Source organism: Amycolatopsis sp. Poz14 (assembly GCF_006704225.1).
GTDB classification, from domain to species: domain Bacteria; phylum Actinomycetota; class Actinomycetes; order Mycobacteriales; family Pseudonocardiaceae; genus Amycolatopsis; species Amycolatopsis nivea.
In genome coordinates, this window is sequence record NZ_JACLHD010000001.1 from 4,468,313 (window position 1) to 4,580,365 (window position 112,053).

Annotated in this window: 110 protein-coding genes, 1 tRNA gene and 1 pseudogene (2 of these 112 only partly in view); 63 read left to right on the forward strand and 49 right to left on the reverse strand. The window is 69.8% G+C overall.

Annotation, left to right across the window (positions count from 1 at the left end; all coding sequences use genetic code 11):
• The 3 genes in view from FKO37_RS21315 to FKO37_RS21325 are tightly spaced (at most 21 nt apart) and all read left to right on the forward strand, a layout consistent with a single transcriptional unit that may run on beyond the window.
• Window positions 1–540: the final stretch of a Re/Si-specific NAD(P)(+) transhydrogenase subunit alpha gene (locus FKO37_RS21315; RefSeq protein ID WP_238605548.1), read on the forward strand. Its footprint begins 981 nt before the window's first position; the window shows 540 of its 1,521 coding nt (coding positions 982–1,521); its start codon lies beyond the left edge, outside the window; the stop codon is at window positions 538–540.
• 21 nt (window positions 541–561) lie between these two features.
• Window positions 562–1,980, forward strand: coding sequence for a Re/Si-specific NAD(P)(+) transhydrogenase subunit beta (gene pntB / locus FKO37_RS21320; RefSeq protein ID WP_238605549.1), 1,419 nt, complete (start codon window positions 562–564; stop codon window positions 1,978–1,980).
• Between the two features lie 14 nt (window positions 1,981–1,994).
• A complete protein-coding gene (locus tag FKO37_RS21325; RefSeq protein WP_134728691.1) occupies window positions 1,995–2,969 on the forward strand; it encodes an NADPH:quinone oxidoreductase family protein in 975 nt (324 codons plus the stop codon).
• Here the strand turns inward: FKO37_RS21325 and FKO37_RS21330 are convergent.
• The 4 genes from FKO37_RS21330 to FKO37_RS21345 all read right to left on the reverse strand — a co-directional run bounded on the left by FKO37_RS21330 (window position 2,947) and on the right by FKO37_RS21345 (window position 5,658).
• Window positions 2,947–3,807, reverse strand: coding sequence for a helix-turn-helix domain-containing protein (locus FKO37_RS21330; protein ID WP_037810653.1), 861 nt, complete (start codon window positions 3,805–3,807; stop codon window positions 2,947–2,949). The two genes, FKO37_RS21325 and FKO37_RS21330, sit on opposite strands and share 23 nt — an antisense overlap.
• Window positions 3,808–3,859: 52 nt before the next feature.
• Entirely contained in the window at window positions 3,860–4,054 is a 195-nt protein-coding gene (locus tag FKO37_RS46940) for a zinc-binding dehydrogenase (RefSeq protein ID WP_238605550.1), read from the reverse strand.
• A 57-nt stretch (window positions 4,055–4,111) separates the two neighbouring features.
• Window positions 4,112–4,987 carry an NADP-dependent oxidoreductase gene (locus FKO37_RS21340; RefSeq protein WP_238605551.1) on the reverse strand — a complete coding sequence of 292 codons (876 nt, stop codon included), beginning with the start codon at window positions 4,985–4,987 and terminating at the stop codon, window positions 4,112–4,114.
• Window positions 4,988–5,160: 173 nt separating this feature from the next.
• The gene (locus tag FKO37_RS21345; RefSeq protein ID WP_238605552.1) at window positions 5,161–5,658 is read right to left on the reverse strand and encodes a GNAT family N-acetyltransferase; all 498 of its coding nucleotides are present in this window, start codon (window positions 5,656–5,658) and stop codon (window positions 5,161–5,163) included.
• A 157-nt stretch (window positions 5,659–5,815) separates the two neighbouring features.
• On the opposite strand from FKO37_RS21345, the gene FKO37_RS47200 reads away from it, so the two are divergent.
• Window positions 5,816–5,947 (forward strand): hypothetical protein, encoded by a 132-nt coding sequence (locus FKO37_RS47200; RefSeq protein WP_255807023.1) that lies wholly within the window; start codon window positions 5,816–5,818, stop codon window positions 5,945–5,947.
• Window positions 5,944–7,023, forward strand: a complete 1,080-nt coding sequence (locus FKO37_RS21350) for a YeiH family protein (protein ID WP_238605553.1) — start codon at window positions 5,944–5,946, stop codon at window positions 7,021–7,023. Before FKO37_RS47200 ends, FKO37_RS21350 begins: the two co-directional genes overlap by 4 nt.
• A 48-nt stretch (window positions 7,024–7,071) precedes the next feature.
• On the opposite strand, the gene FKO37_RS21355 is transcribed toward FKO37_RS21350, so the two are convergent.
• Entirely contained in the window at window positions 7,072–8,427 is a 1,356-nt protein-coding gene (locus FKO37_RS21355; RefSeq protein ID WP_134667794.1) for an aspartate aminotransferase family protein, read from the reverse strand.
• Between the two features lie 1,393 nt (window positions 8,428–9,820).
• On the opposite strand from FKO37_RS21355, the gene FKO37_RS47205 reads away from it, so the two are divergent.
• On the forward strand, window positions 9,821–10,498 hold the full coding sequence (locus FKO37_RS47205) for a transglycosylase family protein (protein WP_238605554.1): 678 nt from the start codon (window positions 9,821–9,823) through the stop codon (window positions 10,496–10,498).
• 594 nt (window positions 10,499–11,092) lie between these two features.
• Here the strand turns inward: FKO37_RS47205 and FKO37_RS21365 are convergent.
• Window positions 11,093–11,920 (reverse strand): helix-turn-helix transcriptional regulator, encoded by an 828-nt coding sequence (locus FKO37_RS21365; RefSeq protein WP_238605555.1) that lies wholly within the window; start codon window positions 11,918–11,920, stop codon window positions 11,093–11,095.
• A gap of 78 nt (window positions 11,921–11,998) precedes the next feature.
• Between FKO37_RS21365 and FKO37_RS21370 the strand changes: the two genes are divergently transcribed.
• The 4 genes from FKO37_RS21370 (at window position 11,999) to FKO37_RS21385 (ending at window position 15,173) form a co-directional block, all read left to right on the forward strand.
• The gene (locus FKO37_RS21370; protein ID WP_238605556.1) at window positions 11,999–12,739 is read left to right on the forward strand and encodes an SDR family NAD(P)-dependent oxidoreductase; all 741 of its coding nucleotides are present in this window, start codon (window positions 11,999–12,001) and stop codon (window positions 12,737–12,739) included.
• A gap of 27 nt (window positions 12,740–12,766) precedes the next feature.
• Window positions 12,767–13,507: an SDR family NAD(P)-dependent oxidoreductase gene (locus tag FKO37_RS21375; protein ID WP_238605557.1), complete on the forward strand. Its 741-nt coding sequence runs from the start codon at window positions 12,767–12,769 to the stop codon at window positions 13,505–13,507.
• A gap of 31 nt (window positions 13,508–13,538) precedes the next feature.
• On the forward strand, window positions 13,539–13,886 hold the full coding sequence (locus FKO37_RS21380) for a BlaI/MecI/CopY family transcriptional regulator (RefSeq protein WP_167754101.1): 348 nt from the start codon (window positions 13,539–13,541) through the stop codon (window positions 13,884–13,886).
• Between the two features lie 96 nt (window positions 13,887–13,982).
• Window positions 13,983–15,173 (forward strand): Ig-like domain-containing protein, encoded by a 1,191-nt coding sequence (locus FKO37_RS21385; RefSeq protein WP_134728703.1) that lies wholly within the window; start codon window positions 13,983–13,985, stop codon window positions 15,171–15,173.
• A gap of 52 nt (window positions 15,174–15,225) precedes the next feature.
• Here the strand turns inward: FKO37_RS21385 and sbnA are convergent, their stop codons facing one another.
• From sbnA to FKO37_RS21450, 13 genes are all read right to left on the reverse strand, one after another.
• Window positions 15,226–16,200, reverse strand: a complete 975-nt coding sequence (sbnA, locus tag FKO37_RS21390) for a 2,3-diaminopropionate biosynthesis protein SbnA (protein ID WP_134667800.1) — start codon at window positions 16,198–16,200, stop codon at window positions 15,226–15,228.
• 41 nt (window positions 16,201–16,241) lie between these two features.
• Window positions 16,242–17,309, reverse strand: coding sequence for a 2,3-diaminopropionate biosynthesis protein SbnB (gene sbnB / locus FKO37_RS21395; protein ID WP_238605558.1), 1,068 nt, complete (start codon window positions 17,307–17,309; stop codon window positions 16,242–16,244).
• The gene (locus tag FKO37_RS21400; protein WP_051728773.1) at window positions 17,306–18,319 is read right to left on the reverse strand and encodes a TauD/TfdA family dioxygenase; all 1,014 of its coding nucleotides are present in this window, start codon (window positions 18,317–18,319) and stop codon (window positions 17,306–17,308) included. Before FKO37_RS21400 ends, sbnB begins: the two co-directional genes overlap by 4 nt.
• Window positions 18,320–18,354: 35 nt before the next feature.
• The gene (locus FKO37_RS21405; protein WP_238605559.1) at window positions 18,355–20,838 is read right to left on the reverse strand and encodes an amino acid adenylation domain-containing protein; all 2,484 of its coding nucleotides are present in this window, start codon (window positions 20,836–20,838) and stop codon (window positions 18,355–18,357) included.
• A 32-nt stretch (window positions 20,839–20,870) separates the two neighbouring features.
• The gene (locus FKO37_RS21410; RefSeq protein WP_238605560.1) at window positions 20,871–23,372 is read right to left on the reverse strand and encodes a Pls/PosA family non-ribosomal peptide synthetase; all 2,502 of its coding nucleotides are present in this window, start codon (window positions 23,370–23,372) and stop codon (window positions 20,871–20,873) included.
• A gap of 1,077 nt (window positions 23,373–24,449) precedes the next feature.
• A complete protein-coding gene (locus FKO37_RS21415) occupies window positions 24,450–25,037 on the reverse strand; it encodes a nitroreductase family protein (RefSeq protein WP_134734541.1) in 588 nt (195 codons plus the stop codon).
• A 982-nt stretch (window positions 25,038–26,019) separates the two neighbouring features.
• On the reverse strand, window positions 26,020–26,403 hold the full coding sequence (locus tag FKO37_RS21420; protein ID WP_043839812.1) for an Lsr2 family protein: 384 nt from the start codon (window positions 26,401–26,403) through the stop codon (window positions 26,020–26,022).
• Between the two features lie 129 nt (window positions 26,404–26,532).
• A complete protein-coding gene (locus FKO37_RS21425) occupies window positions 26,533–27,783 on the reverse strand; it encodes a bifunctional 3,4-dihydroxy-2-butanone-4-phosphate synthase/GTP cyclohydrolase II (protein WP_238605561.1) in 1,251 nt (416 codons plus the stop codon).
• A gap of 119 nt (window positions 27,784–27,902) precedes the next feature.
• A complete protein-coding gene (locus FKO37_RS21430; RefSeq protein WP_238605562.1) occupies window positions 27,903–28,340 on the reverse strand; it encodes a MarR family winged helix-turn-helix transcriptional regulator in 438 nt (145 codons plus the stop codon).
• Window positions 28,333–29,448, reverse strand: a complete 1,116-nt coding sequence (locus FKO37_RS21435; RefSeq protein WP_238605563.1) for an MFS transporter — start codon at window positions 29,446–29,448, stop codon at window positions 28,333–28,335. Before FKO37_RS21435 ends, FKO37_RS21430 begins: the two co-directional genes overlap by 8 nt.
• A 104-nt stretch (window positions 29,449–29,552) precedes the next feature.
• Window positions 29,553–30,236 (reverse strand): FadR/GntR family transcriptional regulator, encoded by a 684-nt coding sequence (locus FKO37_RS21440; RefSeq protein WP_238605564.1) that lies wholly within the window; start codon window positions 30,234–30,236, stop codon window positions 29,553–29,555.
• A 917-nt stretch (window positions 30,237–31,153) separates the two neighbouring features.
• Entirely contained in the window at window positions 31,154–31,750 is a 597-nt protein-coding gene (locus FKO37_RS21445) for a TetR/AcrR family transcriptional regulator (RefSeq protein WP_043839820.1), read from the reverse strand.
• 9 nt (window positions 31,751–31,759) lie between these two features.
• Window positions 31,760–32,530 (reverse strand): creatininase family protein, encoded by a 771-nt coding sequence (locus FKO37_RS21450; protein ID WP_238605565.1) that lies wholly within the window; start codon window positions 32,528–32,530, stop codon window positions 31,760–31,762.
• A gap of 105 nt (window positions 32,531–32,635) precedes the next feature.
• Between FKO37_RS21450 and FKO37_RS21455 the strand changes: the two genes are divergently transcribed.
• Genes FKO37_RS21455 through FKO37_RS21475 form a run of 5 tightly spaced genes read left to right on the forward strand, consistent with a single transcriptional unit; the run spans window position 32,636 to window position 37,714 of the window.
• Window positions 32,636–33,808: an LLM class flavin-dependent oxidoreductase gene (locus FKO37_RS21455; protein WP_238605566.1), complete on the forward strand. Its 1,173-nt coding sequence runs from the start codon at window positions 32,636–32,638 to the stop codon at window positions 33,806–33,808.
• Entirely contained in the window at window positions 33,805–34,617 is an 813-nt protein-coding gene (locus tag FKO37_RS21460) for an enoyl-CoA hydratase/isomerase family protein (protein WP_238605567.1), read from the forward strand. Before FKO37_RS21455 ends, FKO37_RS21460 begins: the two co-directional genes overlap by 4 nt.
• A complete protein-coding gene (locus FKO37_RS21465; RefSeq protein ID WP_238605568.1) occupies window positions 34,614–35,381 on the forward strand; it encodes an enoyl-CoA hydratase/isomerase family protein in 768 nt (255 codons plus the stop codon). Before FKO37_RS21460 ends, FKO37_RS21465 begins: the two co-directional genes overlap by 4 nt.
• Complete coding sequence (locus tag FKO37_RS21470; RefSeq protein ID WP_238605569.1) at window positions 35,374–35,874, forward strand: flavin reductase family protein; 501 nt, start codon at window positions 35,374–35,376, stop codon at window positions 35,872–35,874. Before FKO37_RS21465 ends, FKO37_RS21470 begins: the two co-directional genes overlap by 8 nt.
• Before the next feature lie 43 nt (window positions 35,875–35,917).
• Entirely contained in the window at window positions 35,918–37,714 is a 1,797-nt protein-coding gene (locus FKO37_RS21475) for a long-chain fatty acid--CoA ligase (RefSeq protein ID WP_238605570.1), read from the forward strand.
• Window positions 37,715–37,751: 37 nt separating this feature from the next.
• On the opposite strand, the gene FKO37_RS21480 is transcribed toward FKO37_RS21475, so the two are convergent.
• Window positions 37,752–38,111 carry a VOC family protein gene (locus FKO37_RS21480; protein ID WP_238605571.1) on the reverse strand — a complete coding sequence of 120 codons (360 nt, stop codon included), beginning with the start codon at window positions 38,109–38,111 and terminating at the stop codon, window positions 37,752–37,754.
• Window positions 38,112–38,183: 72 nt separating this feature from the next.
• Here FKO37_RS21480 and FKO37_RS21485 point away from each other — a divergent pair, with 72 nt between their 5' ends.
• Window positions 38,184–38,375 (forward strand): DUF2795 domain-containing protein, encoded by a 192-nt coding sequence (locus FKO37_RS21485; RefSeq protein ID WP_199817499.1) that lies wholly within the window; start codon window positions 38,184–38,186, stop codon window positions 38,373–38,375.
• An 8-nt stretch (window positions 38,376–38,383) separates the two neighbouring features.
• Here FKO37_RS21485 and FKO37_RS21490 read toward each other — a convergent pair whose 3' ends face one another.
• The 9 genes from FKO37_RS21490 to selD form a co-directional block, all read right to left on the reverse strand.
• The gene (locus FKO37_RS21490; RefSeq protein ID WP_238605572.1) at window positions 38,384–38,821 is read right to left on the reverse strand and encodes a PPOX class F420-dependent oxidoreductase; all 438 of its coding nucleotides are present in this window, start codon (window positions 38,819–38,821) and stop codon (window positions 38,384–38,386) included.
• Between the two features lie 71 nt (window positions 38,822–38,892).
• The gene (locus FKO37_RS21495; RefSeq protein ID WP_238605573.1) at window positions 38,893–40,674 is read right to left on the reverse strand and encodes a complex I subunit 5 family protein; all 1,782 of its coding nucleotides are present in this window, start codon (window positions 40,672–40,674) and stop codon (window positions 38,893–38,895) included.
• Between the two features lie 2 nt (window positions 40,675–40,676).
• Window positions 40,677–41,030, reverse strand: coding sequence for an NADH-quinone oxidoreductase subunit K (locus FKO37_RS21500; protein WP_078870357.1), 354 nt, complete (start codon window positions 41,028–41,030; stop codon window positions 40,677–40,679).
• Window positions 41,027–41,740 (reverse strand): MnhB domain-containing protein, encoded by a 714-nt coding sequence (locus FKO37_RS21505; protein ID WP_238605574.1) that lies wholly within the window; start codon window positions 41,738–41,740, stop codon window positions 41,027–41,029. Before FKO37_RS21505 ends, FKO37_RS21500 begins: the two co-directional genes overlap by 4 nt.
• Window positions 41,737–41,973: a DUF4040 domain-containing protein gene (locus FKO37_RS21510; protein WP_037810690.1), complete on the reverse strand. Its 237-nt coding sequence runs from the start codon at window positions 41,971–41,973 to the stop codon at window positions 41,737–41,739. The genes FKO37_RS21505 and FKO37_RS21510 overlap by 4 nt, the downstream gene beginning before the upstream one ends.
• On the reverse strand, window positions 41,970–42,269 hold the full coding sequence (locus FKO37_RS21515; protein WP_037810692.1) for a monovalent cation/H(+) antiporter subunit G: 300 nt from the start codon (window positions 42,267–42,269) through the stop codon (window positions 41,970–41,972). The genes FKO37_RS21510 and FKO37_RS21515 overlap by 4 nt, the downstream gene beginning before the upstream one ends.
• Entirely contained in the window at window positions 42,266–42,517 is a 252-nt protein-coding gene (locus tag FKO37_RS21520; RefSeq protein ID WP_037810694.1) for a monovalent cation/H+ antiporter complex subunit F, read from the reverse strand. The genes FKO37_RS21515 and FKO37_RS21520 overlap by 4 nt, the downstream gene beginning before the upstream one ends.
• Window positions 42,514–42,969, reverse strand: coding sequence for a Na+/H+ antiporter subunit E (locus tag FKO37_RS21525; protein ID WP_238605575.1), 456 nt, complete (start codon window positions 42,967–42,969; stop codon window positions 42,514–42,516). The genes FKO37_RS21520 and FKO37_RS21525 overlap by 4 nt, the downstream gene beginning before the upstream one ends.
• A 121-nt stretch (window positions 42,970–43,090) precedes the next feature.
• A complete protein-coding gene (gene selD / locus FKO37_RS21530) occupies window positions 43,091–44,077 on the reverse strand; it encodes a selenide, water dikinase SelD (protein ID WP_374204368.1) in 987 nt (328 codons plus the stop codon).
• 54 nt (window positions 44,078–44,131) lie between these two features.
• Here selD and FKO37_RS21535 point away from each other — a divergent pair.
• The 6 genes from FKO37_RS21535 to nrfD all read left to right on the forward strand — a co-directional run bounded on the left by FKO37_RS21535 (window position 44,132) and on the right by nrfD (window position 52,235).
• Window positions 44,132–44,226, forward strand: a tRNA-Sec gene (locus FKO37_RS21535).
• Window positions 44,226–45,509, forward strand: a complete 1,284-nt coding sequence (gene selA, locus FKO37_RS21540; protein ID WP_238605576.1) for an L-seryl-tRNA(Sec) selenium transferase — start codon at window positions 44,226–44,228, stop codon at window positions 45,507–45,509. Before FKO37_RS21535 ends, selA begins: the two co-directional genes overlap by 1 nt.
• Window positions 45,500–47,263: a selenocysteine-specific translation elongation factor gene (gene selB, locus FKO37_RS21545; protein ID WP_238605577.1), complete on the forward strand. Its 1,764-nt coding sequence runs from the start codon at window positions 45,500–45,502 to the stop codon at window positions 47,261–47,263. The genes selA and selB overlap by 10 nt, the downstream gene beginning before the upstream one ends.
• 4 nt (window positions 47,264–47,267) lie before the next feature.
• On the forward strand, window positions 47,268–50,480 hold the full coding sequence (gene fdh / locus FKO37_RS21550; protein ID WP_238605578.1) for a formate dehydrogenase: 3,213 nt from the start codon (window positions 47,268–47,270) through the stop codon (window positions 50,478–50,480).
• Window positions 50,473–51,300 carry a 4Fe-4S dicluster domain-containing protein gene (locus FKO37_RS21555; RefSeq protein WP_238605579.1) on the forward strand — a complete coding sequence of 276 codons (828 nt, stop codon included), beginning with the start codon at window positions 50,473–50,475 and terminating at the stop codon, window positions 51,298–51,300. Before fdh ends, FKO37_RS21555 begins: the two co-directional genes overlap by 8 nt.
• Window positions 51,297–52,235 carry an NrfD/PsrC family molybdoenzyme membrane anchor subunit gene (gene nrfD, locus FKO37_RS21560; protein ID WP_238605580.1) on the forward strand — a complete coding sequence of 313 codons (939 nt, stop codon included), beginning with the start codon at window positions 51,297–51,299 and terminating at the stop codon, window positions 52,233–52,235. The genes FKO37_RS21555 and nrfD overlap by 4 nt, the downstream gene beginning before the upstream one ends.
• Before the next feature lie 16 nt (window positions 52,236–52,251).
• Here nrfD and FKO37_RS21565 read toward each other — a convergent pair whose 3' ends face one another.
• Together FKO37_RS21565 and FKO37_RS21570 are read right to left on the reverse strand one after the other, a co-directional pair.
• Window positions 52,252–53,442 (reverse strand): zinc-dependent alcohol dehydrogenase, encoded by a 1,191-nt coding sequence (locus tag FKO37_RS21565; protein WP_134669256.1) that lies wholly within the window; start codon window positions 53,440–53,442, stop codon window positions 52,252–52,254.
• A 35-nt stretch (window positions 53,443–53,477) separates the two neighbouring features.
• Entirely contained in the window at window positions 53,478–54,095 is a 618-nt protein-coding gene (locus tag FKO37_RS21570) for a UdgX family uracil-DNA binding protein (RefSeq protein ID WP_238605581.1), read from the reverse strand.
• A gap of 77 nt (window positions 54,096–54,172) precedes the next feature.
• Here FKO37_RS21570 and FKO37_RS21575 point away from each other — a divergent pair, with 77 nt between their 5' ends.
• From FKO37_RS21575 to FKO37_RS21605, 7 genes are all read left to right on the forward strand, one after another.
• Window positions 54,173–54,733, forward strand: a complete 561-nt coding sequence (locus FKO37_RS21575; protein WP_238605582.1) for a hemerythrin domain-containing protein — start codon at window positions 54,173–54,175, stop codon at window positions 54,731–54,733.
• Window positions 54,730–55,545, forward strand: coding sequence for a family 1 encapsulin nanocompartment shell protein (locus tag FKO37_RS21580; RefSeq protein ID WP_238605583.1), 816 nt, complete (start codon window positions 54,730–54,732; stop codon window positions 55,543–55,545). The genes FKO37_RS21575 and FKO37_RS21580 overlap by 4 nt, the downstream gene beginning before the upstream one ends.
• A gap of 121 nt (window positions 55,546–55,666) precedes the next feature.
• Entirely contained in the window at window positions 55,667–56,245 is a 579-nt protein-coding gene (locus FKO37_RS21585) for a hypothetical protein (RefSeq protein ID WP_238605584.1), read from the forward strand.
• Window positions 56,242–56,790, forward strand: a complete 549-nt coding sequence (locus FKO37_RS21590) for an NAD-dependent malic enzyme (RefSeq protein WP_238608311.1) — start codon at window positions 56,242–56,244, stop codon at window positions 56,788–56,790. The genes FKO37_RS21585 and FKO37_RS21590 overlap by 4 nt, the downstream gene beginning before the upstream one ends.
• 11 nt (window positions 56,791–56,801) lie before the next feature.
• Window positions 56,802–58,229, forward strand: a complete 1,428-nt coding sequence (locus tag FKO37_RS21595; protein WP_238605585.1) for a CYTH and CHAD domain-containing protein — start codon at window positions 56,802–56,804, stop codon at window positions 58,227–58,229.
• Between the two features lie 186 nt (window positions 58,230–58,415).
• Complete coding sequence (locus FKO37_RS21600) at window positions 58,416–58,910, forward strand: hypothetical protein (RefSeq protein ID WP_037810721.1); 495 nt, start codon at window positions 58,416–58,418, stop codon at window positions 58,908–58,910.
• A 476-nt stretch (window positions 58,911–59,386) separates the two neighbouring features.
• Window positions 59,387–60,187 carry a SigB/SigF/SigG family RNA polymerase sigma factor gene (locus FKO37_RS21605; protein ID WP_037810723.1) on the forward strand — a complete coding sequence of 267 codons (801 nt, stop codon included), beginning with the start codon at window positions 59,387–59,389 and terminating at the stop codon, window positions 60,185–60,187.
• Between the two features lie 49 nt (window positions 60,188–60,236).
• On the opposite strand, the gene FKO37_RS21610 is transcribed toward FKO37_RS21605, so the two are convergent.
• Together FKO37_RS21610 and FKO37_RS21615 are read right to left on the reverse strand one after the other, a co-directional pair.
• Entirely contained in the window at window positions 60,237–61,571 is a 1,335-nt protein-coding gene (locus tag FKO37_RS21610) for an MFS transporter (protein ID WP_238605586.1), read from the reverse strand.
• Window positions 61,572–61,587: 16 nt separating this feature from the next.
• A complete protein-coding gene (locus tag FKO37_RS21615; RefSeq protein WP_107050982.1) occupies window positions 61,588–62,853 on the reverse strand; it encodes a hydroxyacid-oxoacid transhydrogenase in 1,266 nt (421 codons plus the stop codon).
• A 129-nt stretch (window positions 62,854–62,982) separates the two neighbouring features.
• On the opposite strand from FKO37_RS21615, the gene FKO37_RS21620 reads away from it, so the two are divergent.
• A complete protein-coding gene (locus tag FKO37_RS21620; protein WP_238605587.1) occupies window positions 62,983–65,847 on the forward strand; it encodes an FAD-binding and (Fe-S)-binding domain-containing protein in 2,865 nt (954 codons plus the stop codon).
• Here FKO37_RS21620 and FKO37_RS21625 read toward each other — a convergent pair.
• Together FKO37_RS21625 and FKO37_RS21630 are read right to left on the reverse strand one after the other, a co-directional pair.
• Entirely contained in the window at window positions 65,834–66,625 is a 792-nt protein-coding gene (locus tag FKO37_RS21625) for an IclR family transcriptional regulator (RefSeq protein ID WP_238605588.1), read from the reverse strand. The genes FKO37_RS21620 and FKO37_RS21625 overlap by 14 nt on opposite strands.
• Before the next feature lie 64 nt (window positions 66,626–66,689).
• Window positions 66,690–67,626, reverse strand: a pseudogene (locus FKO37_RS21630) (zinc-binding dehydrogenase).
• A 96-nt stretch (window positions 67,627–67,722) separates the two neighbouring features.
• Between FKO37_RS21630 and FKO37_RS21635 the strand changes: the two are divergent.
• On the forward strand, window positions 67,723–68,313 hold the full coding sequence (locus tag FKO37_RS21635) for a TetR/AcrR family transcriptional regulator (protein ID WP_238605589.1): 591 nt from the start codon (window positions 67,723–67,725) through the stop codon (window positions 68,311–68,313).
• Between the two features lie 53 nt (window positions 68,314–68,366).
• Window positions 68,367–68,885 (forward strand): MarR family winged helix-turn-helix transcriptional regulator, encoded by a 519-nt coding sequence (locus FKO37_RS21640; protein ID WP_238605590.1) that lies wholly within the window; start codon window positions 68,367–68,369, stop codon window positions 68,883–68,885.
• On the opposite strand, the gene FKO37_RS21645 is transcribed toward FKO37_RS21640, so the two are convergent.
• Window positions 68,834–69,649, reverse strand: coding sequence for an NAD(P)-dependent oxidoreductase (locus FKO37_RS21645; RefSeq protein ID WP_238605591.1), 816 nt, complete (start codon window positions 69,647–69,649; stop codon window positions 68,834–68,836). The genes FKO37_RS21640 and FKO37_RS21645 overlap by 52 nt on opposite strands.
• Before the next feature lie 47 nt (window positions 69,650–69,696).
• Window positions 69,697–70,710, reverse strand: a complete 1,014-nt coding sequence (locus tag FKO37_RS21650; RefSeq protein WP_238605592.1) for a DNA topoisomerase IB — start codon at window positions 70,708–70,710, stop codon at window positions 69,697–69,699.
• A gap of 141 nt (window positions 70,711–70,851) precedes the next feature.
• Between FKO37_RS21650 and FKO37_RS21655 the strand changes: the two genes are divergently transcribed.
• From FKO37_RS21655 to FKO37_RS21665, 3 genes are all read left to right on the forward strand, one after another.
• Entirely contained in the window at window positions 70,852–71,286 is a 435-nt protein-coding gene (locus FKO37_RS21655) for a DUF4383 domain-containing protein (RefSeq protein ID WP_238605593.1), read from the forward strand.
• Window positions 71,286–72,773, forward strand: a complete 1,488-nt coding sequence (locus FKO37_RS21660) for an FAD-dependent oxidoreductase (RefSeq protein WP_238605594.1) — start codon at window positions 71,286–71,288, stop codon at window positions 72,771–72,773. The genes FKO37_RS21655 and FKO37_RS21660 overlap by 1 nt, the downstream gene beginning before the upstream one ends.
• A 100-nt stretch (window positions 72,774–72,873) precedes the next feature.
• Window positions 72,874–73,740 (forward strand): manganese catalase family protein, encoded by an 867-nt coding sequence (locus FKO37_RS21665; protein ID WP_037810738.1) that lies wholly within the window; start codon window positions 72,874–72,876, stop codon window positions 73,738–73,740.
• A gap of 47 nt (window positions 73,741–73,787) precedes the next feature.
• Here FKO37_RS21665 and FKO37_RS21670 read toward each other — a convergent pair whose 3' ends face one another.
• Window positions 73,788–74,531, reverse strand: a complete 744-nt coding sequence (locus FKO37_RS21670; protein ID WP_238605595.1) for an SDR family NAD(P)-dependent oxidoreductase — start codon at window positions 74,529–74,531, stop codon at window positions 73,788–73,790.
• A 175-nt stretch (window positions 74,532–74,706) separates the two neighbouring features.
• Here FKO37_RS21670 and FKO37_RS21675 point away from each other — a divergent pair, with 175 nt between their 5' ends.
• Entirely contained in the window at window positions 74,707–75,447 is a 741-nt protein-coding gene (locus FKO37_RS21675) for an SDR family NAD(P)-dependent oxidoreductase (protein WP_238605596.1), read from the forward strand.
• A gap of 37 nt (window positions 75,448–75,484) precedes the next feature.
• On the opposite strand, the gene FKO37_RS21680 is transcribed toward FKO37_RS21675, so the two are convergent.
• The 4 genes from FKO37_RS21680 to FKO37_RS21695 form a co-directional block, all read right to left on the reverse strand.
• Window positions 75,485–76,315, reverse strand: coding sequence for an IclR family transcriptional regulator (locus FKO37_RS21680; protein ID WP_238605597.1), 831 nt, complete (start codon window positions 76,313–76,315; stop codon window positions 75,485–75,487).
• A 155-nt stretch (window positions 76,316–76,470) separates the two neighbouring features.
• Window positions 76,471–76,734 carry a ferredoxin gene (locus FKO37_RS21685; protein ID WP_238605598.1) on the reverse strand — a complete coding sequence of 88 codons (264 nt, stop codon included), beginning with the start codon at window positions 76,732–76,734 and terminating at the stop codon, window positions 76,471–76,473.
• Entirely contained in the window at window positions 76,731–77,876 is a 1,146-nt protein-coding gene (locus FKO37_RS21690) for a Rieske 2Fe-2S domain-containing protein (RefSeq protein WP_037810750.1), read from the reverse strand. Before FKO37_RS21690 ends, FKO37_RS21685 begins: the two co-directional genes overlap by 4 nt.
• Window positions 77,877–77,965: 89 nt before the next feature.
• Entirely contained in the window at window positions 77,966–78,352 is a 387-nt protein-coding gene (locus tag FKO37_RS21695; RefSeq protein WP_037810752.1) for a nuclear transport factor 2 family protein, read from the reverse strand.
• Between the two features lie 224 nt (window positions 78,353–78,576).
• Between FKO37_RS21695 and FKO37_RS21700 the strand changes: the two genes are divergently transcribed.
• The 8 genes from FKO37_RS21700 (at window position 78,577) to FKO37_RS21740 (ending at window position 88,976) form a co-directional block, all read left to right on the forward strand.
• Complete coding sequence (locus FKO37_RS21700) at window positions 78,577–79,596, forward strand: 2Fe-2S iron-sulfur cluster-binding protein (protein WP_238605599.1); 1,020 nt, start codon at window positions 78,577–78,579, stop codon at window positions 79,594–79,596.
• An 81-nt stretch (window positions 79,597–79,677) separates the two neighbouring features.
• Window positions 79,678–80,862, forward strand: a complete 1,185-nt coding sequence (locus FKO37_RS21705) for an acyl-CoA dehydrogenase family protein (protein WP_134669207.1) — start codon at window positions 79,678–79,680, stop codon at window positions 80,860–80,862.
• Window positions 80,863–80,877: 15 nt separating this feature from the next.
• Window positions 80,878–81,801: a VOC family protein gene (locus FKO37_RS21710; RefSeq protein ID WP_238605600.1), complete on the forward strand. Its 924-nt coding sequence runs from the start codon at window positions 80,878–80,880 to the stop codon at window positions 81,799–81,801.
• A gap of 28 nt (window positions 81,802–81,829) precedes the next feature.
• Window positions 81,830–84,334, forward strand: a complete 2,505-nt coding sequence (locus FKO37_RS47575; protein ID WP_308196540.1) for an alpha/beta hydrolase fold domain-containing protein — start codon at window positions 81,830–81,832, stop codon at window positions 84,332–84,334.
• Between the two features lie 13 nt (window positions 84,335–84,347).
• Window positions 84,348–85,820: an FAD-dependent oxidoreductase gene (locus FKO37_RS21725; protein WP_238605601.1), complete on the forward strand. Its 1,473-nt coding sequence runs from the start codon at window positions 84,348–84,350 to the stop codon at window positions 85,818–85,820.
• Window positions 85,817–86,311: a flavin reductase family protein gene (locus tag FKO37_RS21730; RefSeq protein ID WP_238605602.1), complete on the forward strand. Its 495-nt coding sequence runs from the start codon at window positions 85,817–85,819 to the stop codon at window positions 86,309–86,311. The genes FKO37_RS21725 and FKO37_RS21730 overlap by 4 nt, the downstream gene beginning before the upstream one ends.
• 48 nt (window positions 86,312–86,359) lie before the next feature.
• Window positions 86,360–87,199 carry an alpha/beta fold hydrolase gene (locus FKO37_RS21735; protein ID WP_238605603.1) on the forward strand — a complete coding sequence of 280 codons (840 nt, stop codon included), beginning with the start codon at window positions 86,360–86,362 and terminating at the stop codon, window positions 87,197–87,199.
• A gap of 94 nt (window positions 87,200–87,293) precedes the next feature.
• Window positions 87,294–88,976: a 3-ketosteroid-delta-1-dehydrogenase gene (locus tag FKO37_RS21740; protein WP_238605604.1), complete on the forward strand. Its 1,683-nt coding sequence runs from the start codon at window positions 87,294–87,296 to the stop codon at window positions 88,974–88,976.
• A gap of 45 nt (window positions 88,977–89,021) precedes the next feature.
• Here the strand turns inward: FKO37_RS21740 and FKO37_RS21745 are convergent, their stop codons facing one another.
• Window positions 89,022–89,636, reverse strand: coding sequence for a TetR/AcrR family transcriptional regulator (locus tag FKO37_RS21745; RefSeq protein ID WP_238605605.1), 615 nt, complete (start codon window positions 89,634–89,636; stop codon window positions 89,022–89,024).
• A gap of 212 nt (window positions 89,637–89,848) precedes the next feature.
• Here FKO37_RS21745 and FKO37_RS21750 point away from each other — a divergent pair, with 212 nt between their 5' ends.
• From FKO37_RS21750 to FKO37_RS21775, 6 genes are all read left to right on the forward strand, one after another.
• Window positions 89,849–91,348: a hypothetical protein gene (locus tag FKO37_RS21750; RefSeq protein ID WP_238605606.1), complete on the forward strand. Its 1,500-nt coding sequence runs from the start codon at window positions 89,849–89,851 to the stop codon at window positions 91,346–91,348.
• A gap of 18 nt (window positions 91,349–91,366) precedes the next feature.
• Window positions 91,367–92,569 (forward strand): MoxR family ATPase, encoded by a 1,203-nt coding sequence (locus tag FKO37_RS21755; protein WP_238605607.1) that lies wholly within the window; start codon window positions 91,367–91,369, stop codon window positions 92,567–92,569.
• The gene (locus FKO37_RS21760; RefSeq protein WP_238605608.1) at window positions 92,569–93,768 is read left to right on the forward strand and encodes a VWA-like domain-containing protein; all 1,200 of its coding nucleotides are present in this window, start codon (window positions 92,569–92,571) and stop codon (window positions 93,766–93,768) included. The genes FKO37_RS21755 and FKO37_RS21760 overlap by 1 nt, the downstream gene beginning before the upstream one ends.
• Window positions 93,769–93,782: 14 nt before the next feature.
• Complete coding sequence (locus FKO37_RS21765) at window positions 93,783–94,838, forward strand: serine hydrolase (RefSeq protein ID WP_238605609.1); 1,056 nt, start codon at window positions 93,783–93,785, stop codon at window positions 94,836–94,838.
• Between the two features lie 184 nt (window positions 94,839–95,022).
• Window positions 95,023–95,490, forward strand: coding sequence for an STAS domain-containing protein (locus FKO37_RS21770; RefSeq protein ID WP_238605610.1), 468 nt, complete (start codon window positions 95,023–95,025; stop codon window positions 95,488–95,490).
• A 75-nt stretch (window positions 95,491–95,565) separates the two neighbouring features.
• On the forward strand, window positions 95,566–96,381 hold the full coding sequence (locus tag FKO37_RS21775) for a DUF1206 domain-containing protein (protein WP_134729005.1): 816 nt from the start codon (window positions 95,566–95,568) through the stop codon (window positions 96,379–96,381).
• 186 nt (window positions 96,382–96,567) lie between these two features.
• On the opposite strand, the gene FKO37_RS21780 is transcribed toward FKO37_RS21775, so the two are convergent.
• Window positions 96,568–97,662 (reverse strand): glutamate--cysteine ligase, encoded by a 1,095-nt coding sequence (locus tag FKO37_RS21780; protein WP_238605611.1) that lies wholly within the window; start codon window positions 97,660–97,662, stop codon window positions 96,568–96,570.
• Window positions 97,663–97,817: 155 nt separating this feature from the next.
• Between FKO37_RS21780 and FKO37_RS21785 the strand changes: the two genes are divergently transcribed.
• Window positions 97,818–98,297, forward strand: coding sequence for a hemerythrin domain-containing protein (locus FKO37_RS21785; protein ID WP_238605612.1), 480 nt, complete (start codon window positions 97,818–97,820; stop codon window positions 98,295–98,297).
• Window positions 98,298–98,332: 35 nt separating this feature from the next.
• Here FKO37_RS21785 and FKO37_RS21790 read toward each other — a convergent pair whose 3' ends face one another.
• Entirely contained in the window at window positions 98,333–99,202 is an 870-nt protein-coding gene (locus tag FKO37_RS21790; RefSeq protein ID WP_238605613.1) for a serine hydrolase, read from the reverse strand.
• Window positions 99,203–99,515: 313 nt separating this feature from the next.
• Window positions 99,516–99,689 carry a hypothetical protein gene (locus tag FKO37_RS21795; RefSeq protein ID WP_158691544.1) on the reverse strand — a complete coding sequence of 58 codons (174 nt, stop codon included), beginning with the start codon at window positions 99,687–99,689 and terminating at the stop codon, window positions 99,516–99,518.
• A 101-nt stretch (window positions 99,690–99,790) separates the two neighbouring features.
• Between FKO37_RS21795 and FKO37_RS21800 the strand changes: the two genes are divergently transcribed.
• Window positions 99,791–101,257 carry a PLP-dependent transferase gene (locus tag FKO37_RS21800; RefSeq protein ID WP_043839928.1) on the forward strand — a complete coding sequence of 489 codons (1,467 nt, stop codon included), beginning with the start codon at window positions 99,791–99,793 and terminating at the stop codon, window positions 101,255–101,257.
• 35 nt (window positions 101,258–101,292) lie between these two features.
• The gene (locus FKO37_RS21805) at window positions 101,293–101,754 is read left to right on the forward strand and encodes a DUF6098 family protein (RefSeq protein WP_238605614.1); all 462 of its coding nucleotides are present in this window, start codon (window positions 101,293–101,295) and stop codon (window positions 101,752–101,754) included.
• An 87-nt stretch (window positions 101,755–101,841) separates the two neighbouring features.
• Here the strand turns inward: FKO37_RS21805 and FKO37_RS21810 are convergent, their stop codons facing one another.
• Entirely contained in the window at window positions 101,842–102,858 is a 1,017-nt protein-coding gene (locus FKO37_RS21810; protein ID WP_037810787.1) for a LacI family DNA-binding transcriptional regulator, read from the reverse strand.
• 108 nt (window positions 102,859–102,966) lie between these two features.
• Between FKO37_RS21810 and FKO37_RS21815 the strand changes: the two genes are divergently transcribed.
• From FKO37_RS21815 to FKO37_RS21845, 7 genes are read left to right on the forward strand one after another with little or no spacing between them, the layout of a single operon-like run.
• Entirely contained in the window at window positions 102,967–103,962 is a 996-nt protein-coding gene (locus FKO37_RS21815; protein ID WP_238605615.1) for an asparaginase, read from the forward strand.
• Window positions 103,963–103,964: 2 nt separating this feature from the next.
• On the forward strand, window positions 103,965–104,846 hold the full coding sequence (locus FKO37_RS21820; RefSeq protein WP_043839932.1) for a polysaccharide deacetylase: 882 nt from the start codon (window positions 103,965–103,967) through the stop codon (window positions 104,844–104,846).
• 25 nt (window positions 104,847–104,871) lie between these two features.
• Window positions 104,872–106,233, forward strand: coding sequence for an MFS transporter (locus FKO37_RS21825; protein WP_051728785.1), 1,362 nt, complete (start codon window positions 104,872–104,874; stop codon window positions 106,231–106,233).
• Window positions 106,230–106,988 carry an SDR family NAD(P)-dependent oxidoreductase gene (locus tag FKO37_RS21830; protein ID WP_238605616.1) on the forward strand — a complete coding sequence of 253 codons (759 nt, stop codon included), beginning with the start codon at window positions 106,230–106,232 and terminating at the stop codon, window positions 106,986–106,988. The genes FKO37_RS21825 and FKO37_RS21830 overlap by 4 nt, the downstream gene beginning before the upstream one ends.
• Window positions 106,989–107,030: 42 nt before the next feature.
• Complete coding sequence (locus FKO37_RS21835) at window positions 107,031–107,774, forward strand: SDR family NAD(P)-dependent oxidoreductase (protein WP_037810795.1); 744 nt, start codon at window positions 107,031–107,033, stop codon at window positions 107,772–107,774.
• Window positions 107,775–107,818: 44 nt separating this feature from the next.
• Entirely contained in the window at window positions 107,819–108,148 is a 330-nt protein-coding gene (locus FKO37_RS21840; RefSeq protein ID WP_158714444.1) for a hypothetical protein, read from the forward strand.
• Window positions 108,149–108,190: 42 nt separating this feature from the next.
• Window positions 108,191–109,132 carry a zinc-binding dehydrogenase gene (locus FKO37_RS21845; RefSeq protein WP_037810798.1) on the forward strand — a complete coding sequence of 314 codons (942 nt, stop codon included), beginning with the start codon at window positions 108,191–108,193 and terminating at the stop codon, window positions 109,130–109,132.
• 65 nt (window positions 109,133–109,197) lie between these two features.
• Here the strand turns inward: FKO37_RS21845 and FKO37_RS47215 are convergent, their stop codons facing one another.
• Window positions 109,198–109,332: a hypothetical protein gene (locus tag FKO37_RS47215; protein WP_255807025.1), complete on the reverse strand. Its 135-nt coding sequence runs from the start codon at window positions 109,330–109,332 to the stop codon at window positions 109,198–109,200.
• 167 nt (window positions 109,333–109,499) lie between these two features.
• Window positions 109,500–109,958, reverse strand: a complete 459-nt coding sequence (locus tag FKO37_RS21850) for an Lrp/AsnC family transcriptional regulator (RefSeq protein ID WP_037810799.1) — start codon at window positions 109,956–109,958, stop codon at window positions 109,500–109,502.
• A gap of 63 nt (window positions 109,959–110,021) precedes the next feature.
• Between FKO37_RS21850 and FKO37_RS21855 the strand changes: the two genes are divergently transcribed.
• The 3 genes from FKO37_RS21855 to FKO37_RS21865 form a co-directional block, all read left to right on the forward strand.
• Window positions 110,022–110,738 carry an AzlC family ABC transporter permease gene (locus FKO37_RS21855; RefSeq protein ID WP_078870362.1) on the forward strand — a complete coding sequence of 239 codons (717 nt, stop codon included), beginning with the start codon at window positions 110,022–110,024 and terminating at the stop codon, window positions 110,736–110,738.
• Window positions 110,731–111,060: a branched-chain amino acid transporter permease gene (locus tag FKO37_RS21860; RefSeq protein ID WP_037810800.1), complete on the forward strand. Its 330-nt coding sequence runs from the start codon at window positions 110,731–110,733 to the stop codon at window positions 111,058–111,060. Before FKO37_RS21855 ends, FKO37_RS21860 begins: the two co-directional genes overlap by 8 nt.
• A 79-nt stretch (window positions 111,061–111,139) precedes the next feature.
• Window positions 111,140–112,053: the 5' portion of an amidohydrolase family protein gene (locus FKO37_RS21865; RefSeq protein WP_037810801.1), read on the forward strand. 289 nt of this gene lie beyond the right edge of the window; 914 of the gene's 1,203 nt are visible here — the first part of the coding sequence; its start codon is at window positions 111,140–111,142; its stop codon lies beyond the right edge, outside the window.

A 112,053-nucleotide genomic window follows, 5' to 3' on the forward strand; every position in this document is an offset into this window, starting at 1 on the left:
CTGGTCAACCTGATGAAGCTGATGACCCCGGAGAAAGACGGCCAGCTCGTGGTCGACTTCGAGGATGTGGTGGTCCGGTCGATCACCGTCGTGCGCAACGGCGAGTTGACGTGGCCGCCCCCTCCGGTGCAGGTCTCCGCCGCGCCGCAGAAGCCTGCGGCGGCGCCGGTGAAGGAGCCGGAGAAGGCCCCGATGTCCTCGGGTCGTCGTCTGGGCGTGGTGTTGGGTGTCGCGGCGGTGGTGTTGGTGTTGGCGGCGTTGGCTCCGGCGGCGTTGTTGCCGCATTTGACGGTGTTCGCGTTGGCGATCGTGATCGGCTATTACGTGATCGGGCATGTGCATCATGCGTTGCATACGCCGTTGATGTCGGTGACGAACGCGATTTCCGGGATCATCGTGGTGGGCGCGCTGCTGAATCTGGTCAGCGGGAACACGGTGGTGGTGGTGCTGGCGGGGGTGGCGACGTTGCTGGCGACGATCAACATTTTCGGCGGGTTCGCGGTGACTCGCCGGATGCTCGCGATGTTCTCCCGCAGCTGACCCGGAAGGCGTTCTGTTCTGATGACTGTGCACACTGCGAGCCAGGCCGCCTACATCGTGGCCGGGCTGTTGTTCATTCTCGCCCTCGCCGGGCTGTCCCGGCACGAAACCGCCCGGGTGGGGAACTATTTCGGGATCGCCGGGATGGTCGTCGCGCTGATCGCGACCATCGCCCAAGCGGTCACCGGCGACATCACCGGCACCTCGGTCGCGTTGATGATCGTCGCGATGGTCATCGGCGCGGGGATCGGGCTGCGGCGGGCGGCGGTGGTCGAGATGACCGGGATGCCCGAGCTGATCGCCCTGCTGCATTCCTTCGTCGGTCTCGCCGCCGTCCTGGTCGGCTGGAACGGCTACCTCCAGGTCGAATGCGACCCCACCGGCGAAGAATCCCGCCACCTGGAAGCGTTGGGGACGTTGGGGATCCATCATGCCGAGGTGTTCATCGGGGTGTTCATCGGCGCGGTGACGTTCACCGGGTCGATCGTGGCGAACCTGAAACTGTCGGCGCGGATGAAGTCCGCGCCGTTGATGCTGCCCGGGAAGAATTTCCTGAACCTGGGCGCGCTGGTGCTGTTCGTGGCGTTCACCGCGTGGTTCGTGGCGAGCCCGCACCTGTGGCTGCTGATCGTCGTCACCGTCCTCGCCCTCGCGTTGGGCTGGCATCTGGTGGCGTCGATCGGCGGCGGGGACATGCCGGTGGTCGTGTCGATGCTGAACAGCTACAGCGGCTGGGCGGCGGCGGCGTCGGGGTTCTTGCTGGAGAACGACCTGCTGATCATCACCGGCGCCCTGGTCGGTTCCTCGGGTGCGTATCTGTCTTACATCATGTGCAAGGCGATGAACCGGTCCTTCATCTCGGTGATCGCGGGCGGTTTCGGGATCGAGGCGGGACCCAGCGGGGACAAGGATTACGGCGAGCACCGGGAGATCACCGCCGAAGGCGCGGCGGAACTGCTGACCGGGGCGTCGCGGGTGATCATCACCCCGGGCTACGGGATGGCGGTCGCGCAGGCCCAGTACGGGGTGGCGGAACTGACCCGGAAACTGCGGGACAAGGGCATCGAGGTCCGGTTCGGGATCCACCCGGTCGCAGGGCGCCTGCCGGGCCACATGAACGTGCTGCTCGCTGAGGCGAAGGTGCCGTATGACATTGTGCTGGAGTTGGACGAGATCAACGACGATTTCGCCGACACCGACGTCGTCCTCGTGATCGGCGCGAACGACACCGTCAACCCCGCGGCGGCGGAGGACCCGGGCAGTCCGATCGCGGGCATGCCGGTGCTGACGGTGTGGGAAGCGGAGAACGTGATCGTGTTCAAACGCTCCATGGCCTCCGGCTACGCGGGCGTGCAGAACCCGCTGTTCTTCCGCGACAACTCCGCGATGCTCTTCGGCGACGCCAAAGACCGCGTCAACGACATCCTCTCCGCGCTGTGAACCAGGAGAAACGCATGAAAGCCGTACACATCAAGGATCTCGAAGGCCCGTCGACCGTTTCGGTAGTCGAAGCCGACGCGCCTTCGCGCGCTGACGACCAGGTGCTGATCGACGTCCACGCGGCCGGGGTGTCGTTCCCGGATCTGCTGCAGACGCGCGGGCTCTACCAGGTGAAGCCGGAGCTGCCGTTCATCCCGGGCGCGGAGGTCGCCGGGGTCGTGGCGGAGGCTCCGGAAGGCGCGGCGGTCAAGGCCGGGGACCGGGTCGCGGCGCTGCCGTTCCTGGGCGGGTTCGCCGAGCGGGTCGCGTGCGCGGCCGACGCGGTGTTCCCGATCCCGGACGACCTGGGCTTCGACCAGGCGGCGGCGATCCCGTTCAACTACCTGACCGCGCATTTCGCGCTGTGCCGCCGAGGCCGGATGGCGGCTGGGGAGACCGTGCTGGTGCACGGCGCGGCCGGCGGGGTCGGGACGGCGGTCATCCAGGTCGCGAAGGCGTTCGGTGCGGGCAAGGTGCTCGGCGTGGTGTCGACGCCGGAGAAGGGCGAGACGGCGGTCGCGGCCGGGGCGGACGAGTACGTGCTGGCGGACGGCTTCAAGGACGCGGTGAAAGCGGCGACCGGCGGCCGGGGCGTCGACGTGATCGCGGACGTCGTCGGCGGCGACCGGTTCACCGATTCGCTGCGCTGCCTCGCCGCGGACGGGCGGATGCTGGTCATCGGATTCACCGGCGGGTCCATCCCCGAGGTGAAGGTGAACCGGTTGCTGCTCAACAACTTGGACGTCGTGGGCGTCGGCTGGGGCGCGTACGCGCTGCCGCGGCCGGGGTACCTGCAGGGGCAGTGGGCGGAGCTGCTGCCGAAGCTGGCCGAGGGCGCGATCGTGCCGCCGCTGGGCGGGAGCTATCCGCTGGCGGACGTCCAGCAGGCGTTGGAGGCCATCGAAAACCGGAAGGCGCTGGGGAAGCTCATCCTGGCCGTCCGTCCATAGCGGACTGACGCGGGGCGAGGTCTTGGGTGCCGACGGCAGCCAGCAGTTCCAGGTCGTCGCGGCCGGGTGGCGCGGTGAACCAGAGGAGGCGCTGGCTGCCGTCCTCGCTGAGCAGGTTCATGCAGTCGAGTTCGAGCACGCCGAGGGCCGGGTGCAGGATCCGTTTGCGGTCGGTGCGCCGGACGGCGACCTCGCGCTGCTCCCAGAGGTGCGCGAATTCCTCGCTGCGGGCGAGGAGCGTCGCGAGGAGTTCGTCGGCCAGGGCGTCGCGGCCGCGTTTGGCGAGCGCGGCGCGCAGGTCGGCGACGAAGACGCGCGATTGGTGCTCGTGTTCGTCCGGGTGGTATCGCTGCCGCGCGGCAGGGTCGGTGAACCACTGGTAGACGAAGCTGGCCCGGATGCCGTCGCCGGGAGCCGGGGCGCCGAGCAGCGCCTCGGCGAGCCGGTTCTGCACGAGCGGGACGCTGAGGTCGGTCATGACCTGCGCCGGCGTCGCGGTGAGCTGTTCGAGGAGGTTGAGCAGGGCCGGGTGGACGTGCGCGTTCCCGCTTGACGCGGGCGGCAGCGGACGGCCCGCCAAGTGGTAGAGATGGTCGCGCTCGTCGCTGGTCAGCCGCAGCGCCCTGGCCAGCGCGGCGAGCATCTGCTCGGACGGCTGGGTGCCGCGACCCTGCTCCAGCTGCACGTAGTAGTCCGTCGAGGCACGCGCCAGTGCGGCGACCTCGTCGCGGCGCAGCCCGGCCACCCGGCGGCGCGGCCCGGCGGAGAGGCCGACGTCCGCCGGGCTGATCCGGTCGCGCCGCGACTTGAGGTACCCGCCTAGTTCGCGCAAGTCCATGCCGCCACTATGCCTTCGCGCGATCTGCGCAGCCAGGCGTCGTCAGCACCACTCAGGCGACGCTGAGCAGGACCTTGCCCCGCGCGTGGCCCTCGGCGAGGCTGGCGAGCGCCCGCGCGCAGTCCGCCAGCGGGCAGGTGCGGTCGACGAGCACTTCGAGGCCCAGGTCGGCGACCTTTGCCAGCCGGGCTGCGTCCGAGGCGTGGAACACGAACGCGGCGCCGTCCGCTGGGGCGGGGGTGGTCACGAGAAGTCCGCACTATGCCTTCGCGCGATCGGCGCAGCCAGGCGTCGTCAGCACCACTCAGGCGACGCTGAGCAGGACCTTGCCCCGCGCGTGGCCCTCGGCGAGGCTGGCGAGCGCCCGGGCGCCGTCTGCCAGCGGGCAGGTGCGGTCGACGAGCACTTCGAGGCCCAGGTCCGCCACCTTCGCCAGCCGGGCCGCGTCCGAGGTGTGGAACACGAACGCGGCGCCGTCCGCCGGGGCGGGAGTGGTCACGAGAAGTCCGCCGGGTTTCAGGACTCGCCGCGACCGGGTCCCGACTTCGCCGCCGACGGTGTCGAGCACGACGTCGACTCCGCGGAGCTCGCGGGCGAAGTCGGTCTTCCGGTAGTCGAGCACCTTGTCGGCACCGAGTTTCTCCGCGATGGCGACGCCCGAACCGGACGCGGTCGCGACCACCCGGGCGCCGAGCCGTCGCGCGATCTGGACCGCGAAGCTGCCCACGCCCCCGGCCGCGGCGTGCACGAGAACTGTCTGTCCGGAGTGGACGTCCGCGACCTCGACCAATGCCTGCCACGCGGTCGCGGCCGCGGTCGGGAGGCCTGCCGCGGCTTCCAAGGTGAGGTGCGACGGTGCCGGGACCAAGTGCGCCGCGTCGAGCACGACCTGCTCGGCGAACGCGCCGCCGGCGACCGGGTCGAGGCGGCCGATCACCGGGTCGCCGACCTGCCAGCCGGCGCCGGGCGTCGCGATCCTCCCGGAGAAGTCGGTGCCCAGGACATAGGGGAGGGCGACCGGGAAGAAGTCGGTCATGACTCCGGAGGCGATTTTGAGGTCGAGCGGGTTCGCCGCCGCTGCCACGACATCGACGACGACCTGGCTCGGTCCGGGAATCGGCTCGGGAAGCTCGGCGAGTGTGGCTTCGGTGCCGAACGCGGTGACGCGCAGTGCTTTCACAGGGGTTGCTCCAGTCCGGCCGCCGGGGTGCGGCCCTGCTGCCAGGGTGCGGCGGCCGGAGACGGGGAGCTAGGCGGCGGTTGTCCTGGTGACGCTGGCACCACCTTGTGACGAGGCGAACCGGGCACCGCCTCCGAATTCCGCGGCGAACGGCGGTGTGCCAAGGGAAAGCGCTAGACGCTCTTGGTGAGGTAAACCGCCCCGCGGATGTGCTTCCCGAGCGTGTTCGCGGGCGGTTCGGCCACTCGGTACCCGGCGCGCCGGTACATCGTCAGGTTCCGCTCGCTGCCGGAGCCGGTGTACAGCACCAGACTGGTCGCCTCCGGCGGAGCCTGCTGCTCGGCATAGCTCAGCAGCCACCGGCCGACGCCCTGTCCGGCGAGGTCAGGGGCCACCATCAAACGGCCGATCTCCCAGCGGTCCTCCTCGAGATGAGCGCGCACGGCAGCGACGAGCCGCCCGCCGATCCGGACAGTCCACACGCGAGTGGTCTCGACCCAGCCGCGCACGGTGTCCAGGTCCTCGTGCAAGGCGGGGACGTCGAGGGTGTCGTTGACGATCGCCTGCGGGACCCAGCAGCATCGTTGCAGCACAAGAAGTTCGGCGGCGTCGGAGGATTGGGCTTCGGACAGCTGGGCATCGGCGAGCGGCAAGGCGGCGAGGTCGGTCACGTCTCTTGATCTTGCGCGCCGCCGGAAGCGTTGTCCAGTGAATATCCAGGGCGGCACCGCTGATGCGGGCGGTCTTGTACCACGGTGTCCACAATGGAGCGTCCAGCTGGTGGACGGCGAGGACCGGCGCGGCCGGTCCGCCTACAGTCCTGCGGTCATGAGCTCAGATCCGAAACCGAGAGGCGCTGCGCTGATCAGCGCCGACTGGGCTGCGGTGCTGGTCGCGGCCGTACTGGTGGCGTTGGCCGCGTTCGGCGTGCTGCCGGCGATCCCGTTCCTCGTCACATGACCGCCGCGCTGGAGGGCCGCCGAGCGGTACCGGCGGTCGTGAGATATCTGCCTGGACTTCTGCTGCTCGCGGCGGTCGGCATCGTCGGCACGCTGGCGCAGAACGGGATCCGCAGCCTCGGCCACGCAGCCGGGACCGCGCTGCCGGACATCGAATACGTGCTGTGGGCGATCGTCCTCGGACTGGTCATCCGCAACACGATCGGCATCCCGGCGCTGCTCCGCCCCGGGGTCGGGACCTACGAGTTCTGGCTGAAGACCGGCATCGTCCTGCTCGGCGCCCGGTTCGTGCTCGGCGACCTCGCCAAGCTCGGCGGGTTCAGCCTGGGGCTCATCCTGATCGACATGGCCGTGGCGACCACGGTGATCCTGCTGGTGGGCAAGGCTTTCGGGCTCGGCGGGAAGCTGTCGTCGCTGCTGGCGATCGGCACCTCGATCTGCGGCGTGTCGGCCATCATCGCCGGCCGCGGCTCCATCGACGCCGACGACGAGGACTCCGGCTACGCCATCGCGGCGATCCTCGCGCTGGGCGCGGTCGCGTTGTTCGCCTTCCCGGCGATCGGGCACGCGCTGAACCTGACCGACACCGAATTCGGCCTCTGGGCGGGACTCGCGGTGGACAACACCGCCGAGACGACCGCGACCGGCGCGGCGTACTCCCCGCACGCGCAGGACGTCGCCGTCGCGGTGAAAAGCACGCGGAACGCGTTGATCGGACTGGTCGTCCTCGGCTACGCGGCGTACTGGTCCACGCGCGGCGGCAAGGCGGTCGGCGGCGGGCTCAAGGGCCGCGCGGGCTTCGTGTGGCGCACCTTCCCGAAGTTCGTGCTGGGGTTCGTCGCGGTCTCCGCGCTGGCGACCGCGCACGTGTTCACCAAGGCGGAGGTCGCCAGTCTCGGGAACCTCTCGAAGTGGGCGTTCCTGCTGTGCTTCGCCGGGGTCGGCCTGAACTTCGACCTCCGCCAAATGGCCCGCAGCGGACTGCGGCCGCTGGTGGTGGCCGCGCTCGGGCTGGTGGTGGTCGCGGTGTGCTCGCTGGGGCTGGTGCTGGTGTCGTCGCAGTGGTTTGCCTTCTGACGGCGAACCGCGCCACCGCCAGACCCCGGGCGATGGCGCGGCCGTCGGTCAGCGCGCCTCGCGGGTAGCCGAATCGAGCGCGGCCAGCAGGATTCCGGCGGCCGTGCGCACGACGTCCGCGGTGACGTTGAGCGGCGGCAGCAGCCGGACCACGCTGTCGCCGCGTCCGCCCAATTCGACGATGAGCCCGCGGCGCAACGCGTGGTTCTGCACGGCCAGCGCGAGTTCCGACGCGGGCGCTCCGGTGCGCGGATCGGCCAGTTCGATGCCCCACATCAGCCCGGCGCCGCGCACGTCCGTCACCCACTGGTGGCTGGCCAGCGGGGAGAGCAGCTCCTCGAACTGGCAGCCGCGCTCGACGACGTTGTCCAGCACGCTGTCGCGGTTGACGACCTCGATCGCCCGCGCGCCCGCGGCGAAGGCGAGCTGATTGCCGCGGAACGCGTGCGCGCGGGGAGCCCAGTGGTCGAGGCGCTCGTCGTAGATGATCAGCGAGACCGGCGAGCCGATTCCGCTGAGCGCCTTGGACGCGACGATCACGTCGGGTTCGATGCCGTAGCGCTCGAAGGCGAACCAGGTCCCGGTGCGGCCGCAGCCGGTCTGCAGTTCGTCGACGATCAGCGGGATGCCCAGCTCCCGGGTCAGCTCGCGCACCCGGTGCACGAAATCCGCCCGCGCCGGGACCACGCCGCCCTCGCCCTGCACCAGTTCCAGCACCACCGCCGCGGGCAGCGGGAGGCCGCCGTCGGGGTCGTGCAGCGAGCGTTCGAGCAGGTCCGGGCAGGTCGCGGCGCACGTGTCCGGATCGTGGCCGGCCGGGCAGCGGGGGCAGGAGGAGTACGGCGGGTACTGGGTGCCGGACAGGGGGTGCGCGCCCGGCCGCTGCCCGATCAGGCCCAGCGCGGCGTGCGCGCTGCCGTGGAACCGGCCCTGGTACGACACGACGCCGCCGCGTCCGGTCGCGGTTTTGCACAGCTTCAGCGCGGCTTCGACCGCGTTGGTCCCGGCGGGTCCGCAGAAGTGCAGTTTCATTCGCGGGCGCAGCGCTTCGGGCAGCATCGCGAGCTGGGCCTCGGAGAATTCGTCCTTGACCGGGGTCGCGAAGTCGAGCGCGTGGGTCAGCTTGCTCAGCTGCGCGGTCATGGCCGCGACCAGTTCGGGATGGTTGTGCCCGAGGGAGAGCACGCCCGCTCCGGCGAGGAAGTCGATGAAGACGTTGCCGTCGGCGTCGCGCACGAAGCTTCCCGAGCCCTCGGTGATCGCGATCGGCAGCCGCCGGGGTCCGCCGCGGGCGTTCGGTTCCCGGCGGTCCTGCCGCTCGAGGTACTCGGCCGAACGCGGGCCGGGCAGATCGCAGTGGACGGCGGGACCGGTGAGCGGCGCGGGATGGTCGAGGATGGTCATCTGGGCTGTTCTCCCCTGGCAATGGTGGTGGCGCGGCCGGAGGCGGCCGCCGGGAGCCCGCCCCGGTGCGCGGCGGTCTTCCCTGCGAAAAGGGCGTTCGGGGCGAACTGTTCCCGCTCGATGCTCGGGGAGAGCCGCCGGACCCGCTTCGCCGGTAAACGGAGCGGTCGTTCTCGCGGTATTGCGTCGCGCCGTCCCGGGCGGAATGCTTCGGTTCCGGCCCGGGGATGTGTTCCGCCGGCACCGCGCCGCGCGTCCGTCATGCACTCCTCCTCCTTTTCGCGGGGATTCGCGGACCGCGGGAAAACGGCCGGCGGCGGGGGAAAACGGTTTGTCGCGAGCAGAGGCGGGGGAGGGCCGCGCTGGGCGCAGCCCTCCCCGGTCGACCTCACTGGAATACCGCGGGGCACAGCGTAGCGCAGCCGGTTCCGGTGCACCGGCTCTCCGGACGATGGCGAGCCGCGTCCGGCTCCGGAAAGAAAAGAAACGGCCGGAGTGAGGCGAGGCAATGCGCCGGGAGAGTGAACGCGGCGATTTCGCGGAGTTCGCCGTACTGGGCTGAACGACTGAATGCGCAACGGTGTTCGCGACGGCGCGAAACGGAACGTGAATATTCACGACCCGTTTCCGGCCTGTGAATCGGAGCCGGACGACCGCATGGTGGGAAGCCTTTCCGGACGGTTGCGGGCGGGATTCCGGGATATGTCGGATGCGGGAAATGTCGAGGTTTCCGGGGCGTTTACGGTCTTTTCGCCGTCCGGTCCGGTTGCGGGTGCTGTTTCCGCCGGGGAAGGGTGCCGGACCGCGGTTTCGGCAGCGGGGCTCGGCGGGCGGCGGGCAGAGTGGTCCAGACCATGGCAGTGGTCTGGACCGGTGGTCCAGTGGCTCGCGTCAGCGGCGGCGGGTGCCGGTCGCGGGTGCGTCCGGAGGAGCGGGCCTGGTCCGGCGGGGCGCGCTGGGCCGGGCCCGGGTGCCGTAGCGCGGGGTGAACGAGATCCGCGACCTGTGTTTATCTAGACCGTAACGTTCGCGATGCAGGCAGATCACTAACCATGTAGACAGTTAGAAAGTTGCTCGCGAAGAGAAATTTGCTTGTTGATGTTGAGGGATGCTCTAGAAAACCTTGCTGTTGAGCTGTGATTTATTGACTAAGTAGGTGGCCATGAGCATGACGCACTGTCGCCTGACTGCTACGCGCCGAGGCGATCTGTGGCCGATCCCACTGACTCTGTACACCTGCCGTTTCCGTTTCGTAATCTTCTCGCGCTTTTGCGGTGACCTGCGATCTACCCCGAGGATCAGCGACCCGAAGCCGCCGCGCGCCGTCGCGGCTCGCGCCTGGTTCAGGCACGAGGACGGCGATGCGGTGTGACAGCGAAGGAGCCCACCCACCGTGGGACGGCACAGCAAACCCAGCAAGACGAAAACGACCCTCCAGCGCACCGGCGCGACCGCGGCCCTCGCGGGCGCCACCCTCGGCGGCATCGGCCTCGCCGGGGCGGGCACGGCCAACGCCTTCCCGGGGCAGGCCGGCATCGTCAAGTGCGAGAGCAGCGGCAACCCGACCGCGGTCAACAACACCGCCGCGGGCCAGCGCGCGGGCCGCCCCGCCGGCCTGTTCCAGATCGTCACGAAGACCTGGCTCGCGAACGGCGGCGGCCAGTTCGCCCCGACGGCCGACAAGGCCACGCCCGCGCAGCAGCAGATCGTCGCGGACCGGATCTACGCGAAGCAGGGTTCGGCCCCGTGGCAGTGCCGCGGCGGCTCCGGCCCGGCGAGCTACGCCGACTTCGGCGGCGACACCTCCGGCGGCTCGGCCGAGGTCGAGGCCGTGGCCGCGAAGCCGAAGGTCCAGGTGAAGGCCGAGGCGAAGGTCAAGTCCGCGCCGAAGCACGCCGCCCCGTCCTCCAACCCGGACGGCAGCTACACCGTGGCCGCGGGCGACACCCTGTCCGGCATCGCGAAGAACCTGAACGTCGACGGCGGCTGGCAGCACCTGCAGCAGCTGAACGCGAAGTACATCCCGGACGCCAACCTGATCGTGGTCGGCCAGAAGATCGTCACGAAGTAACCCGCCGAGGCCCTGGCCGGGCTCGCGCCGCTTTCCCCCGGGCGGCACGACCCCGGCCGGAGGCCGCCGGTGCACGCGCGCGAAAGTGCGCTCGGGCACCGACGCGCGCCCCGGCGGCCGGCGTGCGGAGCGAACGGGCCTGCTTCGTGGGAACACAGGCCGGTTCGCGCCGCACGCCTTGCCTCGAGGGCGAAGTTTTCGAGCGCGCCGAGAGTGTGCTCGGGTACCGCGCGTGTTCTGCGGGAGCACGGGCCGGTTGGCGCTGCATGCTTTGGCTGGACGGCCGTGGTTTCGAGCGCGTGGCATCGCGCGTGTCCTGTGCGAGGACGGGCTGGTCGGTGCTGCACGCCTTGCCTCAAGGGTGAGGCTTCCGAGCGCACGGGTGTCGCGCGTGTTCTGCGGGAGCACGAATCGGCCGGTGCTGCATGCCTTCGCACGCGAGGAAGAAGTAGCGAACGCGTCGTGGCGGGTCCCGCCGACGCCATCGACTGCGGGCCGATCGACCAATCCCAGGCGAACCAGCCGAGGCGCCCCCGCGCCTCCGGGCCGCCCGCCGGTTCGCCGCCAACTCCACGCGCGGCTACTAGATCTCGTTCACGGCATGCCCGCGCCCGGACGCACCCGCATCGGAACGCTCCGCAGCAACGACAGCGCCTCAGCACTGGGACTGCCCGGCTCAGCCTGATAGACAATCAACTGCTGCCCAGCCGCCCCGCGCACGTCGAATGCCTGGTAGGTCAGCGTCAGCGGCCCGACCGCCGGATGCACGAGTTGCTTGGGCTCTCGGGTCTTCCCCCGCACCTGATGGGTTTCCCACAGCGTCCGGAACCGCGAACTGCCCTCGCTGAGTTCCGCGACCAAGCGCGGCAGGGCCGGGTCTCCCGCCGCGGCGCGCAGGTTTGCCACGGTCGCTTGGGCCGTCCATTCCCAGCGGGCGAAGAACTGCGGACCCGCCGGGTCGAGGAAGGTCATGCGGGCCAGGTTGTCGGCCGCGGTGAAGGGGGAGAACAGGGCGTCGGCGAGGGTGTTCGCCGCGAGAATGTCCAGGACGCGGTTGAGCACGAACGCGGGTGCGTGCGGATAGCTGTCCATGAGCTGCCGCAGTTCCGGGCTTACCGTTTGGGGCGCCGGGGAGAGCAGGACAGCCGGGGTGGTGCCGGCGAGGCGATACAGGTGTTCGCGGGCGTCGGGGTCCAGGTCCAGTGCGCGGCTGAGGGCGTCGAGCACCTGCGGTGACGGGCGGGTTTCCCGGCCCTGTTCCAAACGCGCGTAGTAGTCGACGTTCACCCCGGCGAGCACGGCGACTTCCTCGCGGCGCAGGCCCGCGACCTTGCGTCGGCCGGAATAGCGCACGTCGGCGTCCTCCGGGGAGCGTTGCGCGCGGCGTGCTCGCAGGAATTCGCCCAGTTCCGTACTGCCCATGCGAACCAGGGTAGGCGGCGGCTGGGTGGGTGTGGCACGTCCTGCCAGCGAGGTCCGCCGACGCTGAGACTGGGCGGCATGACGAACGAACTGGCGGGCAAGGTCGCCCTGGTCACGGGGGCCGCGCGCGGGGTCGGCGCGGCGACGGTCGCTTGGCTGCGTGCGCACGGGGCACGAGTGCTGGCGACAGACATCCGGCCCGAAGTGGAACTGCTCGCCGATAAGGACGGCGTGGCGGTGCTGGTCGGCGATGTGTCCGAAGAGGACGTTGCGGTGCGGTCGGCGCTCACGGCGGTGGAACAGTTCGGCGGGCTCGACATTCTGGTCGCGAATGCGGGGCGTTCGGTGAACAAGCCGGTCACTGAGACGACGGCGGCGGACTGGGACGAGGTGATGTCCGTCAATGCCCGCGGAGCGTTTTTGCAGGCGCGAGAGGCATTCCGGGTAATGCGCGACAACGGCGGGGGAGCGATCGTCACGGTCGGCTCGTTCGCCAGCACGGTGGGGCTGGCCGAGGCGGCGGCGTACAGCGCGTCGAAAGGAGCGTTGGCGCAATTGACAAAGGTGCTCGCATTGGAAGGCGCTCCGCACGGAATTCGCGCGAACGTGGTCGCTCCCGGCGTGATCGAAACAGATCTGCTCGACACTTTCCGCGCCGACAGCCGGGCGTATCTGCGGTCGTTCGGCGCCGCACATCCGCTCGGCCGGGTCGCGCAGCCGGAAGAAATCGCTGAGGTGATCGGCTTTCTGGCCTCGCCGCGGTCCGCGTTCGTCACCGGCGCGGTCGTCGCTGCCGACGGCGGCTACACCGCGGCCTGACATCCCTCCGACGAAAGGAAATATCTTATGCGGCTCAACGGAAAAGTCGTGCTGCTCACCGGAGCGACCGGCGGGATCGGCCAAGCCACCGCGGAACTGTTCGCCCGGGAGGGAGCCAGCCTGGTCGTCACCGACGTCGACTGCGAAGCAGTGCGGAAACTCGCGGCACGGCTGGAGACCGACGTGCTGGCCGACCGGCTGGACGTGTCCTCGCCGGAAAACTGGCGCGAAACCGTCGAACGGACCCGGCAGCGGTTCGGCCGCCTCGACGTGCTCGTCAACGTCGCGGGGATCGTGGACTGGCCGGGCATCGAGGAGACGGCCCCGGACGCGTGGGACCGGGTGATCGCGGTCAACCAGACCGGCACCTGGCTCGGGATGAAGACCGCGATGCCGCTGCTGCGCGCCTCCGGCAACGGATCGGTGGTCAACACTTCCTCGGTGCTGGGCCTGGTCGGCAGCGGCGCGGCCGCCGCGTACCAGGCGTCCAAAGGGGCGGTGCGGCTGCTGACCAAGACCGCCGCGGTCGAGTACGCGACGCGCGGCGTCCGGGTCAATTCGGTGCACCCGGGGGTCATCGCGACGCCGATGATCCAGGATCTGCTCGACGAACAGGGCGACCAGCAGCCCGACATTGTCCGCACGCCGATGCGCCGCGCGGGCAGCCCGGCCGAGGTCGCGCACGCGATGCTCTTCCTGGCCAGTGACGAATCCTCGTTCGTCACTGGAACCGAACTGGTCGTCGACGGCGGGCTCACCGCGTACTGACACCGGACCGGCGCGCCCTAGGATGCGGGGCGTGCAGGGACTGGGCGAGCTGGAATCGGCGGCTATGGACGTCCTGTGGCGGGCGGGAGACGCGCGCACGGTCCGCGAAGTGCTGGAGGAGCTGAACCGGGACCTCGCCTACACGACGGTGCTCACCGTGCTCGACCATCTGCACAGCAAGGGCTGGGTGGAACGCGAGAAACGCAGCCGCGCCTACTGCTACACGCCGGTGTCGTCGCGAGAGGAAGCAGCCGCCCGCGCGATGCGGAACCTGCTCGCCGACGCGGGCGATCCCGAGGGCGTGCTGCTGCATTTCGCGCGGTCGGCGTCCGAGCGCGAGCGGGAGGCGCTGCGGCGCGGGCTGCGGCAGCATTCGTGACCTGGGTCTCCCTGTCCGGACACCACCGCCGGGCAGCGGCTCCCGCCCTGCTCCGCGCCTGACCGGTATGACTACTATGTCCGGTAGTAATCGCGAATGGGGGCTGGTCAGGTGCTGGGGCGGAAAACGCAGATCATCGCGGGGATCCTCGCCGGGCTGGCGCTGACGGCGGCGTGCACGTCCGCACCGGCTCCCGGTCCCGCCGCGGGCAACGACCAGAAGACCAGCGCCGCGCCGGCGGTGCCCGCGACCCTCGACCTCGGTCCCAAGGACGGCTCGAACGACGTCGCGCCCGGCGAACCCGTCACCGCGGTGGCCGGCGGGTCCACGCTCAGCGAGGTCACCCTCGCGGCGGCGGACGGCGCTCCGGTGCCCGGCGAGATGGACGCCGCGAAGCAGCGCTGGACCAGCAGCAAGCCCCTGGACTACCGCACGAAGTACACGCTCACCGCGCGCTCCGTCGGCGCGGACGGCAACCCGGTGACCCGCACGAGCACCTTCACCACCGCGACCGCCAAGGCGCAGGCGTATCCGTCGGTGATCCCGCTCGACGGCGAGACCACCGGCGTCGGCATGCCGATCACGATCAAGTTCTCCGCGCCGGTCGCGGACAAGGCCGCCGCCGAGAAGATGCTCACCGTCACCTCCGACAAGCCCGCCACCGGGGCGTGGCGCTGGTTCGGCGACGACGAGGTGCACTACCGCACCAAGGAATACTGGCCCGCGTACTCCACGGTCACCCTCGACATCAAGATCGCCGGCCGCGCGCTCGGCAACGGCGTGTTCGGCAAGGCCGACCGCAAGATCAGCTTCAAGACCGGCCCGGCGATCATCTCGAAGGTGTCGGACAAGGAAAAGCAGATGCGGACGTACAAGGACGGCCAGCTCGTCCTGACGTCCCCGGTCAGCCTCGGCAAGCCGTCCGCGCGCAGCGTTTCCGGCACGATGCTGATCATGACCGTGCAGTCGCCGTACACCATGGACTCCAGCACGTACGGCGTGCCCACCGACTCGCCGGGCGGCTACCGCACCACGGTCAAGTACGCGCTGCGGCTCACCAACTCGGGACAGTTCCTGCATTCCGCGCCGTGGTCGGTCCGGCAGCAGGGGCGCACCAACACCTCGCACGGCTGCCTCAACGTCAGCGTCGACAACGCGAAGTGGTTCTACGAGAACTCCCATCGCGGGGACGTCGTGGTGGTGACCGACACCGGCGTGGACCTCAAACCGGGCGACGGCTGGACCGACTGGCGCTTCAGCTGGGACGAATGGCAGAAGAAGGTCTGATCCCGCCGGGGTGCGGCGCGCCGGGGGATGCCGGTGCGCCGCCCCGCGCGGCTCAGACGGACTGCCGGGGCCGCGGCGAAAGCACGTCCTCTCCGTAGATGCCCTGCAGCCAGTTGGTCTGGTAGATCGTGTCGAGGTAGCGCTCGCCGAGGTCGGGGGCGACGGCCACCGCGGTCAGGTGGTGCGCGTCGTGTTCGGACAGCCAGCTGGTGGCCCCGCTGACCACTGTCCCGGTCGAGCCGCCGAACAGGAATCCGTTGCGCGCCAGCCGGTGGCACGCCCGGACCGAATCCGGTTCCTCGACCAGCACCACGTCGTCCACATAGGACTCGTCGAGGATCGCCGGGCGCACGCTGGTGCCCAGCCCGGGCAGCATCCGCCTGCCCGCCGGGCCGCCGAAGGTCACCGAGCCGACGCTGTCGATCGCGACGATCCGCACCGGCCGGTGCCATTGCCGGAAGAACCGCGCGCAGCCCATCAGGGTGCCCGTGGTGCCCGCGCCGACGAACAGCACGTCGAGATTCGGGAACGCTGCGGCGATTTCCGGCCCGGTGCGGTGGAAATGCGCTCCCCAGTTGTCCGGATTGGTGTACTGGTTGAGCCACACATAGCGCTCGTCGGAGGCGCACAGCATCCGCACGTGGCCGATGCGCGCCCCGAGGAAACCGCTTTCCGGATCAGGTTCGGTGATGATGTGCACCTCGTTGCCGAGCGCCTCGATCGCGCGGCGCGTCGCCAGGTTGCAGCGGGAATCGGTGACGCACAGGAACTTGTACCCCCGGCTGGCCGCGATCATGCTCAGCGCGACGCCGAGGTTGCCCGACGACGACTCGACGATGATCGAGCCCGGCCGCAGCAGGCCGTCGCGTTCGGCCGCGTCGACCATTTCGGTCGCGGCCTTCAGCTTGATGGAACCGGCGAAGTTGAACCCCTCGCATTTGAGGTAGAGCGAGTAGCCGAAGCTCCAGCGGAGGTCGACGTACAGCGCCTCCTCGTTGAAAGCTTCGGGAACGGTGATGACACGCACAGTTTTCTCCCCTTCAGGCACAGCTCAGTGGCGGACGGCGCTCAGCCATACCGGCGCAGTTCGTGGAAAAAGTCCTCGATGACGTGCAGTCCGCCGGCGTCGGACACTCTCTCGTGGACGAAGGCCCCGACCGCGAGGTCGAGGACGCCGAGCCCGAACGGGGAGAAGATCAGCGGCCGGTCGGCGGGCGGGCTGACCCGGCCCGAGAGCACGTCGTCGAGGGTGCCGAGCAGGAAGTCCCGGCTGCCGGTGCGCTGCTCCACCAGATGCGGCGACGTGTTGGCTTTGAGGCAGTGGTCGACGTCGTCGACGAGGTTCGCCGACGCCAGCAGGATTTCCGGGGCCAGGTCGCGCAGGGACACGTGCAAGACCAGCGGATTGTGCGAGAACCACGAAGGATCGTGCACGTGCGGTTCGCCGGCGATGGTCGCGAAGACCACCAGCTCGCTGTCGCGGATCAGGCCCTCGGCGGTTTCGTGCACGCTGATCTCGCCGGTGAAGCCGGACTGCTCGAGGTAGCCGCGGAATCCGGCGGCGCTGTCCGGGTGCAGGTCGTGCACGTTGATTTCGTCGAATTCCCAGCCGGTCCCGGCGAGGAAGGTGTGGATGTAGCGGGCGATCAGGCCGACGCCGAAGAATCCGACGCGCCGGGGCCGCTGCCGGGTCCGGCTGAGCCAGTCGGCGGCGAGCGCGGCGGACGCAGCGGTCCTGGTCGCGCTGATGATGGAGCTTTCCAGGCAGGCGAACGGATAACCGGTCGCGAGGTCGTTCAGGATCAGCACCGCCGACGCCCGCGGGATCCCGGCGGCGACGTTGCCCGGGAAACTGGAGATCCACTTCAGGCCCGCGACATTGGTCTTCCCGCCGAGCGAGGCGGGCAGGGCGATGATCCGGTCGGCCGGACGGTCGGGGAAGCGCAGGAAATAGGACGGCGGGTTGACCGAATCGCCGGAGCCGTGCACCCGGTACGCGGTCTCCACGAGGTCGACGACCTCGCGTTCGCGCCCGGCCAGCGCCTGCTGGACCTGGGCGCCGGAAATCACCGCGAACGGCGGCACGGCGACCGGGTCCGCCGAAGCGGATCCGGCGGTGAAGGATTGCGTGGTCACTGATTTTTCCCCTCAGACGCGAGCGAGCAATCGGAAAGCCGCACCGGATCGGCCAGCCCGACAAGCACCTCGCGCGGGCCCTCGTAGGCGTCCCGGCTGTGCGCGATGCGGACGTTGTCGACCAGCAGCAGATCGCCTGCCTGCCACGGTTCGCGCACGGTGTGTTCCTCGTACACCTCGTTGAGCAGCTGCACGACGTCCTCGCCGATCGGGTCGCCGTTGCCGAAGCGCGTGTTGAACGGCAGGCCGTCGGCCCCGTAGATGTCGACCAGGTACTCGTGCACCTCGGGGGCCATCGTCCACTCGTTGAGGAAGGCGATCTGGTTGAACCAGCAGGGCCTGCCGGTGACCGGATGCCCGACGATCGCGTCGCGGCGCTGCCGGGTGCGCAGGCCGCCGTCGGGCTGCCACTCGAACTCGATCCGGTTGGCGCGGCAGTACTCCTCGATCGCGGAGCGGTCCTCGGTGCCGAACGCCTCGGCGACCGACGCCCCGATCTCGTCGTTGAAGCTGCGGGTGAGCAGCCAGCCGTCGCGTTCGAACCGCGCGCGCAGGTCGGCGGGCAGCGAGGCCAGCACGGCGGTGGAATCGCTGACCCCGGTGACCCCGCCCGACGACGGCGGGCTGACGCAGGCGAACAGCAGCAGTCCCGGGAATTCCAGGGTGTAGCTGAGTTCGTGGTGCATGCACATCGGCTGGTTCGGCGGCCATTCGGTCGAGGAGTGCACCCCGCCGGGATAGGTCGTGCGGGGCGCGAAGGCCTCGCGCTCGGTCGTCAGCAGGTCGGTCAGCCGCCCGAACACGGCCGCGACCGCGGTCCGTTCGGCCAGCCCGAGACCGCGGACGAGCACCGCGCCGTGTTCGGCGACGAGTCTTCGCACGGTCTCCCGGTGCGTGCTCGCCCAGCCGGCCGGGTCGCCGCCCGCCTCGGCCCGCAGCACCGCGGGCAGCCCGGGAGAGAAATCCGGCTCGGGCGGGGACGTCTTCGGCAGGAATTGGGACAACGACATCGGGGAATCCTTTCGATTTCCGCGGTTCGCGTGGGTCAGGAGTTTCCGGAAGCGGGGGACCGGCTGTCGATCAGCGCGGCCAGGTCGGCGAGCACGGGGTGCTTGGCGACGTCCTTGATCGAGACCGCGCGGTCGAGCGCGATCGCCAGCTTCACCGCGGACAGCGACGTGCCGCCGCGGTCGAAGAAATGGTCCCGGCGGCCGACCTGGCCGGCCCGGATGCCGAGCACGTCCGCCCAGGCCGCGGCGAGCCGCTCTTCGGTGCCGGTGACCGGCTGGTCGCGGTCTTCGTCCGCGACGTCGAGCTCGGCGGCCAGCGCGGCGAGGTTCTTCTTGTCGATCTTCCCGTTGGCGGTCAACGGCAACTGCTCGCGCCAGTGGAACGCCGCGGGCAGCATGTACTCCGGCAGCGCGGTGCCGAGGTGCTCGCGCATCAGCTCGTGGTCGAGCTGGTCCGGACTGGAGTAGAACGCGACCAGCCGCTTGCCCTGCCCGCCGCGGTCGGCCACGACCACCGCGCCGTCGCGCACGCCGGGCACCTGCAGCAGCGTGTTCTCGATTTCGCCGATCTCGATGCGGAAACCGCGGATCTTGACCTGCGCATCGCGCCTGCCGAGGAATTCCAGCTTGCCCTCGGGCAGCCAGCGGCCGTGGTCGCCGCTGCGGTAGAGCCGGGCGTCCGGGCGGTGCGGGTCGGCGGTGAACGCCCGCGCGGTGCGTTCCGGGTCGTTGACGTAACCGCGGCCCACGCACACCCCGGAGAACACGATTTCGCCGGGCGCGCCGAGCGGGACCGGGTCGAGCCGCTCGTCGACGACGTACACGCGCACGTTCTGCACCGGCGGCCCGAGCGGCACCCGCTCCCGGGTCGGCGCGCGGTCCATCACCTCGTGGTTGGTGTCGTCCGAGGTTTCGGTGAGGCCGTAGGCGTTGACCAGCTTGACGTCCGGCATCGTGGCGAACCAGCGTTGCGCCAGCTCGGTTTTGAGCGCCTCGCCGGTCACCGACACGCAGCGCAGGTCCGGCAGCGCGACCGGGTTCTTGTCCACCGCGGACAGCACGACCTCGAGGTAGGAGGGCACGACCTGCAGCACCGAAACCCCGCCGCTGCCGAGTTTGCCCACGAACCGGTCGGCGTCCAGGATCACGTCCTGTTCGATCAGCAGCGTGGTCCCGCCGACCAGCAGCGCGGAAACCAGCTGCCACAACGAGATGTCGAAGCACTGCGGCGCGACCTGCGCCACCACCGATTCCGCGGTGATGCCGAGGTCGTTGATCTTGGCGTAGAGATGGTTGACCATCCCGGCGTGCTCGCACATCGCGCCTTTCGGCTCGCCGGTGGAGCCCGAGGTGAAGTAGATGTAGGCGAGCTGGCCGGATTCGACGGCGACGCCGAGGTCGTCTTCGGAGTGGTTCTCCTCGTACGCGGCGTCCACGAACAAGGTGCGCACGCCGGGCAGCGATTCGACCGCCTTGCGCAGCGTCGTCGTGCTGCCCGGTTCGGTCAGCACCAGCTCGCAGTCGGCCCGGCGCAGCGTGGTCGCGATGCGGTCGGTCGGGAAATGCGGCTCGATTGGCAGGTAGACGCCGCCCGCCTTGAACACGGCGAGCACGGCGGCCATCCAGTCCAGGTTGCGTTCGGTCACGACCGCGACGACGCCTTCGCGGCGCAGCCCGCGCGCGATCAGCGCCCGCGCCAGGCGGTTCGCGCGCCCGTTGAGCTCCCGGTACGTCCACTTCCGGTCGCCGTGCACCGCCGCGATCGCGTCCGGATTCCGCGCGACATTGCGCTGGAACAGTTCGTGGCAACGCAGGTCCGGCACTTCGACGTGCGGCCCGGCGAGGCCTTCCAACTGCAGTTTGAGCTCCGCGGCCGACAGCAGGGTCGTTTCGCGATGCGACGCGGTGACATCGGTGCGGATCTGGGTGAGCGCGCTCAGGTGGTAGCCGAGGATGCGTTCGGCGGCTTCGGAATCCAGCACCTCGGTGCGGAAACACAATCGCAGCATCTCCAGGTCCGGTGAAACGTCCAGCCGCAGCACGGTGTCCCCGGCGAGGTCGCCGTCGGTGCCGGTCGGGTCGAAGACCGTCTCGAACGGCGGCGCGCTGATGCCGAGTTCGGCGCGCAGCTCGTCGACCGGGAAGTCCCGGAAGGCGAAAGTCTGCGCGTCGATTCCCGCGGTGTGCTCGATCAGCTCGCGCCAGGTGCCGGATCCGGTGCTGAGCCGGCAGGGCAGCGGCGCCCCGCCCGGCTCGGCGACGTAGCCGGTGCACACCTCGGTCTCGCCCGACAGCGCGGCGAGGACCTTGGCGTGCGCGGCGAGCAGCACCGAGCTCAGCGGCACCCGCAGCTGCTCGGCCAGCAGCCGCAGCGCGGCCGCGAGCCCCCGGGGGACCGGCGTTTCGTGGTCGCCGATCGCGGAGCCGGCCTCCAGCGTCCAGCGCGGGACGCCGGTGCGGCCGCCGGCGGTGAGTACTTCGCGCCAATGCTCGCGAACCGCTCCCAGTCCGGTTCTCATGGGTCGTCCTTCCCGTGATTGTCGGTGGTCCGTCACGATCTCGCCGCCGGCTGACGGCGGTCCGCCCGGATCTCGTGCGCGGGGTTCCCGCCCCAGTGCGCGCGATCCGGGACCTCAGTGCCCTTCATGAGGAAGGAATCGGGGGCGAGCGTCGACCCGTCGCCCATCGTCACGCCGTAATGCACCAGTGCGCCGACGCCGACCGTGCACCCGCTGCCGATGGAGATGCGGTCCATCTTGAAACCGCCGTCCTCCTGCGAATGGCACTGGACGACGGAGCCGACGTTCAGCGTGACGTCGTCTCCCAGGCGCACCAGCGTTTTCTCGATGATGCCCGCGCCGTCGTCGAACAGCCGCTTGCCGACCTTGATGCCGAGCAGCCGCCACAGCACGCCCTTGAACGGGGTCCCGTCGAGCACGCGCAGGTGGGCGTTCGTCGCCGCGGCTTTCCAGAACCGTTCCTGCCGCCAGAACCGCCGGTCGTAGATCGAGCAGCTCAGCGGGCGCAGCGGCCGGATCAGCACGGTGATCCGTTCGAGGGCGACGAAGAAAACCGTGCCGTACACCAGGATGGCCAGCGTGTCGAGCGCGAACAGCGGGGCGCCGATCCGGTCGTAGTAGACGTCCGTGGCCCAGGTCATCAGCAGCAGCCCGTAGAAGAACAGCCAGTGGGACAAGGCGTACAGCAGCATGCCCCCGGCGTTGTGCCGGTTCTTGGCGGCCAGCCTGCGCCGGAATTCCTCCGGGGTCTTCGGGTGGTCGAACTGGCTGTCGCGCTCCACCGAGCGCGGGATCTCGAAGCTGGGGGAGCCGAGCAGCCCGACGCCCTCGCGCACCGGGCCGTCGAGCGGCACCAGGACCTTGGTGGCGAGCAGGCAGTTGTCCCCGGTTTTGGCGCCGGCGGGGTAGACGACGTGGTTGCCGAGGAAGTTCCGCGCCCCGACGCGCACCCGTGAAAGGCGGAAGGAGGTGCTGGTGTACTCGGCGTTGACCACCGAGAGCCCGTCGGCGACCATCGTGCCCGCGCCGGCCTCGAACAGGTACGGGTTCTCGAACTTCTCCTCGAGCCCGAAATTGGACCCGGTCTGTTCTTTCTTGGAGACCTGGCAGCCCAGCGCGCGCAGGAAATGCACGATGGCCGAGCTGTCGCCGAGCAGGGTCTTGAAGAACCGCAGGTTCGTGAGCACGCGGATGGCGCGGTGCGCGGTGTAGCGGAACGTGTAGAGGCGGTAGACCTCGCCGGGTTTGAGCGCCAGGTTCAGCAGGCGCGGCACCAGGGTGACGATGAGGAACCCGGTGAGCCGCAGGCCGAAGTACAGGACGAAGGAGACGACGAGGGCTTTCCCGTAGAACTTCGGGGAGGTGAAGTCCATGACGGCCGAGCCGAGGCCCATCGCCGGGCTGAGGTTCGGCAGCGTGTTCACCAGGAAGCTGAGCAGGCCGAGCACCAGCGGAGCCAGGAGGAGGACCGCGGTCAGCGTCTGGCGCACGGCGAAGAACGCCCGCCGGACGCTGCCGCAGGCTCGCGGTTCGACGCGTCGGTAGACCACGTCGGCGGGGACGGCGGGGACGCCGTGCCAGCTCTGCCCTTCCGGAACCGCCTGCCCGGCGTGCAGCGAGGAGGCGTGCCCGAGCTGGGCGTTGTCGCCGATCCTGGTCTCGATGTCGAGCACGGCCATCTCGCCGACGTACGCGTGCGCGCCGATCGTGACCGGCCCGGTCCGGATGAGCCCGTTCTGCGCGCGGTAGGTGGTGAAGTAGGTGTCCTTGCAGACCACCGCGCCTTCCCCGACGGTGAGCAGATCGGTGCACACCGGGACGAATCGCGAGAAAATCGTGACGCCCCTGCCGATTTTCGCGCCGAGCGCGCGCAGGTACAGCGAATAGAGCGGGGAGCCGACGAACAGCGGGACCAGCGGGTTCCGCTGCACGAGGGTCTTGACCACCCAGAACCGCACGTAGCCGAGGGTCCACACGCGGATCTCCCTCGGTTTCCAGCGGCCGACGAGGATCCATTTGAGCGCGATCGGAAGGGTGCACAGAACGGCCAGCACCATCGCGCCGAACCCGACCGCGCGCAGGTACTCGTCGAGCAGGCCGGTCCCGGCCACGATCCAGTCGGCGCCCGCGCCGAGCACCTGGGCGACGAGCCAGGAATACGCCAGGAAGACCGCCAGCTGCAGGATTCCGCAGCCGAAGTATTCGAGCCCGCTCGCCCGCTTCGCCGGCGCCGCGGGGGCCGGGGCCGGCGCCTCGGCGGGGACCTCCTCCGTTTCGGACAAAGCGGAGACGAGACTGGCGATGGTCGGGTTCCGGTAAATGTCCTTGATGGAGACCGCGGGAAGATCGGCACGCTTGCGCACTCGCGCGCAGAACTGTGCCAGCACGAGCGAGTTGACCCCGAGATCGGCGAAGAAGTTGCTGTCGACCGACACGTTTTCCTGCCCGGTGACGTCGGCCATCACCTGGGCGAATGCTTCCTCGGTGTCGGGTGCCGGACCGGGGCGGGCGGTCGGGTACTCGGTGAGATCCATATTCCTAATGATCGGTGGATGTAACGCCGACGTAACCTACGGACGTCGGTGTTGACAATTTCGTGACCTGTTCGATGCGTGTCGCGGCTGACAAATACGGCACGGCTGGATATTGAGGTCTAGACCACGCGAACGGCCATTTATCTGGCAAAGAGGACTTATGCCGTGAATACCCTTTGTTTTTCAACAGCCAGTGGCAGCTGTCGACGGATCCGGGACGATCCGGCGAAGGGTTCCGGTGAAGTCTGATCGTCGTCGTGCGTTTACCGCAAACCGATCCTCCGCACGGGCGATGTTACCAGGATTTCCCTTCTTCCGGGGCCCGGATTGCCCGGTCGGCGCACGCCGAGCTGCTCCGCTGGGGTGAAATCCGTGGCACGAAGAGTGGCGCGAAGTCGCTGTCCGGAGGCGATGTCCCGGCTCGTCGTGATCGTGCCGGGCGGCCGTCAAGGTTCCTTGGTCCTCGAATTCGGTGACATTCCGCGTCGGTCTGGAATATGCAAGTGCTGCTTCGCGGGATTGGTGGCACTTTCGAGGGAATTGCGGTCTTGTTCCCCGGGTTTATGCCAACAAGGTGAACCGTGCGGCAGACGGCCGGTGCGGTTGCGCTGTTCGGCCGGAACGATGTTGCTCCGGTGCGGTTTTCCGCGGGCGCGCCTCTGGGCGGCCCGTTCCGCCGGAAGCTCGCACCGGGGCTTTCCCGGATGAAAACGGCCAGGTGCGGTCTTTTCGCGCCCAGTGATCGAGGTGAAGCGAAACGTCGGACTGGTGACGGGAATTATGTCGCTTCTCACGGCTTTCCGGCGCTCCCGAAACATTTTCGTGTTGTCCGGGTGTGCCCGCCCTGACATCCAGGCGACGCGGCGGTGCCCTTGCCTGGGCAGGTGAAGACCCCGCGGCCGCCTCAAGCCGTGCTCTCTGCGCGGCGAGCGGACCTGTTCTCCCGTGCTGAAAAGATCAACTCAGGCCCCGCTGGCCGCCGCCGAGGGGTTCCTGAACCTCGACGACGGCGCGAGCCCGGCCTGGCGGCATCCAAAGCGGACGCTCAGGGTCTCCGGCTTCCCCTCGCGAGGAGGCTCACCATTGTCCGTAGTGGACAGTCTCGGTCTCCGGCTTCCGGCGGCGGGTAGCCGGGGATGCGCCGGCGGAGATCTTGGCGTCGGCGTCATGGCCGATGGCGATCGCGCCGATCGGTTCGTGGGTGTCGGGGATGCCGAACTCGGCACGCAGGTTGCCGAAATCCTCGGCGCCGATGCCGAAATACACCGCGCCGAGCCCCTCGTCGACCACGGTCTGCAGGATCAGCAGGACGGCCATGCCGGTGTCGATGTACCAGAACGGCACCGGCCAGTGGTCCTCGCTGCGGTCGGTCCAGCCCTTGTCCGGCTGGGCGTAGCGGTCGAGGTAGACGTCCTTCACCGAGAACGGGATCACGATCACCGGCGCGGCCTTGGTGTCGTCGCCCAGCGTCCAGGACTCGAGGGTGTCGGCGAACCGCCGTACGTCGTCGCCCTGGAGCACCAGAAACGCCTGCCCCTGCGAGAACCCGGCGGACGGCCCGCGCAGCGCGTTGCGCATGATCCGGCGGATGCTCTCCTCGGCCACGGGCTCGTCGGTGAACTTGCGCACCATCCGCCTGCGCCGCACTACTTCCTGAAACTCCATGGTTGCCCCCTGTAACGGTGTTCTCGGGCAACTGTAGCGGCCTTCCGCTGCTCACGGTGAGATTTCGGCAGGCGAGGAGCCGGACGCGGCGGTCCGACGAGCCGAGGAGAGGTCCCCGTCGACGGCGGTTCGAGAAGGCCGCTTTGCGGAGTGCGGACGAACGCGGCGCGGTGGCTTTGGAGTCTCGACCGCGCTGCGACCGTTGCCGAGGCCCAGGGCCGGTGATGGGGGCGGTGCCGTTACCGGCACTGCGGACCGGTGAGGTGATGTGACGGGGCAAGAGATGGGATGGGGCCGTTGCCGGTGACGGGGGCGGCCGTGCTGTCCGCGAAACGTCCCGCCGCCAGCAATGCGCCCCAATGCGGCATTGGGTGCATCCCACGCACCGAACGCCACATTGGGTGCATCTGACGCACCCAATGCCACATTGGGGAGCTACCCGCCATCCACTCGACCGCGGCCTGCGCACTACCTCATCCGCGCAGCCGCGGCCTGTGCGCTACCCCATCCGCCCAGCCGCGGCCTGCGCTGCCCGCGATCCGCTCAACCGAGGCGCCATCCGCTCAACGAGGTCCGCGCGCTGCCCGCCATCCACTCAATCGTGGCCCGCGCATTGATCTGGGCAGTGAGCCGGGCACGACCGTCCACCTGGCCGGGGGCCGGAACCTGGCGCGCGGCTGCCGACTTGGCCGGGCCCCGGAACCTGGCGCGCGGCTGCCGACTGAGCCGGGCGCCGGAATCTGGGACACGGCCGCCGAACCGGCCGGGTGCCGGAACCTGAACTCTCGCCGGAGCCGAAAAACCCTCATTCGTTCCCGCCCGGAAAACAGCGCCCGGCCGGAGGCATTAGCCTGCGGCCGGGCGCGTGTTTTCTTCGTGCGCGGAGGACTGGGTTCCGGGCGCCGGAACTCCGGCGGGGGAGCGAACGCCTCGTCCGGCCTTTCCCGAAATGATCAATCCGGAACCCGCCGAGCCCGAGCCCTTATTTCCCGGCGCGCTTTTTCGCGGTGCGCTTGCGGGGTTTCGGCTCCGGCTTCTGGCTTTCCTCGTAGGCGGCGATCACCTCGCGCGGGATGCGGCCGCGTTCGGCGATGGCCCAGTTGTTGTCCAGCGCCCACGTGCGGATCGCCTTGGAGCGTTCGCGTTCCTCGGCGGTCGGCGCGGCCGTGGCGCGCACGGTCGTCTTGCGGCCGCCGGTGCGGCGGGCGGCGGCGATGAACGTCGAGAGTTCGTCGCGCAGGGCGGCGGCGTTTTCGTCGGACAGGTCGATTTCGTACTGGACGCCGTCGAGTCCGAAGGGGACGGTCTGCCCGGCTTCGGACCCGTCGAGGTCGTCGATCATCTCGACGAGGACTTTCTGTGCCATCGCGGCGGCTCCTCCTGGAAACGGGACGTGGTCACCGCAGACCATAACAGGAGTCCACTGTGGCTGGTCGCCGGAGACAATGCGCGGCCGGCCGCGGGGGAGAACCGGCCGCCCGCCGGGTAACAAGCGTCAGGAAGTTTTCTGCTCCGGCACTGGATCGGTCAACGCGCCGAAGCGGTGGCCCATCCGGTCGCGTTTCGTGCGGAGGTAACGGAGGTTCTGCGGAGTTTCGACCGCGCGCAGCGAGACCTGCTCCACGATCCGCAGCCCGTATTCGCCGAGTCCGCGGTATTTCTCCGGGTTGTTGGTGATCAATCGCACTCTCCGGACGTCGAGATGGTCGAGGATCTGCGCTCCGGAATCATAGGAGCGGGAATCCACGGGAAGACCCTGCGCGACATTGGCGTCGACCGTGTCGAGACCCGATTCCTGCAGGGCGTAAGCGTGGATCTTGTGCGCCAGCCCGATCCCGCGCCCCTCGTGGCCGCGCAGGTAAACGATCACCCCGCAACCCTCGTCGGCCACCGCGCGCATCGCTTGTTCGAGCTGGGTGCCGCAGTCGCAGCGCAACGAGCCCAGGATGTCGCCGGTCAGACATTCGCTGTGCACCCGCACCAGCACGCCTCGCTCGGAGTGGCCGGCCGCGGCGACGTCGCCCATGACGAGGGCGAGGTGTTCGGCTCCGTCCACTTCGGACCGGTACGCGACCGCGCGGAAATCGCCGAAGGCAGTCGGCATCGCGGCAGTCGCGACCGGTTCGACGAGCCGCTCGGTCCGGCGGCGATACCGGATCAGATCGGCGATCGCGACGACCGGCAGATCGTGTTCCGCGGCGAACTCGCGCACGGCCTCGTCGCGCAGCATTTCGCCGTCCGGGCCGATCAGTTCGCTGATGACACCGACCGGTGCCCGGCCAGCCAGCTGAAGCAGATCGACGGCGGCTTCGGTGTGCCCGGCCCGGACGAGCACACCGCCGTCTCGTGCCCGCAAAGGAAAGATGTGGCCCGGACGGCGAAGGTTATTGGGCGTCGTGGCCGGATCGGCCAGCGCGCGGCAGGTGAGCGTACGAGCCGTCGCGGACACTCCGGTCCCGGCGTCCGTGTGATCCACGGAGACGGTGAACGCGGTGCCGTGCGCGTCCCTGTTCTCCGCCACCATCGGCGGGAGCGCGAGCGCGTCGGCGCGTTCCCCGGTCATCGGCGCGCACACGATTCCGGTGGTGTGCGCGACGAGGAAGGCCATCTGCTCGGCAGTGACACTGTCGGCCGCGAGCACGAGGTCGCCCTCGTTCTCCCGGTCGTGATCGTCGACGACCACGACCATCCGGCCTTCCTCGAGCGCGAACACGGCCGCGCGCACGCTGTCCGCGGTATCCAGCATGGCGAACCTCCCTGAATCTCGCCCGGAGTTACTGAATAATAACCATCGGAGCGAGCTGAACTGGAACTATCGATGTCTCGATGTTATCCATCAATAACATCGAGCGGAAGGGGTTCTGCTCACTCGGCAGGGAGCGCGCCCGACTGCCGGAGATCGCGGACGAAACGCCCGAGCAGGTCCGTGAACCGCGCCCGGGCCTCCGGGGACCACGCGGCGAGAGCGTCGCCGATCTGCGTGGCCCGTCGTCGTCGTTCGAGGTCGAGGACCCGCCGTCCCGCGGCGGTGACGACCAGCGGGCTGGCCCGCCCGTCCTCGGGATCGGCCCGGCGTTCGACCAGCCCGGACCGCACCAGCCCGGCGACCTGGCGGCTGACCGTCGACGGATTCACGCCCAGCACCGCGGCGATTTCCCCGGCCCGGAACGGACCGTCCTCGGCGAGCAGGGCCAGCAGCGGCAAGCACATCGGCTCGTCCGGCGCTGCTTCCGCCCGCTTGACCAGCCGCGTCAGCAGGAGAAGCTGGCGCGTCACCTGGTCGGCGAGGTCGAGGTCAGACATCAGCGCGAACGTGCCGGTCGCGCCCGGCTCCGTACCCGGTGAAGACCATCACGACACTCAACGCGGTGAGCGCGACGAGCGCGCCGGACCAGCTTCCGGTGGCGTCGTGGAGGATGCCGAGCACCAGCGGCCCGGCCGCCGCGACCAGGTAGCCGATGGACTGTGCCATCCCGGCCAGCGCAGTCGTCTCGCTCGGACCGGTGGCGCGCTGGCTCTGGAAGCTGAGCGCCAGCACGAGACAGACCCCGCTGCCCAGCCCGAGCAACGTGCACCCGACGATCGCGATTCCGGGCGCCAGAAGAAGAATCGCGAACCCAGCCGCAGTGACCGCCGAGGCGGCGGCCGCCGGAAACCGCTGGTCGGCCCGGCCCCGGGTGAGCAGGGGCAGCACCATGCCGGTGGCGAGCGCGACGAGCTGGTAGTAGAACAGCATCCAGCCGGCCGCCGCGGTGCTCATGCCCTGCCCGATGAGGATGCTGGGCAGCCACGCGACGGCGGTGTAGAAGGCGAGCGATTGCAGGCCCATGAACAGGGAAACCTGCCATGCCAGCCAAGATCGCCATGGAGTCGGCGCGTGCGAACTGCCCGCCCGCGCCCCGGCATCCGGCCGCGAACCGCGCAGCCTCGGCAGCCATCCCGCCAGCGCGGCCAACGCGACGACCACACCCCAGCCCAGCGCGGAATGCCAGCCACCCGGCAAAACTCCCGCCAGCGGAACGGAAATCCCGGACGAGACCGCCGCGACCACACCCATGACCGTGACGTAAAGCGCGCTGACAGTATGGATTCGCGAGGCTGGCACGTGAGCGCGAATCACAGTCGGCAGCAAGACATTCCCGACCGCAATCGCCGCGGACAGCAACACTGTCCCGACGAACAAACAGGCAACCGACGGCAGCGACCGAACCACTGTGCCCACCGCCAGCACCGCCAGCGAAAGCACGAGCAACCGCGTAGACCCGATCCGATGCGAGACGCGCCCGACCAGCGGCGAAGTCACCGCGAACATCAACAACGGCAACGTATTCAACACGCCGCCCGCCGATGCCGGCAGCCCCGTGTCGTGTTCGATGGCAGGCAGCAACGTGCCGACGCCAGTCAACGTCACGCGCAAATTGGCGGCCACGAGAAGGATCGCGAGCAACAACCCTACGGACCATTCAGATTTGGTGACCGCTCTCTTCGCGACCGACGGCGCTTCAACTTCGGCCGTCACTTCTCCCGCTCCGCCCCGGCCCCGGTGAGCTTCACGATCTCGGCCGCGCAGTAGCGCGCCCCGACCTCGTCCTGCGCAGCGATCGCCTCAATCAGCTGCCGGTGCAACCGAGCGTGCTCGTCGGCGGTTTCGTCAGTCCAAAGGGTGTCGCCGATCTGCTCGACAACGGACGCGCTGAGGACGTCGTACACCTCGGTAAGCAGGGAATTCCGTCCCGCGTTCACGACGGCCTGGTGAAAACGAACGTCCGCCTCGGCAGCCGTCCGGGTGTCGTCTCGCCTCTCGGACTCTTCGAGCAGATGCCGCAACTCGGCGAGGTCGTCGTCGCTGCGACGCACCGCAGCCAGCCCAGAGGCATACTCCTCCAGCACGGCCCGCAGTTCCAGCACGTCGCTCCGCCGAGAGGAATTGGCCCGCCGCATCAAGACGGACTGCATCTCACTGGACGCGCGGACGTACGTCCCGTCGCCGCGCCGAGCCTCCAGCAGCCCGAGATGCACCAGCGCGCCAAGCGCCTCCCGCACCGTCGTCCGCCCGACGCCAAGCTGCTTGACCAGGTCATTCTCCGCCGGAATCCGCATCCCGACGGGCCACTCCCCGGAGGCGATCTGCTCCCGCAAGGTGTCCACAAGCTGCGCGGCAAGACTGGCGACCCGATGGGGTGCCCGAAGATCGTTCATAAGGTGACCCTAACACCGAATGTCAGACATTTGAATGTGAGCAGGGTCGCCGGCTCTGATCCGCGGCGGTCCCAAGGTGCGTGAGGGGACCCCTCATTGACTCTGATTCCCTGGGGGTTCCCCTCACGGACGTTCCCGCGGGCCGTATCGCGCCCATCGACCAGGGCAGCCCCGCGCACCGCGCTCGCGGAGGGTTCCACCCTTCCTGCGGCGGCGGGCGCGCGGTGGGGAGGTCCGTGAAGGGCTCCTTGAAGGAATCAGATTCCCTCAAGGAGCCCTTCACGGACCTCATCGAGAGAGGCAACCCGGCGCGTCTCCTCGGCTGGTGCTCTGCGGGGCCTTGACCAGCACGGCTACCGCCGACCCCGCCGCACGCCACGCAGCCTGGGAAACCTCATTGGGGCCGTGAGCCCCATCGCCCAACCGTCAGGCGCCGCGCTGCCGGGAACCCTCATTGGTGGGCTAGTCCCACCGCCGGGCCGCCGCACATCGCGCTGCTGGGGAAACCTCAGTGGGGCCGTGAGTCTCAGGGCCTGGCAGCCGAACATCGGACTGCCGGGAAACCTCATTGGGGTACAAGTCCTGCCACTCAACTGCCCCTCGCCGCGCTGCTGGGGAAACCTCACTGGGGCACTAGCTCCGCCACCCAGCCACCGCTCACCGCGCTACCGGAAAGACCTCATTGGGGCGCGAGCCCCACCATCCAACCGCCGCCGCTGCACCCAAAACATCGAGGCACCCAGCCCCTCCCGCGCACCCCGATACGAAGCCTCCCTGCGGTTCGGGGGTGCTTGTCAAGGCATCTTTCCCGCCTTGACAAGCACCCCCGAACCGTCAGCACAATCAAGCTTCGGGGTGCCCCACGCAACCCCCACGGCAATGTCGCCGCCAGGCGACGAGCCGAGACCCCCAGAGGATCAGACACCCCCAGCAGGCACAAGCAACGCATTAACCGCCGCAGTACGAATCGTAGAAGCCACACTCTCCACATCCAGCCCGCTATTAAACTGCGGCACCGAATTAATCATAGAAAACACAGCATGCGTCAAAACCCGATTCTGCGCATCCGACAAATCCGGCCTCAACCGCTCCACCAGTGCACTCCACTCCTCAGCGTAGAGCCGCATCATCCGCCGCATCCGATGCCGTTCCTCCTCGGGCACGTTGTGCTCATTCTTCAAGAACACCAACGTAGAAGGCACGTTCTGCAGACTCCGCGTAACGTGATAGTCGATCATCGCCTCAAGCGCCTTGCGTGGATCAGTAACCTCCGCCGCAGTCTCGCGCGCATTGGCCAGCAAATCCTTCAACGGATCCTCGAGCACCGCGATCAGCAACGCCTGCTTGCTGGGAAAATGCCGGTAAAGAGCAGGCCCGGTAACGCCAGCCCGCGCACCGATCATCTCGGTGGTGACCGCGTCGAAAGCCCGCTCGTGGAACAACTCGCCGGCGACCTTGATCAGCGTCTGCCTGCGCGAGGAACGCGGCGACGCGGCGCGAGATGAGCTCGTCATGACCCGAGTCTAGGTGAGAGGCCGATAACGAGCCGCCGCGTGCTCCGCCAGCAGGTTCGCGACCGCGCTGAGGCAGGCAAAGCCCAGGTCGGAAGACATCCCGCGCGGATCGCCGAGCACCCCGTTCGGAGCAACCGCCTTGACGCCGCCGGTTAATACCCGAGCCAGCAGGGCATCGTCCATCGGCTCAGCAAGACCAGGAGCGACCCGATCGGCACGCACCGACTCCGGCCGAAGTGCGAGCATGATCGAGCTTTCGGCGACATCGGCATGTCCGCCGACTTGGCTGCCTAGGTCGGCGACGGCAGTGCGCCAGGCGTCGAGCACCGCGGCCGAGTCGGCGAACGCGACCACATCCAGCTCAGCAGGCAGACGCGAGGAGAGCTTCGCCTCGATCTCGCTCAGCAGCGGATAGTTGCCGATGTGCGCGGAGAAGATCAACACCCGGCGAAACCCATGTACAGCAAGACTTTCGCAGCAGTCGAAACAGATGGCTTCCAGTGTTTCGGGCCGCACCGACAACGTCCCCGGGAAGCCGAGATGATGGGCGGAGCAGCCAAGGCGCACGGTCGGCAGGACGAGCGCATCGCCGAGCCGCTCCGCCACGAGCACGCCCAGCCGGTCGGCATGGTCGCTGTCGACTGAGAGCGGCAGGTGCGCGCCGTGCTGTTCGGTAGCTCCCAGCGGGAGGATCGCGGTCCGCATGCCGCTCGCCAGCGCGTCGGCGACTTCGGGCGAGGTCAGGTGCTCGATCCGTAGCTCGCTCATGCGCTCCTCCAAGCAAAGTTAGTAGCAAGTAACACGTTTCCTCCCAGATGGAGCCTTGACCACGGGTTGACTGCGTCTTATGTTATCGGTCAATAACATCGGCTGGAAGGGGCGATCATGGACTTCATCCTCATGTCGGAGGGGGACACCCCGGTCGGGCTCACCCACGAACACCGCTACCGAGAACTGATCGAGGAAGTGCTGCTCGCCGAGCAGGTCGGCTTCGACGCGTTCGGGAGTTCCGAACAGCACGTCGCCATCGGCACGGCGACCGTGTCCGCGCCGGAGGTGCTCTACCCGTACCTGATGGCGCTCACGAGCCGGATCCGCTTCATCCACCTCGTGACGCTGCTGCCGACGCGCATGAACCACGCGCTGCGCGTCGCGGAACGGATCGCGACCGAGGACATCCTCTCCAACGGCCGGATCGAACTCGGCACCGGCCGCGGCAACACGACGCTCGCGCTACGGGCGTTCGAGGTGGACCCGACGGAGAACAAATCCCAGTGGCGCGAAGGGATCGAGCTGATCCGCCGGGCGTTCCTCGACGATCCGTTCTCCTTCGTGGGCGAGCACTACAAGATCCCGCCGCGCAGCCTGGTGCCGAAGCCGTTGCAGGCGCCGTATCCGCCGATCTCGGTCGCCGCGGGCAGCCCGAGTTCGGTCGAAACCGCCGCCGCGATGGGCATCGGCGCGATCATGGGCGGGTTCTACCTCGGCTACGACCTCGTGGAGAACATGCTGAAGCTCTACGACGAGACCCTCGCCGCCACCACCCACCCGTACCCGATCACGCCGCGCAAGATGGTGCTGGTCAGCGGCGGCATGCACTGCGCCGAAACGACCGCGCTGGCCCGCGAACAGGCCCGGCCGCTGTTCGAGATGTCCAAGCTTTCCACCGACGCGTACGGGCGGCTGGCGAAGCTCTCCCAGGACTACGCCTACATGGGCGCGATCAACGACGTCGATTTCAGCGACGAGGAGTACCTGTTCGAGCGCTCGCAGGGCTTCCTCGTCGGCGACCCGGAGCATTGCGTCGAGCACGTGCAGCGGTACGCGGACATGGGCGTGGAGTCGCTGGTGTTGCGAGTGGACAGTCTCCCGCACGACCAGTTGATGCGGTCGATCGAACTGTTCGGCAAGTACGTGATCCCGCGGTTCAAGCATCCGCGCAACGTGGTGCGCCCTGCCGACGACGTGCTGGCCGGCATCCGCGCCGCGCGTCCGGCGCACGAGGAAGCGCTGCGCCGATTCCAGTCCGAGAACCAGACCGCGGAGGCCATCCGATGAGCGGCCTTTACCAGCACGGCAGCGGAAACGTGCTCGTCGAGCGCCCGGCCGACGGCGTCCTGCTGATCACGATCAACCGGCCCGAGCGGTACAACGCGCTGCTGATGCCGATGTTCGACGAGTTGAGCGAGGTCTGGGCCGACGTGGAGCGCGACGACGAGACGCGGGTCGTCGTGGTGACCGGGGCGGGCAAGGCGTTTTGCACCGGAATGGACGTGCGCGAACCCGATCCGACCCCGGAAGCGGCGCTCGCGATGCTGGAATCCGAGCGCCGGCGGATTTCGACGGTGCTCCGGATCGAAAAGCCGATCATTTCCGCGATCAACGGACCGGCGGTCGGCTACGGCCTGTCGACGGCGTTGCTCGCGGACATCAGCATCGCCGCCGAAGACGCGGTGCTGATCGAGGGCCACACCAAGGTCGGCGTGACCGCGGGCGACCACGCCGCGTTGATCTGGCCGCTGCTGGTCGGGATGGCCAAGACGAAGTATTACGTGCTGACCTCGGACAAACTGACCGGAGCGGAAGCTGAACGGATCGGGCTCGTGAGCCTGGCCGTGCCTCGCGAACAAGTGCTCCCGCGTGCCTTGGAGGTCGCCTCTCAGCTCGCGCAGGGATCGCAGCAGGCGCTCCGGTTCACGAAACGCGCGCTCAACATGTGGCTCACGAATGCGTTGCCGCAGCACGAGTTGTCCGGCGCGCTGGAAATTCTCGACTTCGCCGGAGCTGATTACCGGGAAGCGCGCCAAGCATTCCGGGAAAAGCGTGCTCCGGTTTTCCCGTCCGCTTCCGGCGTACCGGCGACATGACCACCGCTTCGCTCAGCGGCGTCCAGCTGTCCGGGGAAACGGACGGCGCGGTGGTCCTGACCCTGAGCCGTCCGCCCGCGAACGCGCTCAGCAACTCGCTGATCAGCCGGCTGACCACGACGCTGGAAGACCTCGCCCGTGGCCCGAACGCTCCCGCCGTCGTCCTGACCGGCGCGGGCGACCGGTTCTTCTGCGCGGGCGGCGACCTCAAGGAAGCGGTCGGTTACGACGCCGAGTCGATGGCCGAGCGGATGATCGCGTTCCACGCACTGCTCTGCGCACTGGAGAAGTATCCCCGGCCGCTGGTGTGCGCGGTGAACGGATGGTGCGTCGGCGGCGGGATCGAGATGGCGTTGTTCTCCGATTTCGTTTACGCGTCATCGCGAGCGCGGTTCGTCTTTCCTGAGGTCGACCACGGGATGTTGCCTGCGGTGAAAGGGATCGCCCGCGTCCGCGAGGTGCTGGGCGACCGTGGCGCCCGGCGGCTGTTGCTGGGCGGGGAATCCGTCGACGCGTCCGAGGCGAAAGCGCTGGGCATCGTCGACGAAGTGGTTGAGCCGGGGGAGTTGCTGGAGGCCGCGTCTGCACACACACGCGCGGCGGCGGCGAAACCGCCCGCGGTGTTCGCGGCCCTGAAACTGGCTCTCCTCCAGGAAACCGCCGGCTGGCCGGACGAGAAGCAACTGCGGGTCACGGCCGCCGACGCGCGAACAGTTTTCACCGACCCTGCCGCACGAGCTGCCCGGGAGGCATGGAATGGCTGACGTATCGCACGATCTGGACCCGGCCGTCTTCCGTTCGGCGCTGTCCCGTTTCCCGTCCGGTGTCACGATCGTGACGACCCGCGGCGAGGACGGCACGCTGCACGGATTCACCGCGAGTTCCTTCGCTTCGCTGTCGCTCGATCCGCCGCTGGTGCTCGTGTGCCTCGACCGGGGCGCGACGTGTTTCCCGGTGTTCATGGCGGCCGAGCGGTTCGTTGTGAATGTGGTGACTTCCGCGCACGCCGAGCTGGCGACGAGGTTCGCCACGAAGGGCGAGAACAAGTTCGCGTACGGGAGCTTCGAGTTCGACGACCAGGGCCATCCGCTCCTTCCGGACGCGGCGGCGATCCTCCACTGTGAACTGGAGCAGGCGGTGCCCGGCGGGGATCACGTGATCCTCATCGGCCGGGTGCGCGAGGCGCGGGTCGGTGGCGGGCGGCCCGTGACGTGGTACCGGGGTGACTTCCTCCACCTCGGCGAGCGTGCCGCGTGAGCGCCGCCGGAGCCGGGCTCGCGGCGGGAAGAGAGGGCTGGGCATGGAGCTGACCGAGTTCGAACCGGAGCGGACGCTGCCGGGCCTGCTGCTCGACCGCGCCCGCCGCGAGCCGGACGCCGTCGCGCTGCGGTATTCGCGCGGCGGGGCGATGCGGGCGATCACCTGGCGGACCTACCTCGACCGGGTGCGCGAACTCGCGTTCGGCCTGGTCGCGCAGGGGGTCCGGCACGGCGACCGGGTCGCGGTGATGAGCAGCGCGCGTCCGGAATGGGTGTTCGCCGCCCTGGCGGTGCAGAGCGTCGGCGGGGTCGTGATCGGGGTGTATCCGACCAACTCGCCTGCCGAGATCGAACAGGTGCTCGCGCACAGCGAGGCGGTCGCGTTCATCGGTGAGACGGAGACGGAACTCGCCAAGGTCGCGAAGATCGCCGGGAACACTCCGGACCTGCGGCTGGTCGTCGGAATCGAGGCGGCCCCACCGGACCTGCCCGCGGGGATCACCGGCGTGAGCTGGGACGACCTGCGCGCGGCCGGGGAACCGGACGCGTTGGCCGAGCTGATCGCCGCCGCGACGCTCGACGATCCGGCCGTCCTCTTCTACACGTCCGGCTCCACCGGGGCGCCCAAGGGCGTCACCCATTCCCACCGCACGCTCCAGCACGCGATCCAGAGCGTCGTCGGTCTTTACCCGGAGAGCCGGACCGCGCGGCACGACGTCGTCGGGTTCCTGCCGCTGGCGCACGTCGCGCCTGCGGTGTTGCTCGTTTTCACCCCGTTGCACACGCGGTTGGTCGTGACCTTCTGCCGGATCGAGGACTACGGCGAGGTGCTGCGCGCGGTTCGGCCGACGGTCGTGCTGTGGCCGCCTCGTTTCTACGAGAAGCTTGCCGCCGAGCTGATCGCCCTCGCCGAGTCCTGGACGGGAATCCGTCGCCTCGCGTACCGGGCCGCGATGCGGATCGGCCGCCGGATGGCCGAGCGGCGGTGGTCCGGCCGCCGTGCGCCGGTGGTGCTGAGGACCGCTTACGCCGTCGCGGTTCGGGCAGTTTTCGTTCCGCTGCGGGCAAGTCTCGGCATGGACCGGCTGCGCGTCGCGTGGACGGCTTCGGCGGCCATGCCGGAAAGCGTCGTGGCGCTGTGGCAGATCTGGGGCCTCGACCTGCGCGAGAACTACGGGCTCACCGAGACCGGCGGGTGCCCGATCGGGCAGTTCGGGCAGCCGTTCCCGCGTCCGGGGCGGATCGGCCGGGAGTTCGCGGACCCGCGCTACCAGGTGAAAATCGCCGGCGACCGGGAGATGCTGATCCGCGCGCCGTTGCTGTTCAGCGGGTACTGGCGGAACGCCGGGGAAACCGAAGCGGTCTTCGAGGACGGCTGGTTCCGCACCGGCGACCTGATGGAGCGGACCGCCGACGGGGACATCCGGCTGATCGGGCGGAAGAAGGACGTGATCATCACCCGGGGCGGCAAGACCGTCGACCCGCAGCCGATCGAGATCCGGCTGAAGGAGAGTGTGCTGATCGAGGAAGCGATCGTGGTCGGCGACGGGCGGAAATACCTGACCGTCCTGATCGAACCGAGCGCGGCCGCGAGCGCGGAGCTGGACGGGCGCTTGCGGGGCGAGCTGGAGCGGGTCAACGCGGACCTCGCGCGGGCGGAGCAGCTGAAGGATTTCCGGGTGCTGCCGCGGCCGTTGGAAGCTGCGCGAGGCGAGCGGACGGCGAACGGGAAGGTCAAACGCGCGGCGGTCGTGGGTTCGTTCGCGGGGTTGATCGACGAGATGTACGGCGCGGACGACGACGCGGCGATCGCGGACCACGTACGGAGGCTGCGCTAGGCGAGCCGCAGCGGGACATGGTCCCGCTGCGGCTCTGTTACTGGGGTCCGTAGACGACGATGGTGTTCCCCCACGGGTCGCGGGCTACGGCGCGGACTTCGTGCGGGCCCTGTTCCGCTTGCCGGACAACGGTTCCACCCCCGGCGACCAGCGCGGTCAGCGCGGCGGTGACGTCAGGAACCTTGAACGACGCGGCCGGAACCCCGTCGGTGACGTCCTCTTCCGGGCCGGCGAGGGCGAGGGTCGTTCCGCCCGCGTCGAGGGCTGCGTAGCGGTCTCCGTCGACGAATTTCGCGGACAGGCCGAAGGTCGTGGCGTAGAACCGCACGGCTGAGCTGACGTCGGCGACGGGATGCAGCACGTTCCCGATCTTGGCCGGTTCCGGGGATTCGTTCACCAGTCGAGCCTAACCCGCATGATCCCGGAGCGGGCGGGTATGCCGGAGGGAGAACCCGAGGAAGGGAGCGCCATGTCTGACGTCCGGGAGTATTTAACGGAAGTCGAGTACCCGTGCGAGCGCGACGAGCTCCTCCGCCGGGCCGCCGCGAAGGGGGCGGGCGACGACGTCATCGGGCATCTCGGCAAGCTGCCCGAGCAGCGGTACGAGAACCTCGACGCGGTGCACCGGCTGCTCGGCGACGACATCGACCCGCACGGGTGAGGGCCGCCTCAGTCCGCGACGCCTTTCTTCTGGTCGATGAACGTCTGCCGCTCCGGGGTCACCTGGAGGATGACGCGTTCGGACTTGATCGCGTCCGGCGGGTAGTCGCCGCCGGTGTACTTGCGGGCGAGCTGGTCCACCTGCGACCGCGCCCGCTCGCCGGTCTCGATGCCGGTCACGCGGCCGCGGACTTCCGCGTACCGGTACGGGTCCTGCTCGTCTCGGATGAGGACGGTGATCCGGTCGTCGCGCGCGACGTTGCGGTACTTCACCCGGTGGGTCTCGGTGTTGAGCACGATCCTGCCGTTCTCGACGTGCACCCAGATCATCTGCGTCTGCAGCCTGCCGCTTGGCAGCACCGTGGTGACCGCGGCGAAGTTCTTGCCGGTGGCGAGCTCTTCGGTTTCGGGCAGCAGTTTCGGGCCGTCGGCGGTGCTGGCGGGCACGGCAACTCCTCACGGTCGACGTCACGGGCCGCCCTGCGGGTAGCCCGGCCGACCGGCGGGTAAACGCGACGTCAGAGCCAGACCAGCCCGGCGAGGACGGCGACGCCCGCGAGCAGCCACGCCACGTAGTCGCCGACCTGGCCGGAGTGCGCGCGGTGCAGGACGGTGAGGGCTTCGTGCACTGGTTTCGGGGCCCGGCGTCGCGACCACAGCGCGAGTGCGGTGGCGGCGAGGGCGAGGACGGCGGTCGCGGCGGCGGACAGCAGGCCGGGGCCGGTCCAGGACAGTTCGGGCGCCGTCGCGGGGAGTGGCGAAGGCAGCGTCGGCAGGACGTCGTGGAGGTAGCCCGCGCGGTCGACCGCCTGCGCACCGGCGGCCGCGGCGACGTCGCGGATCCACGGCACGATCCCGGCGGCCAGCGCGAAAGCGAGCAGGACGACAATGGCGGCCAGCATCGGAATCGGGGTGCGTTCGATCGGCCGGCCCGTCTCGGGTTCCTCGCCGGAACCGGGTGTCGTGTCCTCGGAATCGTCGTCGGGCGGCCTGCCGAGTCCGAAGTAGACTCGGAGCCCGGCGCGCAGCACTGCCGCGACGGTCAGGGCGGAAATGATCGCGAACACGATCATCAGCCACTCCGGACCGGCGTGTTCGGCGGCGTCTTTGCCGAGCGCCAGGCCGAACGGCGGCAACCCGGCGAGGGCGGCTGCCGCGATGAGGAACAGCACCGCTTCGGTCCGTGAATGTGTTGCGCGGCCGAAGAGATCGTCTTCGTCGACGCTGCCGTAGCGGTCCTTCAACACGCCGGTCAGGAGAAACAGCGCGCCCTTTGCTCCGGCGTGTCCGAGCACGGAGAGCACGAACGCGGCGGTCGCTTCGCCGCCGGTGGCGGCGAGTCCACAGAGGAACAGTCCAATGTGGGCGATGGTCGAGTAGGCCAGCAAGCGTTTCAGATGCCGCTGAGTGAAGCAAAGCACGGCACCGAGGACAGCGCTGGCGATCCCGGCGGTGAGGTAGATCCGGCTGACGGTGGCGTCGTCGAGTACCGCCCCGAACACGGTCGTGCGGACGCGGAGGACGCCGTAGAGCCCGAGTTCGACCATGACGCCGGAGAACAGCACGCACACCGGTGTCGGAGCGACGGCGTGCGCGTCGGCGAGCCAGAAGTGGAACGGCACGCTCGCGGCTTTGACCAGCAATCCGGTGCACACCAACACGAACGCGGCGATGACCAGCGCGTCCGCGGGTCGGCCGTCGAGCGCGACGCCCAGTTGCGCGAGCCCGAGCTGGCCGCCGCGGGCGTAGAGCAGGCCGATGCCCATCAGCGTGAAGTACGCGCCGAGTGAGTTGACCACGCCGAAGTTCAGCGCGCCCTGCACCGAGTCCGCTTCCTCGATCCGGTACCCGGTCAGCGCGTAGGCGACGCCGCTCATCAGCTCGAAGAAGACGAACAGGGTGAACAGGTCGCCGGTGAAGAGGAAACCGATCATGCCGGTCAGGAAGAGCAGCATCATCGCGTGATAGCGGGCTTCGACGGCCTCGAAGTAATGCCAGCTGTAGAGCAGCGCGCAGACGGTCAGGAACGCGGCCAGCACGGCGAACGTCGTGTTCAGCCCGTCCGCGACGAGCACGATGCCGACCGAGCGGGTGCCTTCCGGACCTTGGCGGCCGAGCCAGCTGACCACCCGCTCGTGGTGCGCGGCGGTCAGCAGGACCACGCACAGTGCGCACACCGCCGCCGCGGTCACCGTGGCCGTCACGTCGACGACGACGCGGGGGAGTTTGCCGCCGAGGCCGAGCAGCAGGCAGGCGGCGAGCAGCGGGACGGCGATGGCGAGTGCGGGCAGGGTCGTCATGGTCAGCCGCGCAAGGCCCGCAGTTCGTCGGGATCGACCGTGCCGTGGCGGCGCGAGATCTGCAGCGTCAGTGCGAGCAGGAGCGCGGTGATGGTCGCCGAGACGACGATGTCGGTGAGCGTCATGGCCTGCACCATCGGGTCGACCACCGGCTGCGCCTGCCCCTGCGACACGATCGGGGCGGTGGCCTGGTCCTGGTAGCCGATCGCGAGCAGCAGGACATACGTGCCGGATTGCGCGACCGACAGCGAGACCACGGTGTGCACGAGATGGCGGCTGCGCATGATCCCGGCGCAGCCGAGCAGCAACAGCCACGCCGCCACGCCATAGCAGGCCGCCGACACCACGCCCGTCACCGTTCCTCCAGCCCGTGCACGAAGAACCGCGAGAGCAGGACGACGAACCCGGCAGCGACCTCGATGCCGATCAGGACGCTCAGCACGGGAACGGTCCCCGAGGAGAGCAGCGAGCCGAATTGGCCGAGTGGCAATACGTTCGCGAGGAACGAGCCGCCGACGGCCAGTCCCAGCAGGCCGGTCACGACGTACAGGCCGGTGGCCGCCGCTTCGGCGTATTCGCACCAGTCGATCGGGCGCAGCCGGGCCAGCGCGCGGTAGCTGCCGGAGAGGTAGAGCAGATGCCAGCCGGTCGCGAGGACGACGCCGCCTTGGAAACCGCCGCCGGGCGTCAGGTGCCCGTGCACGACGATGTCGATGCCCAGCAGCACCGAGACCGGCAGGAGCAGGAAACCGGCGAGCTTCACGGCGGGCAGGACGTAGCCGGTCCCGTCCGTTTCCGGCTCCTTCTCGGGCGGTTGCAGCAGCGCGAGCGTGCCGACGACGGCGGCGGCGACGATGGTTTCCTCGCCGAGGGTGTCGAGCGCGCGGAGGTCGAAGTTGATCGAGGACACCAGGTTCGGGGTGATTTCCCGGAACCCCACCGGCAGGACCAGGTCCCGGTAGACGTGGCTCGCGGACCCGGCGGCGGGCATCCGGGCGAACGCGGCGATGAACAGCGCCGCGACCCCGGCCAGCCCGGCGGCTCCGACGACGTCCCGGGTCCTCATCGCTTCCCCGTCTTCCGCAGGGTCAGCAGGACGAGCAGCGGGACGATCGCCGCGCCGACGGCGAGTTCGGACAGCGCGACGTCCGGCGCTTGGAAAACGACGAAAAGCACGGTGAGACAGAGGGAAAACACCGTGAGCGTGATCGCTTGCCGCTTCGGGTCGTGCGTCGCGACGACGGCGAAACCGGCCACGGCGACCAGTGCGAGGGCGACGAGCAGCACGGCGGCTGTCATGAGGGGAGGTCCTCGTCGATCTCGCCGCGGTGGCGGGCTTCGAGCCGGGCGTTGGCCGATTGCAGGATCGGACTGGTGACCGCCAGCAGGACGACCGTCGCGAGGATCGCGCCCGAGCCGAGGTGGACGCCGTTGACCAGGACGAGCCCGACCCCGATGAGCGGCGCGCCGAGCGTGGTCGCCGGGGTGAGGAGGTGCAGGCGGGTCAGCAGGTCTTTCGCGCGCAGCAGGCCCACGGCGGAGGCGAGGACGACGAACACCCCGGCGAACACGAGAATCTGCGCGGCGAGGGTCATCGGGTCCCCAGGAGCCGCGCGAAGACGAGCGTTCCGGCGAAGGCGAGGACGGTCAGCGTCAGGGGGAGGATGACGGCGCTGGACGGGCCGTACGCCTGGACGAGCAGCAGGAGCGTCAGGATGGTGACGGTGCCGGCGAACTGCATCCCGGCGAGGCGCTCGATCGCGGTGCCCCGGGCGGCGAGCCACAACGCGGTGCCGAGACCGCCTGCCATCAGCAGCAGCGCGGCGAGGAGCAGCCACGTCATCGCGTCACCCGATCGAGGGTCGAGGAGCCGGGGAGCAGCCGGTGGATGACGAGGTCACTGTCGTCTGGCGGGCTCGCGACGACCATCGCGCCCGGAGTGCAGCCGACGACCACTGTCGCGATGGCGAGGCGTGCTTCGTGCTGCGCGCGCGGTTCGGCTGGGACGGTGACTTTTTCGCACTTTCCGGCGGAGGGTCGTGGGAAGACCATGCGCAATGCGGCGACGGATTCGCTGACGGCGGCTTTGGGCAGCGGTGCCAGCCAGGTGAGCCAGTTCGGATTGAGCTGCCACGCACCGTGCATCGCCCGGCGTGCGGAACGGGCGGCGATCGCGCAGACCGCCGCGGCACCGGCGCCGACGATCAGTTCCGGTGCGGACGGGGTGGACAGCGTGAGGGTCCACAGCCCGGTCAGGGCAAGCCACCACAGCAGAATCTCGATCGCAGCGCGCATGTCTCACCTCGGGCAGGGGCTACCCACTTCGGAGACCTGCCAATCCGGCGCGGCTTCCGCCAGCCGTCCGTGAAGGGCTCCTTGAGGGAATCCAATTCCCTCAAGGAGCCCTTCACGGACCTCAGCCGACGATGATGGTGTGGTCGGTGCGGGACACCAGCTCGCCGATCACGGGGTACCCCGGCAGTTCGCCCGCCACGAGCAGGCCGCCGGAGGTTTGGGCGTCAGCCAGCAGCAGGGCTTCTTCCTCGGAGACGCGGGAGAGATCGGTGTGCGGCCGGACCCAGTCGAGGTTCCGGCGCGTCCCGCCGCTGACATACCCGTCGCGCAGCGCCTCCCGCGCGCCCTCGAGATACGGGACGGCCGCCGGGTCCAGCCGTGCGGTGACGCCGCTCGCCCGGGCCAGTTTGTGCAGGTGGCCGAGCAACCCGAAGCCGGTCACGTCGGTCGCGCACACCGCGCCCGCCTCCAGCGCGGCGGCCGACGCGGCGCGGTTGAGCTCGGTCATCGCGGCGATCGCCTCCTCGGAGCGTTCGCCGGTGGCCTTGTGCCGCGAGTTCAGCACGCCGATCCCGAGCGGCTTGGTCAGCGTGAGCGGCGTGCCCGGCTTGCCCGAATCGTTGCGCAGCAAGCGGTCCGGGTCCGCGGTGCCGGTGACGGCGAGGCCGTACTTGGGTTCCGGGTCGTCGACGCTGTGCCCGCCGGACAGATGGCATCCGGCTCGCGCGCAGACGTCCAAGCCGCCCCGCAGCACCTCCGCGGCCAGCTCGAACGGCAGCACCTCGCGCGGCCAGCCGAGGAGATTGACCGCGACCACCGGGACGCCGCCCATCGCGTACACGTCGGACAGCGCGTTCGCGGCGGCGATCCGGCCCCAGTCGTACGGGTCGTCGACGACCGGGGTGAAGAAGTCCGTCGTCGCGATGAGGGCGACGTTCCCGGCGATGCGCACGGCCGCCGCGTCGTCGCCGTCGTCGAGGCCGACCAGGAGTTCCCCGGGCGGGTTCTCCGGCGCTGCACCGGACAGGCCGCGGACGATCGTTTCCAGTTCGCCGGGCGGGATTTTGCACGCGCAGCCGCCGCCGTGGGCGTACTGGGTCAGCCTCATGGTTTTCATCATGCGGGGGCGCGACGGTCTTGGCAGGATGGCGGAATGCCCCAGGGAGGCGTATCCGGCCTGGTGACCGGCGCGGTCTTCAACACCGTTGAGCGGCAGGTCCTGCCGCTGGCGGGTTCGATTCCCGTCCGCCTCCGCCATGGGTGACCCGCGCCGGGCGATCCCGCGCACCGACGCGGTGCTCGGCGAGCCGAGGATTGCGAAAGCCGTCGAAACACTCGGCCGGGACCTGGTGAAGTCCCTGGTCTTAGCCGCGCAGCAGCGGGCGCGCGCGGGAGAGATCGAGCCCAGCGAGGTCGTAGCGGAGGTAGTGGCCCGGCTGCCCTCGACGGTGTCCTCGCTGCGACCGGTGCTCAACGCGACCGGCGTTCTCGTGCACACCAACCTCGGCCGTGCCCCGCTATCCGCTGCCGCCCTGGACGCGATCGTCGCGGCGGGCGGGGCCACGGACGTCGAGTTCGCGCTCGAAACAGGGGAGCGGGCGAAACGCGGCCGCGGCACCCTCGCTGCGTTGGCGGAGGCGGTGCCGCGCGCGGAGGCGGTGCACGTGGTCAACAACAACGCGGCCGCCTTGCTGCTGTGTGCGCTGACCTTGGCTCCAGGCAAGGAAATCGTGGTCAGCCGCGGCGAACTGGTCGAGATCGGCGACGGCTTCCGCATCCCCGACCTGCTCGCCTCGACCGGTGCGCGGCTCCGCGAAGTCGGGACCACGAACCGGACTTCGGCGGCGGATTACGCGGCGGCCATCGGTCCGGACACCGGATTCGTGCTCAAAATCCATCCCTCCAACTATCAAGTCACCGGGTTCACCTCGGAGGCGAGCGTCGCCGAACTGGCCGGGCTCGGCGTGCCGGTCGTCGCCGACGTCGGGTCCGGGCTGCTCGCGCCGCATCCGCTGCTGCCGGACGAACCGGACGTTGCGACCGCGCTGGCCGACGGTGCGAACGTCGTCACGGCGAGCGGCGACAAGCTCCTCGGCGGTCCGCAGGCGGGCTTGCTCTTCGGGGACGCCGAACTGGTGCACCGGCTTCGACGACATCCCGCGGCTCGCGCGCTGCGGGTCGACAAGTTGGCCCTCGCCGCGCTCGAAGCCACCCTTCGCGGGCCGGAACCACCCGTGCGGGCGGCGCTTGTCGCGGAGGGTCTTCACCAACGTGCCGAGGCGCTTGCTCAGTCGTTGCGTTCGGCGGGCGTGGACGCCGAGGCGGTGGATTCGACCGCGGTCGTCGGCGGCGGTGGCGCGCCGGGAGTTGAGCTGCCCAGCGCGGCGGTCGCGTTGCCTGCCCGGTACGCACAGGCGTTGCGGCTGGGCGAACCCGCGGTGGTCGGCCGGATCGTGCGGGACCGGTGCCTGCTCGACCTCCGGACGGTGGCCCCGGCGGACGACGCGACCCTGCGGGAGGCGGTCCGCCGATGCGGGTGATCGCCACCGCCGGCCATGTCGACCACGGGAAATCCACCCTGATCCGCCGGCTCACCGGCATGGAACCGGACCGGTGGGCCGAGGAACGCCGCCGCGGCCTGACCCTCGACCTCGGCTTCGCCTGGACCCGCCTGGGCGGCGAGGAGATCGCTTTCGTGGACGTCCCCGGGCACCAGCGGTTCGTCCCGAACATGCTGGCGGGCGTCGGTCCTGTCCCCGGCGCATTGTTCGTCGTGGCGGCGGACGAGGGCTGGATGCCGCAATCCGCGGAACACCTGGCGGCGCTCGACGCGTTCGGCGTCCGGCACGGCCTGCTCGCCGTCACCAAAGCGGACCGCGCCGATCCGGCGAGAGCGACAGCGGCGGCGCTTGAGGAGATCGCGGCGACGGCGCTCGGCGAGGTGCCCGCAGTGAGCGTCAGCGGCACGACCGGCGCAGGGCTCGACGAACTGAGCGCGCAGCTCGCCAAGCTCGCCAGCCGGTTGCCGCCGCCGGACCTCGACGCGGACGTCCGGCTCTGGATCGACCGCGCGTTCACCATCAAAGGCGCGGGCACCGTCGTCACCGGGACCCTCGGCGGCGGCACGCTGCGGGTCGGCGACGAGTTGACGCTCGGCGCGAACCGCGTCCAGATCCGCGGTCTGCAGGCGCTCGGCGAACCGCGCGAAAGCGTGTCCGCGGTGGCTCGGGTCGCGGTCAACGTGCGCGGCGTGCCCAAGGATTCCGTCGGGCGGGGCGACGTGCTGCTGACCCCGGGTGCGTGGCGCCCGGCGACCGAAATAGACGTCCGGCTGCGCGGCGCACAGTCCGGCGAACTGCACCGGAACCTCGTGCTGCACTTCGGATCCGCAGCGGTGCCGGTCCGCGTCCGTCCGCTCGGGACGGACACCGCGCGGCTGCTGCTCGCGAGCCCGCTGCCGCTCCGGACCGGCGACCGGGGGTTGCTGCGCGACCCGGGCGAGCACCGGATCCCGGCTGGGTTCGACGTGGTGGACGTCCGGCCGCCGTCGCTCGCGCGCCGCGGCGCCGCGCGCGCCCGGGGTGAAGAGCTGACCGCGGTGGAGCCGGGCTGGGATTACCTCCGCCGGGCGGGTTTCGTGCGCCACGAGGACTTCCGCGCGTTAGGGCTGCCGGAGGTAGGCGAGCGGCTCGGCGGCTGGCACGCCGACCCGGCCCGCCTCCGCCGGTCGCGAGCGGAGGCCGCCGAGGTCGTCGCGGCGTGGACCCGGGAACATCCGCTGGCGGCGGGCATCCCGGCCGAGGCGTTCCGGCAACGGCTCGGCCTCCCGGACGCGGACCTGATCCCGGCGGTCCTCACCGGCGAGCTGATCCTCAAGGACGGGCTCGTCCGCAAGCCCGGCACCGGGCTGACCGCCGAAGTGGAAACCGCCGTGGCAGTCCTCGAAGAACGGTTCGCCGAGCACCCGTTCCGCGCGCCGGAAGCGGACGAACTGCGGGAACTCGGCCTGGGCAAACGGGAATTGGCCGCCGCCGTCCGGGTTGGCCGGTTGCGGGCGATCGCCGACGGAGTGGTGCTGGGCCCGGACGCGCCGGAGCGCGCGGCGGAAGCGCTGGCCGCGCTCGGCGAGCCGTTCACCGTGTCGCGGGCGCGGCAGGCGCTGGACAGCACCCGCCGGGTGATGATCCCGCTCCTGGAGCACCTCGACGCGGCCGGGCTCACCGAACCGCTCGGCGACGGGACCCGCCGGACGTGTGGACGAGGCTGCGCCGGGCGGGAGAACGGATTACCGTGACAGCGTGGGCATGCGGCAGTGGATCGAAGGCTGGCCGGTGTACCGGCAGCTGGCCGGTCCCGACCGCACTGCGCGCGCCTCGGCGGCGAAATCCCGCGGATCGGAAAGCTGGCACGCCCGCACCGAGGACGCCGACAAGGTAGTCCGTTCCGTCTGTCCGTATTGCGCGGTCGGCTGCGGGCAGAAGGTGTACGTCAAGGACGGCGCGGTCACCCAGATCGAGGGTGACCCGGATTCGCCGATCTCGCGCGGCAGGCTGTGCCCGAAGGGTTCGGCCAGCAAACAGCTCGTGACCAGCCCGAGCCGTGTCACCGAGGTCCTCTACCGCCGTCCGTACGGCACCGACTGGGAACGGCTGTCCCTCGACCAGGCGATGGACATGATCGCCGACCGCGTGCTCGAGACGCGCGCCGCGACGTGGCAGGACGCCGACGACCAGGGCCGCAGGCTCAACCGCACGCTCGGCTTCGCGAGCCTCGGCGGCGCGACCCTGGACAACGAAGAGAACTACCTGATGAAGAAGCTGTACACCGCGCTCGGCGCGATACAGATCGAAAATCAGGCCCGTATTTGACACTCCGCCACGGTTCCCGGTCTGGGGACCTCCTTCGGTCGTGGAGGCGCCACGACGTTCCAGCAAGACCTCGCCAACGCCGACTGCATCGTCATCCAGGGCTCGAACATGGCCGAATGCCATCCCGTCGGGTTCCAGTGGGTGATGGAGGCGAAGGCTCGCGGAGCGAAGATCATCCACGTGGACCCGCGGTTCACCCGCACGAGCGCGGTCGCGCACGTCCACGCGTCGGTGCGGGCGGGTTCGGACATCGCGTTCCTCGGCGGGCTGATCAACTACGTCCTGCAGCACGAACTGGACTTCCGCGAGTACGTCGTGGCCTACACGAACGCCGCGGCGATCCTGACCGAGGAGTTCGCCGACACCGAGGACCTCGACGGCCTCTTCTCCGGCTTCGACCCGGAAAAGCGCCAGTACGACAACTCGACCTGGGCGTACGAGGACGCTGAGGCGGCCCCGGCGGCCGGCCACCGCGACCCGGGGCAGCCGGGCGGGCACCACGGCGGCGAGAAGCACCAGACGTCCGCGCGCGCCGAGTCCTACGGCAGCGGCGGCGCGGCGATCGACACCAAACCGAAAACCGACGAGACCCTGCAGCATCCGCGCTGCGTTTACCAAGTCCTCAAACGGCATTTCTCCCGCTACACGCCCGAGGCGGTCGCCGACGTCTGCGGCCTGCCGGTCGAGCAGTTCACCGAAATCGCCGAGGCGATCACCGCGAACTCGGGCCGCGACCGCACCACGGCCTGGGTGTACTCGGTCGGCTGGACGCACCACACGGTCGGCGCGCAGTACATCCGCACCGCCTCGATCCTGCAGACGCTGCTGGGCAACATCGGCCGTCCCGGCGGCGGCATCCTCGCGCTGCGCGGGCACGCCAGCATCCAGGGCTCGACCGACATCCCGACGCTGTTCAATCTGCTGCCCGGCTACATCCCGATGCCGCACGCGCACCAGCACCTCGACCTCGACAGTTTCGTCGAGGCCGACGCGGGCAAGACCGGCTTCTGGGGCAACATGCGCTCGTACACGGTCAGCCTGCTCAAGGCGTACTGGGGCGACAGCGCCCAGCCGCACAACGATTTCCGCTTCGACTACCTGCCGCGGCTGACCGGCGACCACGGGACGTACCAGACGGTCCAGCAGCAGATCGCGGGGGAGTGCAAGGGGTACTTCCTGGTCGGCGAGAACCCGGCGGTCGGCTCGGCCAACGGGAAGTTCCAGCGGCTCGGGCTGGCGAATCTCGACTGGCTGGTGGTCCGCGACCTGCAGCTCATCGAGAGCGCGACGTTCTGGAAGAACGGCCCGGAAATCGAGACCGGCGAACTGAAGCCCGAGGAGATCGGCACCGAGGTCTTCTTCCTGCCCGCCGCCGCGCACACCGAAAAGGACGGCAGCTTCACCAACACCCAGCGGCTGCTGCAATGGCACCACAAAGCGGTCGAACCGCCCGGCGACGCCCGCAGCGACCTGTGGTTCTACTACCACCTGGGCAGGCTGATCCGGGAGCGCGCCGGCAGTGGGGAACGCGACGCCCCGCTGCGCGATCTCGCCTGGAGCTATCCGACCGAGGGCCCGACCGCCGAGCCAAGCGCGGAGTCCGTGCTCGCGGAGATCAACGGCCACGGCCCGGAAGGCCCGCTCTCGTCGTACACCCAGTTGAAGGACGACGGTTCGACGTCCTGCGGCTGCTGGATCTACTGCGGCGTCCGCGCCGACGGCCACAACCACGCCGCGAACCGGCAGCCGGGCTCCGAACAGGACTGGATCGCGGGCGGCTGGGCCTGGGCGTGGCCGGCGAACCGGCGGATCCTGTACAACCGCGCCTCGGCGGATCCGGACGGGAAACCGTGGAGCGAACGGAAAAAGCTGGTGTACTGGGACGCCGAGGACTCCAAGTGGACCGGCCCGGACGTCCCGGACTTCGAGGCCACGAAGGCACCGAGCTACGTCCCTCCGGACGGGGCGAAGGCGCAGGACGCGCTGAGCGGCCGCGATCCGTTCATCATGCAGACCGACGGCAAGGCCTGGCTGTACGTCCCCGCCGGGCTGGCCGACGGCCCGCTGCCCACGCATTACGAGCCCTTCGAGAGCCCGGTCGCGAACGCGCTGTACGGCCAGCAGGAATCGCCGGTGCGGCAGACGCTGGACAGCCCGGTGAACCAGTACAACCCGGCGCGCAGCGAGGTCTACCCGTACGTGTTCACCACCTACCGGCTCACCGAGCACCACACGGCGGGCGGGATGAGCCGGACGCTGCCGTACCTGTCCGAGCTGCAGCCGGAGTTCTTCTGCGAGATCTCGCCCGCGCTGGCCGCCGAACGCGGGCTGGTCCACCTCGGCTGGGCCACCATCGTGTCGGCGCGGACGGCGATCGAGGCCCGCGTGCTGGTCACCGACCGGGTCAAACCGCTCAAGGTGCGCGGCCGGACCGTCCACCAGGTCGGGCTGCCGTACCACTGGGGCCCGAACGGGCTGTCCCGCGGCGACGCGGCCAACGACCTGCTCTCGATCGTGATGGACCCGAACGTGCACATCCAGGAGGCCAAAGCGGCCACCTGCGACATCCGTCCCGGACGGCGGCCGCGCGGGCCGGAGCTGCTGGAGTTCGTGGCGGAGTACCGGAGGCGAGCCAATGGCTGAGTACGGCGCCCAGCCCCGGATGGGCTTTTTCACCGACACGTCGGTGTGCATCGGGTGCAAGGCGTGCGAGGTCGCGTGCAAGGAGTGGAACGGCGTCCCGGAGGCGGGCGGGGAGGACCTGCTCGGGCTGTCCTACGACAACACCGGCGACCTCGGCTCGAACACCTGGCGGCACGTGGCGTTCATCGAGCAGCCCGCGGTCGACCTGGGGATGCCGGCGGTCGGGGCGCCGGAGCAGCAGCCGGAAGAACCGGGCGTGCGCTGGCTGATGTCCAGCGACGTCTGCAAGCACTGCACGCACGCGGCCTGCCTCGACGTCTGCCCGACCGGCGCGCTGTTCCGCACCGAATTCGACACGGTCGTGGTGCAGCAGGACATCTGCAACGGCTGCGGCTACTGCGTTCCGGCGTGTCCGTACGGGGTCATCGAGAAACGCGAGAGCGACGGCCGCGCGTTCAAGTGCACCCTCTGCTACGACCGGCTCGGCGCCGGGATGGAACCCGCGTGCGCCAAGGCGTGCCCGACCGATTCCATCCAGTTCGGCGAGCTGGACGAACTCCGCGAGCGCGCCGCCGCGCGGGTGTCGGCGCTGCACGACGACGGCGTGCCGGAGGCGCGGCTCTACGGGCACGATCCCGGCGACGGGGTCGGCGGCGACGGCGCGTTCTTCCTGCTGCTGGACGAACCGGAGGTCTACGGCTTCCCGCCGGACCCGGTCGTGACGACCCGCGACCTGCCGCAGATGTGGAAGCGGGCCGCGACGACCGCCGCCGGGGTGGCCGCGGCGCTGGTCGTGTCGTTCCTGGGACGGCGCCGATGAGCCCCCGCCGCGAACGCGCGATGGTCGAGCCCGCCGAATTCCGGTCGTACTACGGCAGGCCGATCCTCAAGGAGCCCGCCTGGAAGCAGCCGGATGTGCCGTTGTACCTGTTCCTCGGCGGCGCGGCCGGTGCGTCCGCGTCGCTGGCCGCGCTCGCCGACATGACCGGACGGCCGGAGCTGGCCAAGGTCGGTCGGCTGGCGGCTTCGGGCGGGTCGATCGCCAGTGTGGTCGCGTTGATCCACGACCTCGGCAAGCCGACACGGTTCCTGAACATGCTGCGCGTGTTCAAGCCGACTTCGCCGCTGTCGGTGGGATCGTGGATCCTGTCGCCGTTCTCCGGTCTCGCCGCCGGTGCGGCTTTCTCCGCGCTGACCGGGCGTTTCCCGCGGCTCGGCCGGTTGGCCGGGGCGGGCGCGGGCGTGCTGGGGCCGGCGATGTGCACGTATACCGCGGTGCTGCTGGCCGACACGGCGACGCCGTCCTGGCACGAGGCGCACGGGACGCTGCCGGTGCTGTTCGCGGGCAGCGCGCTGACCAGCGGGGCGGGAATCGCGCTGATCGCGGTGCCGCGGAAGGAAAACGGTCCCGTCGTGCGGGCTGGAATTGCCGGTGCCGCCTCGGAATTGGCTGCCGAGCATCACTTGGAGACCGGGCTGGGGCTGGCTTCGGAGCCGTACCGGACCGGCCGGGCCGGGCGGTTGCTGAAGGCGGCCAAGGTTCTTACCGCGGCTGGGGCGGCGTTGTCGTTGGCCGCGCGTCGCCATCGCGCGGCGGGGGTGGCCGCGGGGGCGGCTTATCTGGCGTCCGGGCTGTGCACGCGGTTCGGGGTGTACGCGGCCGGGGTGGAGTCCACAAAGGACCCGAAGTACGTCGTGGTTCCGCAGCGGGAACGGCTGGCTCGGCGCGCGGCGGAGGAACGTCCGGGCCGTTGAGCCCGGACGCGTCCCGTTACGCCGCTGGTTCGAGCAGGATCTTCTGCACTCCGTCGAGTTTCTTCTGGAACATCTCGTACGCCCGCGGCGCGTCGGTCAGCGGGAGTTTGTGCGTCGCGAAGCCTTCCACGCCCAGCGGGTCCCCGTCCGCGGTGAGCACCGGCAGGACGTCGTCGATCCAGCGACGGACGTTCGCCTGCCCGGTGTGCAATCGGATCTGCTTGTCGAACACTTCCATCATCGGGATCGGGTCGGCCATGCCGCCGTACACGCCGGACAGCGAGATCGTGCCGCCGCGCCGGACGCTGTCGATGGCCGCGTACAGCACGCTCAGCCGGTCGATCCCGGCCTTCTCGGTCACCTTCGCGCCCAGCGTCTGCGGCAGCAGCGCGACCAGGTTGTGCGCGAGTTTCCCGATCGGCGCGCCGTGCGCTTCCATGCCGACCGCGTCGATCACCGAATCCGCGCCGCGGCCGCCGGTGAGGTCGCGGATCGCGTCGCCGATCTGCCGGTGGTCGCGCAGGTCCAGCGTCGTCGCGCCGTGTGCGCGGGCCCGAGCCAGCCGCTCCGGCACCAGGTCGACGCCGATCACCTCGCCCGCGCCCTGGTGCAGCGCGACCCGCGCGCACATCTGGCCGATCGGGCCGAGGCCGAAGACCACGACGGAACCGCCGTCGGGGATGTCCGCGTACTGCACGGCCTGCCACGCCGTCGGGACCACGTCGGACAGGTAGACGAACCGTTCGTCCGGCGGGCCCTCGGGCACCTTGATCGGCCCGTACTGCGCTTGCGGGACCCGGAGGTACTCGGCCTGCCCGCCGGGCACCTGGCCGTAGAGCTTCGTGTAGCCGAAGAGCGCCGCGCCCTTGTCCTGGTCCTTGACCTGGGTGGTCTCGCACTGCGATTGCAGCCCGCGCTCGCACATCCAGCAGTGCCCGCAGGAAATGTTGAACGGCACCACCACACGGTCGCCGGGCTTCAGCGAACTCACGCCGCTGCCGACCTCTTCGACGATCCCCATCGGCTCGTGGCCGAGGATGTCGCCTTCGGTCATGAACGGGCCGAGGACCTCGTAGAGATGCAGGTCAGACCCGCAAATGCCGGTCGAGGTCACCCGCACGACGGCGTCGGTCGGCTCCTCGATCTTCGGGTCAGGGACGCGGTCGACTCGCACGTCCCGCTTGCCGTGCCAGGTCACTGCTTTCATGGCGGCCGGATTCCCCTTGCCGGGAGCGGCAAACGTCAGAGGCCGCGCAGGTCGGCGACGAACTCGTCGTACGCCGTGTCGCGGTCGGGCGCGCGCAGCACGGCGGACGGGTGCACGGTGGCGACCGCCGAGGCGAACAGGTCGGCGAACTCTTCCGGCGGATCCAGCGGTTCACCGCGATGCTGGGTGAGCCGGAAACTGCTGCCGTACACCGATTGCGCCGCCGTCGCACCCAGCAGCAGCACGAGCCGCGGCTGTACCGCTTGCAGTTCGGCCACGAGCCAGGGGCGGCACGCGACGACCTCGGATCGGGCCGGCTTTTCGTGGATCCGGCGTTTGCCGCGGAGCTTGAACTTGAAGTGCTTGACCGCGTTGGTGAGATACAGCGAATCGCGGTCCAGGCCCGCGTCGCCGAGCGCCTTGTCGAGCAGCTTCCCGGCCGGTCCGACGAACGGTTCGCCGCGCCGGTCCTCCTGGTCGCCGGGCTGCTCGCCGAGGGCGAAGATGTCCGCATGTTTGGCGCCCACGCCGAAAACCGTCGCCGTGGCGTCGCGGTAAAGCCCGCAGCCGCGGCACTCGCCGGCTGCTCGGCGGAGCTTGTCGAGGCTGGTGGTGTCCGGCGGCTCGGCTCCCGGTTCCTGACGCGCGACCATCGGATCCCGTTACCCGCAAGCAGCCTCGCGCAAACACGACGAGCGCGCCGCCGCCGGGAGAGCTAACGTCGAGGGCCATGACGGACATCACCAGCCTGATCCTCGACGATCACGAGCGGTTCCGGCGGGCGTTCGCGGCACTGGACGACCTCGACGGCCCGGACGAGCTGGCGCGGGCCTGGGAACCGCTCGCCGACCTGCTGGACCTGCACGCGGCCGCCGAGGAAGCGGTCTTCTACCCCGAGCTGATCCAGCGCGGCGCCGACGCTGAAGACGAGACGCTCGACGCGGTCGGCGATCACAACGAGATCCGCGACGCCGTCGCCGAAACCCGCCGCCACCCGGCGGGCAGCGCGGCCTGGCTCGAAGCGGTCCGGCAGGCCCGCACCGCCAACAGCGAGCACATGGCCGAGGAGGAGGACGACGCGCTTGCCGATTTCCGCAAGCACGCCGACCCGGGCCTGCGCGAGGAACTCGGCCGGAAGTTCCTGGCGTTCAAGGCCGAGCACGAGGGCGGGAAGGGCATCGACACCGGGGACGTCGACCTGGAGCGCTACGTCGAGGAGCAGGAGCGCAAGGCCGGCAAGACCCCGCCGGACGACGGTTCGCTGGGCATCGGCAGCCTGAAGGGAGCATGATGAACCACCTGATGCGCGAGCTCGCGCCGATCCCGGCCGAGGGCTGGAAGCAGATCGACGACGAGGCGCGGGAACGGCTGGCGACGCACCTGGCGGCGCGCAAGATGGTCGACGTCGAGGGCCCGCACGGCTGGACGCACTCGGCGACCTCCCTCGGCCGGACCCGGCGCGTCGATCCGCCGGAAACCGCCCGCGAACGCGAAACCCTCGCGCAGCAGCGCCGGGTGCTGCCGCTGGTGGAGGTGCGCGTGCCGTTCACCGTCGAGCGCAAGGAACTCGAGGACGCCGAACGCGGCGCCGACGACCTGGAGTTCGACGACCTCGACCAGGCCGCCGCGCAGGTCGGCCTGCTGGAGAACCGCGCGGTGTTCCACGGCTGGCCGGAGGCGGGGATCACCGGCATCGTCGAGGCGAGCCCGTACGACCACGGCACGCTGGGCACCGATCCGGAACGCTATCCGCACGTCGTCGCCAACGCGGTGAACACGTTGCGGTGCAACGGAATCGAAGGACCGTACGCGCTCGCGATCAACCCCGACGGCTACACCGCCATCGTGGAGAGCACCGAACACGGCGGCGTGCTCGTGCTCGACCACCTCCGCCGGGCCCTCGGCGGCGGCCGGGTCAAGCGCACGCCGGGGCTGACCGGCGCGGTCGTGCTGAGCCTGGCGGGCGGCGACTTCGTGCTGGAACTCGGTCAGGACCTCTCGGTCGGCTACCGCCACCACGACGCCGAGACGCTGACGCTGTACCTGGAGGAAAGCTTCAGCTTCCGGGTGACCGAACCGGACGCGGCGCTCGTGCTCGACTGACGGCGCCCGGCGCGGGTCTTCCCGGTACGTGAGGGGAACCCTGAGGGAATCAGAGTCAATGAGGGTTCCCCTCACGTACCGAGCAGGATTCCGCCGCCGCGCGGCCGGGTATCCGGCTGCCATGAGCAGTCGCGGAAAGATCCAAGTCACCACCCGAGTGCGGCTCGACGACGCCGACGACCTCGCCGAGCACTACACGCCCGGCGTCGCCGAGCTGGCCAAGCGCGTCGCGGAGGACCCCTCGGTGCTGGCGCGGGAAACCGTGCGCAGCAACTCCGTCGCGATCGTCTCCGACGGTTCCGCGCTGCTCGGGCTTGGCGACCAGGGCCCGGCCGCCGCGCTGCCGGTGATGGAGGGCAAAGCGGCGCTGCTGAAGCGCTTCGCCGACGTCGACGCCTGGCCGATCTGCCCGGTCAGCCGCGAGCCGGAAGACCTGGTGCGCACGGCCAAGGACCTCGCGACGTCCTTCGGCGCGATCAACCTGGAAGACATCGCCGCGCCCCGGTGCTTCACCGTCGAGCGGCAGCTGCACGACGAGCTGGACATCCCCGTCTTCCACGACGACCAGCACGGCACCGCGATAGCCGTGCTCGCCGCCCTGCACAACGCGCTGAAGCTGACCGACCGCACGCCAGGGGACACCTCGGTGGTGATTCCGGCGCGGGCGCTGCCGGGTCCGCGATCGCCAGGCTGCTGCTGAAGGCCGATTTCAGCGCGGAGCGGATCGTGGTCTGCGACAGCAAAGGCGTCCTGCACGGGGAACGCGATCTGACCGGCGAGAAGCAGTGGCTCGCGGAGAACACCAACCGCGGCGACGCGGTCCAGGGAAGCCTGCAGGACGCCTTGCGCGACGCGGACGTCTTCGTCGGCGTCAGCGTCGGCGGCCTGCTCAAGGGCGACGACCTCGCGCGGATGGCCGACCGGGCGATCGTGTTCGCGCTGGCCAATCCGGATCCGGAGGTCGACCCGGACGCCGCGCACGAGCACGCTGAGATCGTCGCGACCGGCCGCAGCGACCTGCCCAACCAGATCAACAACGTCCTCGTGTTCCCGGGGATGTTCCGCGGGCTGCTCGACTCCGGCGCACCGAAGGTGACCGCGCGGATGCTGCTCGCGGCCTCGCACGCGCTGGCCGAGACGGTCGGCGACGACCTCGACCGGGAGCACATCGTGCCCAGCGTCTTCGACGAGGGCCTGGTGCCCGCGATCGCCGAGGCCGTCGCCGGCGCCGCCGACAACGACTGAAGGAGCGGGGAATGCGAAGCGCAGAGTCCGGACGCAAATACGAGCTGAGCTTGAAAGCCCGGGTGCCGCAGCTGGCGGGCAAGGGGATCACGCAGGAAGCACCCGCCGAGCGGACGCTGGAGACCGTTTACTACGACACCAAGGACTTCCGGTTGACCAGCGCCGGGATCACGCTGCGAAGAAGCAGCGACACCGGGTGGTGCCTGAGAACGCCCGGTCACGAACTGAGGTTTCCGCTCGACGACTCGACGATGCCTGCTCCGATAGTGAAGCTGGTCCGCGCGTACACGCTGGACCGCAAGCTGCGTCCGGTCGCGCAACTGCGGACCGACCGGTTCACGCACCGTCTGTCCGACGCGTCGGGCCGGACCCTGGCGACGCTGGCGGACGACCATGTCACCGGAGAATTCCTTGGGGGACAGGCAGTTCGGCTGGACCGCTGGCGCGAGCTGGACGTCGAGGCGGGACCTGAGCTGCTCGATCGGCTTGATCGCACCTTGCGGAAGCGCGGGGCCGAGAACGCCTGGTGGCCGTCGAAACTGCAACGCCTGATCGGAGACACCGCCGAAGGCAAGCGTGGCTCGAACGAGGTCCTGGCTGCGTACCTGCGCGAGCAATTCGAGCGATTGCGTCGCGCTGACTTGGGCTTTCGCGTCGGGGAAGACGATTCGGTCCACCAGCTCCGGGTCGCGGCGCGGAAGCTGCGGAGCGCGCTTCAGACGTTCAAACCCTTGGTGGACAAGAAGAAAGCCAACGCGATCGCGGCGGAACTGAAGTGGCTCGGAAGCGAACTCGCCCCCGCGCGCGACACCGAGGTCAGCCAAGCGCGCCTCGAATCCTGTCTCGACGAGGTCCCGCCGGAGCTGATTTTCGGACCACTGCGGCAATACCTGACCCGCGACTTCGCCCGCACCTCCCAAACTGAACTGGCCCGCGCGACGGAAGCCTTGTCCAGCAGCCGATACGTGACTTTGCTGGGATCGATCGCCGCGCTGCTCGACACGATGCGCCCGGCGGGCAAGAAGGCGTTGCGGAAACCTCTGCGCAAGACCGCGCGCAAGCTCTCCCGAGCCACCGCGGTGACGGAGGGGCTCAGCGGCACCGAGCTGGAGAAGGCACTGCACAACGTCCGGAAGAAGGCCAAGCGCGCTCGCTACGCCGCCGACGCCGTCCGGCCGGTGTTCGGCAAGAAGCTGCGCACGTGGCGCAAGCACGTCAAGGCGGTGCAGCAGACGCTGGGCAAGCATCAGGACACCGTCGTCGACCGAGCGGCGTTGCGGCACTTCGCGATCGACGGCTTCAGTGAGAACCAGAACACGTTCACCTTCGGTCTCCTCTATGGCCGGGACGAAGCCGCGGCGAAGATGTTGCAGGACCGGTTCGCCGACGAATGGCGCACGCTGCGCAAGGGCGCTCGCCCTGCTTGGCTGAAGACCTGAGCGCCTGAGTCCACTGTGGACAGCAGAAACGTCGGCGGTGTCTTGGCACCACCGGCGTCCCCGCGGCAACGAAAGTCCGGGAGCGGAAGGGGTTCCGCGCCGCGCTCTTGGTACCCCGGCCGGTGAAGGTCCAAACCTCTGCCGGACCGGGTTTCGGCGCGGCCGGATCGGGGAAGATCAGCGGAAATGGGATCACAACTGACCGCGACGTGGGTATCGGCGATCGGGAGCGCGGGCTCGCTGCTGGGGTTCGCCTCGTATGTGTGGATCATGCTGCTCAACCGGAAAGACCAGGCGGAAGTCCGGCAGGAGCAGCAGGCGCAGTCGGTCTCCGCGTGGCTCGACGAGGGCGCCCGGCACGACCGGGACGAGGACTACGTCGTGTGCGCGCACAACAGCGGCGACGCACCGGTGTTCGACTGCTCGCTGGAGATCAGCCGCCCGGACGAGGACGAGCCGCACCGCACCCGGCTCGCGATCATCCCGCCGGGCGCGACCGCCGTCCGCGCGCTGCCGTTCGGCGAGGACGCCATGCCGGTGGACGACCTGTACTCCGCGGCCGCTGTGCCCGGCCTGTCCTTCACCGATTCCCGCGGCGGACACTGGACGCGCGACACCTCGGGCGTGCTCAGCCGCGCCGACCGCCGTTCGGTGCGCGGGCGATGGCGGTCCGGAAGCTGATCCTTCCCGCTGGAGAGCCGTCCGCAATTCGGCGCTCTCGACCCAGGTCCACGGATGGTTGACCGCGATCGAAATCGATTCCGGCGAAGATCTCGTCGTTCTCCGCTATTTCGCCAATGCCAGCATCGTTCCGCAGGTTCGCCGGTTCGTCACCGCATCGCGCGAGGGACGGTCACCGCATCGGGCAGCTCGCCTCGCCGGTCTCGCGTTCCGTCGGCGATCGCGCCACTCTGCCGCGTCGGCGCGATGTGACTTGAGCCCCCATTCGGGTGGCCGCCTGATTGATCTTGCTCTCGGGCGGGTACCACCCGGCCATGACACTCCGGCTGCCTGGCGCCCCGGCGAGCACGCGGAGCCGCCGCCTGCTCGCCTTGCGGCACCGAGCACTGTCCACTAAGGATGATTAGCGTCGGCGACGCGATGCGCTCCATGGCACTACACGAGTCACGTTCCCTTCGGCTGTCAGGAGGATTTACATGACCGCGGCGACCATGACCCGCACCCGGCGCGACGACTACCGCCACTGCGCGGTGCTGTTCGAGGAGATCAGCCGCCTCGCCGAGGACACCGACGAGCACTCCCGGCTGCGCCGCCGCCTCATCGAGGAACACCTCCCGCTGGCCGAGCACATCGCCCGCCGCTTCGCCCGGCGCGGCCAGCCGTCCGAGGACCTCCTGCAGGTCGCGCGGATCGGCCTCATCAACGCCGTCGACCGCTACGACCCGGCGCGGCAGACGGATTTCGTCGCCTTCGCCGTCCCGACGGTGATGGGCGAGGTCCGCCGGTACTTCCGCGACCACACCTGGTCGGTCCGCGTCCCGCGGCGGCTCAAGGAACTCCACGTGACGATCGGCCAGGCCGCCACCGACCTGGGCCAGCGCCTCGGCCGCGCGCCCACCGCGCGCGAACTCGCCGACCATCTCGACCTCGATCTGGACGAGGTCACCGAAGCCCTGCACGCCGGGAACGCGTACCAGGCCGCGTCCATCGACTATCCGGCCCACGACGACAGCGGCTCGATCGCGCTGGCCGACACCCTCGGCGACGAGGATCCGGAAATCGAGAAGCTCGAGGACCGGGAAACGCTCAAGCCGCTGCTGCGGAGCCTGCCGGAACGGGAGCGCGCGATCGTCGTCATGCGGTTCTTCTCGAACATGACGCAGAGCCAGATCGCCGAACGGGTCGGACTGTCGCAGATGCAGGTTTCGCGGTTGCTGGCCCGGACGCTGGGCACGCTGCGGGAGCAGCTCACCGAGGCGGCCGGTCCGGCCTCGTGAGCGGCGGTGCCGGTGAGAAACCGGCACCGCCGCTCACGAGGCTCGCCGCTCAGGTGAACCGGGGAACCTCCTTGACTGGCGCGGAAATCCGCTCGTCGTCCTCGAACAGGTCGCTCTGCCGGATCGCCAGCGTGCAGACCACGCTCACCACCGTCGTCGCGGCGAGGTAGACCAGGATGCCGGTCGTGCCGGTCTTCCCGGCGAGATACGCCAGGATCAGCGGGGTCAGCCCCGAAGCCACGACGCCGGAAAGCTGGTACACCACCGAAATCCCGGTGCATCGCCGCGAAATCGGGAACAGTTCGGCATAGAACGCCGCCTGCGGGCCGTACATCACCGGGTAGCTGATGCCCAGCACCGCGATCAGCGAGAGCGTGATCAGCACCGGATTGCCGCTGTGCAGTGCCGCCAGTGCGGGGATCGCCAGCACGAGCGTCGTCACGGCTCCGGTGGTGAAGGTCCGGCGTCGGCCGAGCCGGTCGGACACCCGGCCGAACACCGGGATGAACACCACCATCACCGCGGCCGCGATCATCACGCCGACCAGCAGCGGCTGCCGGTCCAGCTTCAGCGTTCCGCTGCCGTAGGAGATCACGAAGACCGCCCACGCGTTGAACGCCACGCCCTCGGTGAAGCGGCTGCCCATGCCGAGCAGCAGATGCCGCCGGGAGAGCCGGTCGCGGACCAGTTCGACGGCGGGCACGGTCGCGGTGCCCTCCTCGGCCGCCATCGTGCGGAAGGCCGGGGTTTCCATCACCTTGACCCGGATCAGCAGGCCCGCCACCACCAGCACGGCGGACAGCAGGAAGCCGATTCGCCAGCCCCACAACAGGAACGCCTCGTCGCTGGTGACCGCGTTCAGCAGCGCCAGCACGCCGGTGCCCAGCGTGAGCCCGATGGCCAGCCCGATCTGCGGGAAACTGCCGTAGAGCCCGCGTTTCCCGGCCGGGGCGTACTCGGTGGCCATCAGCACCGCGCCGCCCCATTCGCCGCCGACCGCGACGCCCTGGGCCAGCCGGAGGACGACGAGGATGATCGGGGCGGCCGGGCCGATCATCCGGTAGTCGGGCAGCAGCCCGATGAGACAGGTCGCGGTGCCCATGATGAGCATGGTCGCGACGAGGATCTTCTTGCGCCCGACCCGGTCGCCGAGGTGGCCGAAGACGAATCCGCCGACCGGGCGGGCGAGGAAGCCGAGCGCGAAGGTCGCGAAGGCCAGCACGGTGCCGACCAGGGGATCGGAGCCGGGGAAATACAGTTTGTTGAAGACGAGTCCCGCGGCGGTGCCGTAGAGGAAGAAGTCGTACCACTCGACGGTCGTGCCGAACACGCTCGACGCGACCACCAGGCGGACGTCGGTGCTCTTTTCCGGAGTTGTCGCCATTGATAACTCCCGAGGGTCAGAGCGAACGGCGGAAGATGTCTTCGAGCGCGGCCCGGGTGACCGGACGGGGCACGACAGCCAGCTGACGGGTCTGCTTGAGGGTGCCGTCGACGAGGGTGTCGATGTCCTCGTCGCCGTATCCGAACGCGTGCAGTCCCTTCGGCATCTGGATGTCGGCCATCAGCTCGGCGAGCACGTGGGGGAGCGCGTCGGCGCCGTCGGTGGCGGTGAAGGTCTGGCCGCCGGACAGCAGGTGCGCGGCGTGCAGATGCCGTTCGGGCGCCGAGGGATAGGTCCAGCGGAAGACCTCGGCGGCGGTCGCGGACACGGCCTGGCCATGCGGGACCATCGGCATCTCCGGGTAGCCCTCGGCGCGGTACTGCTTCACCGCACCGGCGATCGGGTACGCGTTCGCGTGCGGCAGGTGCGTGCCGGCGTTGCCGAAACCGGTTCCGGCGTAGGTCGACGCGAGCGCCATCTGGGTGCGCGCGGTCAGGTCGCGTCCATTGAGGACAGCGGCGCGCAAATGCTTGCCCACCAACGTCAGCGCCATCTCGCACCAGACGTCGCTGATCGGGTTGGAGCCGCAGAACGCCGGTCGTTTCATCGGGTCTTCCGGCGCGGGCTTCGCGTCGAACGCGACGCTCGTGTAGCTCTCCAGCGCGTGCGAAAGCACGTCCATGCCGCTGGCCGCGGTGACCGCCGAGGGGAGGCTGATCGTCGTGCGCGGGTCGACGACCGCCAGCGACGGGCGCAGCGACGGGTGGCTCACCCCGGCCTTGAGGTGCAGGCCGAGCAGGTCGACGACGCAGATCGTGGTCGATTCGGACCCGGTGCCCGCGGTGGTCGGGACGGCGATCAGCGGCTTCAGCGGCAGCCACGGGGCCTTGCCCGCGCCGATCGGCGGGGTCACGAAGTCGAGCAGTTCGCCGGGGTGCGTGGTCAGCAGGTTGACGGCCTTGGCGGTGTCGATCGCGGAGCCGCCGCCGATCGCGACGAAGCAGTCCCATTCCTGCTGGCGGGCGTAGGCGACGGCCTCGTCGATGCTCGCGTCGGTCGGTTCGACGCCGACGCCGTCGAAGATCTCGCTTTTCACGCCGGCCGCGCGGATCGAGTCGAGCGCCCGGTCCGGGATGCCGGTGGCGCGGACGCCGGGGTCGGTGAGGATCAGGCACGACCTGGCCTGCCGGGCGGCCACCTCCGCGCCCAGCTCGTCGAGGGCGCCGGCACCGAACTTCAGCGGGGGCGCGGCCCAGGTGAAGACGCTTTCGTTGCGGGGCATGTCGGTCAAGGAGACCACTCCTCACGTCGATGTTGACAACATGTGGAAGCTATATCCACTATGTGGCGAGCCTTCACGGTAGCCCGGCGACCGCGGCGCTGTGAACCCCCGATTTCCCAGGAGACGCCCATGCCGGCCCGAGCCCGTTCGCAATCGGCACTGCAGGAAGCACTCGCGCGGGCGGTGTCCGGCGAGGTCGCCGGCGACCCGGCCACGCTCGCCACCCACTCCACCGACGCGTCGAACTACCGGCACGTCCCGCTGCTCGTGGTGCGGCCGCGCAGCGCGGACGACGTGGTGGAGGCGCTGCGGGTGTGCGCGGACCACGGCGCGCCCGTCCTCCCGCGCGGCGCGGCGACGAGCATCGGCGGGCAGGCCGCGAACCGCGCGGTGATCCTGGATTTCACCCGGCACCTCAACCGCGTGCTGGACCTCGACCCCGTCGCCCGCACGGCGCGCGTCGAACCCGGTCTCGTGCTGGACCGGCTGCGCGAACGGGCCGCCGAGCACGGGCTCACCTTCGGCCCGGACCCGTCGACGCACAGCCGGTGCACGATCGGCGGCATGATCGGCAACAACGCCTGCGGTTCGCATTCGGTGGCCTGGGGCAAGACGGTCGACAACGTCCGCGCGCTGGAAATCGCCCTCCTCGACGGAACCCGCCTCGAGGTCGGTCCCACTTCACCGGCGGAGCTGGAGGAACTCTGCGCCCGCTCGGATTCGGTCGGTGCGCTCTACCGCGGCCTGCGGGACCTGCGCGACGAGTACCTGGCCGACATCCGGCTCGGCTACCCGAAACTGCCGAGGCGCGTGTCCGGGTACAACCTCGAATACCTGTTGCCGGAGAACGGTTTCGACGTCGCCAAGGCCCTTGTCGGCTCCGAGGGCACCTGCGTGACGATGCTGAGCGCGGTCGTCGACCTGGCCCCGATCCCGGCAACGCGTGCCCTCGCCGTGCTGGGTTTCGAGAACAGCATCGCCGCCGCCGACGCGGTCCCGTCGCTGCTCGACCTGCCGGTGCTGACCATGGAAGGCATCGAGGCCGGTTTGGTTGCCGCCCTCGACACCCGGAAACCCGGCGACCGCAGCACCCTGCCGGACGGAACGGCGTGGCTGTACCTGGAAACCGGCGGTGACGACGCGGCGGAGGCGCTGGCCGTCGCCCGCCAGGTCGCCGCGCGTGCCCCGCAGGTCGGCGCTTCGTCGCTGGTCGTGGAGGATCCTGTTGCCCAGCGGAAACTCTGGCGGATCCGGGAAGAAGGCGCCGGTCTCGCGACGCGGCTGGCGGACGGCTCCGAGGCGTGGTCCGGCTGGGAGGACTCCGCGGTCCCGCCAGACCGGCTCGGCGCGTACCTGCGCGAATTCGACCTGCTGCTGGACAAGCACGGCCGGAAAGGCGTGGTCTACGGCCATTTCGGCGACGGTTGTCTGCATGTGCGGATCGATTTCCCGATGGCCGCCCCGGAAGCGAAGGAAGCGTATCGGTCGTTCATGGTCGAGGCCGCGGAACTCGTGGTATCCCACGGCGGCTCGCTGTCCGGCGAACACGGCGACGGCCAAGCGCGGGCCGAACTCCTGCCGCTGATGTTCTCGCCGCGGCTGATGCAGGCGTTCGCCGACTTCAAAGCCGCCTTCGACCCCACGAACGGCATGAACCCCGGCCGCGTCGTCGATCCCGCGCCGCTGGACGCCGATCTGCGCACGGTCATCGCCCCGCCGATCCTGCCGACCCGGGCCCGGCTCGCCCTGCACGCCGACGACGGCGATTTGGCCGCGGCGTCGCGGCGATGCGTGGGCGTGGGCAAATGCGTCTCCGCGTCGGGCGGGATGATGTGCCCGAGCTACCGCGCCACCGGCAAGGAAGAACACTCGACCCGCGGCCGGGCGCGCCTGCTGTTCGAAATGCTGGCCGGAGACGTCATCGAGGACGGCTGGCGCTCACCCGAAGTCCGCGACGCGCTCGACCTCTGCCTCGGCTGCAAGGCGTGCAAATCCGACTGCCCGGTCGGTGTCGACATGGCCTCCTACCGGACCGAATTCCTCAGCCGCCACTACGAGCGCCGGGTCCGCCCGATGTCGCATTACACGATGGGCGCGCTGCCGCGATGGCTCCGGCTGGGCGCCCCGTTCGCCCGCGCGATCAACGCCGTCGCGGGCGGCCCGCTCCGGCCGGTTCTGAACCGCCTGGGCGGGATCGCCGCCGAACGCGCTTTGCCGCAGCTCGCGTCGCCGACGTTCGCTTCGTGGTTCCGCCGCCGGGAGCGGGTGACGTCCTCGTCGAAAGTCGTGCTGTGGCCGGACACCTTCACGAACTTCTTCGACCCCCAGGTCGGCCGGGACGCGGTCGCCGTGCTGGAAGCCCTGGGCCACGAGGTGGTCATCCCGGAGCGGACCGTCTGTTGTGGACTTACCTGGCACAGCACCGGCCAGCTGAGCACGGCGCGCCGGGTGTTGCGGCGGTCGCTGGATGCGCTGGATCCGTGGCTGCAGCAGGGAATTCCGGTGATCGGCCTGGAGCCGAGCTGCACCGCGACCCTCCGGGAGGACGGCTCGGAGCTGCTGCCGGAGGACCCGCGGACGGCCTTGCTGAAGCGCAGTGTCCGGACGTTCGCGGAGCATGTCGGGGAGAGCGAGCTTCCCGCGTTGACGAAGTCCGCGGCTCCGTTGCTCACTCAGGTGCATTGTCACCAGCACGCGGACCTCGGCTACGACGCCGACTCGCAGCTTCTCGGGCGGTTGTCGGAGCATTCGCAAGTGCTGCGCGAGGGTTGTTGCGGGTTGGCGGGGAATTTCGGGTTCCAGCGGGGGCATTACGACGTTTCCGTCGCGGTCGCGGAGCACCAGTTGATGCCTGCTCTGCGCGCGGCGCCGGAAGGGACGGTCGTGCATGCGGACGGGTTCAGCTGCCGGACGCAGATTCGGCAGTTGTCCGAGCATCAGCCTGCGCATCTCGCTTCGCTGACGGCGCGGGCGTTGGGGGTCAGTAGCGAGTGAGCCGGTCCGGCGGCAGGAATGGCGCGATCTCCTTCGCAGCCTCGATCGCAAGGGCGCCGAGCTCGGGAATCCGGTCCTCGGGAAGCCGGACAGTCGGCACCTGAATCACCACTGCCGCCCGGGCCAGACCCCGGTCGTCCAGGACTCCCGCGCCGACGCAGCGCACTCCGGCGACGTTTTCCTCGTTGTCGATGCTGTACCCGCGATCGCGCGTCTCGGTCAGCTCCACGGCGAGGGCGTCGCGGGTGGCGAGGGTGTGCGGCGTCAGCGCGGGCAACTGTTCCGGGAGGCTCGCGAGGTAGGACTCCGCGTCGAGGGAATTGGCGAGCATCGCCTTGCCGGAAGCCGTGGCGTACAACGGGAAACGCGCGCCGGGGTGCTGCTCGAACCGCAGCGGGAGCGTCGACTGCGCGCGCAGCAGCACCACCGATTCGTGGCCCTCGCGGATCGTGATGTTGACCGATTCTCCGGTGTCGGCGTTGATCCGCTGGATGACCGGCAGCGCGAGCTGGAGCCCGTGCACCCGCTGGGCGGCCTGGCCGAGCAGGATCGAGCCGGGGCCGAGGTGGTAGCTGTCGGTGCGGGGGTTGTGCGCGACGAGCCCGTCGGCGCTCAGCGCGCCCACGACCCGGTGCGTCGTTCCCGGCGTGAGGTCCAGTTTGCGGGCGATCGCGGACAGCGTGAGTTCCCCGTCCTCGTCCATGAGGAGCCGCAGGATGCCGAGCGCCCGGCGGATGGCCTGCGTTCCGGCTGGCGGCTGTGCTCCGGTCTGGTTCACCTGGGTTCCGTCGTTCTCGCGCGGTCGGGTGAGGCCAGGTTAACGCGTGCCGCGTCCGGTCCGCTCAGCCGATCTCCAGTACCGCCTTTCCGCGCAACTTCCGGTCGACCAGCGCCTGCACCGCCTCCGCGTACCGGTCCCACGGCCCGCGCCAGCTGATGCCCGGGTCGAGCCGTCCGGCGGCGGTTTCGGCGGCCAGCCAGGTCAGGTCGGCGGAGAAGCCGGCCGCGGGATCGGCCAGCAGGAAGAACGTGCGGATCGACCGGTCGTGCCGCCCCCCCCCCGGTGCCCAAGAAGGCCTCCGGCGGCAGCACCGCGTCCCCTTCGGCTGAGCGGCCCACGTTGATCAGCGTGCCGCCCGCCTCCAACGCGGCGAAGGCGGCCACGAGATTCAGCCCGCCGACGTTGTCCAGCACCGCGAACACCGGCCGGCCGACGTCGGCGACCGACGTGCGCACCTCGGCCGCACCCAGCGCGAGCAGGCCTTTCTCCTGAGCGGGATCCCGGCTGATCGCCACGACCTCCGCCCCGGCGCGGGCGGCGAGCTGCACCGCGTACCGGCCCACTCCGCCGGACGCACCGGTGATCAGCACCCGCCGTCCGAGGACCGGGCCCATCCGGCGCAGCACGTGCAGAGCGCTCAGCGCGGCGACCGGAAGAGTGCTGATCGCGCCCAGGTCAGCGCCATCCGGAACGGTGCCGATCAAGTTCGTCGGCACCGCGCGCAGTTCGGCCCAGCCCGCTGTGCCGAGGGTGACGACCGGCGTCCCGACAGCGGGGCCGGAACCGTCGGCGGCCGCCTGGACGACGACGCCCGCCGCGTCCCAGCCGATCACGGTGCCGTTCGGGGCGGACGGATCGGCGGCGTCCTTGACCTCGCCGAAGTTGAGCGACGCCGCGGCGACCCGGACCAGCGCCTCGCCGGGCGCGGGGACCGGGTCGGCGACCTCGGCGAGGGACAAATGCGCGGGCGCGGTGTGGTCGACAACGAGTGCACGCACGGTCGGGAACCCCCCTGGAAGTCAATGTGCCACAGTGTGGCATTTGCTTCTGTATAGCATATGCGCCCGCGGTGCGTGCTGGGTAAACTGCCGCGGATGACCGACCCCGGACCGCTCACGCTGCGCGAGCGCAAGAAGCAGCGCACCCGCCAAGCGCTGGTGGAAACCGCGATCGCGATCTTCAGCGAACGCGGATTCGACGCCACCCCGCTCGACGCGCTGCTCGACGAGGTCGAGGTGTCGCGCCGGACGTTCTTCCGCAATTTCCGCTCGAAGGAGGACGTCGCGCTCGCCGCGGTCAAGGAGCTCTGGAGCGCCTACCTCGAGGTCCTGGACGAGACCGCCAAGTCCGGCCCGCTCGCCGACGTCTTCCGCGACGCGATGCTCGCGACCCTCGGCCGGATGGACGAGAACTGGTACCAGCGGTTCCCCGCGACGCTCCGGCTGATCGACGAATCCCCGGCGCTGAACGGGCACACCCTGCGGCACTGCGCGGAAACCGAGGCTGAGATCGTGCGCAGGCTCGGGGATTCCAGCCTCGAACTGCGGCTGCTCGTCGAGTTCTGCGTCGCGGCTTGGCGGTGCGCGCTGGACGAATGGCTGCCCGACTGCGCGCCGGGCGAACTCCCCGCGCACGTGCGGCGCGCTTTCGCGGCCATGGACGGCAGTGTGCGGCTGCGGGCGTGACCGGCCCGTATCATCGGATTCGTACGGTCCGCTAATGATGGGCAGGGGAAACGATGTCAGGTCCGCTGGTGCCGGGCGGGATCGGGGAGCACACGAGCTGTCTGCTGGTCAAACTCGGCCAGGTCGTGTTCCGGCTCGCCGAGGACCGGCTGCACGGGCTGGGCCTGCGGGTGCGGCACTACAGCGTCCTCCAGGCGCTGGCCGACAACGGCCCGATGTCGCAGCTGTCGCTGGGCGCGTACCTGCGCATCGACCCGGCGACCATGGTCAGCAGCCTGGACGACCTCGAGACCCTCGGGCTCGCCGCCCGCGCCCGAGACCCCGAAGACCGGCGGCGCTACGTCGTCGACCTCAGCGACGCGGGGCGGAAGACGCTGGGCAAGGCGAACGAGCTGCTGGTCGACCTCGACCAGCACGTGCTCAGCGACCTTCCGCAGCGTTCCCACGATTCGCTGCACAAGCTGCTGGCGAGGATGAACGAGGGCGAGACGCTGCCCGGGGAGTTCGACCGGATGCGGGATCAGGCCGGGTCGACGAAGATGTCCAGTGCCAGTTCGCCTTCGCCGCGCTGATAGCCGGAGAGGTCGGTCACGCCTTCGGCGGCGAGCACTTCGTCGTCGATGAACAGATTCCCCGTGCATTCGCGCGACGGTCGGGTGAGGATCGCGTACGCAGCATCGGCGATGATCTCCGGCGTGCGCGCTTGGCTTGCGCCGCCGATGATGTTGCGCACCGCTGCGGTGTCGATGAGGGTGCGCGGCCACAGTGAATTCGCGGCGATTCCGTCCGCTTTCAGTTCCTCCGCGAGGCCCACGGTGCACAGGCTCATGCCGTACTTGGAGAGCGTGTAGCCCAGGTGCGCGCCGATCCACGCGGGGGAGAGGTTCAGCGGCGGCGAAAGCGTCAGGATGTGCGGATTCGCGGCCTTGCGCAGGTGCGGGATCGCCGCCTTGCTGAGCAGGAACGTGCCTCGCGTGTTGATGTCCTGCATCAGGTCGTAGCGCTTCATCGAGAGCTCTTCGGTGCCGGACCGGTCGAGCGCGCTGGCGTTGTTCACGACGATGTCAATGCCGCCGAACTGCGTCGCCGCCGCTTCGGCCGCGGAGAGCACGTCGTCCTCGGAGCGCACGTCCCCGACGATCGGCAACGCCTGCCCGCCGGCGGTCTCGATCTCCTTCGCGGCGGTGTAGACGGTGCCTTCCAGCTTCGGATGCGGTTCGGCGGTTTTGGCCAGCAGAACGACGTTCGCCCCGTCCCGCGCCGCGCGGGTCGCGATGGCCAGGCCGATGCCGCGGCTGCCGCCGGACATGAGGACGGTCTTTCCGGCTAGAGTCATGAGCGCAACATACCATTAGTGGTACATATGATTGAAGACCCGAATCGTCACGGGGCTCGCCGCAACAGCCGGATGACTGCCTTCTCGATCCGCTTCCGCAGCTCCTCCTCCGCGAGCCCGTCCGCATCGGCCTTCCGCACCGCGCGGTGGATCGTGCTGTGCCGCTCGAATTCCCGCAGCACGCGCGGGTCGACGTACGAGCGCCGGGCGACGGCAGGCGTGTTGCCGAGTTCCTCCGCGACCTCTTTCATCGCCGCGGTCTCGGCCCTCGCCTGGCCGCGCTGGGACGTCGGTGCCTCCCGCGCGGCGAGGGAGACCGCAGCGAGCACCGTCGCGTGCCAGGTCCGCAGGTCCTTCACCGTGAACTCCTCGCCGGCCAGCTCCTTGAACCGCTCGTTGACGTCGCTGGCGTGCAGTTCGTGCCAGCCGTCGTCGGTGCGGTACACGAACAGGCGCGTGGTGCCGGTGCGGCAGCGGCGGAGCGACTTGAGGACGGCGGCGAGTTCGCCGTCGCGCATGCTCAGCGACCGGACCAGGCCGCTTTTGGCGGGATAACAAAAGGTCAGCTCGTCGCCGCTGATTTTCACGTGTTCGCGCAGCAGCGTGGTCGCGCCGTGGGGACCGTTGGTTTCGGCGTACTCCTCGCCACCGCTGCGGAAGACGCCCCGGTCGATCATCCGCAGCGCGGCGGCCGAGACTCGCCGACGGTCGAGGTGGCGCCGGCGCAGATCCTCCTGGATGGCGGCGCGGACGTTCGGCAGTTCCGCGGCCAGGGTGAGCACCCGGTCGTGCTTCTTCTCCTCGCGCGCTCGACGCCATTCGGGGTGGTAGAGGTACTGGCGACGGCCCGCGTTGTCAGTTCCGACCGCCTGGATGTGCCCGGTCGGATGGGGGCAGATCCACACCCGCCGCCACGCGGGCGGGATCACGAGATCGTGGATGCGGTCGAGCACCTCGGAGTCGGTCACCGGGGAGCCATCCGGCGCGAGGTACCGGAAGCCGCGGCCGCGTCGCTGCCGCTTAATGCCTGGCGAGGACAGCTCGCTCCGCCGTAACCGCATGCTCGCGGTTGCCCGCGGCGGCGGGCTTCAAACCGGATTCCGGACGCGCGACCGGCAGCCGAGGTTTGCCCGGTCCCGCACCGGTTATCCGGATATCTCCGCGCCGGACCCGGTGCGGGGGATTCAGGGAGGGCTCCGGTCATGAGTACTGCCGTCGTGCGGCGCACGCCGCGCCAGCTCGTCGCCGCCGGTGTGGGGGCGGTGTTCCTGCTCGTGGGCATCCTCGGGTTCATCCCGGGCGTCACCACGCATTACGACCAGCTCGCCGGTGCCGGGCACCATTCGGGCGCGCTGCTGCTCGGGCTGTTCAGCGTGTCGATCCTGCACAACGTCGTGCACCTGGCCTTCGGCGTCGCGGGGCTCGCGCTGGCCCGCACGCCGGCCGGGGCGAAGAACTTCCTCGTCGTCGGCGGGGTGGTCTACCTGGCGCTGTGGGTGTACGGGCTGGTGATCGACCACGGCAGTTCAGCGAACTTCATCCCGGTCAACACCGCCGACAACTGGCTGCACCTCGGCCTGGCGGTGGCGATGATCGTGCTCGGCGTCCTCCCGATGGGCACCCGGAGGAGCCTCTGATGACCACCACCGCAGATCAGTCCTTGTGGCTCGCGACCGCGTCGGCGACCGGCCGGTCGTCCTTGCGCGGGCGGGAACGCGCCGAGGGCGCCGTCATCGGCGGCGGCATCGCCGGGATGACCACCGCGTTGTTGCTCGCCCGGCGAGGCGTGCACGTGGCCGTCCTCGAATCGGGGCGCATCGCGGAGGGGGCCAGCGGCAACAACACCGCGAAGGTCACCGCGTTGCAGTCCACTGTGTACTCGACGCTCCTCGGCGAGCACGACGCGGCCACCGCGACGGCCTACGCCGAGGCGGCGCTGGCCGGGGTCGAACTGGTCGCGGAGCTGGCCGAACCCATTGACTGCGGCCTGCGGAGGCTGCCTGCCGCGACGTTCGCGATGGACGCCGACGAGGTGGACACCGTGCGAGCGGAGTATGAGGCCGCGACGCAGGCGGGTCTTCCGGTCGAATGGACGACCACGCTCGATCTGCCGGTCCCGGTGCGCGGTGCGGTGCGGCTGCTCGGGCAACTCGCGCTCCATCCGGCCGACTACGTGCGCGGGCTCGCCGATGCGGTCGAGGCCGAGGGCGGTCGCGTCTTCGAGAACAGTCGCGTCCGGCAGGTCAGCGCGGCGCCGCCGTACCGCATCACGACCGAGGACGGTGCGCTCGACGCCGAAAACGTGGTCGTCGCAACGCATTACCCGATCCTCGACCGCGGGCTGTTCTTCCCCCGGCTGGAGGTCCAACGGTCGTATTGCGTCGCCGCGACCCTGAAATCCGGCAAGCCGCCGCAGGAGCTGGCGATCAGCGCCGGGAGTCCATTGTGGTCTTTCGCCTCCTATGAAGACCGGCTGATCCTCGGCGGGCAAGGACATCCGGCGGGCGACCCGGTCGACTTCGCGCGGTACACCGAGCTGGGCGAATTCGCTGCGCGCCACTTCGACGTCGACGAGGTCACGCACCGGTGGTCCGCGCAGGACCCGAAGGCCTACGACAGCATTCCGATCGCCGGGCCGTACTTCCCGGGCGCACGGAAGCTGTGGGTCGAGACCGGATTCGGAAAATGGGGCCTGGCGATGGGGACCGCGGCGGCGACCGTGGTGGCCGACGGGATCACCGGATCGGCCAATCCGCATCGGGACCTCTTTTCCCCGCAACGGATTTCGCTGAAGTCGGCATCGAAGCTGATGCAGCAGAACGCGAAGGTGGCGAAGGACTTCGTCGGCGACCGGCTCGCGCAAGCCGACGCGAAAAGCACCGACGACATCGCCGTGGACCAGGCGAAAGTGCTGGCGGACGGACACGGTCGCAAAGGCGTTTACCGCGACCGGGAAGGAACATTGCACGCGGTTTCCATGCGCTGCACGCATCTCGGCTGCTTCGTGCGGTTCAACGCCGCCGAGCGCAGCTGGGACTGTCCGTGCCACGGTTCGCGATTCGACGTCGACGGCACCGTTCTCGAAGGGCCCGCCACCGCGCCGTTGCCTCGCCGAACTCCCTGAAAAGACCCCGGAATGCCGGGTGTAGGACGGAAGATCGCGGGCATTCCTGCCGGACTCGCCGGGCACGCCGCCCGGCTCGAATCCCCGGGAGAGGACGCTGATGTTCCGACACACCAAGCTGCTGCAGTTCGAGGCGAAGCCCGAGAAGCCGGATCCGGTGTACGCGCACAAGCTCCAGGAGCTGATCGGCGGCGCGTACGGCGAGATGACGGTGACCATGCAGTACCTGTTCCAGGGCTGGAACTGCCGCATCGAGGGCAAGTACAAGGACCTGATCATGGACACCGCGACCGAGGAGATCGGGCACGTCGAAATGCTCGCCACGATGGTCGCGCGGCTGCTGGAGGGCGCGCCGGCCACCGCGACCGCGGAAGCGGTGAAGGACCCGGTGATGGCGGCGGTGATCGGCGGGATGGACCCGCAGCAGGCGATCGTGGCCGGCGGCGGCGCGCTGCCCGCCGATTCGAACGGCACGCCGTGGAACGGCAAGTACATCGTCGCCTCCGGCAATCTTCTCGCCGACTTCCGCGCCAACGCGGCGGCCGAGGCGCAGGGCAGGCTGCAGACCGCGCGGCTGTACCGGATGACCGACGACCCCGGCGTGAAGGCGATGCTGCAGTTCAACCTCGCGCGCGACACCGTGCACCAGAAGCAATGGCTGGCCGCGATCGAGGAACTCAAGGCCGACGGCCTGGAAAGCGACATCGCGCCGACCGCGTTGTTCGACGAGGAAAACCAGGATCACAACAACACGGTGTGGCATCTGTCCGACGGCCCGGACGGCGCGAAGGCGGGCTGGAGCTTCGGCGGGGAAGGCATCGAGTACCTCACCGACCCGAAACCGCTCGGCGGCCCCGGCACGGCGCCGAAGCCGGACCCCGCGCTGTACGGGACGTACTCGCCGACGCAGAACGCGGTGGGTTCGCTGAAGGGGAAGGCCAAAGAGGCGAAGAACAAGGCTAAGTGACAGGTGCGCAGGGACCCCGGGCCGGTGGCGTCCGGGGTTCTTGCCTTTCAGACGCCGTATCCGCCGTCGACGTCGAGCTTCTGGCCGCTGATGAACCCGGCGCGGTCCGACGCCAGGAAGCACACCGCTTCGGCGATGTCCTGCGCGGTGCCGAAGGCGCGCAACGGGATGGCGCGCCGGGCCGCTTCGAGCGCACGGTCGTCGAGGTCTCCGTTGGCCATGAGGTCCGCGGCCATCCCGTCCGTCAGCATTCCGGGCCCGACGCAATTGACCCGGACGCCGAACCGGCCTTCCTCGGCCGCGAGTGCCCGGGCGGTCGCTTCCACCGCGCCCTTGGGTCCGGCGGAAAGACCGTCGCGGACTGGGTAACGCTTGGTCGCGGCTGTGGTGACCGCGACGATCGAACCTTTGCTGGCACGCAGGGCGGGCAATGCCGGATGGACGAGGTTGAAGAACGCGGCGGCTTCCGCGGTGAGATGCCTGCCGAAATCGGCAGGGTCTACTGTGGACAGATGCTGCTGCGGCACGAGCGGTCCGGCGGCGTGGACGAGGGTGTGGATCGCTCCGAAACGCTCGATGTACGCCTTGGTCTGCCGGGCATCGGTGAGGTCCAGGGGATCCGCGGTCGCTTCGAGTTCGGTGGCTAGCCGCTTGGCTGCTTCGTGATCGCTGCGATAGGTGAAGGCGACCGCGGAGCCGCGCGCGGCGAGGGTCCGGCAGATCGCGGAGCCCAGCCCTCCGGTGCCGCCGGTCACGACCGCGACGCCCGGCTTGCCGTGGAAATCCTTCAAGGGCAGCCTTCTTCCGTCAGCGCAAAGCAAGCGCTTGGTAAGAGCTTACGGTCCCGCGCGGTGCCGGTCAAACGGCGAAATCAGGTGTCCGCTGAGCCGACGCATGCCCTCCGCGGCCGCTTCCGGCGAAGGTACCTTCGCGCGACTGAGTGCTCCGAGCCGAAGGAAGTGGAACGTGCCCGATCAACTCGTCGACCTGCGGGACAAAGTCGTGTTCGTCACCGGTGCCGCGCAAGGCCAGGGTGCCGAGCACGCCCGGACCACCGCGCGGCTGGGCGCCCGCGTCGTCCTGGCGGACCTGGACGAAAGCGCCGTCGCCGCGGTCGCGGACGGAATCGACGGCGAGACGCTCGCCGTCGGATTGGACGTGCGCAGCAAGGAAAACTGGGCCGCTGCGATGGAACGCACCCGCGCCGAATTCGGCCGGGTCGATGTCCTCGTCAACAATGCCGGTTTCTACCGCAAGGCCCCGTTGGAGAGCTTCGAGGAGGACCACCTGACGCATACCTTGGGGGTCAATTTGATCGGCCCGGTCCTCGGGATGCAGGCCGTGCTGCCGTTGATGCGCGAACGCGGCGGTTCGATCGTCAACGTCGCCTCGACCGCGGCGCTGACCGGTTTCGCGGGCGGTCTGGGATACGGCGCGTCGAAATGGGGGCTGCGCGGCGCGAGCAAATCCGCGGCGAAGGAACTCGGCGAGTTCGGCATCCGGGTCAACTGCGTCTGCCCCGGCGCGATCGACACGCAGATGATCTCCGAAACGACCCGCGCGGGCGGCGGCGCGGTGGCGGGGCAGCCGATCCGCCGTCCCGGCACGACGGGTGAGGTGGCGGCGTTGGTGGCGTTTCTGGCCAGTGATGCGAGCAGTTACTGCACGGGGCAGGATTTCGTGATCGACGGCGGTCAAACTGCCTGACGCACCGGCTCGGTCGGCCCTCCCCGGCGAGGGCCGATCAGCCGGAAGCGGACCCGCCGTTGGCCAGCTGCAACTCGACCCCCGCAGTCGGCAAGTCCGGCACCGCCCGCGGCCGCAGCGTGGGCACGCCGTTGGCGACCCGCCATACCGTCGCCGCGGCATTGCGCACCTCGGTGATCGTGGCGACCAGATCGAGCGCTCGCGTCGGCCCGCACACCGACAGCGCGAAGTGCCCGTCGTCGTCCATGGTCGTGATGGGCGCGGCCACCACGGTCACGCCGTGATGGGTGCCCTGCGCGTCCACGGCCACGCCGCCGCGGTCGCGGACCCGGGCGAGGTCGCGCATGAGCTGGCTGCGGGTCTGGATGGAGTACTGGGTCGGCGCGTAGCCGAAATGCAGCTCGGGCCAGTGGTCGGGGGAGAGGGTGGCGAGCAGCGCCCGGCCCGGGGCGGTGAGCGTGACCGGCTGCCGGGCGCCCGCGCTCCACTGCCCGGAGGCGGACGGCCACGAGCCGATCCGTTCGAGGTGCATGATCTCCGCGCCGACCAGCATGCTGAGGTACACCGTCAGCCCGCTGCGGCGATGCAGCTCAGCCATCACCGCGACGGCGGCGCGGGGGACAGTGCGCCGGCGGGTGAACTGCGAGCCGAGTTCGAACATGCGCACCCCGAGCGTGTAGGTGAACTCCTTGCGCTCCACCCAGCCGAGCTCGACCAGCCGCTGCAGGATCCGGTGCGCCGAAGACCGCGGCACGTGCGAGCGGCGGGCGAGTTCGGCCAGAGTCAGCGGCCGTTCGCCCACGAAGGACTCCAGCAGCGACGCGACGCGGTCGATCATCGCCGCGGGGGCTTCCTCGATGTGCGCCATTGCAACACCACCTCCAGACTGCGTATGTCAGATTGAGACTACCTGTCAGAATCTGACACCTTGGAGTGTAGGCACACCGGAGCTCGGCTGTAAACCGCCTCCGGACAGCAAGATGCGCCGTGCCCGAGGAATCCGGACACGGCGCATCTGTGCGGTCATACGGTCTGGACGATCCGCAGCCGCCCGGCGGCGACCTCGGCGTCGAGGGACTCCTTGAGCCGCGAACACCCCGCCAGTGCGGGACCCGGCATCGGCGACGTGCCGAGTTCCGCGCAAGCCTCGATCGCGGCGGCGTTCCATTGCAGGCTCGTCTGGTGCACCGTGCTCTTGCGCACCAGCAGCCGCGCCTCGCAGTGTTGGCAGTGCAGCGGCTGCATCGGCATGTCGTCGAGCCGGTTGTCGGTCCTCGGTTCGCTCACGGCGCGGTCTCCGTCGGCTTGGCCTGGCGGGCGATGTTGGCGGCCACCTCGTCGTGCCACGCCTGGGTCGGCCGGGTGAGGTCGAGTTCGTACTCGAAGCGGTCGACCATCTCCGGGCGGATGTCGGCGACGTCGACGTAGAACTGCTCGTACCAGCGGCGCAGCTGGTACACCGGCCCGTCCTCCTCGCACAGCAGCGGGTTGTCGATCCGGGCCTTGTTCTTCCAGATCTCGACGTCCTGCTCGAAGCCGACCTTGATGTAGTCGCCGAGCGCGATCGCCGAGCGCATCGCGGCGTCCTCGGGCAGCGTGGCCGATTTCTTGACGATGATCCCGTACTGCAGCACGAACGAATCCGCCGTGATCGGGTAGTGGCAGTTCAGCAGAACCGTGTGGTGGTCGCCGAATTCGTAGTGATAAGTCAGGTCGTCGATCATGAACGACGGGCCGTAATACGACGCGACGGAGGTGCTGCCGAGCATTTTCGGCTGTCCTTCGGGCGCGGGGTAGTCGTCGCGGGAGTCTCCGTTCATGTACTGGGTCGCGACGTGGCCCTCGAAGACGTTCTTGAAGTACGTCGGCAGCGATCCGTGCACGTAAAAGAAATGCGCCATGTCGACGACGTTGTCGATGATCTCGCGGCAGTTGGTGTTGACGACGGTCGTGTACCAGTGCCAGTCGGTCCACTCGTCGCTTTCCGCGCCCTCGATGCGGGGGATGGCGACCTCGTCGGTCGGCTTCGTGCCTTCCGGGTCGTTCCAGACGAACAGCAGACCGTCCTGCTCCAAGGTCGTCCACGCCTGCGTGCGCGCGAGCATCGGGACCCGTTTGCTGTACGGGATCTGCTTGCACCGGCCGTCGCCGCCCCAGCGCCAGTCGTGGAACGGGCAGGCGATCTCGTCGCCCTTGACCTCGCCCTGGGACAGGTCGCCGCCGAGGTGCCGGCAATAGGAATCGAGGATATTGATCTTTCCGTTCGCCCCGCGGAACACCACGAGTTTCGTGCCGAAGGCGTGCACGGTATGCGGTTTCCCGTCGGCGAAATCGCGGACGAGACCGAGGCAATGCCAGCCGCGGGCGAAGCGGGCGGGGGCGGAATCCGCTTCGATCCGGCGGATCTCGTCCTGGTGCAGAGAAGTCATCGCGCTCTCCTGGAAAGGGTTGGTGGGGAGCTGTCGGTCCGGTGCGTTCCGGTTCTAACAAGCGCCGGGGCCATGAACCCGGTCACAGTTCACTGACTGGAACGCCGCTGGTGCACTACGTCGGCCGGGCTCCAGATCGCGCGCATGCTCGTGATCCGGCCGCGCTCGTCGAACGTCATGACGTCGATCGGCTCGATCGCGCTCACGAACTCCTCGGTCGTGGTGATCACGCGCAGGTGGAAGGCGGCCGTGTCGCCGGCGGCCCGGACGGTCAGCAGCTCGGCGGTGAGGGCGAGGCCTTCGAGTTCGCTGTAGAACGCGGCGATGGCTTCCCTGCCTTTGCGGACGGCGCTGCCCGCGGGGTCCTCGACGGTGGCGTCCTCGGCGTAAAGGGCGGCGATCCGCGCCGGGTCGCCTGCTTCGAGCCTGCGCGCGTACTCCGCGACGGTGCGGGTGATCTTGTCGGTGGTCAGCATGCGGGGGATGCAAGCACACCCGGGGCCGGGAGCGAGCCCGAGCAACCGCTTGGTGGGAAGCTGTGCCGCATTATGTCGCTGACCTGGGCGGAAGCGCCTGCCGCACAAGATCTTTCGCGACTCGTCTCCCAGTCAGCGAAACGACCGCGATCCGGCGGGCGGGCGCGGCCGTACCGTGCGCAGGCCCCGTCCGGCGGGGCGAGGGACGACGACCAGGAGGGTGGATGTCCGCCGAAACGAGTACCGGCCGCGGGAAACGGGTCCGGGTGACCGCCGTCGTGGAGGAGACCGCCGACGCGCGCTCGTTCGTCGTGGAGCCGGCCGGCGACCCCGCGTTCGGCTACCGCGCCGGGCAGTTCCTGACCGTGCGGGTCCCGGACGCCGGAACGGGTTCCGCCCGCTGCTACTCGCTGTCGAGTTCGCCGCACTGCGACGAGGCGATGAAGTTCACCGTCAAACGGGTGCGGGGCGGGCACGGGTCCAACTGGCTGTGCGACACCGTCACCGCGGGCGCTGAGCTGGACGTGCTCCCGCCGGCGGGGACCTTCACGCCCGCCTCGCTGGACCAGTCCGTGGTGCTGCTCGCGGGCGGCAGCGGGATCACTCCGGTGATCGCCATCGCGAAGTCGATCCTGTTCGGAGGCAGCGGGGAAGTCGTGCTGCTCTACGCGAACCGCGACGAAGCGTCGGTGATCTTCGCTGCCGAACTGGCCGCCCTCGAGAGCAAGTTTCCCGATCGCTTCACGGTGATACACCTGCTGGAATCACTGCAGGGCTACCCCAGCCGGAACCTGCTGACCGTCTTGCTGCGTCCGTTCGCCGACCGCGACCTCTACCTCTGCGGCCCGGAGCCGCTCATGGACGTGGCCGCGGAGGTCGCCGCGAGCGTCGGAATGGCCGGGGTGCACTCGGAACGGTTTCTTTCCCTGCAGCAAGATCCGTTCGCATCAGCGGAATCCGGGACCGGCGAGGTCGCGTGCACCGTGCGGGTCTCGCTCGACGGCGAGGACCACGTCGTCCCGTGGAAAGCCGGGGCGAAACTCCTCGACGCGCTGCTGGCCGCGGGCGTCGACGCGCCGTACTCGTGCCGTGAAGGCGCCTGCAGTGCGTGCGTGTGCTCGCTGACGGAAGGCAAGGTGAACTTGGCGCGCAACGAGATTCTCACCGAGGACGATCTCGCCGAGGGTTACGTCCTGGCGTGCCAGGCCGAACCGGTCAGCGACGAGATCGCGATCGAGTACTGAAACCGCTGTTCCACTCATCAGGAGACCGGGCCCGATCCGGTTTCCCGGTTGGCAAGCTCGACCCACACACAAGGAGCCGTCATGCCGCATGCAGCAATCGACAACATCGAGGCGATCGCCGAGGAACTCCGGGCCGGCGCCGACGAAGGCGAGTCGCTCGGCCGGTTGCCGGACGACATGGCGAAGCGGCTCAAGCAAGCGGGCATCATCCGCTTGCTGCAGCGCAAGAAGTACAACGGTTACGAGGCGCACCCGCGCGAGTTCGCCGAAACCGTCATGAAGACCGCGAGCATCTACGGGTCGGCCGGCTGGGTGGGCGGCATCGTCGGCGTGCACCCGTGGCAGCTCGCCTTCGCCGATCCGAAGGTGCAGGAAGAGATCCTGGGCGAGGACACCGACACCTGGCAGGCGTCGCCGTACATGCCCGCCGGGGTCGCGGTTCCGGCAGACGGCGGCTTCGTGCTGAACGGCCGCTGGCAGTTCTCGTCGGGCACCGACCACTGCGACTGGATCTTCCTCGGCGCGCTGCTCGGCGGCAAGGACGGCCAGCCGCTGATGCCGCCGCACAGCATGCACGTGATCCTGCCGCGTTCGGACTACGAGATCATCGACGGTTCCTGGGACGTCGTCGGCCTGCGCGGCACCGGCAGCAAGGACATCGTGGTCAAGGACGCGTTCGTGCCGGCGTACCGGGTGATGGACGCGGACAAGGTCATCGACGGCTCCGCGGCGAGGGAGTACGGCGTCACCGAGACGCTGTACAAGATGCCGTGGTCGACGATCTTCCCGCTCGGCATCACCTCGGCGACCATCGGCATCTGCGAGGGCGTGCTGGCCGCCGGGATCGACTACCAGCGCAACCGCGTCGGCGCGACCGGCACCCTCGTCAAGGACGACCCGTACGTGCTGCACGCGCTCAGCGATTCGGCCTCGGAGATCGACGCCGCGCGCCAGCAGCTGCTGTCCAATGTGGACCGCGTGTGGGACAAGGTCGACCGCGGCGAGGAGATCGACTTCGCCACGCGTGCCCGGATCCGCCGGGACCAGGCCCGCGCGGCGTGGCGGGCGGTGCGCGCCGCGGACGAGATCTTCGACCGCGCCGGCGGCAACGCGTTGCGGATGGACAACCCGTTGCAGCGCTTCTGGCGCGACGCGCACGCCGGTCTGCACCATGCCATCCACGTCACGAGCACCACTTACCACGCCGCCGCGCTGGCGTCGCTGAACGTCGAAGTCCCGCAGGGCCCGCTGCGCGTGATGATCTGAGAAAGGACACCCACGATGAGCGAAATCAAGGGACTCGGCTACGTCCGGGTCATCGCCACCGACCTCGAACGCTGGCGCGAACTCGGCTTCGACGTGCTCGGTTTCGCGCCGGGCTTCGGCGACGAAAAGGACGCGCTGCACTTCCGGATGGACGAGCGGCCGTCCCGGATCACCGTCGAGCACGGCGACGCCGACCGCGTGACGGCGGTCGGCTGGGAGGTGCGGGACGCCCCGGCGTTGCGCCGGCTCCGCGAGACCCTCGAAAAGGCCGGGGTGGACTGCACGCCGATGTCGCAGGAACTCGCGGACCGGCGCAAGGTCGAGGCCGGGTTCGCCGCCAAGGACCCGGGCGGGACGCCGCTCGAGTTCTTCCACGGGCCGGTCCTCGAACACAGCCCGGTGCTCACCAAGTACGCCCACAAGTTCGTCACCGGCGCGCAGGGCCTCGGGCACGTGGTCATGCCGACCACCAGCTTCGACGAGTCCTTCGAGTTCTACACCGAAACGCTCGGCTTCCTGTCCCGCGGCGCGTTCCGGATGCCCGGCCCGCCGGAAGCCGGCCCGCTGCGGATCCGGTTCCTCGGGATCAACCGGCGCCACCACAGCCTGGCGATCATGCCGAGCCTGGAGGGTCGCGACCCGGGCCTGATCCACGTCATGGTCGAGGTCGATTCGCTCGACGCGGTCGGCCGCGCCTACGACCAGGTCCTGGCGCGCGATTTCCCGGTGTCCTCGACGCTGGGGCGGCACACCAACGACAAGATGATCTCGTTCTACGTGCGCGTCCCCGGCGGCTGGGACATCGAATACGGCTACGGCGGCCAGCTCGTCGACGAAAGCTATTACACCGCCGAGGAAATCACCGCGGACAGCTACTGGGGCCACGAATGGCTCTGGATGAAGGAAATGAAGGAAGCCGCCGCGCGCGGAGAAGCCTGAGCCGACTGCCGCACCTAGGGGAACCAACGTGGAAAACTGTTTCGACGCAGTCGTCGTCGGGGCCGGGATCGCCGGTCTCTACGCGGTGCACAAACTCCGCGCGCGCGGCATGCGGGTGCGGGGCTTCGAGAGCGCGGCCGGGGTGGGCGGCACCTGGTACCACAACCGGTACCCCGGTGCGCGGTGCGACGTCGAAAGCATCGACTATTCCTACTCGTTCGACGAAGAACTGCAGCAGGACTGGACGTGGAGCGAGCGGTTCGCGACCCAGGAAGAGATCCTGCGGTATCTCGACCACGTCGCGGACCGGCACGACCTGCGTCCCGCGTACGAGTTCTCCACCCGGGTGACGGCGGCGGAGTACGACGAGCGGTCCGGGCGGTGGACGGTCAGCACCGACACCGCCCGGACCGTCAGCGCGCGGTTCCTCGTGCTGGCCACCGGTGTCCTGTCCGCGACGAACCTGCCGGAGATTCCCGGACGGGACAGTTTCGCGGGCGAGCTGTACCACACCGGTGCCTGGCCGCGGCACGCCGTGGACTTCGCGGGCAAGCGGGTCGGCGTGATCGGGACCGGGTCGTCCGGGATCCAGGCGATTCCGGTCGTCGCCGAAACCGCCGCGCGGGTCACGGTTTTCCAGCGCAGCCCCAACTATTCGATTCCCGCGCGGAACCACCCGCTCACCCCGGAGTACATCGCGGAAATCAAAGCCGGCTATCCCGAACGGCGGCGGCTGTCGCGGATCAGCGGCGGCGGCACGCCGAACAGCCCGCACCCGCGCGGCGCGCTCGAGGTCGATGCCGCCGAACGGACCCGGATCTACGACCAGTGGTGGGAACGCGGGGGATACTTGTTCGCCAAGGCTTTTCCCGACCAGACCACGAATCTCGCCGCCAACGACACCGCCCGCGAGTACGTCGAGGCGAAGATCCGCGAACTCGTGCACGATCCGGAGATCGCCGAGCAGCTCATCCCGGACGACCATCCGATCGGCACGAAACGCATCGTCACCGACAGCGGCTATTTCGAGGCGTACAACCGGGACAACGTCAAGCTGGTCAACCTGCGGCGCACGCCGATCAGCGAGATCACGCCGGACGGAGTACGCACGTCGGACGCTCTCCACGAACTCGACCTGCTGATCTTCGCCACCGGCTTCGACGCCATGACGGGTGCGCTGTCCCGGATCGACATCCGCGGCCGGAACGGGCGCACGCTGCGCGACGCGTGGTCGGCGGGCCCGCGCACCTATCTCGGGCTGACGGTCGCCGGATTCCCCAACATGTTCGTCGTTTCCGGGCCCGGCAGCCCGAGCGTCCTGGCGAACATGGTGCTGACCGCGGAACAGCACGTGGACTGGATCGCGTCCTGTGTGGACTATCTCGACGAAAACCGGGTGTCGACCATCGAGGCGACCGAAGAAGCTGTCGCGCACTGGGTGGCCGAGTGCAACGCCAACGCGGCGGCGACGTTGTTCCCGGCCGCCAACTCCTGGTACCTCGGCGCGAACATCCCCGGCAAGCCCCGGGTGTTCATGCCCTACATCGGCGGGCTCGGCAAGTACCGCTCGATCTGCGACGACGTCGCGGCCGCCGGGTACCGCGGGTTCGTGCTGGACGATCCCGCGGGCGCCGAGGTGAAGGCGATGCTGGCCGGGCTGGCCGATTTCCCGGACGTGACCCAGCACGAGCCCGCCGAACTGCGGGCGATCATCCGGTCCCGCCGGGCGCCGCTGACGCACCAGCCCGCGATGCGGATCGCGGAGGACCGCGTAATCGAAGGCCCCGGCGGAGACCTGCCGCTGCGGATCTACGCGCCAGAGCACGATGGGCCGCTTCCGGTGGTTGTGTTCGCGCACGGCGGCGGATTCGTGTTCTGCGACCTCGACAGCCACGACGAGTTCTGCCGCTCGATGGCCGCCGCGGTGGGTGCGGTCGTGATCGCGGTCGACTACCGGCTGGCCCCGGAACATCCCGGGCCCGCGGCGATGGAGGACATGTACGCGGCCCTGGTCTGGGCTGCTCAACACGCCGCTGAGTACGGGGGAGACCCGGCCCGGATCGGCGTGGCCGGCGACAGCGCCGGGGGCAACCTGGCCGCCACGGTCTCCCTCGCTGCCCGCGACCGCGGCGGCCCGCGCATCGCCGGGCAAGTCCTGCTGTACCCGGTGATCGACGACGATTTCACCACCGAGTCCTATCAGCGGTACGGCGAGGGCTACTACAACACCGAGCGCGCCATGCGGTGGTACTGGGCGCAATACGCGCCGGACGGAACCGACAGCCCCTACCTGGTGCCCACCCGGGCGGAGTCGCTGGCAGACCTTCCGCCCGCCGTGGTCGCGACCGCCGAACTGGACCCGCTCTGCACCTCCGGCGACGACTACGCGCAGCGCCTGCGGGAGGCCGGGACAGCGGTCACCGCGCACCGGTTCGAGGGCCTGTTCCACGGTTTCCTGACGATCCCGGCGCTGTCCCTGACCGAACCCGCGCGCGAGAAGCTCTGGCAGATGATGCGGGACCTCCTGGCCTAGGAAGGACTGATCCATGACGACCGACCGACTGCGTCCCGTCCCGGCCGCCGCGATCGCCGAATGGCACGAGTCCGCGGACGTGGTGATCGCCGGGTACGGCATCGCCGGGGTGTCCGCGGCGATCGAGGCGGCGAGGTCCGGCGCGCAGGTGCTGATCCTGGAACGCACGAGCGGCTGGGGCGGCGCGGCGGCGCTGGCCGGCGGGTTCGTGTACCTCGGCGGCGGCACTCCGCTCCAGCGCGCCCTCGGTTTCGAGGACAACGCGGAGAACATGGAGAAGTTCCTGCTCGCGGCCGTCGGCCCGGGCGCGGACGAAGCCAAGATCGCCGACTACTGCCGCGGCAGCCTGGAGCACTACGACTGGCTGGTCGGCAACGGCGTGCCCTTCCGCGAGGCACTCTGGGACGAGCCCGGCTGGGAACCGCCGCACGACGAAGGCCTGGCGTACTCCGGCGGCGAGAACGCGGCCCCGTTCAACGCCGTCGCCAGGCCCGCGCCGCGCGGGCACGTGCCGCGGATGAGCAACAAGCGCACGGGCGAGCAAGGCGGCGGATACATGCTGATGAAGCCGCTCGCGGAGACCGCCGAAGCGCTCGGCGTGCGCGTTTCCTACGACGTCCGCCTGAGCAGTCTCATTGTGGACGGCGACCGAGTCGTCGGAGTGCTCGCGCGGCGCTACGGGCGCGAGATCGCCGTGCGGGCCGAACTTGGTGTTGTCCTGGCTACCGGCGGATTCGCCTACTCAGAGCAGATGGTCGCCGATCACGCGCCGCGGTTGATCGGCCGCCCGGGAGCCGCGATCGAGGAACACGACGGCGTCGGCATCCTGGCGGCCACCGCGTTCGGTGCGGCGACCGCGCACATGGACGCCACGGAGGTCGCGTTCTTCGGCGACCCGCAGATGATGGCGCGCGGCATCCTTGTCAACGGCCGGGGCCAGCGTTACGTCACCGAGGACACGTACCCGGGCCGGATCGGCCAGGCGACGCTGTTCCACCAGGGCAACCAGGCGTACCTGGTGATCGACGAACAAGCGCACGAGGAAGCGCTCGCGACCGAGACCGCGACCCCGAACTTCCGCGTCCCGCCGACCTGGGCCGCGGAGACCGTCGCCGAACTCGAGGCCGACATGGGCCTCCCGGAACGGGCGCTGCAAACCACGGTCGAGCTCTACAACACCTACGCGGCGCAAGGCCGGGACCCGCTGTTCGGCAAGAAACCGGAATGGCTGCGCCCGCTTACCGGCGCGGTCGCCGCCTTCGACCTGCGAGGAGCCACCGCAGGCTTCCCGCTGGGCGGACTGCGGACCGACCTGGACTCGCGGGTGCTGCACGTGTCCGGGTCGCCGATCCCGGGGTTGTTCGCGGCGGGCCGCTGCACGGCGGGGATCTGCACCGGCGGTTACGTCAGCGGCGCTTCGCTGGGCGACGGCAGTTTCTACGGACGCCGGGCCGGACGTGCCGCGGCGAAGGGGGAAGTGCAGTGACCGAGCCGTCCGACCCCGCCCTGATGCGCACCGTGCTGGGGCATTTCGCGACCGGCGTCGTGGCGATCACCGGCATCGACGAGGAAACCGGCTCGCCGGTCGGGCTGGCGGCGAACTCGTTCACGTCGGTGTCGCTGGATCCGCCGCTGGTCGCCTTCTGCGTGGCCGCGACCAGCACTTCGTGGCCGCGGGTGCGCTCGGCGGGGTGTTACGCGATCAGCATCCTGTCCGAGTCGCAGGAAGCGGTGTGCCGTCGGCTGGCGGCCCGGGGCACCGACAAGTTCGCGGGGATCGACTGGACGCCGTCGCCTTCGGGCGCGCCCGTGGTGGCCGGTTCGCTGGCGTGGATCGAGGCGGAACTCGATGCCGAGCACGTGGCAGGCGATCACGCGATCGTCGTTTCACGGGTGCGGCATCTGTACTCGTCCGACCTGGAGCCGCTGGTCTTTTTCCGGGGCCGCTACGGGCGGATCAGCGCGGGCGTCCGCTGATCGGGAAGCGCGATCGACCGGCCCCGGTTCCGCTGGCAAGGTCGGGCCATGACCCCCGAACTGCTTGAACTCCCCACCGAACACGGTGTGCTGCGCTATCGCGAAAGCGGCGACGGCCCGCCTTTGGTGCTGCTGCACGGTTCCGGGCCGGGCGTGACCGGATGGCGCAACTTCGGCGCCAACCTGCCGACCTTCGCCCCGCACTACCGCACGATCGTCCTGGAGTTCCCGGGTTTCGGGGTCAGCGACGATTTCGGCGCCGTACACCCGATGCAGTCCGCCAGGACCGCCGTGCGCGCGCTGCTCGACGGTCTTTCCCTGGACCGCGTGCGCATGGTCGGCAACTCGATGGGCGGGTTCGTCGCGACGGATTTCGCCCTCGCGGCCCCCGAACGCGTCGAGCGGCTGGTCACGATCGGCGGGATCGGAACCCCGATTTTCAGTGCCCAGCCAGGGGAAGGGATCGTCCGGCTCAGCGAGTTCGTCGAAAACCCGACCCGCGACGCGCTCGTCGCCTGGCTGCGCTCGATGGTCTACGACCAGGCGATGGTCACCGAGGAACTGATCGAGGAACGCTGGAGCCAGGCAACGGATCCCGCCACGCTGGAGAACTCGCGCCGGATGTACGGCGCGGCGGCACTGGCCGCGATGGCGGCCGCCGCACGCAGCGCGGAAACCCCGGCCTGGGCCCAGCTTCGCCGCCTCGACGTCCCGACCCTGGTCACCTGGGGGCGCGACGACCGCGTCAGCCCGGTCGACATGGCGTTGTTCCCGATGCGTGCCCTGCCGCAGGGCGAGGTGCACATCTTCCCGAACTGCGGGCACTGGGTGATGATCGAACAGAAAGCCGCCTGGGAAGCCACTGTCCTGGCTTTCCTCGGCCGCTGATGTTCCGCTGACTGGACTCGGCCGGGGGACCGGCGCACCCGGCGAAATACGGTGACCCGGCCTCCTGCCGAGAACGAAGTGGAGTTCGAAGGACATGAAGAAGAAAATGCCCGCGCTCGTGCCTGCCGAGGACACGACCGTCGATCTCCTCGTCGTCGGCTCGGGAACCGGGATGGCCGCCGCGCTCGCGGCGCACGAACGCGGACTGTCCACTTTGGTCGTCGAGAAGACCGGCTACGTCGGCGGATCGACCGCGCGTTCCGGCGGTGCGTTCTGGATCCCCGGGAACGCCGCGTTGCCGGACCGCTCGGTCGCCGACGCGGGCACCTACCTGAACGCCGTGGTCGGCGACTCGGCCCCGGCCGAACGCGGCCGCGCCTACCTCGAACACGGTGCCGCCGCCGTCGACATGTTGCGCCGCACCACTCCCATGCGGTTCTTCTGGGCCAAGGGCTATTCCGACTACCACCCCGAGGAACCGGGCGGCCGTGCGGAAGGACGGACGTGCGAATGCCGCCCGTTCAACGCCTCCGTCCTCGGCGACGAGCGCCCCAGGCTGCGTCCCGGCGTGATGGAAGCGCCGGTCCCGATGCCGGTCACCGGCGCGGACTACAAGTGGATGAACCTGGTGGCGCGCAAGCCGCTCAAGGCGTTGCCGCGGATCTTCGCCCGGGCCGCGCTGGGCATCGGCGGCATGCTGATCGGCCGCGACTATCTCGCGGGCGGGCAAGCGCTGGCGGCCGGGATGTTCGCGGGCGTGCTGCGCGCGGGCATTCCCGTGTGGACAGAGACTGCCCTTGTCCGCCTGCTGCGCGACGGCGACCGGGTCACCGGAGCCGTTCTGCGACAAGGGGATCGCGAAGTCACCGTGCAGGCCCGGCGCGGCGTCGTCCTGGCCGCGGGCGGCTTCGACCACGACGTCGAGGCACGGCACAAGTTCCAGTCGCCTCGGCTCGGCGACTACAGCCTGGGCTCGGAAGGCAACACCGGCGACGGCATCCTCGCCGGCCAGGAACTCGGCGCGGGCACCGCTTTGCTGGACCAGGCCTGGTGGTTCCCCGCCTTCGCCCCGGTCCCGGGCGGCTCCCCGGCGGTCATGCTCGCGGAGCGTTCGCTGCCGGGTTCGTTCATCGTCGACCAGACTGGGAAACGGTTCATCAACGAGGCGACCGACTACATGTCGTTCGGACAGGAAATCCTGGCGCGCGACCGGGCCGGGACGCCGGTCGAGGAGATGTGGCTGGTTTTCGACCAGCGCTACCGCGACAGCTACATCCTCGCCGGCCGCTGCTTCCCGCGGCAGCCGCTCCCGGAATCGTGGTACCGGGCAGGAATCGCCCACAAGTCGGACGACCTCGGCGCACTCGCCCGGGCGATCGGCGTTCCGGCGGGTTCCTTCCAGGACACCTTCCAGCAGTTCAACACTCTCGCCACCGCCGGACGCGACACCGCCTTCGGCCGCGGCGACAGCGCGTACGATCGTTACTACGGCGACCCCACGATCGCCCCCAACCCGAACCTGGCCCCGCTGCGCCGCGCGCCGTACTACGCGGTCAAGGTGGTCCTGAGCGACCTCGGCACGTGCGGGGGCTTGGTCGCCGACGAACACGCCCGAGTCCTGCGCGAGGACGGCACTGTGGTGGAAGGCCTGTACGCGATCGGAAACACGGCGGCGAACGCCTTCGGCGCGTCGTACCCGGGCGCGGGCGCGACGATCGGACAGGGTGTGGTGTACGGGTACATCGCCGCTCTGCACGCGGCGGGCGCGTCTTCGTAACGTCCTTTGTGGACCGGACGGGTTTCGCGTCCGGTCCACAAAGGACTACTTGGGGAGCCGGGTCAATCCGCTCAATGCGAGCCGCAATCCGCGCGCTTCCCACCGTTCGATGTCCGCGAAGTCATCGGACCCGCCGTTCTGTACCCACTGGATCAGCGCGTGCCGCATCGTCTGGATCACCAGCAGCGCCGGAAGCTCACGCAGGAACGGGTCCTCGTCGAGCTCGTAATACCGCGCCAGAAACCGCGTCACTGACTCGCTGAGCCCCTCGCACCACTCCACGAACCGGAGCCGGTACTGCGGCGTGTTGACGATGAGCGTCATGATCTGGTGGTCGTACTCCGGCACCTGCCGCCGGTTGAGCTCCGTGGTGAGCGCGGCCGTCAGGACCTCGACCGGGTCCGCGTCGTCCGGCGCGTCCTCGAGCCCCTGGAGGATGACGCGTTCGCTGCGGCGCAGCAGCGGCATCAGGACGTCCTCCTTGACGGGGAAGTGCCGGTGGAACGTCCGCGGGTTGATCCCGACGATCTCGCAGATCCGCTCGACAGTGACCGCCGTGTGGCCCTCGGCCACGAACAGGTCGCGTGCGGTGAGCGCGATGCTCATCCGCAGCTCCTCGGCCCGGCGCTCGGTGAGGGTCTGCCGTTTCGGCTCCGTCACCAGGACTCCCTCCCTGTCGCGTGCATGGACCGTAGCCGCCCGGACGCGCCTGGTGCTGCCCGCTGACCGCTCTGCGGAACAACGCGCCGTCCGGCCACGGGTGTCAGAATATGACACGTTCCGGCGCGGCTCGCGCCGATCCTGCTACGCTCGGGTGTGATGAACGCCTACTCGTACAGATCGGAGGTTCCGTTCGCCCCAGGTGAGTGCTGATGCACCCATTCCCCGCGAACGAGAATCCTCGTCTTCTTTCCTGGGCGCGCGTGCGACAGTTCGCCGTGCCGCCGTCGATGATCGAGCCAGCGACTGCCCGCCGGGCCGCGGGCGACTGGGCCGGAGCCTGCGCCGCCGCCCGCGTCGACGTGGATCTGAACCTGCGAACGGCAAGCCGGGCCTACGGCGCTGGGCTGGCCGCGCAGATCCGCGCCGATCTCCGGCAGCTGGCTCCTGACTTGCTCCGCTGGCATTTCCCGAGAATCGCCCCGGACGGCCTGCTGCGTCCAGGACTCACCGTGTCCCTGGCCCGCTACGGCGACGTCCAGCTCGTCGCGCGCACGCCGCCGGCGTGGGCGGCTGCCGGGCAGCGGATCAGCCTTGCGCTGTGGTCGCCTTCGCAGCGCGGTGCCGGTCTGCATCCGCATCCTCGGCCTGACCGGCGTTATCGCCTGGATCTGCACCGCCACCTGTGGGACGTGCGCCGCGCGGGCGAGTTGGGGGAGCGGTCGGGGCGCTGGCCGCCGGACCGCGCCAGCCCGATCCTGCCCGGAACGGGCGAGTTTCGGGACCGGCCGGGGCATTGGCCGCCGGACCGGACCTGTTCGTTCTTGCCGGGAACGGACGAGTTGCAGGACCGGTCGAGCCGCTGGCCGCCGGACCAGAGCAGCTCGTTCCCGCCGGGAATGGGCCACAGCGCGGGCGAGTTGCGCGAACGGCCGAGCCACTGGCCACCGGACCGCACCCGCCCGATCCCGCCCGGAATCGGCCACTGCGCCGTAGACCGGTGGCGCGCCGAGGCGGAGCTGCTGCTGCGCGCGGAGGGGAGCACGGGCGGCCGCGTCTCCGTCCGGCTCACCTCCCGGCACCGGCTGACCCTGAACCTGGGCGGGCGAAACCCCACCGGCAGGATCCCGGTCCTGCCGGACGCCGCGACCTGGGTCCTGCCCGACCTGGAACTGCTCCACGCCGGACTGCTCGAAGCCAGTCAGCTGCATCCGCTCGTCGCGGCGGCACTCCGGCCCGGCCCTCGGCCCAGCACGGCACGAAACCCCAGCCACACAAGGAATTCCCGTCCCGTCGAATGCCGCGGCGCCACCCATCGGATCGGCGTGGTGGACGGCGTGCTCGTCCCGCTGGACCACGACCCCAGCGAGATCCGCCGCGAGGAACTCCTGGGCGCGCTGGGCGGCCCCGAACTGCCGTGCCTGCGGGCAATCGACGAGGCGCACCGGTCGCCGGAAAACCTCGTGGACGTCCGCGCGCGGCTGGAGCACGGCGACGCCACCGGTGCCCTCGCCGTCGTCGAAAGTCTGCTCGGACCGGACGTGCTCCTGCGCAGCGTAGCTCTGCGCGAAGAACTCGAAACGGCTGTGCGCGGCCAAGTCGTCCACGGCCTCTACCGGGCTGGACTCGCCGGTCGAGGACCCCTTCGGTCCGCTCCGGACACCACCCGGCGGGCGCGCCGCCGCCACTCGCTGAACCAACCCCAAAGGTGATCAAAACTGTCTGCTGCCATGGAAATTTCCGGTGAAACCCGACGCCCGCTGGACGTCGCCGCCGATCTGCTCGCCCTGCTGGACGACACGAAAACCGAACCGCGCCCGGACGGTCAGCTGGAAGCCTTGACGCTGGCCGTGTCCGCCGATCTGCCGGTGCTGCTGTGGGGCGAGCCCGGCATCGGCAAGACCGCCGCGCTGAACCACCTCGCCGAGGCGCTCGAACTCCCGCTGACGACGGTGATCGCCAGCGTGCACGAACCGTCCGACTTCTCCGGCCTGCCGGTGGTCGGCGACGACCCCGCCGTGCAGGGCGTGCCGATGGCTCCGCCGGACTGGGCCGTGCGCCTGGTCCAAGCGGGGCAGGGATTGCTGTTCCTGGACGAGCTTTCCACCGCGCCGCCCGCCGTCCAGGCCGCGCTGCTGCGGGTCGTGCTCGAGCGACGGGTCGGCGCGCTGCGGCTTCCGCCGGGCGTCCGGATCGTGGCCGCCGCGAACCCGCGTTCCTCCGCGGCCGACGGCTGGGAACTGAGCCCGCCGCTGGCCAACCGGTTCGTGCACCTGCAGTGGACCTACGACCACGACGTCGTGGTGCGCGGACTCGGCGGGACATGGCCGAAGGCAGCATTGCCCCAGCTAGACCCAGTGCTGCTGCCGGACGCCGTGATGTTCGCCCGCCGCGCGGTCTGCGGGCTGCTGACCGCGCGGCCCGGCCTCGTGCACCAACTGCCGAAGAGCGAAACCCGCCGCGGCGGTCCGTGGCCTTCGCCGCGCAGCTGGGAAATGACCCTGCGCCTGATCGCCTTCGCCACCGCCGCGGGCGCCTCCCGGGAAGTGCTGTCCATGCTGGTGCGCGGCACGGTCGGCGACGGACCCGGTCTGGAGCTGCTGGCCAGCCTCGACCGGATGGACTTGCCGGACCCGGAAACCTTGCTCGCGAACCCGCACACAGCCGTCTTGCCCGAACGCGGCGACCTCCGCCAGACCGTGCTCGACGGTGTGGTGGAAGCGGTACGGAAACGACCGGATCAGTCCCGCTGGGACGCTGCGTGGGCACTGCTGGTGCTGGCACTGGAAACCGGTGCGCCGGACCTGGTGGTCGTGCCCGCGTCGACACTCGCCTCGCTGCGCCGCGACGACTGGCAGGTCCCACCGGCGATCGAGCGGCTTTCCGGAGCGGTCGCCTTGTCCCGGCGCGCGGACCGCGCGGGGGAGAAGTGATGGACGAGGAGAAGCTCTACGCCGCGCGGCTGTACGCCGTCCGGCAGCGACCGTATCTGGCGACTGCGCTGTTCGCCTTGCATGTGGTGGAGTCACGGAGAGTGCCGACGATGGCCGTCGACCGCCATTGGCGCTGCTACGTGTCGCCGGGTTTCGTGGACCGCATGCCGCTGGAGGAGCTGGCCGGGGTCTGGGTGCACGAGGTCTCCCACCTGCTGCGCGACCACCACGGCCGCAGCGACCGCTTCGCCGCGGAACACGAGCTCACCGGGCCGGGGGAGCGATTGCGGATGAACATCGCCGCCGACTGCGAAATCAACGACGACGTCTTCGGCGACGGCCTGGTCCGGCCCGAGGGCGCCGTCGACCCGCAGTTCCTCAGGCTGCGCGAGGGGGAGCTGATGGAGGAATACCTGACGCAATTCCGCCTCGGCCCGTACACCGCGGGTTACGCCTGGCTCGACTGCGGCAGCGGCGCCGACGGCCTGGACCGGGAATGGGAGCTGGGCCCGGACGGCGCGAACGCACTCAGCGAGCAGGAACGAGACGCCGTCCGGTTCCGCGTCGCGCAAGGCATCAACGGCAACCCCGGCGCGGTCCCGGCGGGATGGAAACGCTGGGCCGAGGAAGCGTTCCACCCGCCGCAACCGTGGCGGAAACTGCTGGGCGCGGCCCTCCGATCGGCTATTTCCGGCGCGGGCGAGGACTACACCTACGGCCGTCCCGCGCGCAGATCGGCCAGCCTGCCCGGCGTCGTCCTGCCGAGCCTGCGCCGCCGCCCGCCGCACGTTTGCGTCATCGTCGACACTTCCGGCTCGGTGAGCGACGCCGAATTGGGCAGCGCGATCCTCGAAATCGCCGAGATCGTCCGCGCGGTCGGCGGTCGACGCGATCTGGTTTCGGTGCTGTCGTGCGACGCCGCCGCGTATGTCACGCAGTTGTGCCGAGACGAGGGACTCCCGTTGCTGGGCGGCGGCGGCACGGATCTGTGCGCCGGCTTCGCTGAAGCGCTGAAGGGCAGCCCGCGCCCGGACGTGCTCGTGGCGTTGACCGATGGCCAAACCCCTTGGCCCGCCACGAAACCGCCGTGCCGGACGGTGGTGGGCCTGTTCCGCCGGGAACATCAGGTGAACGAAAACGACCCCGACGACCGGCCGGAGGCCCCGCCCGATTGGGCGCGGGTGGTCACGGTGGGATGAGCTACCTTCGGAGAATGTCTTTCACCGGCCTCGACGCCTGGCTGAGCGCCCGAGCCGCAGCCGGCAAGTTCTCCGGGGCGGTGCTGATCCGCCGCGGCGAGCGCGTAGTGTTTTCGGGGGCCTACGGGCAGGCCAGCCGCCGGTGGGCGGTGCCGAACCGGCTTGCCCTCCGGTTCGACACTGCGTCCATTACCAAGCTCTTCACCGCGGTGGCCGCTTTGCAGCTGGTGGACGAAGGACGGCTGGAGCTGGACACGCCGATCACCGAGATCGTCGACTTGACCGGAACGACGATCTCGCCTCGGGTGAGCGTGCGGCATCTGCTCACGCACACCTCCGGCATCGCCGACGACGCGGACGAGGAGGCCGGTGAAAGCTACGAGGCGCTGTGGGTCGACAAGCCGGTCTATGCGGTGACCCGGACGCGCGACCATTTGCCGAATTTCGCCGCCAAGCCACCGAATTTCCCGCCGGGGGAGGGCTGCCGGTACTGCAATGCCGGGTACCTCCTCGTCGGTTTGGCGATCGAGGAAATCACTGGAGTCGGCTACCGCGACCACATCCGCGGCGCGGTTTTCGCGCGGGCGGGAATGACCGCGTCGGATTTCTTCGACCGCCGGGAAGCGGTGCCGGACGTCGCCGAAGGCTGGGATCCGGTCGTCGATGCCGAGGGGCGGATCACCGGGTGGCGGCAGAACATCTTCAGCTATCCGCCGATCGGCGCGCCCGACGGCGGGGCGCACGCGACCGTTGACGACCTGGTGCGGTTCCTGCGCGCCGTGCGCGGCGGCGAACTCCTGTCGGCCGCGCGCACCGAGCAGTTCCTCACCCCGCAGGTGCTGCACCATCGCGCCGAGGACGGCGACGTGTGGTTCGGCTTCGGGCTGGAGTTCACCGTGCGGCCGGACGGTTCGGTGCGGAACTACTACAAGGACGGCGGCAACGCCGGCGCCGGCGGCATCGCACGCCGCTATCCCGCGGCGGACCTCGACGTGGCGGTGCTGTCGAACGCGGAGTACGGCAGCCTTGCTGTGATCCGCGAAATCGACCGGCGGATCGAGGACGCCTGACGCCGTCGCGTACCGCCGGCCGGGTGAGGCAGGGTTGCACAAAACGGGCGCCCCGAAGGTATGTTGGCGGCATCGCCGGTCTCGCCGCACCCGACCAGCCGAACGAGGGGGCGTTCCGACCGCAGGCCCGGCCCCGCGTGTTCCCGGTCCCCGCCCCGCTTTTCGCGAGGAGGGAACGAAAATCATGCACGGCAACGCCCCGCCGTTGAGCCTGACCGTCGTGTGCCCGGCCGGCCGCCCCGCGACGACGCTCGCCCGCACCGCGAAGTCGACTGTGGTCACCCTCGCCGGGGACCTCGACGCCGCCGACGTTCCCCGGCTCCGCCGGATCGTGTCCGGTGAACTCGGGCTGCGGCCGCCTGCCCTGCTCGTAGACCTGACCGAGGTGCCGTTCTGCTCCGCCCGGGTCCTGAAATCCCTCGCCGAACTGGCCGAGAACGCCCGCGGCTCCGGGGTGCGGTTCGCGGTGGTCGCGCAACAGCGGGCTGTGCTGCGCCCGCTGGCGTTGCTGGGTCTCAACCGCGTGCTGCCCGTCATGCGCAGTCTCGACGACGCCGTTCTGAACGCGCGCACGCGCCGCAGAACCGCGCAGCCGGTCCCGGTCCCGCCTTGGCTCAAGCGAGCGCGTCCTCTGTGGACTTACCCTCCGTGAGCGTGGCTCACCGAGGTGGCGGATTGCGCCACCTGGCCCAGTGGCAGCGGGGGCAACAGCGGGTATCCCCACCCCATGAACCGGATCGCCGCCAAGGTCGCCCGAGGCGAAAAGACCGACACCGCCCAGCTCCTCGGCCGGGCCGGAATGGTTTGTTACGCGCTCGTGCACCTCATCCTCGCCTACCTCGCCCTGCGGGTCGCCTTCGGCAGCGGCGGACAGCCCGACCAGAAGGGCGCGTTGCAAGAGGTCGGGTCGACGGCGTTCGGCCAGGTCCTGCTGTGGGTGCTCGCGGCTGGCCTCGTCGCGTTCGGGCTGTGGCAGTTCCTGATGGCCGCGACCGGATACACCTGGACCAGCGGCGGAAAACGGACGCGCAAACGGTTCGGTGCCGCCGCGCGAGGAATCGTCGTGCTCGCAATCGGCGCCACCGCCTTCCGCCTCGCCGCGGGCCAGGGCGGCGGTGGTTCGAGCGACCAGACCCAGCAGGAATTCACCGCGAAGCTGCTCCAGTTGCCCGCCGGTCCCGCACTCGTGGTGGCCGCCGCCGCGATCGTGCTCGGCGTCGCTGTCGCGGCCGGGGTCAAGGGCGTGAAGCAGAGTTTCCTCGAGGATCTCGACCTTGCCGGGCTGCCCGGCAAGACCCGCCGCTGGGTCGGATGGCTGGGCAGCACCGGGTACCTGGCGAAGGCAGTCGTTTTCGCGGTGACCGCGTTCCTGCTGGGCTACGCCGGTTTCCGCTCCGACGCGAAACAGGCGGGCGGGTTGGATGCCAGCCTGAAAACCCTCGCCGCCCAGCCGTTCGGCGCGGTGCTGCTGACGGTGGTGGCGCTCGGTCTCGCGGCCTTCGGTGTTTATTGCTTGGCTGCGGCGTGGGCGCATCGGCGCTGACGGGCCTGGCGGTCAGGGAGCGCCCGCGAGCAAGTCCACGACATCCTCGCCGCGGCCTCGCTCTGGGAACCGGTTCCGTTGCCGGTCCGCGCCGCAGCCTTCGGCGCACAGTTGCGCTGTGGGTTCCTGCGCGGATCTCGGATGAGGTCAGCTCGGCCAGAGCGGTGTTGCTGACGGGCCTGGCGGTCAGGGATTGCCCGCGAGCAAGTCCACAACATCCTCGCCCCGCCCCCGCTCAGCGAACCGCCGCCGTTGCCGGTCCGCGCCGCAGCCCTCGGCGCAAAGCTGTGCCGTCGCCTCCTGCGCGAACTCCAGATCCCCGGCCGATTCCAGCGCGGACGACGTCACCTCGATCAAATCCGCGAGCACCGCCTTCGCCGGGGCCAAATCGCCGCTGCGCGGGTGCGGGCAACAGCCGCTGATGCCGTCCCGCGACGCGCGCCAGAGGTGGGCGCGCAGCACCTCGTTCGGCAGGTCCGGCGGGGGATCGTCGTCCGCCAGTGCGGTGGCGACCAGGCCTCGCGCGAGCACTCCCAGCAAGACTGCCTCCTCGGGCGTCGCGGCGACGTCGGCGATGCGGAACTCGATCGTCGGCTGCTTCTCCGAGAGCCGGGCGTCCCAGTAGACCATCCCGCGGTCGAGGATCGCGCCCGAGCGCAGCCACGCGTCGACGACGCTTTCGTACTCGTCGAGCGACGCGAACCGCGGGGGCGGGCCGGCCGAGGGCCAGCGGCTCCATTGCTGGTAGCGCCAGCTGCGGTAACCGGTGTCGTAGCCGTCGGCGATCGCGGAATTCGCCGTCACGGTCAGCAGCGCCGGCAGCCACGGCCGGATCCGCCCGAGCACCTGGATGCCGGTCTCCTTGTCCGGGATCGCGACGTGCACGTGGCAGCCGCAGGTCAGCGACGTCCGCGCGGTCGCCCCGAAATGCTCGCCGATTCGCTCGTAGCGCGGACTCGGCGTGACGTCCGGCAAGCCCTCCTCCGACACCGGCGGCGAGGCGGCGGGCAGCAGCCGGCGGTTCTGCCGCCGCGCGGCCGCCGCCAGGTCCTCGCGCAACTCGCGTAGCCGCTGCAGTGCCTCGCCACGGGTCCGGCAGACGTCGGTGGCGATCTCGGCCTGCGCCCGGGTCAGTTCGTGCTGCAGTTCGCCGTTGTCGCCGCCCGTTTCCGCGGCGCGGTCGACGACGTCGTCCGCCTGGGCCAGCCGGCCGTCGCGGTCGACGACGAAGAACTCCTCCTCGATGCCGAAGGTCAGCTCGTCGCCGGTCTGGTCGTTCACCGAGGTTCTCCTGGGGTCGGGGGCATCGGAGTACCCCGGCGGCCTCGCGCGCAAACGACGTTTTCCCGGCCCGGAAAAGGGTAATCAGCGGACCGAGAAACGGCGGGCGGGCGACCCTGCGCTGCCCGCGCCCGGACCGCACTGGGAGGACCCCGATGTCGACCGACGCGATCGTGCTGCTCAAGAACGACCACAAGACGGTGGAGAAGCTTTTCAAGGAGTTCGAGAAAGCGGGCGACAAGGCCCACAAGAAAAAGCGCCGCATCGTCGACTCGATCATCGAAGAGCTCACCATTCACGCCTACATCGAGGAAGAGATCTTCTACCCGGCGGCCAAGGAAGCCGTGCCGGAGACCAAGGACCACGTCCTGGAAAGCGTCGAGGAGCACCACGTCGTGGTGTGGATGCTGTCCGAGCTGCTCGACCTGGACCCGGAGGACGAAACCTTCGACGCGAAGGTGACCGTGCTGACCGAAAACGTCCGCCACCACGTCGAGGAAGAAGAGGATGAGTGGTTCCCGGAGGTCCGCTCGGCCATGGGCCGCAAGCAGTTGCGGGAATTGGGGCAGCGGATGATCGACGCGCGGCCGGACGCGCCGAAGAATCCGCTGAAACTGCAGAGCGCCAAAGCCTGAACTGGGCACCCGTGTGGGTCCACAAAGGACAAAGCTCAGGTGAGCTTGCCGTTGGCGACAAGCGAATCCTTCAACGCCCCCGTGGCCGTAGTGAGCGCCTTGGTCGCGGTCCCGACATCGATGCTGTCGTCCCACGTGCTCATCACCGCGACCGCGAACGTCCGCGACCCGGTCCGGACCAGACCGGTCGTGTTGAGCACCCGCCGCCCCTCCGACGTGCCCCAGCCCTGTTTGATCGCCCACGTCGCACCGGGGAAGGCACGCGGGATCCCGAAATGCTGGTCGAACCCGTCGGCGGCGGTGAGCGGGGCGCTTTCCAGCGCCTCGGTCAGAAAATCGCGTTCGTCGTCGGACCGTGCCGAGGTGATGTGCCGGTACACCGTGACGACGTCCTCCGGCGACATCTTCGTCGACCCCCACTGGCCGGGATCGTCGGGCGGCGAAGTGTGCGTGAGCCCCAGTTTCCCGGCCTGCCGCCGGACGATGGCCGGTCCGCCGAGTTGCTGCCAGAACCGGCTGGCGACCCGGTCGTCGCTCGCCGCGAGCATGGCGTGGACGGCGTCGGCCTCGCTGTCTTCGGGGACCCCGGACCGGTCGAGGAGATCAAGCGCGATGAGCAGTTTCACCACGGACGCGGTCGGCTGCGGCTGATCGGCCTTCCAGCCGACCTCCACCGCGCACGCGTCGAGGTCGACGACCTCCATTTCGAGCCGGGGGTCGTTCCCGTTGCTCAGCAACGCTTTCCGGGCGTCCGCGACGGCTCCGGGATGTTTGCCCGCCGTCGAAGCCGGGGCCGTTCCGCACGCGGCTTGCCAGTCGGTGCCGCCGGAGTCGGCGGCCAGGCAGATCGCGGCGACCAGACCTCCCGCGACGGCGAGCGCGGCGAGCCCCACGAGCATCTTCATCGATGCGCACTCCTTCGGCAACGGTCCGCTTCTGCGGGAAGCGGGAGCGCTCCGAAGGTAGGGAGACCGGGGGACGGACAGGATCGTCCGAAAAGTCCGTCCATTCAGGCCAGTCGGCGGGCAACCCCGTCCCGGCATCGGCCATCTGGCCGACCCGCGCCGCGCTGACCTGCGACGACCCGGCCGTCGACAGGGGTGCGGCGACGGCGGTCGAGGGTGCGCACAAAGCGACGGCGGCGAAAGCCGGAGGACGTTCAGGCGCCTGCGCCTGCCCGATCATCCCTCTTCGCCGTCGTCGTTCCCGGGGTTTCGGTCAATCGGTTTCCGGCTGCTGCCACGCCCTTCCGGCCCGCTGGGCGGCCAGCTGGATCTCGTCGCCGACCTCCTGCCAGTTCTGGTCCGTCGGGTCGTGGTCGCCGATCCACGTGCGCCGCGGCGTCGCGAGCGAGCCGCCTGCCTGCTGCGGTTGTTCTGTCATCTGAGTCATGATTCCTCCGTCTCCGGGTGAAGACCAGCGGGGATTACCCCTTCCGGGGCCCCTGAAACGGGTCGTTGTTTGAGACCGGCCCGGCTGGGTAAGCGGGGCGGGTGGCCGATCATTCCCGCGCACCAGTGCTCGAGGCGATCCGGCGGTTCCGCGCGTCCGGGCACGTGTCCTTCCTGCCGCCCGGGCACAAACAGGGCCGCGGCGCCGACCCCCGGCTGACGGAGATCGTCGGCCGCGACGTGTTCGCCTCGGACATCATCCTGATGAACGGGCTCGACGACCGGGCGCTCACCCGCGGCGTCCTGAACGAGGCCGAAGACCTCATGGCGGACGCGGTGCACGCGGACCGCGCGTTCTTCTCGACCTGCGGCAGTTCGCTGTCGGTCAAATCGGCGATGCTGTCGGTCGCGGGCCCGGGCGAAGAGCTGCTGATTTCCCGCAACGTGCACAAATCCGTGGTCGCCGGGCTCATCCTGAGCGGCGTCCGGCCGGTGTGGGTGTCCCCGCGCTGGGACCGGACCCTGCACTTCGCCCATCCGCCCGGGCCGGAAGAAACCGAGGCGGCCTTCGCGGAACACCCGGCGGCGAAGGGAATGCTGCTGATCACGCCGACCGATTACGGGTCCTGCGCGGACATCCGCGGCGTCGCGCGGATCTGCCACGAACGCGGGGTGCCGCTGATCGTCGACGAAGCCTGGGGCGCGCACTTCCCGTTCCACCCGGACCTGCCGGCGTGGGCGATGGACGCGGGCGCCGACCTGTGCGTGACGAGCGTGCACAAGATGGGCGCGGGCCTGGAACAGGGCTCGGTCTACCACCTGCGCGGCGACCTGGTCGACGCCGACGTGCTCGCCATGCGCGCCGACCTGCTCGACACGACCAGCCCGTCGTCGCTCGTCTACGCCGGACTCGACGGCTGGCGACGGCAGATGGTCGAGCACGGAAAGGGCCTGCTCGACACTGTGCTGGAGCTGGCCGCGGACACCCGGAAGCGGCTGGCCGGCATCGCCGGGATCACCGTGCTGGGCGACGCCGAACTCCTCGGCCCCGGCCGGGCGGACGACCGGGACCCGCTGAAAATGCTGATCGACGTGTCCGGCCTCGGCTGCTCCGGTTACGACGCGAACCACTGGCTGCGCGAACACCAGCGGGTCGACGTCGGACTCTCCGACCATCGCCGGATCGCCGCCCAGCTGACCGTCGGCGACGACGAGGAGACGGCCGCCCGGCTGGTCGAGGCGCTGCAAGCGTTGTCCGATCACGCCGACGAGCTGCCCCGCGCGAAACCGGTGGACCTGCCCGCACCCGAGGACCTGGAACCGGACCAGGCCATGCTGCCGCGCGACGCCTTCTTCGGCCCGGCCGAACAGATCCCGGTCGAGAAGGCCGCCGGACGGATTGTCGCGGAAACGATGAGCCCGTACCCGCCCGGTGTCCCGGCCGTGCTGCCCGGCGAGGTGCTGACCCGGCCGATGCTCGATTACCTGCGGAGCGGGGTGGCCGCGGGCATGTTCCTGCCCGATCCGGTGGATCCGTTGCTGCGGGGCGTGCGGGTTGTCGCCCGCTGAGGTTGCCTCCGCTGGACGCGGGTAATCCCGGGCCCATGACGGAATGGGACAACCGGCTGCCCGTCGTGCGCGACCTCGACGAACTGGTCTCGGCGTTCCGCCGGGCCGGCGAGGACGACCTGTACGTCCGGTGGTCGCGCGGACCGGACGCGGACCTGCGCTCCGGCGAGGAAAGCCGCGACGGGCTCACCGGGATGCTGCTGCCGGGACTGTCGGCGAACTCGCTGGCCCGGCAGCCGTGGTGGCGCGGCCGCTCGCTCCGGCTGCGGCTGGCCCGGCGCCTGCACGACTACCAGCACCTGCGCGAACGCGGCGGCCCCGGCGTGCGTCCGTGGCTGTTGCGGGGCAGGGAGATCGCGCGGGGCCCGGACAACGAGCCGCTGGTCGTGGACGCGGAGCCGCTGGCCTGGATCGAGGACGCCGTCATGCACGAAGCGCTGCGGCTGGTCGATCAGGAAGCCCCCGCGGACTGGGGCTCCATGGACCGGCAATCGTGACCTGCCACTACGCGGCGGACTGGACGTGAGGGGAACCCTGCGGGAATCAGATTCCGTCAGGGTTCCCCTCACGGACTTCTGCGGAACTCAGCCGACCGTCGACGCCCGCACGATCAGCTCCGGCTGCAGCCGCTCCGATTCCACCTCTTGCCCGGCCAGCTTGCGCAGCAGCGTCGCCAGCGCCCGGCGTCCCATCTCGTGCATCGGCGACCGGATCGTCGTGAGCGGGATGGAGATCGACGCGGCGAGGGGAGTGTCGTTGTAGCCGACCAGCGCGACATCCTCGGGGATCTGGAGTCCCTTGTCCCGCAAGGAACCCATCGCGCCGATCGCGGCGAAGTCGTTGGTCGCGAAGATCGCGTCCGGATAGGGCTTGCGCGCCAGCAATTGATCGGCGGCCTCGCGCCCGGCCGCCGCGTCGAATCCGTTGTAGACGATGCGGTGCGCGGGAATTTCGATCCCGGCCTCGGCGAAGCGGTCGACCAGCCCCTGGGTCCGTTCCTGCGCGGTCGACGCGAACGGGAGCCCGGCGACGATCGCGACGTCCCGGCGGCCGGTCTCCAGCAGATGGTCGGCGATCAGCCGCCCGCCCGCCGGGTCGTCGCAGGTGATCGAGACGTGCCTGCCGAGCCTGCGCGAGGTCAGCACGAACGGGACGCCGGTTTCGGCGAGGCCGTCGAGGAACGTGTCGTCGGAGTGCGCGTCGCCGAAGATCAGCCCGTCCACCCGGCGGTCCAGCATCTGCTGGGTGCGCTGGCGCTGCAGTTCCGGGTTGTCGAGCGAGTTCGTGACGTAGGTCGAGATCCCGGCCTCGGTCGCGGCCTCGTCGATGCCCTCGTAGATCGTCGCCAGCACGAAGTCCTGCAGCCGGGGGACCAGCACGCCGATCACGTTCGACCGGGCGGTGCGCAGGCTCGCGGCGTGCGGATTGCGGCGGTATCCGTTGCGCTCGGCCGAGTCGAGGATCGCCGCGACCTTCTCCGGCGACGCCCAGCGCTCCGGATGCTCTTCCGCCGGATTGAGCACCCGGGACACCGTCGTCACGCTGACGCCCACGTCCTCGGCGATCATCCGCTGGGTGAAGGGCCGCACGGTCGCGGGCATCTGCCTCCTGTCGTCGGGCTTCAGTATGCCCGGCCCGCGCGCACCTCGCCACAAACGTTTGACACAAACGATTGACTCAAACGTTTGTGTAGCTCACACTCAACGCCCATGACGCACATCGTGGTCCTGGCCACCGGGGGCACCATCGCCTCCCGCACGGGTCCCGGCGGAGCCTCGGTCGCCGCCGACGGAGCCGGCGCGCTGCTCGCGGCGGCCGGGCAAGACCCCGCCGTCAAGGTCGAACCGGTCGACGTGCTGCGGGAGAACTCGTTCAACCTGACCCTGGAAGACCTGGCCTCGATCGCCGAAGCGGTGCGCGCCCAGCTGGCCCGCCCCGAGGTGGACGGCATCGTCCTCACCCACGGCACCGACACGATCGAGGAGACGGCGTTCCTGCTGGACCTGGTCCACGACGACGACCGGCCGGTGGTGCTCACCGGCGCGCAGATCGCGCCCGACCGCGACGGCTCCGACGGGCCCCGCAACCTGCGGCAGGCGATCGCCGTCGCGGCCGCGCCCGAGGCCCGCGGGCTCGGCGTGCTGGTCTCGTTCGCCGGCGAGCTTTTCGCCGCGCGGGGCCTGCGAAAGGCGCACACCCTGCTGCCGCAGCCGTTCGCCGCGCAGTCCGGCGGACCGATCGGGCAGGTGCTCGACGACGGCCCGCTGATCACCGCCCGGCCGGTCCGGTCCGCGCCGCTTCCGTTGCCCGGTCCCGGATTCGGCTCGCTCCGCGTCGAAACGCTGACCCTCTCGCCCGGCGCGACCCCGGAACTGCTCGACCACCTCGTCGAGCAGCGGACGCCCGGGATCGTGCTGGCCGGGACCGGTTCCGGGAACCTCAACCGCGGCTACCTGCGCTCGCTGCGCACGGCCGTCGACGCCGGGACCGTCGTGGCGCTGTCGAGCCGGGTCCCGTTCGGACCGGGTGCCGCCATCTACGGCAGCGGCGGCGCGGTCGACGCGATCGCCGCCGGCGCGGTCCCGGCGACCGCCCTCCCGTTCACGCAGACGCGGATCCTGCTCGCGCTGCTGCTGTCCCGTTTTCCCGCCGACGACGCCGCCGACCGGCTGCGCCGCCGCGCGAACCGTGAGAAAGGAATCTGAGCATGGCCAAGGAAATTTTCGTCGCCTTCGGCATCGACGTGGACGCCGTCGGCGGCTGGCTCGGGTCGTACGGCGGCGAGGACTCGCCGGGCGACATCTCGCGCGGCATCTTCGCCGGCGAGGTCGGCGTGCCGCGGCTGAACCAGCTGCTCGCTCGCTACGGCCTCCCGGCGACCTGGTTCTGGCCCGGCCACTCGATCGAAACCTTCCCCGAGCAGTTCGAGCAGGTGGTCGCGGCGGGCCACGAGATCGGCCTGCACGGCTACAGCCACGAGAACCCGATCGCGATGACCCGCGCGCAGGAATCGGAGATCCTCGACTACTGCCTGGAGCTGATCCAGGCGCGCACCGGCACGCGGCCGACCGGGTACGTCGCGCCGTGGTGGGAATTCTCGCCGGTCACCAACGAACTGCTGGTGGAGCGGAAGATCCGCTACGACCACTCGCTGATGCACCGCGACTTCACGCCGTACTACGTCCGGGTCGGCGACTCCTGGAGCAAGATCGATTACGACAAGCCGGCCTCGACCTGGATGAAGCCGCTGGTCCGCGGCGCCGAGACCGACCTGGTCGAGATCCCGGCCAGCTGGTACCTCGACGACCTGCCGCCGATGATGTTCGTCAAGTCCAGCCCGAACAGCCACGGCTTCGTCAACCCGCGCCACCTCGAAGAGATCTGGCGCGACCAGTTCGACTGGGTCTACCGCGAACTCGACTACGCCGTCTTCACCTTCACCGTGCACCCGGACGTGTCCGGCCGCCCGCAGGTGCTGCTGATGCTGGAGCGGCTGATCGAGCACATCAACGGGCACGAGGGCGTCCGCTGGGCGACCTTCGACCAGATCGCCCAGGACTTCCAGGCGCGTTTCCCGCGCACCGCCTGACCCGGCTCACGACAGGAGCGTCCAGATGACCACCCCAGCACCCGGGAGCGGGCTGCCCGCCGTCTCGGTCAAGGAGACCAGACGGGCGACCAAGATCGCCTTTTTCGCCTGGGCCGTCGCGGTCTACGACTTCATCATGTTCGGCACGCTGCTGCCCCGGATCTCCGACAGTTTCCACTGGGACGCGAGTTTCGCGCTGCTGGTGTCCACTTTGGTCAGCGTCGGGACCTTCGTCGTGGTGCTGGCGGTCGGCCCGCTGGTCGACCGGCTCGGCAGGCGCAAGGGCATGATCATCTCGGTCGGCGGCACCGCGTTGTCCTCGGCCGCGACGGCCGCGACCGCGGGTGCCGCGAGCCTGGTCGGCGTCCGCGGGATCAGCGGCCTCGGGCTCGCCGAGCAGTCGGTGAACGCGACCTACCTCAACGAGCTCTACGCGCTGACCGAGGACCGGAAGATCAAGCGCCACCAGGGTTTCGTCTATTCGATCGTGCAGACCGGCTGGCCGCTGGGCGCGCTGCTGGCGGCCGCGTTCGTCGGCCTGATCACCGCGGTCTTCGGCCCCGGCAGCTGGCGGATCGCGTTCCTGCTGGCGACGATCCCGGCGTTCGTGGTGGCGCTGTTGTGCCTGCGGCTGAAGGAAAGCCCGCAGTTCGTCGCCCAGCAGACGCTGCGGCGGCTGCGCAAGGAGGGCCGCGGCGACGAGGCGTCGGCCTTCGCCGCGCGGGTCGGGCTCGAGGAGCAGCACGCGGCTCCGTTCAAGCGGATCTTCTCCGGCAAGCACCTGCGGAACACGATCATGCTGTCGCTGGCCTGGCTGGTGAACTGGTTCGGCATCCAGACCTTCTCGGTGCTCGGCACGACGGTGCTGGAATCCGGCAAGCACATCTCGGCGGGCAACGCGCTGGTGCTGGTCGTGGTGTCGAACCTGGTCGGCGCGCTCGGCTACCTCACGCACGGCTGGCTGGGCGACCGGTTCGGCCGCAAGAAGGTGATCGTGACCGGCTGGCTGCTGGCGGGCGTTTTCTTCGCCGCGATGCTGGTCGGCCCGGAGAACCCGGCCTACGTGCTGGTCACGTACATGCTGGGGCTGTTCTTCCTGCTCGGCCCGTACGCCGCGATCATGTTCTTCCAGGCCGAGTGCTACGACACCGACTGCCGCGCGACCGGAAGCACGTTCATCGGCGCGATGAGCCAGCCCGGCGCGATCGTCGGCGGCCTGATCCTGACCGGACTGGTCGCGGACGCGATGTCGTTCTCCACGGCCGCCCTGCTGGTCGGCGCGCTCGGGACGTTCGCGTCCGGCCTGATCATGCTGGGCACCAAGACAGTGACCCCCGACGCCGGGGCCGCGGTGCGCCCGGCCGGAACGAAAGCGGAAGCGGCATGACAGCGGTTTCGGTCATCAGCGGCGCGGCGTCCGGCATCGGCCGGGCCGCCGCGATCCGCCTGGCAGCGCGCGGCGACCGGGTCGTGATCGGAAGTTTCCCCGGTGACCCGCACGATCCGGAGGAAACGCTGGCCGGGGTCGAGCAGGCGGGCGGCACCGGGCTGATCGTCGAACTCGACGTCAGCCAGACCGAGTCCGTGCGAGCCTTCGTGACCGCGGCCCTGGACGCCTTCGGCCGGGTCGACCACGTGATCGCCAACGCGGGAATCCTGCGCCGCGCCGCCTTCGACGCGATGACGGACGACCAGTGGGACGAAGTCCTGCAAGTCGACCTGCACGGCGTGATGCGGCTGGCCCGGGCGGCGGCGCCGCACCTGCGCGAGGACGGTTCGATCGTGGCCATTTCGTCGATCGCCGGCGGGGTGTACGGCTGGGCGGAGCACGCGCACTACGCCACCGCGAAGGCAGGCGTGCTCGGGTTGATCCGCAGCCTCGCGGTCGAGTTCGGCCCGCGCGGAATCCGGGCGAACGCGATCGTCCCGGGCCTGATCGAGACGCCGCAGTCGCTGGACGCGGCCAATTCCCTTGGCCCTGAAGGACTTCGCCGGGCCGGTGCCACGATCCCGTGGGGCCGGGTCGGGAGGCCGGAGGAGATCGCCAGCGTGATCGAGTTCCTCAGCTCGGAGGCGGCTTCGTACGTCAGCGGCCAGGCGATCACGGTCGACGGCGCGCTCACCGTCGCGATGCGGGATTGAGCCCGTGATCGCTAGCGCACCACCGAAACCGGAAGGATTCCCATGATCGACCCCAGTCCGCTCGCCGGCCGGACCGCGCTGGTCACCGGCGCGGCGAGCGGCATCGGCCGCGCGATCGCCGAGCACTTCGTCGCCGCCGGAGCGACCGTCGTGCTGGCCGACGTCCAGCCGCGGGTCACCGAACGCGCGGCGGAACTCGGCGCGACCGGTGCCGTGGTCATGGACGCGTCCGACGAACAAGCGGTCGCGGACGGCGTCGCCGAGGCGACCCGTCTGCTCGGCCGGATCGACGTCCTGGTGACCTCGCACGGGTTGCTGACCGAGGCTCCCGCCGACACGATGCCGCTAGAGACCTGGCAGCAGACTATCGACATCGACCTGACCAGTGTCTTCCTGCTCAACCGCGCAGTGCTGGGCCCGATGCTCGAACGCGGCGACGGACGGATCATCAACGTCGCGTCGCAACTGGGCATCAAGGGTGGCGTCGGTCTTGCGCACTACGCCGCCGCGAAGGCCGGGGTGATCGCGATGACCAAGTCGATCGCCCTGGAAGCGGCGAGCCGAGGCGTGCTGGTCAACGCCATCGCTCCCGGCCCGGTAGAAACGCCGCTGCTGGCCGGAATCAGCGACGACTGGCGCTCGGCGAAAGCCGCGGAACTGCCGCTCGGCCGCTTCGGCACCGTCGAGGAAATCGCGCCGACCGCCGTCCTGCTCGCCTCCAACCCCGGCGGCAACCTGTATGTCGGCCAGGTGCTCGGCCCGAACAGCGGCGACGTGATGCCCTGATGTGCGGCAGTTGCGGGACTGTCAGAACGGACTGGCTCACCGGCGTGCTGTCGGGAAGCTACGCCCGCACTGTCGTCGCGGCTCGGTTGTCGACGCTGCGCCCCGGCGTCCGCGTCACCGCCGGACCGGCCGGCTGGTCCCTCCGATCAGCCGGCCGCCCGGCCCGCTTCCACCCGACCCTGCCGGCCCTGCTGACCGCACTGGGCCCGATACCCGATCCGGCGACGCTGGCCGCGAGCTGGCCCGAACACCGGCCAGTCCCGCTGACCGACCAGCCGGGGCAGGAGTCGACGCGGGTGATCAACGAGTGGCTGGGACAGGCGCTGGCTCGCTCAGTCGTGTCGGGAAGCCGGAGCGCTAACGTCGTGGCGTGATTTCCCGCAGCGGCGGGAGCTATTCGGGCGAGGGGAACACGCATGCGCGCGGTGAAAATCAGGAACGGCGAGTTCGAACTCGGCGAGGCGCCCGATCCGGCCGCGGGCGGCGACCAGGTCGTGGTCCGGATCCGCGCGGCCGGTTTGAACGCGGCGGACCTGCAGCAGGCCCGAGGCACCTACCCCGCCCCGCCGGGCTGGCCGGACGACATTCCCGGACTCGAAATCGCCGGGGTGGTCGAAAAATCGGCCACGGCCGTTTGGTCCGCCGGAGACCGCGTCATGGCCGTAGTGGGCGGCGGTGCCCACGCCGAACGCATCGCGGTCCCGACGAGCCTGCTGCTGCCGATCCCGGACTCGGTCGACGACGTCCACGCGGCCGGTTTCCCCGAAGCGTTCAGCACCGCCTGGGACGGCCTGGTCGACCAGGCCGACGTCCGCCCCGGCGACCGAGTCCTGATCACCGGCGCGGCCGGCGGCGTCGGCACCGCGATGCTCCAGGTCGCCGCACTCGCCGGGGCTGATGTCGTCGCGAGCGTGCGCCGCCCGGAGACGCACGCCGCCGTCCAGGCTTTGGTTCCCGACGCGACGGTCGTGACGCCGGAGCAAGAAGAGGAACACGGCCCGTACGACATCGTCGTGGAACTGGTCGGTGGCAAGGATTGCCTGCGCCGCGTGCGGTGGCTCAAGCCGTACGGCCGGATCCTGGTGATCGGAGTCGGTGCGGGGGAGGAGGCGTCCCTGCGCCTGTTCGACCTGATGCGCGCCCGCGGCCGAGTGCTCGGGTCGACGATCCGCGCCCGCAGCACGGTCGAGAAGGCGGTGCTCGCGACCCGGGTGCGGCAAGGACTCCTGGGCGCACTCGCGGCGGGGCGGCTTACGGTGCCGGTGGACAGTGTTTATCCGCTGGCGCAGGCGCGTGACGCTTATGTCCGGCTGGGTTCGTCGGGCAAGCTGGGCAAAGTTGTTTTGCGGATGGACTGACGCGGAACTCCTGGAAGAACCGAGCGCCGGGTCGGGCATCGACGCCCGGCCCGGCGCCGGGGAGTTCAGCGGGTCTTTCTCGGCGCAGCGCGACTCCCGAGCCGGGGAGTCGCCGGTATCGGCCTTGTCTGCTGCGCCACCCACGAGATCGCGACCCGGAGCAGTGCCAGCGCGATCTGCCAGGCCAGGTTTTCGTCCATGGTGCCCACCTCGAATCACTCACCTGTCTCAGAGGGAGGGATTTCCGGCGCCTGACACGGCAAACGGGGCCCTGCCGCGGGCCCCGCTCCGAGTGGGCATCCGGTTCGTGCCGTCGCGCCTCACCGGTTCAACGCCGGACGGCACCGCGGCGATCGTGCCACCGGACTCAGGCGTCGCCCTTGATCTTCTTCATCGTCAGGTGCGACGTGACCCGCAGGACGCCCGGCAGGCCGGAAAGCTTCCGGGTCTGGAACTCCTCGTACGCGGCGTGGTCGGCGACCGCGACGCGGATGAAGTAGTCGGGGCGGCCGAAGAGGCGGCGGAACTCGATGACCTCCTCGTAGGAGGCGATGGTGTCCTCGAGCGCCTCGATCGTCGCCCGGTCGGTCGCGTAGACCTCGAGGTCGATGAGCGTTTCCAGCCCGCGGCCGACGGTGGCCGGGTCGATCACCGCGCGGTAGCCGGCGATCACTCCGGCGTCCTCGAGGCGCTTGACCCGGCGCAGGCACGGGGGAGGGGTGAGCCCGACGCGTTTGGCGAGTTCGACGTTGGTCAGCCTGCCGTCCTGACGCAGGTGAAACAAAATATCCCGATCCAGTGCATCCAGCCTAACTACATTGCTCACCGGCCCATTCTAGCGCCATGATCGGACACCAAATTAGCCCCGGACTGACGTAGTGTTCCAAGCGTGGAAACCGTCTCCGACCTGGCTGTTCGTGATCGCTCGCCCGCGCTGGCCGCGCTGAAGGACTGCGGGTCCGTCGGGATCGGCCTGGTCCCGCTCGGCCTCGCGTTCGGCGCGTTCCTCACGCATTCGGGCCTCGCCTGGTGGTGGGCGACCGTCTTCACCACGTTCATCTACGCGGGCTCGTTCGAGTTCCTGCTCATCGGCCTGGCCGCGACGGCGGCTCCGCTGGCGTCGATCGGGCTCTCGGCGTTCCTGGTCAACGTCCGGCACGTCTTCTACGCGCTGTCCTTCCCGCTGCACCGGGTACGCGGCCGCGGAGCGCGCGCGTACAGCACGTTCGCCCTCACCGACGAGGCCTACGCACTGTCCACAATGGACGCCGCCCGCGAATGGAACGGCGCGCGAATCCTGTGGCTGCAACTGTTCCTGCACCTGTTCTGGGTCGGCGGAGCCACCGCCGGCGGCTTGCTCGGCGCGCTGATCCCGAACGGTGTCGTCGGCCTGGACTTCGCCATGACCGCCTTGTTCGTCGTCCTCGCGCTGGACGCCGTCCGCGACCGCAAGGGCGACCTGCCGACCCCTGTCCTCGCTGCACTGAGCGCGGTCGTCGCGCGCGTGGTCTTCCCCGGGCAGATGCTGCTGGCGGCGTTCGTGTTGTTCGTCGGAGGCCTGATCGTCCGCGGCCTCGTCGCCGAACGGAGCGTGAGCAATGCCTGACCCCGCCTACCTCCTCGCCGCGGTCGCGGTATCCGCCGCGGTCACGTGGGGCCTGCGCGCGCTCCCGTTCGCCGTCCTGGCCCCGCTGCGCGCCAGCCGCACCGTGCAGTACCTGAGCACCCGCATGCCGGCGGGCGTCATGGTGATCCTGCTGGTCTACTGCCTGCGCGACGTGTCATGGACTTCCCCGAGCGCCCTCGCCCCGACCATCGCGCTGGCGGTGACGATCGGGCTGCATCTCTGGCGGCGCAACGCGGTACTGAGCATCGTCGGCGGTACTGCGGTGCATGTTTTGCTGGCTAGCCTGCTTTTCCAGGCGTGAGCTCGAAAGCTCAATTGCGTACCGGGTTTCCGTACAACTGCGGACGTGCCCGCGCGGCCGACCCGCGACTGTCGTCCGCATGACCCGATTGATTGTCACCGAGCGGCGCGAGCTCACCGCGATACGCGCCGCGTGGCTTTTCGACGGCACCGGATCCCGGTTGCTCGCCGACCCGCTCGTGGTGCTGGACGGGCCGGTGATCCGCTCCGTCGAGTCCGGTGCGGCGCCGCCCGCGGGCGTGCCCGTCGTCGATCTCGGCGGGGCGACGTTGCTGCCCGGGCTGATCGACACCCATGTCCACTTGGCGTTCGATGCCAGCACTGACGCCGTGGGCGCGCTCGCGGCCCGCACCGACGACGAGGCGCTGGCCGCGATGGCGGAGGCGGGCCGGGCCTCGCTGCGGGCGGGCGTGACGACCGTTCGCGACCTGGGCGACCGCAACTACCTGTCCCTGCGGCTGCGCGGCCGGCCGGACTTACCGACGATTGTCGCGGCCGGACCGCCGATCACCACGCCAGCCGGGCACTGCCACTTCCTCGGCGGGGTCGCCGAGCCGACCGAGTTCGGCGTCCGCAAGGCCGTGCGCGAGCACGTCGAGCACGGGGTGGACGTCGTCAAGATCATGGCCAGCGGCGGCACGATGACCCCCGGCACGCGCCAGGAGTGCGCCCAGTTCGACGTCGAGGTGCTGGGCGCTGCGGTCGACGAGGCGCACCGCCACGGCCTGCCGGTCACCGCGCACGCGCACGGCACCCCGGCGATCGCCGACGCGCTGGCCGCCGGGGTCGATGGCATGGAGCACGTGACGTTCTGGTCCGCGGCCGGCGTCGACGTGCGCGAGGACCTGATGGCCGGCATCGCCGCGCGGCGCGTCGTCGTCGGGGCGACGGTCGGCATGGAGCCGGTGCCCGGCATCGCGCCGCCGCCGGAGATCGCGACCCGGCTGCCCGCCCTGACGCGCAACCTGCGGCGGCTGCACGAGCTGGGCGCGCC

Bases quoted from the DNA above. Each gene is read 5' to 3' on its own strand.
- pntB (WP_238605549.1), top strand. From the start codon at position 562: ATGACTGTGCACACTGCGAGCCAGGCCGCCTACATCGTGGCCGGGCTG.
- FKO37_RS21325 (WP_134728691.1), top strand. From the start codon at position 1,995: ATGAAAGCCGTACACATCAAGGATCTCGAAGGCCCGTCGACCGTTTCG.
- FKO37_RS21330 (WP_037810653.1), bottom strand. From the start codon at position 3,807: ATGGACTTGCGCGAACTAGGCGGGTACCTCAAGTCGCGGCGCGACCGG.
- FKO37_RS47200 (WP_255807023.1), top strand. From the start codon at position 5,816: ATGAGCTCAGATCCGAAACCGAGAGGCGCTGCGCTGATCAGCGCCGAC.
- FKO37_RS21350 (WP_238605553.1), top strand. From the start codon at position 5,944: ATGACCGCCGCGCTGGAGGGCCGCCGAGCGGTACCGGCGGTCGTGAGA.
- FKO37_RS21355 (WP_134667794.1), bottom strand. From the start codon at position 8,427: ATGACCATCCTCGACCATCCCGCGCCGCTCACCGGTCCCGCCGTCCAC.
- FKO37_RS21365 (WP_238605555.1), bottom strand. From the start codon at position 11,920: ATGGGCAGTACGGAACTGGGCGAATTCCTGCGAGCACGCCGCGCGCAA.
- FKO37_RS21370 (WP_238605556.1), top strand. From the start codon at position 11,999: ATGACGAACGAACTGGCGGGCAAGGTCGCCCTGGTCACGGGGGCCGCG.
- FKO37_RS21375 (WP_238605557.1), top strand. From the start codon at position 12,767: ATGCGGCTCAACGGAAAAGTCGTGCTGCTCACCGGAGCGACCGGCGGG.
- FKO37_RS21385 (WP_134728703.1), top strand. From the start codon at position 13,983: ATGGGGGCTGGTCAGGTGCTGGGGCGGAAAACGCAGATCATCGCGGGG.
- FKO37_RS21400 (WP_051728773.1), bottom strand. From the start codon at position 18,319: ATGTCGTTGTCCCAATTCCTGCCGAAGACGTCCCCGCCCGAGCCGGAT.
- FKO37_RS21405 (WP_238605559.1), bottom strand. From the start codon at position 20,838: ATGAGAACCGGACTGGGAGCGGTTCGCGAGCATTGGCGCGAAGTACTC.
- FKO37_RS21410 (WP_238605560.1), bottom strand. From the start codon at position 23,372: ATGGATCTCACCGAGTACCCGACCGCCCGCCCCGGTCCGGCACCCGAC.
- FKO37_RS21415 (WP_134734541.1), bottom strand. From the start codon at position 25,037: ATGGAGTTTCAGGAAGTAGTGCGGCGCAGGCGGATGGTGCGCAAGTTC.
- FKO37_RS21420 (WP_043839812.1), bottom strand. From the start codon at position 26,403: ATGGCACAGAAAGTCCTCGTCGAGATGATCGACGACCTCGACGGGTCC.
- FKO37_RS21425 (WP_238605561.1), bottom strand. From the start codon at position 27,783: ATGCTGGATACCGCGGACAGCGTGCGCGCGGCCGTGTTCGCGCTCGAG.
- FKO37_RS21430 (WP_238605562.1), bottom strand. From the start codon at position 28,340: ATGTCTGACCTCGACCTCGCCGACCAGGTGACGCGCCAGCTTCTCCTG.
- FKO37_RS21440 (WP_238605564.1), bottom strand. From the start codon at position 30,236: ATGAACGATCTTCGGGCACCCCATCGGGTCGCCAGTCTTGCCGCGCAG.
- FKO37_RS21445 (WP_043839820.1), bottom strand. From the start codon at position 31,750: ATGACGAGCTCATCTCGCGCCGCGTCGCCGCGTTCCTCGCGCAGGCAG.
- FKO37_RS21455 (WP_238605566.1), top strand. From the start codon at position 32,636: ATGGACTTCATCCTCATGTCGGAGGGGGACACCCCGGTCGGGCTCACC.
- FKO37_RS21460 (WP_238605567.1), top strand. From the start codon at position 33,805: ATGAGCGGCCTTTACCAGCACGGCAGCGGAAACGTGCTCGTCGAGCGC.
- FKO37_RS21465 (WP_238605568.1), top strand. From the start codon at position 34,614: ATGACCACCGCTTCGCTCAGCGGCGTCCAGCTGTCCGGGGAAACGGAC.
- FKO37_RS21470 (WP_238605569.1), top strand. From the start codon at position 35,374: ATGGCTGACGTATCGCACGATCTGGACCCGGCCGTCTTCCGTTCGGCG.
- FKO37_RS21475 (WP_238605570.1), top strand. From the start codon at position 35,918: ATGGAGCTGACCGAGTTCGAACCGGAGCGGACGCTGCCGGGCCTGCTG.
- FKO37_RS21485 (WP_199817499.1), top strand. From the start codon at position 38,184: ATGTCTGACGTCCGGGAGTATTTAACGGAAGTCGAGTACCCGTGCGAG.
- FKO37_RS21495 (WP_238605573.1), bottom strand. From the start codon at position 40,674: ATGACGACCCTGCCCGCACTCGCCATCGCCGTCCCGCTGCTCGCCGCC.
- FKO37_RS21505 (WP_238605574.1), bottom strand. From the start codon at position 41,740: ATGAGGACCCGGGACGTCGTCGGAGCCGCCGGGCTGGCCGGGGTCGCG.
- FKO37_RS21510 (WP_037810690.1), bottom strand. From the start codon at position 41,973: ATGACAGCCGCCGTGCTGCTCGTCGCCCTCGCACTGGTCGCCGTGGCC.
- FKO37_RS21515 (WP_037810692.1), bottom strand. From the start codon at position 42,269: ATGACCCTCGCCGCGCAGATTCTCGTGTTCGCCGGGGTGTTCGTCGTC.
- FKO37_RS21520 (WP_037810694.1), bottom strand. From the start codon at position 42,517: ATGACGTGGCTGCTCCTCGCCGCGCTGCTGCTGATGGCAGGCGGTCTC.
- FKO37_RS21525 (WP_238605575.1), bottom strand. From the start codon at position 42,969: ATGCGCGCTGCGATCGAGATTCTGCTGTGGTGGCTTGCCCTGACCGGG.
- selD (WP_374204368.1), bottom strand. From the start codon at position 44,077: ATGAGGCTGACCCAGTACGCCCACGGCGGCGGCTGCGCGTGCAAAATC.
- selA (WP_238605576.1), top strand. From the start codon at position 44,226: ATGGGTGACCCGCGCCGGGCGATCCCGCGCACCGACGCGGTGCTCGGC.
- selB (WP_238605577.1), top strand. From the start codon at position 45,500: ATGCGGGTGATCGCCACCGCCGGCCATGTCGACCACGGGAAATCCACC.
- FKO37_RS21555 (WP_238605579.1), top strand. From the start codon at position 50,473: ATGGCTGAGTACGGCGCCCAGCCCCGGATGGGCTTTTTCACCGACACG.
- nrfD (WP_238605580.1), top strand. From the start codon at position 51,297: ATGAGCCCCCGCCGCGAACGCGCGATGGTCGAGCCCGCCGAATTCCGG.
- FKO37_RS21565 (WP_134669256.1), bottom strand. From the start codon at position 53,442: ATGAAAGCAGTGACCTGGCACGGCAAGCGGGACGTGCGAGTCGACCGC.
- FKO37_RS21570 (WP_238605581.1), bottom strand. From the start codon at position 54,095: ATGGTCGCGCGTCAGGAACCGGGAGCCGAGCCGCCGGACACCACCAGC.
- FKO37_RS21575 (WP_238605582.1), top strand. From the start codon at position 54,173: ATGACGGACATCACCAGCCTGATCCTCGACGATCACGAGCGGTTCCGG.
- FKO37_RS21580 (WP_238605583.1), top strand. From the start codon at position 54,730: ATGATGAACCACCTGATGCGCGAGCTCGCGCCGATCCCGGCCGAGGGC.
- FKO37_RS21585 (WP_238605584.1), top strand. From the start codon at position 55,667: ATGAGCAGTCGCGGAAAGATCCAAGTCACCACCCGAGTGCGGCTCGAC.
- FKO37_RS21595 (WP_238605585.1), top strand. From the start codon at position 56,802: ATGCGAAGCGCAGAGTCCGGACGCAAATACGAGCTGAGCTTGAAAGCC.
- FKO37_RS21600 (WP_037810721.1), top strand. From the start codon at position 58,416: ATGGGATCACAACTGACCGCGACGTGGGTATCGGCGATCGGGAGCGCG.
- FKO37_RS21605 (WP_037810723.1), top strand. From the start codon at position 59,387: ATGACCGCGGCGACCATGACCCGCACCCGGCGCGACGACTACCGCCAC.
- FKO37_RS21610 (WP_238605586.1), bottom strand. From the start codon at position 61,571: ATGGCGACAACTCCGGAAAAGAGCACCGACGTCCGCCTGGTGGTCGCG.
- FKO37_RS21615 (WP_107050982.1), bottom strand. From the start codon at position 62,853: ATGCCCCGCAACGAAAGCGTCTTCACCTGGGCCGCGCCCCCGCTGAAG.
- FKO37_RS21620 (WP_238605587.1), top strand. From the start codon at position 62,983: ATGCCGGCCCGAGCCCGTTCGCAATCGGCACTGCAGGAAGCACTCGCG.
- FKO37_RS21635 (WP_238605589.1), top strand. From the start codon at position 67,723: ATGACCGACCCCGGACCGCTCACGCTGCGCGAGCGCAAGAAGCAGCGC.
- FKO37_RS21640 (WP_238605590.1), top strand. From the start codon at position 68,367: ATGTCAGGTCCGCTGGTGCCGGGCGGGATCGGGGAGCACACGAGCTGT.
- FKO37_RS21645 (WP_238605591.1), bottom strand. From the start codon at position 69,649: ATGACTCTAGCCGGAAAGACCGTCCTCATGTCCGGCGGCAGCCGCGGC.
- FKO37_RS21650 (WP_238605592.1), bottom strand. From the start codon at position 70,710: ATGCGGTTACGGCGGAGCGAGCTGTCCTCGCCAGGCATTAAGCGGCAG.
- FKO37_RS21655 (WP_238605593.1), top strand. From the start codon at position 70,852: ATGAGTACTGCCGTCGTGCGGCGCACGCCGCGCCAGCTCGTCGCCGCC.
- FKO37_RS21660 (WP_238605594.1), top strand. From the start codon at position 71,286: ATGACCACCACCGCAGATCAGTCCTTGTGGCTCGCGACCGCGTCGGCG.
- FKO37_RS21665 (WP_037810738.1), top strand. From the start codon at position 72,874: ATGTTCCGACACACCAAGCTGCTGCAGTTCGAGGCGAAGCCCGAGAAG.
- FKO37_RS21680 (WP_238605597.1), bottom strand. From the start codon at position 76,315: ATGGCGCACATCGAGGAAGCCCCCGCGGCGATGATCGACCGCGTCGCG.
- FKO37_RS21690 (WP_037810750.1), bottom strand. From the start codon at position 77,876: ATGACTTCTCTGCACCAGGACGAGATCCGCCGGATCGAAGCGGATTCC.
- FKO37_RS21695 (WP_037810752.1), bottom strand. From the start codon at position 78,352: ATGCTGACCACCGACAAGATCACCCGCACCGTCGCGGAGTACGCGCGC.
- FKO37_RS21700 (WP_238605599.1), top strand. From the start codon at position 78,577: ATGTCCGCCGAAACGAGTACCGGCCGCGGGAAACGGGTCCGGGTGACC.
- FKO37_RS21705 (WP_134669207.1), top strand. From the start codon at position 79,678: ATGCCGCATGCAGCAATCGACAACATCGAGGCGATCGCCGAGGAACTC.
- FKO37_RS21710 (WP_238605600.1), top strand. From the start codon at position 80,878: ATGAGCGAAATCAAGGGACTCGGCTACGTCCGGGTCATCGCCACCGAC.
- FKO37_RS21725 (WP_238605601.1), top strand. From the start codon at position 84,348: ATGACGACCGACCGACTGCGTCCCGTCCCGGCCGCCGCGATCGCCGAA.
- FKO37_RS21735 (WP_238605603.1), top strand. From the start codon at position 86,360: ATGACCCCCGAACTGCTTGAACTCCCCACCGAACACGGTGTGCTGCGC.
- FKO37_RS21740 (WP_238605604.1), top strand. From the start codon at position 87,294: ATGAAGAAGAAAATGCCCGCGCTCGTGCCTGCCGAGGACACGACCGTC.
- FKO37_RS21750 (WP_238605606.1), top strand. From the start codon at position 89,849: ATGCACCCATTCCCCGCGAACGAGAATCCTCGTCTTCTTTCCTGGGCG.
- FKO37_RS21755 (WP_238605607.1), top strand. From the start codon at position 91,367: ATGGAAATTTCCGGTGAAACCCGACGCCCGCTGGACGTCGCCGCCGAT.
- FKO37_RS21760 (WP_238605608.1), top strand. From the start codon at position 92,569: ATGGACGAGGAGAAGCTCTACGCCGCGCGGCTGTACGCCGTCCGGCAG.
- FKO37_RS21765 (WP_238605609.1), top strand. From the start codon at position 93,783: ATGTCTTTCACCGGCCTCGACGCCTGGCTGAGCGCCCGAGCCGCAGCC.
- FKO37_RS21770 (WP_238605610.1), top strand. From the start codon at position 95,023: ATGCACGGCAACGCCCCGCCGTTGAGCCTGACCGTCGTGTGCCCGGCC.
- FKO37_RS21775 (WP_134729005.1), top strand. From the start codon at position 95,566: ATGAACCGGATCGCCGCCAAGGTCGCCCGAGGCGAAAAGACCGACACC.
- FKO37_RS21785 (WP_238605612.1), top strand. From the start codon at position 97,818: ATGTCGACCGACGCGATCGTGCTGCTCAAGAACGACCACAAGACGGTG.
- FKO37_RS21790 (WP_238605613.1), bottom strand. From the start codon at position 99,202: ATGAAGATGCTCGTGGGGCTCGCCGCGCTCGCCGTCGCGGGAGGTCTG.
- FKO37_RS21795 (WP_158691544.1), bottom strand. From the start codon at position 99,689: ATGACTCAGATGACAGAACAACCGCAGCAGGCAGGCGGCTCGCTCGCG.
- FKO37_RS21805 (WP_238605614.1), top strand. From the start codon at position 101,293: ATGACGGAATGGGACAACCGGCTGCCCGTCGTGCGCGACCTCGACGAA.
- FKO37_RS21810 (WP_037810787.1), bottom strand. From the start codon at position 102,858: ATGCCCGCGACCGTGCGGCCCTTCACCCAGCGGATGATCGCCGAGGAC.
- FKO37_RS21815 (WP_238605615.1), top strand. From the start codon at position 102,967: ATGACGCACATCGTGGTCCTGGCCACCGGGGGCACCATCGCCTCCCGC.
- FKO37_RS21820 (WP_043839932.1), top strand. From the start codon at position 103,965: ATGGCCAAGGAAATTTTCGTCGCCTTCGGCATCGACGTGGACGCCGTC.
- FKO37_RS21825 (WP_051728785.1), top strand. From the start codon at position 104,872: ATGACCACCCCAGCACCCGGGAGCGGGCTGCCCGCCGTCTCGGTCAAG.
- FKO37_RS21830 (WP_238605616.1), top strand. From the start codon at position 106,230: ATGACAGCGGTTTCGGTCATCAGCGGCGCGGCGTCCGGCATCGGCCGG.
- FKO37_RS21835 (WP_037810795.1), top strand. From the start codon at position 107,031: ATGATCGACCCCAGTCCGCTCGCCGGCCGGACCGCGCTGGTCACCGGC.
- FKO37_RS21845 (WP_037810798.1), top strand. From the start codon at position 108,191: ATGCGCGCGGTGAAAATCAGGAACGGCGAGTTCGAACTCGGCGAGGCG.
- FKO37_RS47215 (WP_255807025.1), bottom strand. From the start codon at position 109,332: ATGGACGAAAACCTGGCCTGGCAGATCGCGCTGGCACTGCTCCGGGTC.
- FKO37_RS21860 (WP_037810800.1), top strand. From the start codon at position 110,731: ATGCCTGACCCCGCCTACCTCCTCGCCGCGGTCGCGGTATCCGCCGCG.